This window comes from Pseudomonas khavaziana, from assembly GCF_036704165.1.
GTDB lineage: Bacteria > Pseudomonadota > Gammaproteobacteria > Pseudomonadales > Pseudomonadaceae > Aquipseudomonas > Aquipseudomonas khavaziana.
The window spans coordinates 5027022-5138034 of sequence record NZ_CP129946.1 but is presented as its reverse complement, the minus strand read 5'-3'; the positions used below and the strand labels follow the sequence as shown (position 1 = coordinate 5138034).

At 59.4% G+C, this 111013-nt stretch carries 116 protein-coding genes (2 of these 116 only partly in view); 57 read left to right on the top strand and 59 right to left on the bottom strand.

Annotated features, from left to right (window positions below):
• Together arcA and arcD (QYQ93_RS23055) are read right to left on the bottom strand one after the other, a co-directional pair.
• A protein-coding gene (gene arcA, locus QYQ93_RS23060; protein ID WP_043049082.1) for an arginine deiminase crosses the window boundary here: on the bottom strand, positions 1–984 show its 5' portion. It extends 273 nt beyond the left edge of the window; the window shows 984 of its 1257 coding nt (coding positions 1–984); its start codon is at positions 982–984; its stop codon lies off the left edge, out of view.
• A gap of 25 nt (positions 985–1009) precedes the next feature.
• Complete coding sequence (gene arcD, locus QYQ93_RS23055; RefSeq protein WP_032879725.1) at positions 1010–2437, bottom strand: arginine-ornithine antiporter; 1428 nt, start codon at positions 2435–2437, stop codon at positions 1010–1012.
• Between the two features lie 404 nt (positions 2438–2841).
• Here arcD (QYQ93_RS23055) and arcD (QYQ93_RS23050) point away from each other — a divergent pair, with 404 nt between their 5' ends.
• Both arcD (QYQ93_RS23050) and QYQ93_RS23045 read left to right on the top strand, forming a co-directional pair.
• The gene (gene arcD / locus QYQ93_RS23050; RefSeq protein WP_043049081.1) at positions 2842–4269 is read left to right on the top strand and encodes an arginine-ornithine antiporter; all 1428 of its coding nucleotides are present in this window, start codon (positions 2842–2844) and stop codon (positions 4267–4269) included.
• Complete coding sequence (locus tag QYQ93_RS23045) at positions 4266–5117, top strand: DNA-3-methyladenine glycosylase (protein ID WP_338475544.1); 852 nt, start codon at positions 4266–4268, stop codon at positions 5115–5117. The genes arcD (QYQ93_RS23050) and QYQ93_RS23045 overlap by 4 nt, the downstream gene beginning before the upstream one ends.
• 104 nt (positions 5118–5221) lie before the next feature.
• On the opposite strand, the gene QYQ93_RS23035 is transcribed toward QYQ93_RS23045, so the two are convergent.
• From QYQ93_RS23035 to QYQ93_RS23005, 7 genes are all read right to left on the bottom strand, one after another.
• Positions 5222–6571, bottom strand: a complete 1350-nt coding sequence (locus tag QYQ93_RS23035; RefSeq protein WP_338475543.1) for a CoA transferase — start codon at positions 6569–6571, stop codon at positions 5222–5224.
• Positions 6572–6611: 40 nt separating this feature from the next.
• Complete coding sequence (locus tag QYQ93_RS23030; RefSeq protein WP_338475542.1) at positions 6612–7955, bottom strand: HAMP domain-containing sensor histidine kinase; 1344 nt, start codon at positions 7953–7955, stop codon at positions 6612–6614.
• A gap of 67 nt (positions 7956–8022) precedes the next feature.
• Positions 8023–8484 (bottom strand): LTXXQ domain protein, encoded by a 462-nt coding sequence (locus tag QYQ93_RS23025; protein WP_338475541.1) that lies wholly within the window; start codon positions 8482–8484, stop codon positions 8023–8025.
• A gap of 103 nt (positions 8485–8587) precedes the next feature.
• Positions 8588–9265 carry a response regulator transcription factor gene (locus tag QYQ93_RS23020; RefSeq protein WP_043049073.1) on the bottom strand — a complete coding sequence of 226 codons (678 nt, stop codon included), beginning with the start codon at positions 9263–9265 and terminating at the stop codon, positions 8588–8590.
• Positions 9266–9272: 7 nt separating this feature from the next.
• On the bottom strand, positions 9273–9680 hold the full coding sequence (locus QYQ93_RS23015) for a translation initiation factor 2 (RefSeq protein WP_043049071.1): 408 nt from the start codon (positions 9678–9680) through the stop codon (positions 9273–9275).
• A 106-nt stretch (positions 9681–9786) separates the two neighbouring features.
• A complete protein-coding gene (locus QYQ93_RS23010; protein WP_043049070.1) occupies positions 9787–10086 on the bottom strand; it encodes a YciI family protein in 300 nt (99 codons plus the stop codon).
• A 1-nt stretch (position 10087) separates the two neighbouring features.
• Positions 10088–10684, bottom strand: coding sequence for a septation protein A (locus QYQ93_RS23005; protein ID WP_005790819.1), 597 nt, complete (start codon positions 10682–10684; stop codon positions 10088–10090).
• 87 nt (positions 10685–10771) lie between these two features.
• On the opposite strand from QYQ93_RS23005, the gene QYQ93_RS23000 reads away from it, so the two are divergent.
• The 6 genes from QYQ93_RS23000 (at position 10772) to rluB (ending at position 15717) form a co-directional block, all read left to right on the top strand.
• A complete protein-coding gene (locus QYQ93_RS23000; protein ID WP_043049067.1) occupies positions 10772–11635 on the top strand; it encodes a PHP domain-containing protein in 864 nt (287 codons plus the stop codon).
• A 13-nt stretch (positions 11636–11648) separates the two neighbouring features.
• Positions 11649–12278, top strand: coding sequence for an L-threonylcarbamoyladenylate synthase (locus QYQ93_RS22995; RefSeq protein ID WP_034115727.1), 630 nt, complete (start codon positions 11649–11651; stop codon positions 12276–12278).
• A gap of 120 nt (positions 12279–12398) precedes the next feature.
• On the top strand, positions 12399–13097 hold the full coding sequence (locus QYQ93_RS22990; protein WP_338477287.1) for a ScpA family protein: 699 nt from the start codon (positions 12399–12401) through the stop codon (positions 13095–13097).
• Positions 13098–13109: 12 nt separating this feature from the next.
• Positions 13110–14024: an SMC-Scp complex subunit ScpB gene (gene scpB / locus QYQ93_RS22985; protein WP_338475540.1), complete on the top strand. Its 915-nt coding sequence runs from the start codon at positions 13110–13112 to the stop codon at positions 14022–14024.
• Between the two features lie 136 nt (positions 14025–14160).
• The gene (locus tag QYQ93_RS22980) at positions 14161–14352 is read left to right on the top strand and encodes a DUF1289 domain-containing protein (protein ID WP_043049065.1); all 192 of its coding nucleotides are present in this window, start codon (positions 14161–14163) and stop codon (positions 14350–14352) included.
• 144 nt (positions 14353–14496) lie between these two features.
• Positions 14497–15717 (top strand): 23S rRNA pseudouridine(2605) synthase RluB, encoded by a 1221-nt coding sequence (gene rluB / locus QYQ93_RS22975; protein ID WP_338475539.1) that lies wholly within the window; start codon positions 14497–14499, stop codon positions 15715–15717.
• Between the two features lie 195 nt (positions 15718–15912).
• On the opposite strand, the gene QYQ93_RS22970 is transcribed toward rluB, so the two are convergent.
• Both QYQ93_RS22970 and QYQ93_RS22965 read right to left on the bottom strand, forming a co-directional pair.
• Complete coding sequence (locus QYQ93_RS22970) at positions 15913–16872, bottom strand: hypothetical protein (protein WP_043049063.1); 960 nt, start codon at positions 16870–16872, stop codon at positions 15913–15915.
• Positions 16873–16944: 72 nt separating this feature from the next.
• A complete protein-coding gene (locus QYQ93_RS22965) occupies positions 16945–17082 on the bottom strand; it encodes a hypothetical protein (protein ID WP_003237751.1) in 138 nt (45 codons plus the stop codon).
• Between the two features lie 649 nt (positions 17083–17731).
• Between QYQ93_RS22965 and QYQ93_RS22960 the strand changes: the two genes are divergently transcribed.
• On the top strand, positions 17732–19150 hold the full coding sequence (locus QYQ93_RS22960) for an amino acid permease (protein ID WP_338475538.1): 1419 nt from the start codon (positions 17732–17734) through the stop codon (positions 19148–19150).
• 173 nt (positions 19151–19323) lie between these two features.
• On the top strand, positions 19324–19737 hold the full coding sequence (arfB, locus tag QYQ93_RS22955; protein ID WP_043049058.1) for an alternative ribosome rescue aminoacyl-tRNA hydrolase ArfB: 414 nt from the start codon (positions 19324–19326) through the stop codon (positions 19735–19737).
• On the opposite strand, the gene QYQ93_RS22950 is transcribed toward arfB, so the two are convergent.
• Positions 19734–20930 carry an MFS transporter gene (locus QYQ93_RS22950; protein ID WP_043049056.1) on the bottom strand — a complete coding sequence of 399 codons (1197 nt, stop codon included), beginning with the start codon at positions 20928–20930 and terminating at the stop codon, positions 19734–19736. The genes arfB and QYQ93_RS22950 overlap by 4 nt on opposite strands.
• A gap of 104 nt (positions 20931–21034) precedes the next feature.
• Entirely contained in the window at positions 21035–21217 is a 183-nt protein-coding gene (locus tag QYQ93_RS22945; protein WP_043049055.1) for a hypothetical protein, read from the bottom strand.
• A 14-nt stretch (positions 21218–21231) separates the two neighbouring features.
• Between QYQ93_RS22945 and QYQ93_RS22940 the strand changes: the two genes are divergently transcribed.
• Positions 21232–21570, top strand: coding sequence for a hypothetical protein (locus QYQ93_RS22940; protein ID WP_338477302.1), 339 nt, complete (start codon positions 21232–21234; stop codon positions 21568–21570).
• A 10-nt stretch (positions 21571–21580) separates the two neighbouring features.
• On the opposite strand, the gene QYQ93_RS22935 is transcribed toward QYQ93_RS22940, so the two are convergent.
• A complete protein-coding gene (locus tag QYQ93_RS22935; protein ID WP_043049053.1) occupies positions 21581–21892 on the bottom strand; it encodes a DUF962 domain-containing protein in 312 nt (103 codons plus the stop codon).
• A gap of 161 nt (positions 21893–22053) precedes the next feature.
• Here QYQ93_RS22935 and QYQ93_RS22930 point away from each other — a divergent pair, with 161 nt between their 5' ends.
• Positions 22054–23112 carry an AraC family transcriptional regulator gene (locus QYQ93_RS22930; protein WP_043049051.1) on the top strand — a complete coding sequence of 353 codons (1059 nt, stop codon included), beginning with the start codon at positions 22054–22056 and terminating at the stop codon, positions 23110–23112.
• Here the strand turns inward: QYQ93_RS22930 and QYQ93_RS22925 are convergent.
• From QYQ93_RS22925 to QYQ93_RS22895, 7 genes are all read right to left on the bottom strand, one after another.
• Positions 23069–24523, bottom strand: coding sequence for a TrkH family potassium uptake protein (locus tag QYQ93_RS22925; protein WP_043049050.1), 1455 nt, complete (start codon positions 24521–24523; stop codon positions 23069–23071). The genes QYQ93_RS22930 and QYQ93_RS22925 overlap by 44 nt on opposite strands.
• Before the next feature lie 249 nt (positions 24524–24772).
• The gene (locus QYQ93_RS22920) at positions 24773–26110 is read right to left on the bottom strand and encodes an imelysin family protein (protein ID WP_338475537.1); all 1338 of its coding nucleotides are present in this window, start codon (positions 26108–26110) and stop codon (positions 24773–24775) included.
• A gap of 126 nt (positions 26111–26236) precedes the next feature.
• Positions 26237–28288, bottom strand: a complete 2052-nt coding sequence (locus QYQ93_RS22915; protein ID WP_043049048.1) for a putative bifunctional diguanylate cyclase/phosphodiesterase — start codon at positions 28286–28288, stop codon at positions 26237–26239.
• Positions 28289–28814: 526 nt separating this feature from the next.
• On the bottom strand, positions 28815–29045 hold the full coding sequence (locus QYQ93_RS22910) for a hypothetical protein (protein ID WP_043049046.1): 231 nt from the start codon (positions 29043–29045) through the stop codon (positions 28815–28817).
• A 287-nt stretch (positions 29046–29332) separates the two neighbouring features.
• Positions 29333–29929: a superoxide dismutase gene (locus tag QYQ93_RS22905; RefSeq protein WP_043049045.1), complete on the bottom strand. Its 597-nt coding sequence runs from the start codon at positions 29927–29929 to the stop codon at positions 29333–29335.
• Between the two features lie 178 nt (positions 29930–30107).
• On the bottom strand, positions 30108–30707 hold the full coding sequence (locus tag QYQ93_RS22900) for a LysE/ArgO family amino acid transporter (RefSeq protein ID WP_043049044.1): 600 nt from the start codon (positions 30705–30707) through the stop codon (positions 30108–30110).
• Between the two features lie 5 nt (positions 30708–30712).
• Positions 30713–31114, bottom strand: a complete 402-nt coding sequence (locus QYQ93_RS22895) for an ACT domain-containing protein (protein ID WP_338475536.1) — start codon at positions 31112–31114, stop codon at positions 30713–30715.
• 100 nt (positions 31115–31214) lie between these two features.
• Between QYQ93_RS22895 and QYQ93_RS22890 the strand changes: the two genes are divergently transcribed.
• The 10 genes from QYQ93_RS22890 (at position 31215) to QYQ93_RS22845 (ending at position 42545) form a co-directional block, all read left to right on the top strand.
• Positions 31215–32108, top strand: coding sequence for a LysR family transcriptional regulator ArgP (locus tag QYQ93_RS22890; RefSeq protein WP_338475535.1), 894 nt, complete (start codon positions 31215–31217; stop codon positions 32106–32108).
• 52 nt (positions 32109–32160) lie between these two features.
• A complete protein-coding gene (locus QYQ93_RS22885) occupies positions 32161–33159 on the top strand; it encodes an NAD-dependent epimerase/dehydratase family protein (RefSeq protein ID WP_043049040.1) in 999 nt (332 codons plus the stop codon).
• A gap of 127 nt (positions 33160–33286) precedes the next feature.
• Positions 33287–34111, top strand: coding sequence for an ATPase (locus tag QYQ93_RS22880; RefSeq protein ID WP_338475534.1), 825 nt, complete (start codon positions 33287–33289; stop codon positions 34109–34111).
• 221 nt (positions 34112–34332) lie between these two features.
• A complete protein-coding gene (locus QYQ93_RS22875) occupies positions 34333–35592 on the top strand; it encodes an AGE family epimerase/isomerase (RefSeq protein ID WP_338475533.1) in 1260 nt (419 codons plus the stop codon).
• 104 nt (positions 35593–35696) lie between these two features.
• Entirely contained in the window at positions 35697–36983 is a 1287-nt protein-coding gene (locus QYQ93_RS22870; RefSeq protein WP_043049036.1) for an ABC transporter substrate-binding protein, read from the top strand.
• Between the two features lie 157 nt (positions 36984–37140).
• Positions 37141–38049, top strand: coding sequence for a carbohydrate ABC transporter permease (locus tag QYQ93_RS22865; RefSeq protein ID WP_034115703.1), 909 nt, complete (start codon positions 37141–37143; stop codon positions 38047–38049).
• A complete protein-coding gene (locus QYQ93_RS22860) occupies positions 38042–38887 on the top strand; it encodes a carbohydrate ABC transporter permease (RefSeq protein ID WP_056847651.1) in 846 nt (281 codons plus the stop codon). Before QYQ93_RS22865 ends, QYQ93_RS22860 begins: the two co-directional genes overlap by 8 nt.
• Positions 38888–38889: 2 nt before the next feature.
• The gene (locus QYQ93_RS22855) at positions 38890–40050 is read left to right on the top strand and encodes an ABC transporter ATP-binding protein (RefSeq protein ID WP_043049032.1); all 1161 of its coding nucleotides are present in this window, start codon (positions 38890–38892) and stop codon (positions 40048–40050) included.
• A gap of 204 nt (positions 40051–40254) precedes the next feature.
• Positions 40255–41601 carry a carbohydrate porin gene (locus QYQ93_RS22850; protein ID WP_043049030.1) on the top strand — a complete coding sequence of 449 codons (1347 nt, stop codon included), beginning with the start codon at positions 40255–40257 and terminating at the stop codon, positions 41599–41601.
• A gap of 98 nt (positions 41602–41699) precedes the next feature.
• On the top strand, positions 41700–42545 hold the full coding sequence (locus QYQ93_RS22845) for a D-hexose-6-phosphate mutarotase (protein WP_338475532.1): 846 nt from the start codon (positions 41700–41702) through the stop codon (positions 42543–42545).
• A 121-nt stretch (positions 42546–42666) separates the two neighbouring features.
• On the opposite strand, the gene QYQ93_RS22840 is transcribed toward QYQ93_RS22845, so the two are convergent.
• Positions 42667–43527 (bottom strand): MurR/RpiR family transcriptional regulator, encoded by an 861-nt coding sequence (locus QYQ93_RS22840; RefSeq protein ID WP_169856377.1) that lies wholly within the window; start codon positions 43525–43527, stop codon positions 42667–42669.
• A gap of 219 nt (positions 43528–43746) precedes the next feature.
• Between QYQ93_RS22840 and zwf the strand changes: the two genes are divergently transcribed.
• The 3 genes from zwf to QYQ93_RS22825 are packed head-to-tail and all read left to right on the top strand — an operon-like array spanning position 43747 to position 46596.
• Positions 43747–45213 (top strand): glucose-6-phosphate dehydrogenase, encoded by a 1467-nt coding sequence (zwf, locus tag QYQ93_RS22835; protein ID WP_043049028.1) that lies wholly within the window; start codon positions 43747–43749, stop codon positions 45211–45213.
• Positions 45200–45913 carry a 6-phosphogluconolactonase gene (gene pgl, locus QYQ93_RS22830; RefSeq protein ID WP_043049025.1) on the top strand — a complete coding sequence of 238 codons (714 nt, stop codon included), beginning with the start codon at positions 45200–45202 and terminating at the stop codon, positions 45911–45913. The genes zwf and pgl overlap by 14 nt, the downstream gene beginning before the upstream one ends.
• Before the next feature lie 17 nt (positions 45914–45930).
• Positions 45931–46596, top strand: a complete 666-nt coding sequence (locus QYQ93_RS22825; RefSeq protein ID WP_043049024.1) for a bifunctional 4-hydroxy-2-oxoglutarate aldolase/2-dehydro-3-deoxy-phosphogluconate aldolase — start codon at positions 45931–45933, stop codon at positions 46594–46596.
• A gap of 198 nt (positions 46597–46794) precedes the next feature.
• Here QYQ93_RS22825 and QYQ93_RS22820 read toward each other — a convergent pair whose 3' ends face one another.
• Both QYQ93_RS22820 and QYQ93_RS22815 read right to left on the bottom strand, forming a co-directional pair.
• On the bottom strand, positions 46795–47970 hold the full coding sequence (locus QYQ93_RS22820; protein ID WP_338475531.1) for an aminotransferase class V-fold PLP-dependent enzyme: 1176 nt from the start codon (positions 47968–47970) through the stop codon (positions 46795–46797).
• Positions 47971–47980: 10 nt separating this feature from the next.
• Positions 47981–48217, bottom strand: coding sequence for a DUF3820 family protein (locus QYQ93_RS22815; RefSeq protein ID WP_017139191.1), 237 nt, complete (start codon positions 48215–48217; stop codon positions 47981–47983).
• 204 nt (positions 48218–48421) lie between these two features.
• Here QYQ93_RS22815 and QYQ93_RS22810 point away from each other — a divergent pair, with 204 nt between their 5' ends.
• Positions 48422–48889 (top strand): ferritin-like domain-containing protein, encoded by a 468-nt coding sequence (locus QYQ93_RS22810; protein WP_034139096.1) that lies wholly within the window; start codon positions 48422–48424, stop codon positions 48887–48889.
• A 1146-nt stretch (positions 48890–50035) separates the two neighbouring features.
• On the opposite strand, the gene QYQ93_RS22800 is transcribed toward QYQ93_RS22810, so the two are convergent.
• Complete coding sequence (locus QYQ93_RS22800; protein WP_043051217.1) at positions 50036–50506, bottom strand: MaoC family dehydratase; 471 nt, start codon at positions 50504–50506, stop codon at positions 50036–50038.
• Between the two features lie 56 nt (positions 50507–50562).
• A complete protein-coding gene (locus tag QYQ93_RS22795; RefSeq protein WP_338475530.1) occupies positions 50563–51507 on the bottom strand; it encodes an alpha/beta hydrolase in 945 nt (314 codons plus the stop codon).
• Positions 51508–51717: 210 nt separating this feature from the next.
• Here QYQ93_RS22795 and fadD2 point away from each other — a divergent pair, with 210 nt between their 5' ends.
• From fadD2 to QYQ93_RS22780, 3 genes are all read left to right on the top strand, one after another.
• Complete coding sequence (gene fadD2 / locus QYQ93_RS22790; RefSeq protein ID WP_338475529.1) at positions 51718–53406, top strand: long-chain-fatty-acid--CoA ligase FadD2; 1689 nt, start codon at positions 51718–51720, stop codon at positions 53404–53406.
• 381 nt (positions 53407–53787) lie between these two features.
• Positions 53788–55479: a long-chain-fatty-acid--CoA ligase FadD1 gene (gene fadD1 / locus QYQ93_RS22785; RefSeq protein WP_043051220.1), complete on the top strand. Its 1692-nt coding sequence runs from the start codon at positions 53788–53790 to the stop codon at positions 55477–55479.
• Between the two features lie 174 nt (positions 55480–55653).
• Entirely contained in the window at positions 55654–56442 is a 789-nt protein-coding gene (locus QYQ93_RS22780) for an SDR family oxidoreductase (protein WP_043051221.1), read from the top strand.
• On the opposite strand, the gene QYQ93_RS22775 is transcribed toward QYQ93_RS22780, so the two are convergent.
• A complete protein-coding gene (locus QYQ93_RS22775) occupies positions 56439–56588 on the bottom strand; it encodes a hypothetical protein (protein ID WP_338475528.1) in 150 nt (49 codons plus the stop codon). The genes QYQ93_RS22780 and QYQ93_RS22775 overlap by 4 nt on opposite strands.
• 154 nt (positions 56589–56742) lie before the next feature.
• On the opposite strand from QYQ93_RS22775, the gene aroA reads away from it, so the two are divergent.
• The 4 genes from aroA (at position 56743) to QYQ93_RS22755 (ending at position 61880) form a co-directional block, all read left to right on the top strand.
• Positions 56743–58095: a 3-phosphoshikimate 1-carboxyvinyltransferase gene (gene aroA, locus QYQ93_RS22770; protein WP_043051222.1), complete on the top strand. Its 1353-nt coding sequence runs from the start codon at positions 56743–56745 to the stop codon at positions 58093–58095.
• Between the two features lie 63 nt (positions 58096–58158).
• Positions 58159–58938 (top strand): phytanoyl-CoA dioxygenase family protein, encoded by a 780-nt coding sequence (locus QYQ93_RS22765; RefSeq protein WP_338475527.1) that lies wholly within the window; start codon positions 58159–58161, stop codon positions 58936–58938.
• 13 nt (positions 58939–58951) lie between these two features.
• On the top strand, positions 58952–60682 hold the full coding sequence (locus QYQ93_RS22760; protein ID WP_338475526.1) for a thiamine pyrophosphate-binding protein: 1731 nt from the start codon (positions 58952–58954) through the stop codon (positions 60680–60682).
• 10 nt (positions 60683–60692) lie between these two features.
• Complete coding sequence (locus QYQ93_RS22755) at positions 60693–61880, top strand: multidrug effflux MFS transporter (RefSeq protein ID WP_338475525.1); 1188 nt, start codon at positions 60693–60695, stop codon at positions 61878–61880.
• 88 nt (positions 61881–61968) lie between these two features.
• Here the strand turns inward: QYQ93_RS22755 and QYQ93_RS22750 are convergent, their stop codons facing one another.
• The gene (locus QYQ93_RS22750) at positions 61969–62346 is read right to left on the bottom strand and encodes a hypothetical protein (RefSeq protein ID WP_043051226.1); all 378 of its coding nucleotides are present in this window, start codon (positions 62344–62346) and stop codon (positions 61969–61971) included.
• A gap of 199 nt (positions 62347–62545) precedes the next feature.
• On the opposite strand from QYQ93_RS22750, the gene QYQ93_RS22745 reads away from it, so the two are divergent.
• The 3 genes from QYQ93_RS22745 to def all read left to right on the top strand — a co-directional run bounded on the left by QYQ93_RS22745 (position 62546) and on the right by def (position 64406).
• On the top strand, positions 62546–62731 hold the full coding sequence (locus tag QYQ93_RS22745) for a CsbD family protein (RefSeq protein ID WP_043051227.1): 186 nt from the start codon (positions 62546–62548) through the stop codon (positions 62729–62731).
• Between the two features lie 179 nt (positions 62732–62910).
• On the top strand, positions 62911–63870 hold the full coding sequence (locus tag QYQ93_RS22740; protein WP_043051228.1) for a YihY/virulence factor BrkB family protein: 960 nt from the start codon (positions 62911–62913) through the stop codon (positions 63868–63870).
• Positions 63867–64406, top strand: a complete 540-nt coding sequence (def, locus tag QYQ93_RS22735) for a peptide deformylase (RefSeq protein WP_043051229.1) — start codon at positions 63867–63869, stop codon at positions 64404–64406. Before QYQ93_RS22740 ends, def begins: the two co-directional genes overlap by 4 nt.
• Positions 64407–64475: 69 nt before the next feature.
• Here the strand turns inward: def and QYQ93_RS22730 are convergent, their stop codons facing one another.
• Complete coding sequence (locus QYQ93_RS22730) at positions 64476–64889, bottom strand: GNAT family N-acetyltransferase (protein ID WP_338475524.1); 414 nt, start codon at positions 64887–64889, stop codon at positions 64476–64478.
• A gap of 510 nt (positions 64890–65399) precedes the next feature.
• On the opposite strand from QYQ93_RS22730, the gene QYQ93_RS22725 reads away from it, so the two are divergent.
• Both QYQ93_RS22725 and QYQ93_RS22720 read left to right on the top strand, forming a co-directional pair.
• Positions 65400–65909 (top strand): sigma-70 family RNA polymerase sigma factor, encoded by a 510-nt coding sequence (locus QYQ93_RS22725; protein ID WP_043051231.1) that lies wholly within the window; start codon positions 65400–65402, stop codon positions 65907–65909.
• Positions 65910–65970: 61 nt separating this feature from the next.
• A complete protein-coding gene (locus QYQ93_RS22720; RefSeq protein ID WP_338475523.1) occupies positions 65971–66912 on the top strand; it encodes an aliphatic sulfonate ABC transporter substrate-binding protein in 942 nt (313 codons plus the stop codon).
• Positions 66913–66952: 40 nt separating this feature from the next.
• On the opposite strand, the gene QYQ93_RS22715 is transcribed toward QYQ93_RS22720, so the two are convergent.
• The 8 genes from QYQ93_RS22715 to QYQ93_RS22680 form a co-directional block, all read right to left on the bottom strand.
• Entirely contained in the window at positions 66953–67450 is a 498-nt protein-coding gene (locus QYQ93_RS22715; protein WP_043051233.1) for a hypothetical protein, read from the bottom strand.
• A gap of 137 nt (positions 67451–67587) precedes the next feature.
• Positions 67588–68010: a hypothetical protein gene (locus QYQ93_RS22710; protein WP_043051234.1), complete on the bottom strand. Its 423-nt coding sequence runs from the start codon at positions 68008–68010 to the stop codon at positions 67588–67590.
• A gap of 143 nt (positions 68011–68153) precedes the next feature.
• A complete protein-coding gene (locus QYQ93_RS22705; RefSeq protein WP_338475522.1) occupies positions 68154–69569 on the bottom strand; it encodes an MFS transporter in 1416 nt (471 codons plus the stop codon).
• Between the two features lie 129 nt (positions 69570–69698).
• A complete protein-coding gene (locus QYQ93_RS22700) occupies positions 69699–70121 on the bottom strand; it encodes a hypothetical protein (protein WP_043051236.1) in 423 nt (140 codons plus the stop codon).
• A 203-nt stretch (positions 70122–70324) separates the two neighbouring features.
• A complete protein-coding gene (locus tag QYQ93_RS22695; RefSeq protein WP_043051237.1) occupies positions 70325–71062 on the bottom strand; it encodes an NAD-dependent epimerase/dehydratase family protein in 738 nt (245 codons plus the stop codon).
• Between the two features lie 16 nt (positions 71063–71078).
• The gene (locus tag QYQ93_RS22690) at positions 71079–71711 is read right to left on the bottom strand and encodes a glutathione S-transferase family protein (RefSeq protein WP_043051238.1); all 633 of its coding nucleotides are present in this window, start codon (positions 71709–71711) and stop codon (positions 71079–71081) included.
• 169 nt (positions 71712–71880) lie between these two features.
• Complete coding sequence (locus QYQ93_RS22685; protein ID WP_043051280.1) at positions 71881–72120, bottom strand: DUF6124 family protein; 240 nt, start codon at positions 72118–72120, stop codon at positions 71881–71883.
• Between the two features lie 448 nt (positions 72121–72568).
• Positions 72569–73600 (bottom strand): LacI family DNA-binding transcriptional regulator, encoded by a 1032-nt coding sequence (locus QYQ93_RS22680; protein ID WP_161796526.1) that lies wholly within the window; start codon positions 73598–73600, stop codon positions 72569–72571.
• 213 nt (positions 73601–73813) lie between these two features.
• On the opposite strand from QYQ93_RS22680, the gene QYQ93_RS22675 reads away from it, so the two are divergent.
• Positions 73814–74347 (top strand): gluconokinase, encoded by a 534-nt coding sequence (locus QYQ93_RS22675; RefSeq protein WP_043051282.1) that lies wholly within the window; start codon positions 73814–73816, stop codon positions 74345–74347.
• Positions 74348–74431: 84 nt separating this feature from the next.
• Positions 74432–75784, top strand: a complete 1353-nt coding sequence (locus QYQ93_RS22670) for a GntP family permease (RefSeq protein WP_032902782.1) — start codon at positions 74432–74434, stop codon at positions 75782–75784.
• A 125-nt stretch (positions 75785–75909) separates the two neighbouring features.
• Here the strand turns inward: QYQ93_RS22670 and alaC are convergent, their stop codons facing one another.
• Entirely contained in the window at positions 75910–77121 is a 1212-nt protein-coding gene (gene alaC / locus QYQ93_RS22665; protein WP_338475521.1) for an alanine transaminase, read from the bottom strand.
• Between the two features lie 197 nt (positions 77122–77318).
• Here alaC and QYQ93_RS22660 point away from each other — a divergent pair, with 197 nt between their 5' ends.
• Positions 77319–77801, top strand: coding sequence for a GyrI-like domain-containing protein (locus tag QYQ93_RS22660; RefSeq protein ID WP_217881982.1), 483 nt, complete (start codon positions 77319–77321; stop codon positions 77799–77801).
• 66 nt (positions 77802–77867) lie between these two features.
• Here the strand turns inward: QYQ93_RS22660 and QYQ93_RS22655 are convergent, their stop codons facing one another.
• Positions 77868–78359: a GNAT family N-acetyltransferase gene (locus QYQ93_RS22655; RefSeq protein ID WP_338475520.1), complete on the bottom strand. Its 492-nt coding sequence runs from the start codon at positions 78357–78359 to the stop codon at positions 77868–77870.
• Between the two features lie 146 nt (positions 78360–78505).
• On the opposite strand from QYQ93_RS22655, the gene QYQ93_RS22650 reads away from it, so the two are divergent.
• From QYQ93_RS22650 to QYQ93_RS22640, 3 genes are read left to right on the top strand one after another with little or no spacing between them, the layout of a single operon-like run.
• Positions 78506–78925 carry a YybH family protein gene (locus QYQ93_RS22650; RefSeq protein WP_043051286.1) on the top strand — a complete coding sequence of 140 codons (420 nt, stop codon included), beginning with the start codon at positions 78506–78508 and terminating at the stop codon, positions 78923–78925.
• A 42-nt stretch (positions 78926–78967) separates the two neighbouring features.
• Positions 78968–79315 carry a YciI family protein gene (locus tag QYQ93_RS22645; protein WP_338475519.1) on the top strand — a complete coding sequence of 116 codons (348 nt, stop codon included), beginning with the start codon at positions 78968–78970 and terminating at the stop codon, positions 79313–79315.
• Positions 79315–80541, top strand: coding sequence for an RNA polymerase sigma factor (locus QYQ93_RS22640; RefSeq protein WP_338475518.1), 1227 nt, complete (start codon positions 79315–79317; stop codon positions 80539–80541). Before QYQ93_RS22645 ends, QYQ93_RS22640 begins: the two co-directional genes overlap by 1 nt.
• Before the next feature lie 123 nt (positions 80542–80664).
• Here the strand turns inward: QYQ93_RS22640 and QYQ93_RS22635 are convergent, their stop codons facing one another.
• Positions 80665–81519, bottom strand: coding sequence for a LysR family transcriptional regulator (locus QYQ93_RS22635; RefSeq protein WP_338475517.1), 855 nt, complete (start codon positions 81517–81519; stop codon positions 80665–80667).
• A gap of 88 nt (positions 81520–81607) precedes the next feature.
• On the opposite strand from QYQ93_RS22635, the gene QYQ93_RS22630 reads away from it, so the two are divergent.
• Positions 81608–82045, top strand: a complete 438-nt coding sequence (locus QYQ93_RS22630; RefSeq protein WP_338475516.1) for a multidrug/biocide efflux PACE transporter — start codon at positions 81608–81610, stop codon at positions 82043–82045.
• A gap of 56 nt (positions 82046–82101) precedes the next feature.
• On the opposite strand, the gene QYQ93_RS22625 is transcribed toward QYQ93_RS22630, so the two are convergent.
• Positions 82102–83007, bottom strand: coding sequence for a LysR family transcriptional regulator (locus tag QYQ93_RS22625; RefSeq protein WP_043051291.1), 906 nt, complete (start codon positions 83005–83007; stop codon positions 82102–82104).
• A 109-nt stretch (positions 83008–83116) separates the two neighbouring features.
• Between QYQ93_RS22625 and QYQ93_RS22620 the strand changes: the two genes are divergently transcribed.
• On the top strand, positions 83117–83968 hold the full coding sequence (locus QYQ93_RS22620; protein WP_338475515.1) for an NmrA family NAD(P)-binding protein: 852 nt from the start codon (positions 83117–83119) through the stop codon (positions 83966–83968).
• 3 nt (positions 83969–83971) lie between these two features.
• On the opposite strand, the gene QYQ93_RS22615 is transcribed toward QYQ93_RS22620, so the two are convergent.
• Positions 83972–84730: an SDR family NAD(P)-dependent oxidoreductase gene (locus QYQ93_RS22615; RefSeq protein ID WP_043051293.1), complete on the bottom strand. Its 759-nt coding sequence runs from the start codon at positions 84728–84730 to the stop codon at positions 83972–83974.
• A 106-nt stretch (positions 84731–84836) separates the two neighbouring features.
• Between QYQ93_RS22615 and QYQ93_RS22610 the strand changes: the two genes are divergently transcribed.
• A complete protein-coding gene (locus QYQ93_RS22610) occupies positions 84837–85733 on the top strand; it encodes a LysR family transcriptional regulator (RefSeq protein WP_043051294.1) in 897 nt (298 codons plus the stop codon).
• Here the strand turns inward: QYQ93_RS22610 and QYQ93_RS22605 are convergent.
• Positions 85730–86647, bottom strand: coding sequence for a LysR family transcriptional regulator (locus tag QYQ93_RS22605; RefSeq protein ID WP_043051295.1), 918 nt, complete (start codon positions 86645–86647; stop codon positions 85730–85732). The two genes, QYQ93_RS22610 and QYQ93_RS22605, sit on opposite strands and share 4 nt — an antisense overlap.
• A gap of 247 nt (positions 86648–86894) precedes the next feature.
• Between QYQ93_RS22605 and QYQ93_RS22600 the strand changes: the two genes are divergently transcribed.
• Genes QYQ93_RS22600 through QYQ93_RS22590 form a run of 3 tightly spaced genes read left to right on the top strand, consistent with a single transcriptional unit; the run spans position 86895 to position 89559 of the window.
• On the top strand, positions 86895–87653 hold the full coding sequence (locus QYQ93_RS22600) for a 5-oxoprolinase subunit PxpA (RefSeq protein WP_043051296.1): 759 nt from the start codon (positions 86895–86897) through the stop codon (positions 87651–87653).
• 56 nt (positions 87654–87709) lie between these two features.
• Positions 87710–88588, top strand: coding sequence for a 5-oxoprolinase subunit B family protein (locus QYQ93_RS22595; RefSeq protein WP_043051297.1), 879 nt, complete (start codon positions 87710–87712; stop codon positions 88586–88588).
• Positions 88585–89559, top strand: a complete 975-nt coding sequence (locus tag QYQ93_RS22590) for a biotin-dependent carboxyltransferase family protein (RefSeq protein ID WP_338475514.1) — start codon at positions 88585–88587, stop codon at positions 89557–89559. The genes QYQ93_RS22595 and QYQ93_RS22590 overlap by 4 nt, the downstream gene beginning before the upstream one ends.
• A gap of 170 nt (positions 89560–89729) precedes the next feature.
• Here the strand turns inward: QYQ93_RS22590 and QYQ93_RS22585 are convergent, their stop codons facing one another.
• The 3 genes from QYQ93_RS22585 to QYQ93_RS22575 all read right to left on the bottom strand — a co-directional run bounded on the left by QYQ93_RS22585 (position 89730) and on the right by QYQ93_RS22575 (position 93058).
• Positions 89730–91343 (bottom strand): inorganic phosphate transporter, encoded by a 1614-nt coding sequence (locus QYQ93_RS22585; RefSeq protein ID WP_043051299.1) that lies wholly within the window; start codon positions 91341–91343, stop codon positions 89730–89732.
• A 232-nt stretch (positions 91344–91575) separates the two neighbouring features.
• Entirely contained in the window at positions 91576–92598 is a 1023-nt protein-coding gene (locus QYQ93_RS22580; RefSeq protein ID WP_032879801.1) for a transporter, read from the bottom strand.
• Positions 92599–92749: 151 nt separating this feature from the next.
• Positions 92750–93058 (bottom strand): PepSY domain-containing protein, encoded by a 309-nt coding sequence (locus tag QYQ93_RS22575; protein ID WP_043051136.1) that lies wholly within the window; start codon positions 93056–93058, stop codon positions 92750–92752.
• 154 nt (positions 93059–93212) lie between these two features.
• Between QYQ93_RS22575 and QYQ93_RS22570 the strand changes: the two genes are divergently transcribed.
• On the top strand, positions 93213–94076 hold the full coding sequence (locus tag QYQ93_RS22570) for a sterol desaturase family protein (protein ID WP_338475513.1): 864 nt from the start codon (positions 93213–93215) through the stop codon (positions 94074–94076).
• Here the strand turns inward: QYQ93_RS22570 and QYQ93_RS22565 are convergent.
• Positions 94068–94733 carry a helix-turn-helix domain-containing protein gene (locus tag QYQ93_RS22565; RefSeq protein WP_043051138.1) on the bottom strand — a complete coding sequence of 222 codons (666 nt, stop codon included), beginning with the start codon at positions 94731–94733 and terminating at the stop codon, positions 94068–94070. The genes QYQ93_RS22570 and QYQ93_RS22565 overlap by 9 nt on opposite strands.
• Positions 94734–95861 carry a glycerophosphodiester phosphodiesterase family protein gene (locus QYQ93_RS22560; RefSeq protein ID WP_043051139.1) on the bottom strand — a complete coding sequence of 376 codons (1128 nt, stop codon included), beginning with the start codon at positions 95859–95861 and terminating at the stop codon, positions 94734–94736.
• Positions 95862–96093: 232 nt separating this feature from the next.
• On the opposite strand from QYQ93_RS22560, the gene QYQ93_RS22555 reads away from it, so the two are divergent.
• Positions 96094–96417, top strand: a complete 324-nt coding sequence (locus QYQ93_RS22555) for a DUF2025 family protein (RefSeq protein ID WP_043051140.1) — start codon at positions 96094–96096, stop codon at positions 96415–96417.
• A gap of 41 nt (positions 96418–96458) precedes the next feature.
• Here the strand turns inward: QYQ93_RS22555 and QYQ93_RS22550 are convergent, their stop codons facing one another.
• Positions 96459–96779 (bottom strand): antibiotic biosynthesis monooxygenase family protein, encoded by a 321-nt coding sequence (locus QYQ93_RS22550; RefSeq protein ID WP_043051141.1) that lies wholly within the window; start codon positions 96777–96779, stop codon positions 96459–96461.
• Positions 96776–97483, bottom strand: coding sequence for a CTP synthase C-terminal region-related (seleno)protein (locus QYQ93_RS22545; protein ID WP_043051142.1), 708 nt, complete (start codon positions 97481–97483; stop codon positions 96776–96778). Before QYQ93_RS22545 ends, QYQ93_RS22550 begins: the two co-directional genes overlap by 4 nt.
• A gap of 80 nt (positions 97484–97563) precedes the next feature.
• Here QYQ93_RS22545 and QYQ93_RS22540 point away from each other — a divergent pair, with 80 nt between their 5' ends.
• On the top strand, positions 97564–98448 hold the full coding sequence (locus QYQ93_RS22540; RefSeq protein ID WP_043051143.1) for a LysR family transcriptional regulator: 885 nt from the start codon (positions 97564–97566) through the stop codon (positions 98446–98448).
• Here the strand turns inward: QYQ93_RS22540 and QYQ93_RS22535 are convergent.
• From QYQ93_RS22535 to QYQ93_RS22520, 4 genes are all read right to left on the bottom strand, one after another.
• On the bottom strand, positions 98445–98963 hold the full coding sequence (locus tag QYQ93_RS22535) for a DUF1003 domain-containing protein (RefSeq protein ID WP_043051144.1): 519 nt from the start codon (positions 98961–98963) through the stop codon (positions 98445–98447). The two genes, QYQ93_RS22540 and QYQ93_RS22535, sit on opposite strands and share 4 nt — an antisense overlap.
• Before the next feature lie 75 nt (positions 98964–99038).
• The gene (locus tag QYQ93_RS22530) at positions 99039–100358 is read right to left on the bottom strand and encodes a PAS domain-containing methyl-accepting chemotaxis protein (RefSeq protein ID WP_338477286.1); all 1320 of its coding nucleotides are present in this window, start codon (positions 100356–100358) and stop codon (positions 99039–99041) included.
• Positions 100359–100621: 263 nt separating this feature from the next.
• Positions 100622–101680 (bottom strand): diguanylate cyclase, encoded by a 1059-nt coding sequence (locus QYQ93_RS22525; protein WP_338475512.1) that lies wholly within the window; start codon positions 101678–101680, stop codon positions 100622–100624.
• A 187-nt stretch (positions 101681–101867) separates the two neighbouring features.
• The gene (locus tag QYQ93_RS22520; RefSeq protein WP_043051147.1) at positions 101868–102494 is read right to left on the bottom strand and encodes a TetR/AcrR family transcriptional regulator; all 627 of its coding nucleotides are present in this window, start codon (positions 102492–102494) and stop codon (positions 101868–101870) included.
• Between the two features lie 122 nt (positions 102495–102616).
• Here QYQ93_RS22520 and QYQ93_RS22515 point away from each other — a divergent pair, with 122 nt between their 5' ends.
• The 4 genes from QYQ93_RS22515 (at position 102617) to QYQ93_RS22500 (ending at position 106848) form a co-directional block, all read left to right on the top strand.
• Positions 102617–103675, top strand: coding sequence for an MBL fold metallo-hydrolase (locus tag QYQ93_RS22515; RefSeq protein ID WP_338475511.1), 1059 nt, complete (start codon positions 102617–102619; stop codon positions 103673–103675).
• Positions 103676–103783: 108 nt separating this feature from the next.
• Positions 103784–104512, top strand: coding sequence for a hypothetical protein (locus QYQ93_RS22510; RefSeq protein ID WP_338475510.1), 729 nt, complete (start codon positions 103784–103786; stop codon positions 104510–104512).
• A gap of 198 nt (positions 104513–104710) precedes the next feature.
• Positions 104711–106162 (top strand): amidase family protein, encoded by a 1452-nt coding sequence (locus QYQ93_RS22505; protein ID WP_422394057.1) that lies wholly within the window; start codon positions 104711–104713, stop codon positions 106160–106162.
• Positions 106163–106287: 125 nt separating this feature from the next.
• Positions 106288–106848, top strand: coding sequence for an AAA family ATPase (locus QYQ93_RS22500; RefSeq protein WP_043051150.1), 561 nt, complete (start codon positions 106288–106290; stop codon positions 106846–106848).
• Here QYQ93_RS22500 and QYQ93_RS22495 read toward each other — a convergent pair.
• The 5 genes from QYQ93_RS22495 to QYQ93_RS22475 form a co-directional block, all read right to left on the bottom strand.
• Positions 106778–107158 carry a helix-turn-helix domain-containing protein gene (locus tag QYQ93_RS22495; protein WP_043051151.1) on the bottom strand — a complete coding sequence of 127 codons (381 nt, stop codon included), beginning with the start codon at positions 107156–107158 and terminating at the stop codon, positions 106778–106780. The genes QYQ93_RS22500 and QYQ93_RS22495 overlap by 71 nt on opposite strands.
• A gap of 105 nt (positions 107159–107263) precedes the next feature.
• Positions 107264–108211 (bottom strand): hypothetical protein, encoded by a 948-nt coding sequence (locus QYQ93_RS22490; protein ID WP_338475508.1) that lies wholly within the window; start codon positions 108209–108211, stop codon positions 107264–107266.
• A gap of 53 nt (positions 108212–108264) precedes the next feature.
• Complete coding sequence (locus QYQ93_RS22485) at positions 108265–109434, bottom strand: MFS transporter (RefSeq protein ID WP_043051153.1); 1170 nt, start codon at positions 109432–109434, stop codon at positions 108265–108267.
• Positions 109435–109584: 150 nt separating this feature from the next.
• The gene (locus tag QYQ93_RS22480; RefSeq protein ID WP_043051154.1) at positions 109585–110406 is read right to left on the bottom strand and encodes an ABC transporter substrate-binding protein; all 822 of its coding nucleotides are present in this window, start codon (positions 110404–110406) and stop codon (positions 109585–109587) included.
• Between the two features lie 25 nt (positions 110407–110431).
• On the bottom strand, positions 110432–111013 hold the 3' portion of the coding sequence (locus QYQ93_RS22475; RefSeq protein WP_034108897.1) for an amino acid ABC transporter ATP-binding protein. It continues 183 nt past the right edge of the window; 582 of the gene's 765 nt are visible here — the last part of the coding sequence; its start codon lies beyond the right edge, outside the window; it ends in the stop codon at positions 110432–110434.

Below are 111013 nucleotides of genomic sequence, written 5' to 3'. Positions count from 1 at the left end.
GGTATCGAGGAAGTTGGTGGTCTCGCGTTGGATATCGATGCCGTGGGGCTTGCTGTCGTCAGGGCGCAGGGTGAAAGGCACGATCTGGTTGACCACTTCCGGGAAGACGGTCACCAGGTCGCGGTCGCAGAAGCTGAACACGGTGTCCAGGTGCATGGCTGCACGGGATTTCGGCAGGCCGGCAACAATCACTCGCTCAACCGCGTTGTTCTTGAACAGGTTGCGCGCCAGTTGGCCGATGGCCTGGTGGGACGAGCGCTCGCCCATGCCGATCAACACCACGCCATTGCCAATCGGCATGACGTCACCGCCTTCCAATGTAGCGGCGCCGTGTTCCTGATCCGGGTCGCCGTACCAGATCTGGAAGTCGGCGTTGGTGAACTCCGGATGGAACTTGTAGATGGCGGAGGCCAGCAGGGTTTCCTGGCGTCGCGCCGGCCAGTACATCGGGTTGAGTGTTACACCGCCGTAGATCCAGCAGGTGGTGTCGCGGGTGAACTGGGTGTTGGGCAGCGGCGGCAGGATGAAGCTGGCGTGGCCGAGGAAGTCGCGGAACATCTCGATGGTCCTGCCACCGAAGCTGCTCGGCAGGTCATCGGCCGACACACCACCAATCAGGAACTCGGTGATCTTGCGCGGCTCCAGGCTGCGCAGCCACGAGCCGACCTCATCGACCAGGCCCAGGCCCACGGTGTTGGCGGTGATCTTGCGCTCCAGTATCCAGTCCAGGGCTTCGGGGATGGCGACGATGTCGGTGAGCAGGTTGTGCATTTCCAGCACATCAATATCCCGCTCGCGCATCTTGGTCACGAAGTCGAAATGGTCGCGCTTGGCCTGTGCCACCCACAGCACGTCATCGAACAGCAGTTCGTCGCAGTTATTGGGGGTCAGCCGTTGGTGGGCCAAGCCTGGGGAGCACACCATGACTTTGCGCAGTTTGCCGGCTTCGGAATGTACGCCGTACTTAACTTTTTCCGTGGTCATTACAAATCCTCCAGTGAACATACAATTACAGAGTCAGGAAGCCGTCGTAGAGGCCATAGGCCGCCACCAGGGCGCCAATGACCACTGCGGCGAAAATCAGCTTCTCGACGTTGGTGAAAATCGGTTTGCCCAGTTCACGCTTGGCCTTGGCGAAGAGGATCGCGCCGGGGGCATAGAGCAGGGCAGAGAGCAGCAGGTACTTGGTGCCGCCGGCGTAGAGCAGCCAGATCGCGTAGATCAGCGCGACGGCGCCGATGAACAGGTCTTTCTTGCGCTCCTTGAGGGCGTTTTCGTAGGTTTCGCCACGCACCGCCAGCAGCAGGGCATAGGCCGCCGACCACAGGTAAGGCACCAGGATCATCGAGGTGGCGAGGTAGATCAGCGACAGGTAGGTGCTGGCGGAAAACAGCGTGATCACCAGGAAGATCTGTACCATCGCGTTGGTCAGCCACAGGGCATTGACCGGCACGTGGTTGGCGTTTTCCTTACGCAGGAACTCCGGCATGGTGTGGTCCTTGGCGGCGGCAAACATGATCTCCGCACACAGCAGCACCCAGGACAGCAACGCGCCCAGCAGCGAAATGATCAAGCCGACGCTGATCAGTACCGCGCCCCAGTGACCGACTACGTGTTCGAGCACGGCGGCCATCGATGGGTTCTGCAGCTTGGCCAGTTCCGGTTGGGTCATGATCCCCAGGGACAGCACGTTCACCAGCATCAGGAACAGCAGCACGGTGATAAAACCGATCACGGTGGCCTTGCCCACGTCGCTGCGTTTCTCCGCACGGGAGGAGAAGATGCTCGCGCCTTCGATTCCGATAAACACCCACACGGTGACCAGCATCATGTTGCGCACCTGGTTCATCACACTGCCCAGGTCGGGGTTTTTCACACCCCAGATGTCAGCGGTGAAGATATCCAGCTTGAACGCGAACAGCGCGATGAGCACGAACAGCAGCAGCGGTACGACCTTGGCCACGGTGGTGACCAGGTTGATGAACGCCGCTTCCTTGATCCCGCGCAGCACCAGGAAATGCACAGCCCACAGCAGCACCGATGCACCAATCACCGCCGCTGGCGTGTTGCCTTCGCCAAAGATCGGGAAGAAGTAGCCGAGGGTGCTGAACAAGAGTACGAAGTACCCCACGTTGCCCAGCCAGGCACTGATCCAGTAACCCCAGGCGGATGAGAAACCCATGTAGTCGCCGAAACCGGCCTTGGCGTAGGCGTACACACCGCCGTCCAGGTCAGGCTTGCGGTTGGCGAGGGTCTGGAAGACGAATGCGAGGGTCAGCATGCCGATGGCGGTAATTACCCAGCCAATCAAAACTGCGCCTACGTCGGCACTGGCGGCCATGTTTTGCGGCAGCGAGAAGATCCCGCCGCCAATCATTGAGCCCACTACAAGTGCAACCAGCGCACCAAGCCTAAGTTTTCCGGGAGAATCAGACATTGCGTGACTCCAATGCAGGAGAAGAGAGATCACAGAATAATTCCGTGCGCTAATCAAACAGCTGACTCAGATCACTTCATTGGCACATTCCATTGTGAATTAACGACTTAGGGGCATAAGTTGCTGGGCGACGCAGTCCGCGGGAGGGCGCTTGCTAGAGCGGGCTCTTCCGATGTGGTTAATCATTTCGTCTGGGACATGGTGGTTGACGCTAGTTCGTATTTGCGGATGTGCAAACTTTTTGTACGGCGTCTGACGAACGCTTCATAATTGACTTATTTAAATTCTAAATAAGCCTAAACTTCTCGCGTTTACATGCACTTATGTTATGAGCGTTAGTGTCACTAAATTGAATTAGTTGAGTGCGCAGTGGTCGGCTCAAACTTTTATTGTGAGGAACCTGCATGTCCCAACCAGCCCAGAAACTTCGGCTCAGTGCCCTGATCGCCCTGGTCGTGGGTTCGATGATTGGCGGCGGGATCTTCTCGCTCCCGCAAAACATGGCGGCCCGTGCGGAAGTGGGCGCCGTGCTGATTGGCTGGGCAATCACGGCGGTCGGCATGTTGACCCTGGCCTTTGTGTTCCAGACCCTGGCCAACCGCAAACCGGAACTGGACTCCGGCGTGTACGCCTACGCCAAGGCCGGTTTTGGCGACTACATGGGGTTCTCGTCCGCCTGGGGTTACTGGATCAGCGCGTGGATGGGCAACGTCGGTTATTTCGTGTTGCTGTTCAGCACCCTGGGTTACTTTTTCCCGGCGTTCGGCCAGGGCAATACACCGCTGGCCATTGGTTGTGCGTCGCTGTTGCTGTGGGCGGTGCATTTCCTGGTGATGCGCGGGATCAAGGAGGCGGCGTTTATCAACCAGGTCACCACGGTGGCGAAGATTGTGCCGCTGTTGATGTTTATCGTGATCGCCGCGGTGGCGTTCAAGGCGGATATCTTCACCCGCGATATCTGGGGCCTGGGTAACCCGCAGATGGGCAGTGTGGTCGAGCAGGTACGCCACATGATGCTGGTCACGGTGTTTGTGTTTATCGGCATCGAAGGCGCCAGCGTGTACTCGGCGCGGGCCGAGAAACGCTCGGATGTAGGCCGCGCCACGGTGATTGGTTTCCTGGGCGTGCTGGCGCTGTTGGTGCTGGTGAATGTGCTGTCCCTGGGCATCATGAGCCAGCCGCAATTGGCGCAGTTGCAGAACCCTTCCCTGGCGGGCGTGCTGGAACATATCGTCGGGCCCTGGGGCGCGGTATTGATCAGCATCGGCCTGGCGGTTTCGCTGCTTGGGGCGTTGCTTTCATGGGCGCTGCTCTGCGCGGAAATCCTCTATGCCACTGCCCAGGACCAGACCATGCCGGCATTCCTGAAAAAGGAAAATGCCAATCAGGTGCCGGTTAACGCGTTGTGGCTGACCAATGTGATGATCCAGGCGTTCCTGGTGATCACGCTGTTTTCGGCCAGCACCTACACCACCCTGATCTACCTGGCGTCGTCGATGATCCTGGTGCCCTACCTGTGGTCGGCGGCCTATGCGGTGTTATTGAGCGGGCGCGGCGAGACCTATGCCGGCGCCCAGCGCCAGCGCATGAAAGATTTGGCAGTGGGGCTGATTGCTCTCGGCTATGCGGTATGGCTGTTGTATGCCGGGGGCTTGAAGTATTTGCTGCTGTCGGCGCTGCTGTATGCCCCAGGTGTGATCCTGTTCGCCCAGGCCAAGCGCGAGCAAGGTCAACCCTTGTTTACCCACGTGGAAAAAGGCATTTTCAGCTGCGTGATCGCGGGCGCCGGGTTGGCGGCATACGGGTTGTATAGCGGGGTATTGTCGTTGTGAGATTGGCGTATCAGCCGCCCTACGATTGGGCGGCAATGTTGGCGTTTCTGTCAGCTCGAGCCATCAATGGATTAGAAACCGTTGAGGCCGGCGTGTACCGGCGCAGCATCAGCGTGAACGGGCAACAGGGTTGGCTCAGCGTGGCGCCCGGCGCGGGTGATTGGCTGGAGGCGGATATCGCGTTTCCTGACGCGGCGGCGCTGCCCGAGATCGAGCGACGTCTGCAGGCGATGTTCGACCTGGATGCGCAGCCCGAGGTGATCAATGCCCAGTTGGCTGGCGACCCGTTGATGGCGCAACTGGTCGCGGCCCGTCCTGGCCTTCGCGTGCCCGGGACCTGGGATGGGCTGGAGCTGGCGATTCGTGCGGTGCTGGGCCAGCAGATCACTGTGGTGGCGGCCATTCGCCTGGCGGGCAAGCTGGTGGCGCAGTATGGCCAGCCGCTGCACACCCCATACGCCGGTATCACCCATGTGTTCCCGACACCCGAAGTGCTGGCGGCGGCGGACCTGGCGACCCTGGGCATGCCCAAGGCGCGAGGCCGTACCTTGTCTGCCGTGGCCCAGGCAGTGTTGGATGACCCGCAGGTGTTCCAACCCAAGGCCAGCCTCAAGGACGGCGTTGCACGGTTGGTGGCGTTGCCGGGGATTGGCGACTGGACCGCGCAGTACATCGCCATGCGCCAGTTGCGCGAGGCGGACGCGTTTGCATCTGGGGATATCGGTTTGATCAATGCGCTGGCGGCGCTGGAGGGTGGGCCGGTGTCGGCGCGGCAGTTGCTGGCCCGGGCCGAGGCGTGGCGACCATTGAGGGCATATGCGGCACAGCATCTGTGGACAACCCTGTAGGAGCGAGCTTGCTCGCGAAAAACCTTAGATCGCCGCTGGGTGTCAGGTTTCCCGCGTTATCGTTGGCGACCTTCGCGAGCAAGCTCGCTCCTACAGTGTATTAATCACCACTGAGGCCGGTGCGCGCCCAACTCCCCCGCCGGCAAATCCCACTGCAACGGCGTGCCACTGATGCTCAGCGGCGCCAGCAACCGATGGGCCTGCCCCCACGCCGTCTGCTCCACCACCAGCCCTTGATCGCTTGGATCTTCAGCACGCAACGCCGCTTGTCCCGGCACGTGTCCTGCATCCACCAGCAACTTCGCCGTACGCGCCAATGACAAGCGCGCCGAGCCACCGCGGCCGGATGCCAGGCGTTCGCCCAAGGCCCGGATCGCACTGGCAGCCATCAGGTAGCCGGTGGCGTGATCCAGCGCCTGCACTGGCAGCGGCACGGGTTTATCCGCCTGCTTCCAGGCCATGCCCGCCTCGGCAATGCCGCTGCTCATCTGTACCAGGCTGTCGAAGCCGCGACGGTTACGCCATGGGCCGCTCCAGCCGTAGGCGTTGAGGCTGACGTCGATCAGCCCGGGGGCGAGGTCTTGTCGTTCGCCGATGGTGTAGCCCAGTTGCTCCAGTGCATCGGCGCGGTAACCATGGAACAGCACGTCAGCATCCTTAAGCAGGGCTTCGAATACCTGTCGGCCTTCGGGGCTTTTCAAGTCAAGGCGGGCACAGCGTTTGCCCAGGGTCATTTCCGGCACCACGCCGGGTTCGTTCCAGGTCGGCGAATCGATGCGCAGTACATCGGCACCCAACCCGGCGAGGAAACGACTGGCCACCGGGCCGGCCAATACGCGGGTCAAGTCCAGCACCTTGATACCGGCCAGCGGGCGCGCAGGCGAACCGAGCCAGGGTTTGTCGGTGCGGCTTTCGAAAACCTGGCGCTGTACCAGCTCTTCGGCATTCACTGCCAAGCCTTGTGGATGCTGCTGCCAGGCTTGCCACCCACGCATCTGCGCGGCACAACCGCCGGCGTCGACAATGGCCTGCTCCAGTTCGGCGGCGTTCCATGCCGCGACTTTGGTTGCCATTTCGGCGCGGTCGGCCACGGGCCCCAGCACCCGCTCTGCCGCGGCACGGTGATGGGGCGCGTTGGTATGCAAGCGAATCCAGCCGTCGGTGCTGGCGTAGTCACCGGCCACCGAGTCCCACAGCGGCGGCACTTGCCAACCCACCGGGCGAATTGAAGAGGAGAACCACAAGGAGGCCAGGCGCCGGTCCACGCTGACATTGGGCAAGCGCCCGGTCTGCTGCTGGAGCAACTGGGCGATGGCCTGGCCGGCGGCGCCGATGCTGGCAGCGGCCAGGTCGGTGACGGCGAAGGCCGAGGGCAGGGCCCCGGTTTCGGTCATGGCTATCGCTGCGTATGGTAAATCGAGTGCGGCTTGGATGGGAGTCAGCAGGTCAGTCATCAAAGGCCCTCCGTAAGAGAGGGGCCACTATAGAAGATCTTCACACGGCTGTGACAACGCCGGGTTCCAGCGGCAGATCGATACTGGCGACAAAACCGCCGTCAGGATGATTGGCCAGGATCAGGTTGCCGCCATGGCGCTCGGCGGCGCGACGGGCGATGGCCAGCCCCAGCCCATGTCCCTGGGCAACCTGGCCGGGGGCGCGATAGAACGGCTCGCCCAGTTGGCTCAAGTGCTCGGCTTCAACGCCGGGGCCGTGGTCACGCACGCTGATCAGAATGCGCCCGCCTTGGTGCTGGGCCTGCAATTCAATCGGTTGGCCGACGGGGTTGAAGCGTTGGGCATTGCGCAGCAGGTTATCCACGGCGCGTTCGATCATGGTCGGCCAGCCTTTGAGGTGCAGGTCGGCTTCGGTGTTGAGGTGCACCATCTGGTCTGGCGCGCTGAGCTGGGCGTCCTTTTGCAGGGTCTTGAGAAGCGGGTTGAGGTCGATATCTTCGGCGCTGGCGTTGTCGGCATCGACCCGCGCCAGTACCAGGATCTCGCTGATCAAGGCTTCCAGGCGGTCGCATTCGCGGGTCAGGCGTGGCCAGAGTTTCTCCCGTTCTTCGGGGCTGGCCCGTTCGGCCAGGGCCAGGGCGATACGCAAGCGCGCCAGCGGCGAGCGCAGTTCGTGGGACACGTCACGCAGCAACTGGCGCTGGCTGCCGATCAGGCTTTGCAGGCGCGCACCCATGCGGTTGAAGTCGGTGGCCAACACACCGAACTCATCACGTCGATTGGCCAATTGCGCCAGGCTGTTTTGCTGATAGGTGGCTTGCCCCAGGTCATGCACAGCGCCGCGCAGGCGGCTGAGTGGGCGGGTGATGGACAGCGTCACCAGCAGGCTGAACAGGGTCAGCACCACCAGGGCAATCGCCAGGGCACTGAACGGCCATAACAGGCTGCTACGGTGCCAGGCATCCAGCTCCGGATGGGGGATGCGGTAGATCAACAGGTAGGTGTCGCCGGTTTTGTCGCTGGTGTACTCGGCCGTCAGACGCCGCCAGGGCAGGTGGCCGTCCTTGCTGTCATTCTGCCGGGCCTCGAAGGCCGCGGCGCGGCGCGGGAAGGTGCCACGCACCACCGGCTCGCCGCTTTCGTTGAGCACTTGCACGTCGATGTGGTATTGGCGTTTGCGTTGTTGCAGCAAGTCCTGGGCAGCGTCCTCGCCCTGGGCTTCGTAGAGTTGGGTCCATTCCTGCGCCAGGTTGTTGAGGCCGGGATGGCGGCTGAGAATCCAGGCGTCCTGATTGAGCATATGCCCGAGCAGGATCGACAAGCCGGCAACCAGGGCGATGGCCAGCCAGAAACTTGCCAGGATACGCCAGAACAATGAACGCACAGGAAACCCTCAAACAGGCAAAGCCCAGCGGCGTGAACCACTGGGCTGTAGGCATTACGTTCGCGCATTATTGCGCTTTTTGCGCCTTCTGGGCTTTCCAGGCCTGGAATTCCTTCCACTCGGCGCGGCGCTCGGTTTGCTTCTTGACGATCTCGTCGTACTTCTTCTGTTGGTCGGGCTTGAGCACGGCACGGATATCGGCCTGGGTTTTCTGCTTGCCGGCGGCGATTTCGTCCTGCATGGCTTTCTGGTCAGCGGCCGGCAGTTTGTCCAGGTACTTCTTGACCAGGTCTTTGCGAGCGTGCCATTGGTCACCCATGAGCTTGCGGATCTGTTCGCGTTGTTCCTTGCTTAGGTCCAGTTGGCTGAACGGGCCACCTTTGCCACGCGGACCATGTTCACCACCGTGGCCCGGGCCACCCATCATGTGGCCGGAGGGTTCGCCCATCGGGCCTGAGCCCTCTGGCATGGCCATGGCTACGGTAGGCAGGGCAGCGGCGAGCATCAAAGCGATAAGGGTCTTGCGCATGGTGATTCTCCTGTCTCTATTCCGGTGAGTCCGGATGTGAGTAGATTAGGGAGATCAAGGTCAGCCGCCGTCAGGAGAGGGTAAAGATTTGGTAAGGCTGCCTCTAGAGGCTGTAGTAGTACCCGCGACTGCGCAACGCGACGATCCGTGGCCGACCATCCGGGTGCGGGCCGATTTTCTTGCGCAGGTTGCTGACGTGCATGTCCAGGCTGCGATCATAAAGAGTCAGCTTGCGGCCCAGGGCGATCTGCGCCAGTTCCTGTTTGTCCAAAGGCTCGCCGGGTTGGCGCAACAGGGCTTCGAGCAGGCGACTTTCGGAAACAGTGAGGGTGAATTCCTGCTCATCGATGCTGACCACGCCGCGCACCGGGCTGAAGCACAGGTCGCCCAGTTCCAGCTGGGTCGACACCGCGGCCGGGTGGCTGCGGCGCAATACGGCACGCAGGCGCGCCGTCAATTCGCGGGGATCGCAGGGCTTGGCCAGGTAGTCGTCGGCTCCCAGTTCCAGGCCGAGGATGCGGTCCAGGGGCTCGCCCCGGGCCGAGAGCATCAACACCGGCAACTCCGGGTGGTCGCTGCGCAATTGCTTGAGCAGCTCCAGGCCGCTGCCGTCGGGCAGCATCACATCGAGCACCACCGCCGCGGGGGCGGCTTCGGCCAGGGCTTTGCGGGCGCTCAAGCCGTCGTGGCAAGCGCGCACCTGGAAACCTTCCTGGCTCAACCAACTGGTCAGCAGCTCACAGAGCTCCTGGTCATCATCTATCAGTAACAGCTCGCTCATGACTCACTCAATTTAGCCATTGTCGACGGCGACGGTGCCCACCGCTGGCGAAGATCCCACACAATAGGGCGATCAGCGCGACGGTCGCACCGATGACGAACCACTGTTGCTGTTCGGTCAGCCAGCGGGTCAAGGCGCCGCCCTGTGTCTCTTTGAGTTGCTGGGCCAGGCGTTGGTTCTCCTGGCGCAGGCGACTCAGTTGGGCGCTTTCGCGGGCAGCGTCTGCGCTTTGCAGTTGCTTGCCCAGTGCTTCACGCTGGCGTTCGCTTTCTTTCAAACGTTGCTGCAACTCGGTGACCTGGGCGTCGGCACTCAAGGACAAGGGCGCGGAACCGCCGCTGTACGAGGGCTCTTCAGCGTGGGCCGTAGCCCCGATCGTTAACACTGCCAACAGACACAACTGACGTAAGCGCATCGGAACTCCTGATTCCACACGAATATTCAGAACGTTGTCGGCAGGTCACCGGGAATAATGAGCCATTGGCAGTACGCCGAACCGTTTTGCTTCGGCGCCGCCGGGCTCAAGGCAGGACTTGCTTGAACGGCTTGATCACGACATCGGCGTACACGCCGGCCGCGACATAAGGATCTGCCTTGGCCCAGGCCTGGGCGTCGGCCAGGGAGGCGAACTCGGCGACGATCAAGCTACCGGTGAAACCGGCCTCGCCCGGCTCATTGCTGTCTACCGCAGGATGCGGCCCAGCCAGTACGATTCGGCCTTCGGCCTGCAGTTGTTTGAGGCGCTCGACATGGGCCGGGCGCACGCTCAGGCGTTTTTCCAGCGAGTTGGCAACGTCAGTGGCAATGATGGCGTAGAGCATGTCAGTCCTCGGTTTTCGGCGTGGTAGGGGCGGTGTCATGCAGGTGCCGCGACAGGTAGATACCCTGGCCGATCAGGAACAATACGGTCATGCCCAGGCTGCCGAACACTTTGAAGTCGACCCAGTAGTCCTGGAAGGTAAACGCCACGAACAGGTTGGCGGCACCGCAGAACAGGAAAAACACGATCCAGGCCACGTTCAGGCGCACCCATACCGGTTCCGGCAAGGTCAGCGCATGGCCCATGATCCGCTTGATCAGCAGGCGGTCACCGATAAAGTGACTGCCGATAAACACCAGCGCGAACAGCCAGTTGACCACCGGGGCTTTCCATTTAAGGAAGGTTTCGCTGTGGAACGCCAGGGTCAGGCCGCCGAAGACCAGGCAGGCGATGAGCGTGAGCCATTGGCTTTTTTCCAGCTTGCGCTGGGAGATGAAGATGGCGCCGTAGACCACTATGGAGCTGATGATCAGTACCGCGGTGGCGCTGTAGATGCCGCCGAACGAAAGCTCGTGACCGGCGATTTCGATGACCCTGGGGTCGAGTTTGGTAACGATGAAAAACAGCAACAGCGGGATGAAGTCGATGAATTGTTTCACAGTAAGAGCCAGAAGCTGGATGTGGCGGCATAATAACAAACATCCTTGGTTGCGATAGCGCCAGCTGACTTGAGGTTACATACCCACGTGAATGTTGATTTGCACTGCCACAGCACGGCCTCCGACGGCGCCCTGGCGCCCGCGGTACTGGTTGCGCGGGCGTTTGAAAAAGGCGTGCGAGTCCTGTCGTTGACCGACCATGACACCCTCGAGGGCCTTGATGAAGCCCGCGAAGCCGCGCATTCCCTGGGCATGCAACTGGTCAACGGCGTGGAGTTGTCGTGCACCTGGGGCGGTGCCACCATCCATGTGCTCGGCTACGGCTTCGACCAGCATGCCCCGCCACTGGTGGCCGCCATCGCCCAATTGCACGATGGCCGCTGGCTGCGATCCGAAGAAATAAGCCGCAAGCTCAGCCTTAAAGGCATGCCCGGTGCTCTGGACGGTGCTCGCGCCATCCAGCAGGAGTTGGGCGACAGCGGCAACGCGCCGGCCCGTCCGCACTTTGCCGACTGGATGGTACGTGAAGGCTATGTCAAGGATCGCGCCGAGGCCTTTCGCAAATGGCTGGGCGCCGGCAAGTTGGGCGATGTGAAGCTGCATTGGCCGACCCTGGAAGACACCGTCGAGACCCTGCGGGCCTCCGGGGCCTGGGTCAGCCTGGCGCATCCCTGGCATTACGATTTCACCCGCAGCAAGCGCCGCAAGCTGATCAGCGACTATATTGGAGCGGGCGGCCACGCGATTGAAGTGGTCAATGGGCATCAACCTGCCGAACAAGTCGGCAGCCTGGCGATTCTTGCCCGCGAATTTGGTCTGCTGGTCAGTGCCGGCAGTGATTTCCATGGTCCAGGCGGCTGGTCCGAGATTGGCGAGTATCGCCAGGTCCCGGAAGATCTGCCGCTGTTGTGGGGGCGATTCAAGCATGACCCCATTATTGCCACCGTCTGAACAGGTAGAACACGTGAGTCAATTCTTCCAGATTCATCCGGAAAACCCGCAAGCGCGCCTGATCAAGCAGGCCGTCGAGATCATCCGCGCTGGCGGCGTGGTGATCTACCCGACTGATTCGTCCTATGCCATTGGGTGCCAGATCGGCGACAAGGGCGCGGTCGAGCGGGTAAGACGCCTGCGCCAACTGGATGACAAGCACAACTTTGCGCTGATCTGCAGCGACTTGTCCCAACTGGGGCTGTTTGCCAAGGTCGATACCGGCACCTTTCGCCTGCTCAAGGCCCACACGCCGGGGCCCTACACCTTTATTCTCAACGCCACCCGCGAAGTGCCGCGGTTGTTGCTGCACCCGAAGAAACGCACCATCGGCCTGCGTGTGCCGGAGCATCCGATAGCCCTGGCTTTGTTGGCCGAGCTGGGTGAACCGCTGATGAGCGTGTCGTTGATTCTGCCGGGTGAAACCGAGCCGCTGTATGACCCTTACGAAATGCGCCGCCTGCTGGAAAAACATGTCGACCTGATCATCGACGGCGGTTATGGCGGCAACAAGGCTTCCACGGTGATCAACCTTGCCGATGGCGAACCGGAGGTGGTGCGCGTTGGTTGTGGCGACCCCACACCGTTCATGGTCGAGGCCTGAATGTCGGCCTTGGAAACCGCTGACCCCCAGGCCGGCGCCCAGCAGGAACTGCCGTTTGCCATGGTGTATGGCCAGGCGGTGATGGAAATGCCCCTGGACCTGTACATTCCGCCGGATGCCCTGGAGGTGTTTCTTGAAGCCTTCGAAGGCCCGCTGGACTTGCTGCTGTATCTGATCCGCAAGCAGAACATCAATATCCTCGACATCCCCGTGGCGGAAATCACCCGCCAGTACATGGGGTATGTCGAGCTGATGCAGTCGGTGCGCCTGGAACTGGCTGCCGAGTACCTGGTGATGGCCGCCATGCTCGCCGAGATCAAGTCGCGCATGCTGCTGCCGCGCTCGGAAACGGTGGAAGCCGAAGAGGATGACCCGCGCGCCGAACTGATCCGCCGCTTGCAGGAGTACGAACGCTTCAAGGCCGCTGCCGAAGGCATCGACAACCTGAGCCGTGTGGGCCGCGATGTGGTGGTGCCCAAGCTCGATGCGCCCGAAGCGCGTGCGCGTAAATTGCTGCCGGATGTGAGCCTGGAAGAATTGCTGATGTCCATGGCCGAGGTGTTGCGCCGTGGCGATATGTTCGAAAGCCATCAGGTCAGCCGTGAGGCGCTGTCCACCCGCGAGCGTATGAGCGATGTACTGGAGCGTCTCAAGGGCGGTGGGTTTGTGCCGTTTGTCGGGCTGTTCACCGCCGAAGAAGGGCGACTTGGGGTGGTGGTGACCTTTATGGCTATCCTCGAGCTGGTCAAGGAGTCCCTGGTGGAGCTGGTCCAGAATGAGCCTTTTGCGGCTATCCACGTGCGGGCGCGAGCCGAATAACGAGCTGAATCGATGAATCTGACTGAACCCCGCGAACTGGCACCCTTGCTGGAGGCCTTTCTCCTGGCCTCGGGCAAACCGCAATCCCTGGAGCGCCTGTTCGAACTGTTTGAAGAAGCCGAACGCCCGGAGCCGCCGGTCTTCAAGAAAGCCCTGGAGATCCTGCGCAAGTCCTGCGACGGCCGTGCCTTTGAACTGCGCGAAGTGGCCTCGGGTTATCGCCTGCAGATCCGCGAGAAGTTTTCGCCGTGGGTTGGTCGTTTGTGGGAAGAGCGCCCGCAACGTTATTCCCGGGCGATGCTGGAGACCATGGCACTGATCGCCTATCGCCAGCCGATCACACGGGGTGAAATCGAGGACGTGCGTGGCGTGGCGGTCAACAGTCATATCGTCAAGACCCTGCTGGAGCGCGAGTGGATCCGCATCGTCGGTTACCGTGATGTGCCGGGTAAACCCGCGATGTTCGCCACCACCAAGGTGTTCCTCGACCACTTCAACCTGAAAAACCTCGACGACCTGCCGCCCTTGGCCGAACTGCGCGAAATGGAAGCCGAGCCGGTGCTCGACTTCGACGACGCGCCGGTGCCGCAAAGCCTGCAGGAACTGGCTGATGCCAGTGCCGAGCCGGAGGAGCCGAAGGACGAGACCAGTTTCCACACGTTATTGTTGGAGCTGGACGATATGGAGCAGGGGATCAAGACCGACTTTGACGATTTATTGCGCGATGCTGCCGACGAGCCGCAGACCGAGGTGAACGTTGAACCCGAGCCCGAAGTCGAAGAAGACATCCTCGGCGTCGCCGACGCCCGGGAAAAGCTCCTGGCCGCTGTCGCCGCCCTCGAACAACCGCCGCTGAGCGACGAAGAGGACGAAGCCCGCGCCCTGGCCGAGGCCATCGAAAACGAACGCCGCCTACTCGAAGACTGATGCTGATTTAGCGTGGGAACGGGATTGCTCCCGATGGCGGTGTATCAGCAACATATGCAACAACTGACCCACCGCTATCGGGAGCAAGCCCCCTCCCACATTGGATCTCCATTGTCTGGATGGTCTGGGAGAAAAAATGAGTTCAACCAAAGACCCGTGCATCAGCATCTGCAAATTCAGCGACGACATCTGCGTCGGCTGCGGGCGCAGCAAGCGCGAAATCCGTGCCTGGAAAAAACTCGATAAAACCGACAAGCGCACGGTATTGGCCGAAGCCGAGCTGCGGTTGTTGGCACTCGGCGCCACCGGTCGGCGGAAAAGCAAATGACTTGGGCGTTATCGACTAGTCTGTGATGCGCAACACGCGCCATGCGCGTATGATTCGCGACCCCTTGCCGACCTATTCGGCCAAGGCCCCGCTTTCAATACCCTTCAGGCCACGCCTGAATCGACCCACCGGGAGGTGCTTACGATGAATGACCAAGACCAGAAAGACCAGGAAATCGGCCCAGCAGGCGAAAAGCTGCAAAAGGTGCTGGCGCGTATCGGTGTGGGCTCGCGCCGCGACGTTGAAGCCTGGATCACCCAGAAGCGCATCAAGGTCAACGGCGTCGAGGCCACCCTCGGCCAGCGCGTCGACCTGCACGATGCAATCACCATCGATGGCAAGGTGATCAAGCGTGAAGAGGTCGCCGAATCGGTGCGCCGCGTGATCATGTACAACAAGCCCGATGGCGAGATCTGCACCCGTGACGACCCGGAAGGCCGTCCGACCGTGTTCGACAAGATGCCAAAGCCTAAAGAAGGCCGCTGGATCAACATCGGTCGCCTGGACATCAACACCACCGGCTTGCTGATGTTCACCACCGACGGTGAACTGGCTAACCGCCTGATGCATCCGTCCTACGAGATGGACCGTGAATACGCTGTGCGTGTACGCGGTGAAGTCGATGACGAGATGATCGAACGCCTCAAGGCCGGCGTGGTGCTGGAAGACGGCCCGGCCAAGTTCACCGATATCAAGCAGGCCCCAGGCGGTGAAGGCTTCAACCACTGGTACCACTGCGTGGTGATGGAAGGCCGCAACCGCGAAGTGCGTCGCCTGTGGGAATCCCAGGGCCTGGTGGTCAGCCGCTTGAAGCGCGTGCGTTTCGGCCCGGTGTTCCTCAACTCCGACCTGCCGATGGGCCGCTGGCGCGAAATGAGCCAGTACGAAGTCGACATCCTCAGCGCCGAAGTCGGCCTGACGCCGGTCGCGATGCCGCAGATGAATGCCAAGAGCAAGGACAAGCTCGAGCGTATGCAGCGCAAATCCTCGCGCCCAGTAGCGCGTACCGAGCGCGTGGCCCGTACCCTGCGCCCGGCGCTGAATGCACCGGCCACTGGCGGTCGTATCTCCCGTGAGCCGCAGATCGAAGGTGAGCGTCGCCCAACCGCACCGTCCCGTCAGGAAGGTGAACGTGCTCCCCGCACACCACGTCCTGCCCGTGGCGAAGCGCCAAGCGGTGGTCGCAGCAACCGTGGCGAAGCGGATCGCCCGGCCGACAACGCCAGTACCAAGCGTCCAGCCAAGCCAGCGGCGAACAAGCGCCCTGGCCCGAAACTGGTAGCCGATGAGCCGTCGGGCAAGCGCCGCGGCGCACCGGCCGGCTCCGGCCAGCGTCCGGGCTTTGGTCGCAAGAAGCCGCAGTGATGCGCTAAGCGCTGCACAAAAACGCCAACCCTAGGGTTGGCGTTTTTTTTGATCTAAATTTGAAATGCAATCAACTGTGGGAGGGGGCTTGCTCCCGATAGCAATATGTCAGCCTAAGTATCTGTCACTGACACACCGCTATCGGGAGCAAGCCCCCTCCCACATTTGGACCTCCGATGTTTTTGAGCCTTGTGTTCAGAAGGCAAACGTTCCATCGAACACCGGTTTATCGTCCAAGGCCAACACCCCACTGGCAAAGATCAAATCCAGGTGGTGACTGCCTTTCTGTCCGCCGCCCAGGCCCAGGTGTAACCCGCAATGGCGCTCTTCAAAGCCCGCATTGCGCGCATACAAATCCTTGACCCCTTCATTGGTGCCAATGCCCAGTTCCTCCACGCGGCGGTTCGATGGGTTGGCATTCAGGTATTTGTTGAAATCATCCGCCAGCCCCGGCACCTCGCTGGCTACGCTGCAGATGGTCGAGTTCTCGATCCATAACTCCAACGGTGATTGCAGCACGCCGTATTTGCGCGCAAACGGGATGGTGCTGAGGAAGGTGCCGACAAACCGCACCTGGCCGTTGATGGCTTCGCTGTGGGTGGCGATTTCGCCGGGGGCCAGGTCGTGGTTGCCGACGCCGTTGATATTGGTCCACTTTTTGATGCTGCTCATCGGCGCTTCCAGGCGCGAGCCGTGCTTGTCGGTGAAGCTCAGCACACTGGCCTGGGACATGCGTCGGATCAGCGTGGCGTTAAGGTCGGCGATGCGCTGCGGCTCGACGCTGAAGGTGTCGTAGAAGTAATCACCATAATCCTTGAATAGCAGGGATTTCTTCCAGTGCTCGGCCATCACGCCGTGCAGGGCGCGGACAAAGTCTGGGCCTTCAGCGCGTGGGTTGGGCAGGGTCGAGGAGTCGTAGAGAAACAGGTACAGGTCGCAGGCTTCAATGGCCTGGACCAGGGTGTCGCTGGGCGCCAGGTCCAGGCGCTGCAGCTGGAAGTTGAAGCGCGCGGCGCTACCATGGGTGATTGCCTGGGCGATGGCGTCGTAGCGCTCGGTATGGCCCAGCAGCACGGTGGGGCGATGCAGGCCGCTGAGGGCCGGGTGATGTGCGAGGTAGTAGAGAAAGTGTTCGACGGCGCGGGCCTTGTCCATGACGTGTGTCCTTCTGTGCCTGGGTAAGGGGGCAGGTGCCGTGCACAGCACCTGCCGGATGCCTGCCGGGTATTAGAAAGGCCACATCGCGGTGCCGAAAGGCACAACGGCATCGGCTTGCATCATTTCAACGGCGGCCTCATGGGTCGGCGCTTCAAACCAATCGTCGAGTTGCAGTTCGGTTTCCAGGTCTTTTTCCAGTGCTTGCATGGTGTATCTCCTAGAGGACGTTGTTTGAGAACGGCTTGCCCGCGGGCTTCGCGGGCAAGTGCAAAGAACCTAGAAGAGAGTGTTTCAAAATGCAAAAAATTTATTGACACGGTTTCATTTGGATTTTTTCTTCTGTTTTTTGGCAGATTTTTTTATTCAAGCAAAACAGACAATTGGCTGAACCGATTCTTCGGAAAATTCTCACCGACAATTTTCTGGTAGATGACGGTAAAAGCCGGCTGTAACGTAGTTTTTCCATGATGTAACGATAAGTTTACGGGTTTACCCTGGTATTTCAGCGTGTGCCCGACGCGTAAGGAATATCTGCCATTTTCTCGCGGGCGCTTAGCAGGCTCGGCCCGAAGCCGTCGAGCGGTGTACAATGCGCCGCGTTTTACTGTGACCCCCCTTGCGTACCCACGCAAAAGGCCAAGACCCAGGGTGTGTGTTCGCCCTGATCACTCCGCCTGGCCACGAGCCGGACGGGTTCGATTTCGTCACAGATAAAAACAAACAGGTGACGCATGACCGTTAGAAAGACGCTGTATTCCTGGTGCCTGCGCTGGGGTTTGAGCGGCGCTGCCTGAGTCGGTAATTCAAGGCAGCAACCTGCATTCAACATCCTCAAACCTTGCGTGAGACCCTTTTCATGAGTGGACCCCATTCTTCTTCCGGCGAGCTGAAACGCGGCCTGAAAAATCGGCATATCCAGTTGATCGCCCTCGGGGGCGCCATCGGCACCGGCCTGTTCCTGGGCTCGGCCGGGGTGCTCAAGTCCGCCGGCCCGTCGATGATCCTGGGCTATGCCATCTGCGGCTTTATCGCCTTCATGATCATGCGCCAACTCGGCGAAATGATCGTCGAAGAGCCGGTCGCCGGTTCCTTCAGCCATTTTGCCCATACGTATTGGGGCGGCTTCGCCGGTTTTTTGTCGGGCTGGAACTGCTGGATCCTGTACATCCTGGTGGGCATGTCGGAGCTGACGGCCGTCGGCAAGTACGTGCACTACTGGTGGCCGGAAATCCCGACCTGGGTGTCTGCGGCGGCCTTCTTCGTGCTGATCAATGCGATCAACCTGGCCAACGTCAAGGTCTTCGGTGAAGCCGAGTTCTGGTTCGCCATCATCAAGGTGGTGGCCATCGTCGGCATGATCGCCCTGGGCAGCTACCTGCTGGTCAGCGGCAGCGGCGGCCCGCAAGCCTCGGTCAGCAACCTGTGGGAACACGGCGGCTTCTTCCCCCATGGTGTCGGTGGGTTGGTGATGGCCATGGCGATCATCATGTTCTCCTTCGGCGGCCTGGAAATGCTCGGCTTTACCGCGGCCGAAGCCGACCAGCCTCGTACCGTGATCCCCAAGGCGATCAATCAGGTGATCTATCGCATCCTGATTTTCTACATCGGCGCCCTGGTGGTGCTGCTGTCACTCACCCCATGGGACAGCCTGCTGGCGACCCTCAATGCGTCCGGCGATGCCTATAGCGGTAGCCCGTTCGTGCAGGTGTTCTCGATGCTGGGCAGCAACACCGCCGCGCATATCCTCAACTTCGTGGTGCTGACTGCAGCGTTGTCGGTGTACAACAGCGGCACCTACTGCAACAGCCGCATGCTGCTGGGCATGGCCGAGCAGGGCGATGCACCCAAGGCCCTGGCGAAAATCGACAGGCGCGGTGTGCCGGTGCGTTCGATCCTGGCCTCGGCGGCGATCACCCTGGTGGCGGTGCTGATGAACTACCTGATGCCCCATGACGCGCTGGAACTGCTGATGTCCCTGGTGGTGGCCACGTTGGTGATCAACTGGGCGATGATCAGCTTCTCGCACTTCAAGTTCCGCCAGCACATGAACCGCACCGGCCAGGTGCCGCTGTTCAAGGCGTTGTGGTACCCCTACGGCAACATCGTCTGCGTGGCGTTCGTGGTGTTTATTTTGGGCACCATGCTGATGATTCCGGGCATTGACCGCTCGGTGTATGCGATCCCGGTGTGGGTGGCGTTCATGGGGGTGTGTTACTGGATCAAGAACAAGCGGGCGCAGCAGTCGGAGGCGGCGGTGGCCTTGACGGCAGAGTAAGGTCGTATACTGCGCTGAATGTGGGAGCGGGCTTGCTCGCGAATGCGGCGGATCAGTCAGCTTCCAGGCCACTGATGCACCGCATTCGCGAGCAAGCCCGCTCCCACATTTTTGACCGCGCTCGGCTTGAAGGGGCGTATCTCTAAGCTCTCCTACCAAGGCTCGCGCTTTCCATGCTGGTGATTTCCAACAACCTACACTTGCCCGATGCCGAGATCGAGCTGACCGCCATTCGCGCCCAGGGCGCCGGCGGGCAGAACGTCAATAAGGTCTCGAGTGCGGTGCACCTGCGCTTCGATATTCCCGCCTCGTCGCTGCCGGCGTTCTACAAGGAGCGCCTGCTGGCGTTGCGCGACAGCCGTATCACCAGTGAAGGCGTGCTGGTGCTCAAGGCCCAGCAATACCGTACCCAGGAACAGAACCGCGCCGATGCGCTGGAACGTTTGGTGGAGTTGATCCAGAGCGCCACCAAGGTCGAGAAAAAGCGTCGTCCGACCAAGCCCACCCTGGGCTCGAAGAAACGCCGGCTGGAGTCCAAGACCAAGCGCGGCAGCATCAAGGCCGGGCGCGGCAAGGTCGACTTCTAGGCGTCGCGTGTTTCGCGGGCTTTGGGCGCCTGGCGGTACAGGTAGAGGCTCAGCAGCAAGCCCGCTGCAGCGGCGAGGGCGGCGAACAGGAAGATCGACGCAAAGCCAAAACCTGCCGCCACGGCGCCAGCCAGCGGCCCGGTGATGCCCAGCGACAAGTCGATAAACAGCGAATAGGCGCCCACCGCCGAGCCACGGCTGGAGGCCGGCACCAGGTTGACCGCCTCCACCCCCAGCGCCGGGAACACCAAGGAAAAGCCGAAGCCACTCAACGCCGCACCTGCCAACGCCAACTGGGCATCTGGCGCCAGCCACAGCAGCAGCAGGCCGAGCACTTCCACCGACAGGCAGGCAATTGCGACCCGAAAGCCGCCAATGCGGTTGATCAAGTTGCCGAACAACAAGCGTGCGCCGATAAAGCTGGCGCCGAACAGGCTCAAGGCCCACACCGCGTTGTCCCAGTGCTGGGTGCTGTAGTACAGGGTGATAAAGGTGGCGATGGTGCCAAAGCCGATAGAGCCCAGCGCCAGCGCGCAACCATGGGGCAGTACCCGGCCCAGCACATTCATGAACGGCAAGCGGACGCCAGGCACAATTGGCGCCGCTTGCTTTTTCCAGGCCAGCAGCACGCCCACTACCGCCAGCAGAATGATGCTAACGCCCATGCTCCACAGTCCGAAGTGGCTGACCATCAACACCCCCAGCGGTGCGCCGACCGCCAGCGCGCCGTAGCTGGCGATGCCGTTCCAGGAGATGACCTTGGCCGTATTCGCCGCACCGACGCGGCCGATGCCCCAGCCAATCGAGCCCGAGCCCACCAGGCTTTCAGCGCTGCCCAGCACCAGTCGACCGATCAGCAGGCTGCCCAGGCTGACCGCCGGCAGGCTGGAAAACCACGCTGCCAGCAACATGAATACTCCGCTCAATCCGCAGCCCACCAGGCCAATCAGCACAGCACGCTTGCTGCCCAGGTTGTCGATAATCTTGCCGGCATAGGGGCGGCTCAATAGGGTGGCCAGGTATTGCACGCTGATCACCAGCCCGGCGATCACCGCGCCATAGCCCAACTGGCTGTGGACATAGCCCGGCAAGACGGCCAGGGGAATGCCGATATTCAGGTAGCCGATAAAGGTAAACAGCACGATGGAGACGACTTGCAGCGTGACCGCCATGGGTCGCTGGGAATCTGGCATGGGAAGGGTCCACTGTCGCAGCAGGCAAAGATAGGCTGCTAATGATACCGGCGCGCAGGCCGGGCATGGCGGGAAAAAATGTAAAACGTCAGATCAACAACACATCAACCCTGGGCAGGGGCCAGCAGTTGCGTGGTTACCAGGGCCGCCAGGGCGTTTTCCTGGGTGCCGAAGCGCTTGAGCAATGCGGCCTGCTTGTCCGCACTGAGGCGGTTCCAGACTTCGACCATCTGCAAGGCAGCGTCGAGCACGGCGGCGTCAGGAGTATCGGGACGGGGAGTGGTCATAATGAGGGTCTCGGGTGATTCAGGCAGTGTGGAAAGCGCTCAATGGTGCGCTTTCCACACGGTCTGGTACGGCGTCAGTCCTGGGTTTCGCGGTCGACTGGTTTTGCTTCTTTGGCCTCAGGCTGTTTCTCGCTGGCCTGCTGCGGTGTTGGCTGCTCAGTTGGGTGCAGGCTTGGGAAGGGGAGATTAGGTATCTCGTGCATCGTCGTCGCTCCTCGCAAGGTCTGTTTTTTCAATCGCAGGTGATTCCGCGCTCTCAAAAAGCCTTGGCAGGATACAGCACCGTAAATGACAAAAAGACTTTTATCTCGGTGAATTCACATTTTTTCATGGTCCAAACGCAAGTGACATGAGGTCACACCCTTAGAACGGTACCTTGCCCAGGATCATGTCGCGGTACATCACAAAATCCCCCAACAAGCTGTAGAGCGGGTGCTGGAAGGTCGCTGGACGGTTCTTTTCGAAGAAAAAGTGGCCGATCCAGGCAAAGGTGTAGCCGGCGACGGGCAAGGCCAGCAAAAGGACCAGTGACCCCCTGCCGATGGCATACGCGAGGATGCCGATCACCAAGGTGGTGCCGATAAAGTGCAGGCGCCGGCAGGTGCTGTTGCCATGCTCGCTCAGGTAGTAGGGGTAGAACTCGGCAAAACTGTTGAATTTCTTGACGTTTTCCACGACTGCCGGCCCTCGGGTGGTTATACCGCCCAACAGATGTTCGGCGGGGAGCTTATTTGAGTCTAGAGTCATCGCAGGTAACGGCCAGTGACAATAGATGCCATTTTAGTATCCTTGGCTTCCTGGCTGCCGTTTGAGCCTGCTTTCAATAAGAAGACGCCATGAGCGAACGAACAACTTCTGCAAGCTGGGCGATGGGGATAGTCAAGGCTCTGGAAATGGACGGCCTGGATTGCCGTGTCTTGTTCAGGCAGCTGGGCCTGGATTATGCGGCGCTGAATGACCCCGACGCGCGTTTCCCTCAGGATGCCATGACTCGCCTGTGGCAGCGGGCAGTGGAGTTGTCGGGCAACCCGGCGATTGGCCTGAACATGGGCAAAGTGGTGCGCCCTGCTTCGTTTCATGTCGCCGGTTATGCCTTGATGTCCAGCAACACCCTGGCCGAGGGCTTTATGCGACTGGTGCGCTACCAGCGCATCATCGCCGAAAGCGCTGACTTGAGCTTCCGACTTATACCTGAAGGCTATGCGTTGATTCTGACGGTTCATGGCGATCACCTGCCGCCGACCCGACAAAGCGCCGAAGCCTCGTTGGCCAGCGCCCTGGCCTTGTGCGGCTGGCTAACCGGACGCACCCTGCAACCGCGCAAAGTGCTGCTGCAGGGCGATCAACCGGCGGACCTGGCGCCGTACAAACAGGCCTTTCATGCGCCTTTGCAATTCAATGCACCCTATGACGCGCTGATCTTCGAGCAAGCCGACATGGAGGCGCCGCTGCCCACCGCCAACGAAGCCATGGCGCTGCTGCACGACCGATTTGCCGGTGAATACCTGGCGCGTTTTTCCGAAAGTCGCGTGACCCACAAGGCACGACAGGTGCTGTGCCGCCTGCTGCCCCAGGGCGAACCCAAGCGCGAAGCGGTGGCCCAGACGTTGCACCTGTCCCAGCGCACCTTGCAGCGGCGTCTGCAGGAAGAGGGCACCAGCTTCCAGGCCTTGCTCGACGACACCCGTCGTGAACTGGCCGAGCAATACCTGGCGCAGCCGAACATGACCTTGCTGGAAATAGCCTACCTGCTGGGTTTTGCCGACCCGAGCAACTTTTTTCGTGCGTTTCGTCGCTGGTTTGATGCCACGCCCGGCGAATACCGGGCGCGGTTGCTGGAAATGTCGGCGGTCAGTGGCGCCAGAACGCCGGAATGCACAGCACAAACACGGTAATAATCTCCAGCCGGCCCAGCAGCATGCCCAGGGACAGGATCCACTTGGCCGCATCCGGCAGGGTGGAGAAGTTGCCGGCCGGGCCAATGGTTTCGCCCAGGCCCGGGCCGACACCGGACACGGTACTGGCGGCGCCTGTCAGGGCGGTCATCCAGTCCACGCCCAACAGTGACAAAGCCAGGGCGATGGTGCAGATGGTAATGGCGAAGAAAAACGAAAAGGTCAGGATCGAGCGCACAATTTCTTCGTCGAGGCGATGGCCGTTGTACTTTTGCTTGATTACCGCACGTGGGTGGATCAGTTGGTTCAAGTTGGCCTTGAGCAGGATGTAGGCGACCTGGAAACGAAAGATCTTGATGCCGCCGGCCGTGGAGCCCGAGCAGCCGCCGATAAAACCCAGGTAGAAGAACAACATCAGTGAGAAGTTGCCCCACAGGCTGTAGTCCCCCAGTGCAAAACCGGTGGTCGTCATCACAGAAGTCACATTCAGCGCCACATGGCGCAAGGCGTCGAGCCAATGCAGGTTGGTAGTCCACCAGTACCAGGTGCCGAGTACCAGCCAGGTCACGAACAACAGGCCGAGCAAGCCTTGTACCTGTTGGTCCTTGATCAGCGCCCGACGGTTGCCGCGCAATGTGGCCACATACAAGGCGAACGGCAAGCTGCCGAGGATCATCACCACCACGGCGACCCAATGCACCGCCGGTTGTTTCCAGTGCGCCAGAGACTCATCCGACGTGGAAAACCCACCGGTGGAAATTGCCGACATCGCGTGGTTGATCGCATCGAACAAGCCCATGCCGGCCCACCAGAATGCCAGGCTGCCGAAGATGGTGATGCCCACATACGCCGCCACGATCAGCCGCGCCACCATGTGCGAGCGGGGCATGACCTTTTCCGAGCGGTCCGAAGATTCGGTCTGGAACAGGCGCATGCCACCGATGCGCAGCAGCGGCAGGATCGCCACCGCCATGCCGATAAAACCGATGCCGCCAAGCCAGTGCAACAGCGAACGCCACATCAGGATGCCCGGTGACATGCTGTCCAGGCCGCTCAATACGGTGGAGCCGGTGGCGGTGATACCCGACATGCTTTCGAAGAACGAGTCGGTGTAGCTGATGTGCTGGGTCAGCAAAAACGGCAGGGCGGCGAAGATGCATACCACCACCCAGCTGCTGACCGTCAGCAGGTACATGTCTCGGGGGCGCAGGTGCACATGTTCGGGGCGACCGGGGATGACCAGGGCCAGCCCTGCGATAAAGGTGATCAGGCTGGCCCACAGGAACGAGGGCAGATCGCTGGTGCGTTCGAAGATCACCAGGGTGGCCATCGGAATGACCATGGCGACCGCAAGGGTGATCAGGAAGATGCCGATGATGAAACCGATGATGCGTAAGGTCGGCAACGCCATGTAATTCGCTCGGGTGATTGGGCAGAGGCGCCATTCTACCTGCGGTGCAAGGCATGTAAACCAGAGTGCTTGAGGTTACATGGAGCAAAATGTGGGAGGGAGCTTGCCCCCGATAGCGGTGGGGCAGTCAAGCATGTGGTTGCTGGTCTACTGCTACCGGGAGCAAGCCCCCTCCCACAGGGGATTTGCAGTGTTTGAACAGGTATAAAAAAGGCGACCCGAAGGTCGCCTTTTTCAACAGCGTACGAATCAGAACTCGTGATCAGCGCTGTCCGGGTTCAAGTCGCTGATGCCCAACTTGCCCGCAGCGGCTTCGATCGAACCGGTCTGCTTGACCAGTGCGGCGATGGCGTCACGTACGATCTGGTTGCCCGCATCGTTGCCGGCGGCGATCAGTTGGTCGTAGTGCTCACCTTTCTCAGCGTGGTCGACCATGACCTGGATCTTCGCTTCGGTTGCCGCCAGGTCGGCCTTGAGGGCCGAATCGGCTGCCGGGTCGGCCTTGGCCACCAGGGATGACAGGCTGGCACCACTCATCTTGGTGCCGTCAACGCGGGTGTATTCGCCCAGGTAGACGTTACGGATGCCCTTGGCATCGTAGAAGTGCGAGTAGTGGGTGTTGTCGCTGAAGCAGTCCTGCTCGTCTTCCGGCGAGTTGGCCTCCAGGGACACCTTCATGCGCTCACCGGCCAGCTCGCCCAGGGACAGGCTGCCCATGCCGAACAGCATTTTGCGCAGGCCATCGGTGCCAGGTTCCGACTCCAGGGTGGCGCGGTAGTTGTCTTCGACGTTGGGCTTCCAGTTGCCGACCATTTCTTCCAGGTCGCTGACCAGCAGTTGGGTCACGGCGCGCAGGTAAGTGCGGCGGCGCTCATTGTGACCGCCGGTTGCACCGTCACCGGTCAGGTAGTCCGAGGCCGGACGATTGCCTGCGCCAGGGCCGGTGCCGTTGAGGTCCTGGCCCCAGAGCAGGAATTCGATGGCGTGGTAGCCGGTGGCAACGTTGGCTTCGGAACCGCCCAGCTCATTGAGGCTGGCGAGTTTTTCCGGGGTGATGTCTTTGACGTCGACCTTGTCTTCGCCGACCTGGATCTCGTTATTGGCGATGATGTTGGCGTTGGCGCCCGGGTTACCCAGCGCGTGCTCATAGGATTTGTCGACATAGTCGATCAAGCCCTCGTCCAGGGGCCAGGCGTTCACCTGGCCTTCCCAGTCGTCGATGATGGTGTTGCCAAAGCGGAACACTTCGCTCTGCAGGTAAGGCACGCGGGCGGCGATCCAGGCGGTACGGGCCGCTTTGAGGGTTTCGTCGTTCGGGTTGGCGAGGAAGGTGTCGACTGCGGTCTGCAGGATCTTTGCGGTGGATTCGGCATCGCTGTACACCGCAAAAACCATATCTGCGTAGTGCGCGACTACGGCTTTGGCAGCTGCTTCGTCGACCTGGCCTGCCGCGCCAGCTGCAGGTGCGGTAGTGCTGGCGGCTGCGGGAGCTTGAGGCGTGGCGGCCTTGTCTTTACCTTCGCCGCAACCGGCGAGAGAAATGGCAATGGCCAGCAGACTGGCGGTGGCCAGGGGCATACGAATCATGGCGAACATCCTGCTTCGGTTGTTGATAGGACGCGCGGGGCGCGCAAAAGCTGCGACATAATGCGAAAGATTTGCATTTTGTGTAAAGGCTTATGCACGGTAAATATTTAGTATCGGTTTGTTAATTCAAAGACTCACAGCATTATTGCGCTCGGACTGCTTCAAATAAGCCGCCAACTCTCGCGCCTGCAAGGGTTTGCTGTAGTGATAACCCTGTCCCTCATGGCAACCCTCGGAGATGATGTAGGCCTCCTGCTCGGCGGTCTCCACACCCTCTGCAATCACCTGCATGCCCAGGCTTTTGCCCAGTTGGATAATGGCGCGCACGATCGTGGCGTCGTCGTCGTCATCCTGCAGGTCCTGGACGAAGCTCTTGTCGATCTTGATCTTGTCCAGCGGCAGGCTTTTCAGATAGCTCAGGGATGAATACCCGGTGCCGAAGTCGTCGATGGCAATCAGCGCACCGGAGCGACGCAGGCTCAGCAGGTGCTGGGCAGCGGTGCTGATATCTTCCATCAGGCCGGTCTCGGTGACTTCCAGTTCCAGGCTGCGCAGGGGCAGGCGATAGATCTGCATCAGGTTGTTGACCACCCGGGGCAGCTCGGTGTGGTGTAACTGTACGGTGGAGAGGTTGACGGCCATGCGCAGGCCGGTGAAGCCCAGGTCGTGCCATTCGCGCAGTTGCCGGCATGCCTGGTCGAGCACCCATTCGCCAATCGGGATGATGGTGCCATTCTGTTCCGCCAGGGGGATAAACAGGTCGGGCGGCACCAGGCCGTGTTCCGGGTGTTGCCAGCGCAGCAGGGCTTCTACGCCAACCACACGGTGATCGCGGTAGCTGATCTGTGGTTGGTACACCAAGTGGAACTGGTCGCGGCCCAGGGCGTCGCGCAGGTCCTTTTCCAGCTCGCGGCGTCGGCGCATTTCGCTGTCGACGCTGGCGATATAAAACTGATAGCGGTTGCGCGAACGGCTCTTGGCCAGGGTCATGGTCTGTTCGGCTTTTTGCAGCAGCTTCTCGGTGCTGTCGCCATCCTCCGGGAACAGCGTGATGCCGATGGTGGCGCGCAGGCGAATCAGGTCATGGTCGAGTGCAAATTCAGCTTCCAGGTCATCGAGGATGCTTTGTGCCAGTTCAGCGGCTTCGTAGGGCTGGTCGATATCGGCTTGCACCAAGGCGAACTGGTCGCCGCCCAAACGGGCAAGCGTGCCGAGGCGGCCGCTGTGGGCGCGCAAGCGGTCGGCCAGGGCCAGCAAGAGTTTGTCGCCGGCCTGGTAGGTGAACTGTTCGTTGACGCTCTTGAAATCGTCCAACCCTACGCACAACACCGCTACCCGTCGTTGCCGCCGGCCAGCGTCAGTGAGGATCTTGTCCAGTTGTTCCTGCAGCTTCTGGCGGTTCGGCAGGCCAGTGAGAAAGTCGTACTGGGCCATGCGCAACAGGCTCGATTCCGCCTCATGGCGCAGGTGGGTATTGCGCTCGATGGATTCGAGCAACTGGTTGGCGGTGTTTATCCACAGCCCCAGTTCGTTGCGTTCGTGTCCCTTGAGCTGAGGAATCTTGTGCTCGCTGGGGCGGTCGGGGTTGATCGAGGTCAGGTGCCCGATAAGCCGTGACAGCGGCTTGGTCAGCAGCCAGTGGTACACCAGGTACAGCACCAGGCCCATGGCCAGGGCGCGCAGGACGCCGGAAATAAAAATGATCACCGAACTGACAATAAAGCCGTTGCCGTAGGTGGCGGTGTCGAGGGTGATGCTCAGGTCGCCGTAGTATTCGCTGTAAGGGCCCTTGCCGACCAAGGCCGTGGTGAATGTACGCTCCTGGCCAAGAATCAGATCGGTCAGCCAGCGGCTGGGGGATTGCTGCAAGGCGCGGCTCTTTTCCGCGAGCATGGTCTCGTTGGGATGGCCGATGGAGGCCACGCGCACCGCATCATCCTGGAACAGTCCCTCGATCACCTGCATGCCCATCTCGCGATCCAGGCTGTAGACGGCCTGGGTCGAGGGGTCGCGAAACATGTCGAGAATGCGTTGGGCATCACCGGCCACTGCCTGGCGCGTCTTGTAGGCATCGAAAACAATTTGCCCCAGGCTCAGCGCCACGCCCACGATCAAGGCCGACAGCAGCACAACCCGTAGCAACTTCACCGACAAGCTGTTCTTGAGTTCCAGCTTCAAAGGGGCATTCCTTGTCTCATGCGGGTGGCCTTCAATAGGCCATGAGTATTGGCAATCTGGGGGTAGCAGTCAAAGGAACATTGGGGCGAGCGAAAAAAGTTAAAAAAAGTGGAACCCAACCTTTGCAACGGTTCACTCAGATCAGGAGAGGAATAGACCTTTCATTCAATTTCGGAGTATTACGTTATGATCGCAGGAGTAGCTGGACTAGGTGCGGCCGCCGTAGCGCTGGCACCCTTCGCCGAAACGCTGGCGCCCGTCGTCCTCCCTGTGGCAGGCCAGGTGGCAAGCAGGGTGGCAGACGAAGCAAAACAGGCGGTGGGCGGTGTAATCAACTTTGCTGGGAACGCTACGAATTAACAGCAGCAAGTCGGGGTCTGAGAGGGGCTATCTATCTCTGCTGATCCTGTATGAGTAAGAGGTGGCGCAGAGAGACCTTTGCGCCACCTCTCGCTTGCTGTTTCTGCGGGTTTTTCCAGGCAACCTTCAACGCTGGCCGTGCGCAGCGAGGAAGTGGGCGTTGCGTTTATTGTTTGAAGGAAACCATCAGCTTCTCCGTTTCCGGGTCTTTGGAAAATTCAATGGATTTGCTTGGGGAGTCCTCCTTTTCCTCCTCCCCTATCTTCTTGGCGAGGGCATCCGCGAAGGGTTGCATCAGCGGCGCGACCGCTTTGACAATATCGCCAACCACGGGGAGTGCTGTTTTTAAAAGATCGCCCACTACAGAGTGTGCAGCTGTCATTGCGCCAGTTGTCATTGTTATGTCTCCGACAGATTAGAGAGATCAATTCGTCTCGTTGATTCAGTGGCAAACTACGATTACCGGGTTCCGGCGCAGTGATGACTACTTGTGACGCACAAAAAAGCCGGGCAATCGCAAGCCGTGTGAAAACCTGGCACAGACCGGCCTTCCTACCATCCCGGCGACCTGGTGAACTTTACCTCTACGATGGCGGTACGGCAGGTATAAAAAAACCGGAACCCCTCGGGGGCTCCGGTTTTTTCAACTGTTCAGCAATTGAACAACTACACGGCAAGCGTTGCTTAAGCAGTAAAGGCCTTGCCTTCAAACTGCTCAGCCACGAACTTCCAGTTGACCAGATTCCAGAACGCTTCCACATACTTTGGACGCACGTTGCGGTAGTCGATGTAGTAAGCGTGTTCCCACACGTCGCAGGTCAGCAGCGGGGTGTCGCCGCTGGTCAGCGGGTTGCCGGCGCCGATGGTGCTGGCCAGGGCCAGGGAACCGTCAGCCTTTTTCACCAGCCAGCCCCAGCCGGAACCGAAGGTGCCAACGGACGTCTTGGTGAACTCTTCCTTGAACTTGTCGAACGAACCGAACGCAGCGTTGATGGCCTCAGCCAGCGCGCCGGTTGGTTGACCGCCGGCGTTTGGTGCCAGGCAGTTCCAGTAGAAGGTATGGTTCCAGACCTGAGCGGCGTTGTTGAAGATGCCGCCCGAGGAAGACTTGACGATTTCTTCCAGGGTCTTGCCTTCGAACTCGGTGCCTGGCACCAGGTTGTTCAGGTTCACGACATAGGTGTTGTGGTGCTTGTCGTGGTGGTATTCCAAGGTTTCCTTGGAGATGTGCGGCTGCAGGGCATCGTGTGCGTAGGGCAGCGGCGGCAATTCGAAAGCCATGATGATTCTCCTAATCAGGTCAGTTGCGGTGAGCGCAAGGCCGATCACGGGCGGCCAGACATGCGCCGGGGAGTTTGTACTCTTTGCGGCGCAGGAGTCCGATCATAGCACCGGGGGTGCGGCATAACCACGCAACAACTGTGTGGGATAGAGGTTCCAGAGGGTTTTGGAATATTTGTCAGGCGCTGATCAATTGATAGGCCACAGTGAACATCATCACCGCCACCAGCAAGTCCAGCAGGCGCCAGGTGGCCGGGCGTGCCAGCCAGGGCGCCAGCCACGCGGCGCCGAGCGCCAGGGTGGCGAACCACAGGAACGATGCACTGGCGGCCCCGGCGACATACGCGCCGGGTTCGGTTTGTTGCGCGCCAAGTGAGCCGATCAGCAGCACGGTATCCAGGTATACGTGGGGGTTGAGCAGCGTTACGGCCAGCGCGCTGAGCAGCACGGCGCGCAATGAACGTACCTTGAGGTTGGCCCCTTGCTCCAGGCTCTGTTTGGAAAATGCCCGACGCAATGCCAGGGTGCCGTACCACAACAGGAACGCTGCACCCCCCCAGCGCGCTATCGCCAGCAGCAGCGGGTTTTGCGCCAGCACCGTGGCCAGGCCGAATACCCCGGCCGCCACCAGGATGGCATCGCAGACGATGCACAGTGCGGCCACTGGCAGGTGATGTTCACGTCGCAGGCTCTGCGCCAATACAAAAGCATTCTGGGTGCCGATCGCCATGATCAGGCCGAGGGCTACCAGCAATCCGTTCACATAACTTTGCCACATAGGGTTTACTCCGCTTGTGCTGCCAATTGCTGCAATACATCCATGGCTCGGTCGGCATCGGTACGACCGACAAACAGGTGGTCGTGGTAGTAGCCGGCAATCACGTTGCAGCTAATGCCGGCTTTGCCCAGCGCGCAGGCGAATGCAGCGGTCAGGCCCACGGCCTCGAGGGCGGAATGCACGTTCAGGGTGATCCATGCGGCGACATAGTCGAAGCTCAACCCGGCTCGTTCAGCCTGGTGCCGCTCGACAATCAACGTCAGCCCTTCCTGCTCACGAAAGCTGCCGATGACCTCGCAGCCGTGGGGGATGCGGTGATCGGGCAAGGTGCAGAACACGTAGTCGCCGTCGTTCAAGTACGGGCTCATGCTGCGCAGCAAGGTCGCCAGGGCGGTTTCGCCAGCCATGTGAGATTCCTTTAAAAGAGAAAGAAGCAATGCTGGTCATTGTCACGGTCGAGGCTGTATAAGAAAAAGCAATATTGCTGATCGCTCATTAGAGAAACTGATGTTCGACTATAAATTGCTGTCTGCCCTGGCGGCGGTAGTGGAACAGGCCGGCTTCGAACGCGGTGCCCAGGTGCTGGGGCTGTCGCAGTCGGCCATTTCCCAGCGCATCAAGCTGTTGGAGGCACGTATCGGCCAGCCGGTGCTGGTGCGCGCTTCACCGCCGACGCCCACCGATATTGGCCGGCGCCTGCTCAACCATGTGCAGCAGGTGCGATTGCTTGAGCGTGATCTGCAAAGCCAGGTGCCGGCCCTGGACGAGGAGGGGATGCCCGAACGCCTGCGCATCGCCCTGAATGCCGACAGCCTTGCCACCTGGTGGGCCGAAGCCGTCAGTGATTTCTGCGCCGAACAGCACTTGCTGCTGGACCTGGTGGTGGAAGACCAGACGGTTGGCCTCAAGCGCATGCGTGCCGGTGAAGTGGCTGCCTGTATCTGCGCCAGTGAGCGCCCGGTGGCCGGGGCTCGCAGCCTGTTGCTGGGTGCCATGCGTTATCGCGCGCTGGCGAGTCCGGCTTTTATTGCCCGGCATTTTCCCGAGGGCGTGCGGGCCGATCAATTGGCGCGTACACCTGCGCTGGTGTTTGGCCCGGATGATTTCCTGCAACACCGCTACCTGGCTTCTCTTGGGGTGAATGGTGGTTTCGAACACCATTTATGCCCGTCATCCGAAGGCTTTATCCGCCTGACGGAAGCCGGTCTGGGCTGGGGCCTGGTGCCCGAATTGCAGGTGCGTGACCAGCTTGAATCCGGCGCATTGGTCGAGTTATTGCCAGATAAGCCCATCGACGTGCCGCTGTACTGGCATCATTGGCGCAGTGGCGGGCAGCTGTTGGGCCTGTTGACCGACCATCTGGCCCAGGCGTGCGGCCAATGGTTGGTGCCGTTGGAGTAGCGGCAGACGTCAAGGCAACAGCGATGAAAAACGAAAGAACACGGAGTACTACATGAAAATTCTGGTCACCGGCGCAAGCGGCTTCATCGGCGGGCGCTTTGCGCGCTTCGCCCTTGAGCAGGGCCTGGATGTGCGGGTCAACGGGCGGCGCGCCGAAGGTGTGGAACACCTGGTACGGCGTGGTGCCGAGTTTATCCAAGGTGATTTGAATGATGCCGACCTGGTACGCGACCTGTGCCGCGATGTCGAAGCCGTGGTGCATTGTGCCGGTGCCGTCGGGCTATGGGGCAAGTACCAGGACTTCCATCAGGGTAATGTGCTGGTCACCGAAAACGTTGTTGAAGCCTGTCTCAAGCAGCGTGTCGGGCGCCTGGTGCATCTGTCGTCGCCATCCATTTACTTCGATGGCCGCGACCACCTCGGGCTCACTGAAGAGCAAGTGCCCAAGCGTTTCAAGCATCCCTATGCTGCCACCAAGTACCTGGCCGAGCAGAAGGTCTTCGGGGCCCAGGAGTTCGGCCTTGAAGTGCTGGCACTGCGTCCGCGTTTCGTTACCGGCGCCGGCGACATGAGCATCTTCCCGCGCCTGTTGAAGCTGCAGCGCAAAAATCGCCTGGCTATTGTGGGCGACGGTCTGAACAAGGTCGACTTCACCAGCGTGCATAACCTCAATGAAGCGTTGCTCAGCAGCCTGCTCGCCCCCGGCTCGGCGTTGGGCAAGGCCTACAACATCAGCAACGGCGCGCCGGTGCCGGTGTGGGATGTGGTCAACTATGTGATGCGACAAATGGAGCTGCCCCAGGTGACCCGTTATCGTTCCTACGGTTTGTCCTACAGCGTGGCAGCCTTGAATGAGGCATTTTGCGCCATGTGGCCGGGGCGGCCGGAACCGGCGTTATCGCGCCTGGGCATGCAGGTGATGAACAAGGATTTCACCCTCGATATCAGCCGCGCCAGGCATTATCTCGACTATGAGCCCAAGGTCAGCCTGTGGGCTGCGCTCGACGAGTTCTGCAGCTGGTGGAAGGCCCAGGACCCGGGCCTCAAATAAGCTCATAACCAGCAACACATCGGGAACCGAATTCCAGGTTCCGGGTCGATCCATGCGCTGGGAGTGCGGTTTATACTCCTGCCGCTCGGCTTCGCAGCCAGCCACCTCATTGATTCAGGGTAGATTCATGCGTAACGATGCAAATGACGATCTCGACAACGTTCCTACGCTGCGGGCCGACCATGGGGACGACGATGATTTCGTGCCGACCCCCGCCACGTCAGTGCGCTCGCGAACCACGCCAGTAGTCAAGGTCAAGAGCGCCAGCACCGGCCCGTTGTGGGCATTGGTCGGCGCACTGTTGATCGCCTTCGCCGGCCTGGCCTGGTGGAGCTTCCAACAAATCTCGCTGATGGGTCAGCAGTTGGTCGCCACCCAGGAAAGCTTTGCACGGATCAGCGAGGAAGCGGCGGGGCGCCTGCAGGATATTTCCGGCAAGGTGGTGGCCAGCGAAGCCAACGTGAACAACGGCAGCGAAGCATTGAAACTGCAGATCAAGCAGTTGCAGGACCAGTTGCAGGAGCAGGGCAAGCAACAGCTGGGCGTGGCTGGCCAAGCTACCGAACTGGATAGCCGTTTGGCCCAGATGACCGCCAGCACCACCGAACTGACAGCGGCCAATACCAAGCTGCAAGGCCAGGTGCAGGCCCTTACTGATGCGGTCGCCAGCCTCACGGCAGCACAGGCCGAGACCAAGGGCCTGGCCGCCGATGTGGCGGCCTTGAAGAAACAAGGCAACCCAAGCGCGGCCATCGCCCGTCTCGAGCAGGACTTGCTGGTGCTCAAGAGCGCTCAGGAAAACCAGCCGGCCAATATCGACGCGCCGACCAACAAGGAATTCGACGTGTTCCGCATCCAGACCACGCGCAATATCACCACCTTGCAGAGCCAGGTGCAGAACTTGAATCAGCGTCTCAATGCGCCTGCGGCGGCCACACCACTGGGTCAATGAACGCGAAATCGTTCTCTGTAGGAGCGAGCTTGCTCGCGAAAAACGTTAACGATGACGGGTACTTGCTGAATGAACGCGGCGCCTGTGAGTTTTTCGCGAGCAAGCTCGCTCCTACATGGATTGTCACCGCTCGGTGACATTTCTTTTCCCCTTCGTTACTTGCCCCTCCTGCGCCCTTGTTTAGACTCCGGTCATCCCACATAGAACAATAAGGGCCACCCATGACCACCCGACCACTGCCTTCCAGCAGTTGGCTGAACGCACCTGCCCATCACGCCTGGCTCGCCGCCGAAGGCCAGCGCCTGCTGGCGTTCGCCAAGGCATCGCGGCTGCCGGATGGTTTCGGCAACCTGGACGATAAAGGCCAACTGCTGGCCAATGCCCACGCCGAAACCATGAACACCGCCCGTATGACCCACAGCTTCGCCATGGCCCATGTCATGGGGCTACCTGGTTATGCCGAATTGGTGGCCCATGGTGTCGAGGCCCTCAGCGGCCCGCTGCGCGACCGTAAGCACGGCGGCTGGTTCGCCACTCCCAACGCCCTTGATGGCAACACCGGCAAGGCTGCTTACCTGCATGCCTTCGTCGCCCTGGCCGCCAGCTCTGCCGCAGTGGCCGGCGCGCCCGGCGCACAGGCCTTATTGAACGACGCCATCCATATCATCGACCAGTTCTTCTGGAGCGAGGAGGAGGGCGTCATGCTTGAATCCTTCGCCCAGGACTGGAGCGGCGTCGAAGCCTATCGCGGTGCCAACAGCAATATGCACGCGACCGAAGCCTTCCTGGCCCTGGCCGATGTTACTGCAGATACCCGTTGGCTGGACCGCGCGCTGCGCATCGTCGAACGGGTGATCCACACCCATGCCGCCGCCAACCAGTTCATGGTGATCGAGCATTTCGATCCGCAGTGGAAGCCGCTGCCGGACTACAACCAAGACAACCCCGCCGATGGCTTTCGCCCTTATGGCATCACCCCCGGCCACGGTTTTGAGTGGGCGCGGCTCGTGTTGCACCTGGAGGCCGCGCGCTTGCAAGCCGGGCTCAGCACACCAGATTGGCTGGTGAGCGACGCCAAAAATCTGTTTGCCAGTGCTTGTGAATATGCCTGGGCTGTCGAGGGTGCTGCCGGCATCGTCTACACCCTGGACTGGAACCATCGCCCGGTGGTGCGCGAGCGTCTGCACTGGACCCACGCCGAAGCCAGCGCCGCCGCGCAAGCCTTGCTCAAGCGTACCGGCGAACTGCATTACGAGACCTGGTACCGTCGAATCTGGGAGTTCTGCGAAACCCACTTTATCGATCGCATCAACGGCAGTTGGCACCACGAACTCAGCCCTCACAACCAGCCCAGCAGCAAGATCTGGGGCGGCAAACCGGACCTCTACCACGCCTGGCAAGCGGTGGTGCTGCCTGCGCTACCCTTGTCGCCCAGCATGACCAGCGCTTTAGCCCAGGGCGCTTATGTCACCAAGTGGTGACATTTGTACGTCCCTTTGTTACCTGCACCCTGGAAATCCATGTTTAAACTCCGTGCAGCGCAAGCTCTAGACTTGCATGCATAACAACAAGAAAAGGTACTCAGATGAACGCGATTAATCGCCTCGCCGTCGCTATTTCCATTGCCTCGTTGTTTCCCCTCACTGCATTTGCCGCCGACTCCAAAGGCACGGTCGAAGTGGTGCATTGGTGGACCTCAGGCGGTGAGAAAGCGGCTGTGGATGTGCTGAAGGCCCAAGTTGAGAAAGACGGTTTCACCTGGAAAGACGGTGCCGTCGCAGGCGGCGGTGGCGCCACCGCGATGACCGTGCTGAAAAGCCGCGCGGTTGCCGGCAACCCACCAGGCGTTGCCCAGATCAAGGGCCCCGACATCCAGGAATGGGCGTCCACCGGCCTGCTCGATACCGACGTGCTCAAGGACGTCGCCAAAGCAGAAAAGTGGGACTCCCTGCTCGACAAGAAAGTCTCCGACACCGTCAAGTACGACGGTGACTACGTTGCGGTACCGGTCAACATCCACCGCGTGAACTGGTTGTGGATCAACCCGGAAGTCTTCAAGAAAGCCGGCATCACCAAGAACCCCACCACCCTCGAAGAATTCTACGCAGCCGGCGACAAGCTTAAAGCTGCGGGCTTCATTGCGCTCGCCCACGGTGGCCAGCCTTGGCAGGACAGCACCGTGTTCGAAGCGGTAGTCCTCTCAGTCATGGGAGCGGACGGCTACAAGAAAGCCCTGGTCGACCTGGATAACGGCGCGCTGACCGGTCCGGAAATGGTCAAGGCCCTTACCGAGCTGAAGAAAGTCGCGACCTACATGGACGTCGACGGCAAAGGCCAGGACTGGAACCTCGAAGCCGGTAAGGTCATCAACGGCAAGGCCGGCATGCAGATCATGGGTGACTGGGCCAAGTCCGAGTGGACTGCGGCCAAGAAAGTCGCCGGCAAGGATTACGAGTGCGTAGCCTTCCCAGGCACCGACAAAGCCTTCACCTACAACATCGACTCCCTGGCGGTGTTCAAGCAGAAAGACAAAGGCACTGCCGCAGGTCAGCAGGACATCGCCAAAGTCGTGCTGGGTGAAAACTTCCAGAAAGTGTTCAGCATCAACAAGGGCTCGATCCCTGTGCGTAACGATATGCTGACCAAGATGGATTCCTACGGCTTCGACTCCTGCGCCCAGACCGCCGCCAAGGACTTCCTGACCGACGCCAAGACCGGCGGCCTTCAGCCAAGCATGGCGCACAACATGGCCACTACCCTGGCGGTGCAAGGTGCATTCTTTGACGTGGTGACCAACTACATCAACGACCCGAAAGCCGACCCGGCCGACACCGCCAAGAAGCTTGGCGCGGCGATCAAGTCGGCCAAGTAACACAGCTATCTGTAGGAGCGAGCTTGCTCGCGAAAAACTCAAGGTCACCGCGTTCATCCTGTATGCACGCGCTATCGTTGAAGTCCTTCGCGAGCAAGCTAGCTCCTACAGGGTTCGGTCTACCTGTTAGTTCTTTTTCCCTGTACTGGATTTCCCCATGAGTTCTGTTGCTGTGTTCAGCAAGGCCTCGCCGTTCGATGCACTGCAACGCTGGCTGCCCAAACTGGTGCTGGCGCCGAGCATGTTCATCGTGTTGGTGGGCTTTTATGGCTACATCCTGTGGACGTTCGTGCTGTCGTTCACCACCTCCACCTTCCTGCCCAGCTACAAATGGGCGGGCCTGGCTCAGTATGAGCGGTTGTTCGACAACGACCGTTGGTGGGTCGCGAGCAAGAACCTGGCCGTATTCGGCGGCATGTTCATTGGCATCACCCTGGTGATCGGGGTGACGCTGGCGATTTTCCTCGACCAGAAAATCCGCCGTGAAGGTTTTATCCGCACCATTTACCTGTACCCGATGGCGCTCTCGATGATCGTCACCGGTACCGCCTGGAAATGGCTGCTCAACCCGGGCATGGGCCTGGACAAACTCCTGCGTGATTGGGGCTGGGAAGGCTTCCGTCTCGATTGGCTGATCGACCCGGATCGCGTGGTGTATTGCCTGGTGATTGCCGCCGTGTGGCAAGCCTCCGGTTTCATCATGGCGATGTTCCTCGCGGGCCTGCGGGGTGTTGACCAGTCGATCATCCGCGCCGCCCAGATCGACGGTGCCAGCCTGCCGCGCATCTATTGGAGCGTGGTGCTGCCCAGCCTGCGTCCGGTGTTTTTCAGTGCGGTAATGATCCTGGCGCACATTGCGATCAAGAGCTTTGACTTGGTGGCCGCCATGACTGCCGGCGGCCCGGGCTATTCGTCCGACCTGCCGGCGATGTTCATGTACTCGTTCACCTTCAGTCGCGGCCAGATGGGCATGGGCTCGGCCAGTGCAATCCTGATGCTCGGTGCGATCCTCGCGATCATCGTGCCGTACCTGTATTCCGAGCTGAGGACCAAGCGTAATGACTAGTCTCGTTGCCAAACCTGCCATCAGCCTGAGCCGCATCGCGATCTACGCGGTGCTGATCCTGGCGGTGCTGCTGTACCTGGTACCGCTGGTGGTGATGCTGCTCACTAGCTTCAAGACCCCGGAAGACATCAGCACCGGCAACCTGCTGAGCTGGCCGACCGTGGTCAGTGGCATCGGCTGGGTCAAGGCCTGGGCCACGGTGGATGGCTACTTCTGGAACTCGATCAAGATCACTGTGCCAGCGGTACTGATTTCCACCGCCATCGGTGCCTTGAACGGCTATGTGCTGTCGTTCTGGCGCTTCCGGGGTTCGCAGCTGTTCTTCGGGCTGTTGCTGTTCGGCTGCTTCCTGCCGTTCCAGACCGTGCTGCTGCCGGCGTCGTTCACCCTCGGCAAGATGGGCCTGGCCAGCACCACCACCGGCCTGGTGTTTGTGCACGTGGTCTACGGCCTGGCGTTCACCACGCTGTTTTTCCGTAACTACTACGTGAGCATTCCGGATGCATTGATCAAGGCGGCACGCCTGGATGGCGCGGGATTCTTCACTATCTTCCGCCAGATCATCCTGCCGATGTCGACGCCGATCATCATGGTCTGCCTGATCTGGCAGTTCACCCAGATCTGGAACGACTTCCTGTTCGGCGTGGTGTTCTCCAGCGGCGACTCCCAGCCCATTACGGTGGCGCTGAACAACCTGGTCAACACCAGCACCGGGGCCAAGGAATATAACGTGGATATGGCGGCGGCGATGATCGCCGGGTTGCCGACCCTGCTGGTCTATGTGATCGCAGGCAAGTATTTCGTGCGCGGCCTTACGGCCGGCGCGGTCAAGGGGTAATCATGGCTACGCTTGAACTTCGCAATGTAAACAAGACCTATGGCGCCGGCCTGCCCGACACCTTGAAGAACATCGAACTGTCGATCAAGGAAGGCGAGTTCCTGATCCTGGTCGGCCCGTCGGGCTGTGGCAAATCCACGCTGATGAACTGCATCGCCGGCCTTGAGACCATCAGCGGCGGCGCGATCATGATCGGCGACCAGGACGTCAGCGGCATGAGCCCCAAGGACCGTGACATCGCCATGGTGTTCCAGTCCTACGCGCTGTACCCGACCATGAGCGTGCGCGAGAACATCGAGTTCGGCCTGAAGATCCGCAAGATGCCCCAGGCCGATATCGATACTGAAGTGGCTCGTGTGGCCAAGCTGCTGCAGATCGAGCATCTGCTCAACCGCAAGCCTGGCCAGTTGTCCGGCGGCCAGCAACAGCGTGTGGCCATGGGCCGTGCCCTGGCGCGTCGGCCGAAGATCTACCTGTTCGACGAACCATTGTCCAACCTCGACGCCAAGCTGCGCGTCGAGATGCGCACCGAAATGAAACTGATGCACCAGCGCCTGAAAACCACCACCGTCTATGTCACCCACGATCAGATCGAAGCGATGACCCTGGGCGACAAGGTGGCGGTGATGAAGGATGGCATCATCCAGCAGTTCGGTACGCCGAAAGAGATCTACAACAACCCTGCCAACCAGTTCGTGGCGAGTTTTATCGGTTCGCCGCCGATGAACTTCGTGCCTCTGCGCCTGCAACGCAAGGACGGTCGCCTGGTGGCGCTGCTCGACAGCGGTCAGGCCCGTTGCGAACTGGCGCTTAACATGACGGACGCCGGCCTTGAGGACCGCGATGTGATCCTGGGCCTGCGCCCGGAGCAAATCATGTTGGCGGCGGGCGAGGGCAACAGCGCATCGAGCATTCGTGCCGAAGTCCAGGTCACCGAGCCGACCGGCCCGGACACCCTGGTATTCGTTCAGCTCAACGACACCAAGGTCTGCTGCCGCCTGGCGCCGGACGTAGCGCCGCAGGTCGGCGAGACCCTGACCCTGCAATTCGACCCGGCCAAGGTGTTGCTGTTTGACGCCAAGACCGGTGAGCGACTGGGTACCGCTGCTTCGCTGCCGGCACAGGGGCATGCCGACAACGTGACCCAGTTCAAGGGTCGCTGAAGCATCGTGTAGGAGCGGGCTTGCTCGCGAAGGTCGTTAACGATAACGCGGGCATCCTGGATGAACGCAATGACCTTGGGTTTTTCGCGGGCAAGCTCGCTCCTACAGTAATGTGGCTAATGGTTAACTTGTTGTTTAGGCTAAAAAAATGTAACCCGCGTTAGATAAAAACAGTTTAATAACAATAAAGACGAGGATGTAGGGATGAAAAAGCAACACAACAACACTCGGCTGATCTGCCAACTGTCAGCAGCAGCAGCCCTTGTATTGTCCGCCAATGCGATGGCGGCCGATGCGTTCAGCGCCGATTCCAAGTGGATGACCGGCGATTGGGGCGGTGAGCGTACCAAGCTGATCGAGCAAGGTATCGACATCAAGGCCGACTACGTTGGGGAAATGGGCTACAACGCCCACGGCGGCTACAACGACGACAAGACCGGTCGCTACTCTGACCAGTTCGGTCTGGGCGTGGCACTGGACCTGCAAAAACTGTGGGGCTGGGATAACACCCAGGCCAAGATCCAGTTGACCAACCGTAATGGCCAGAACATCTCCAATGACCGCATTGGTGACCCGCGTGCCGGCACCTTGAGCTCGTCCCAGGAAGTCTACGGTCGCGGCCACATGGTACGCCTGACCCAGTTCTGGATTCAGCACCAGATGTTCGACAACAAGTTGGACGTGAAACTCGGCTACTTCGGTGAAGGCGAAGACTTCAACACCTTCCCGTGCGACTTCCAGAACCTGTCGTTCTGTGGCTCCCAAGTGGGTAACTACGTAAACACCTGGTACAACTGGCCGGTCGCCCAGGCCGCGATCCGTGTGAAGTACAACATCACGCCTGAGCTGTATGCGCAAATCGGCGCCTACAACCAGAACCCTTCGCAATTGGAGCACGGCAACGGCTTCAAGCTCAGCGGTAGCGGCACCAAGGGTACTGTGATTCCGGTGGAATTGGTCTGGTCGCCGAAGGTCAATAACCTGCCGGGCGAATATCGTGTGGGCTTCTACAAGAGCGCCGCTGATGCCCCGGATGTACGTGAAGACGTCAACGGCGGCGATGCTGTCCTTTCTGGCGCAGACTTCCGCACCCGTAGCAGCAAGAAAGGTTACTGGTTCGTTGCCCAACAGCAACTGACTACGCATAACGGCGATGCTTCCCGTGGCTTGAATATCGCTGCCAACGCGACCTTCCACGACAAGGAAACCAACCTGGTCGACAACTACCAGTCGTTGATGCTGGTGTACAAGGGCCCATTCGACGCACGTCCAAAAGATGATGTCGGCATTGGCGTCGCTCGCCTGCATGTCAACGATGACGTGAAGAAGAACTCCCAACTGCTCAACGCCGCCAATGGTGTGAGCGACTATGACAACCCGCTGTACACGCCGATTCGTGAGACCGAGTACAACGTCGAACTCAACTATGGTTTCCACGTCACCAATTGGCTGACCGTGCGTCCTAACCTGCAATACGTTGTCCAGCCTGGCGGCGTGGATAAAGTCGACAACGCTCTGGTCGCTGGCTTGAAAATTCAGTCTACGTTCTAACGCTGTTGCGATAAGCTCCTCTCTCTGTGCGCATTTGCGGGTAGCCATGGCTATCCGCTTTTTTTTGGCTTGCACTGTGATATTCGGGACCTGGGCACATGCATGAGCAACCGCTGCAACGCTTTTTCAAATCCCTGCGCGAACGTCCGGTGTTCGCCTGGGAGCGCTTTCAGATGCGTGACGTGTTGGTGATCGACCATCCCCTGTGCCAGGCAGTGTTCAGTCGCCAGGGTGCGCAATTGCTGCACTTTCAACCGACGGGCCAGAAGCCGTGGCTGTGGTGTGCCGCCAAATGGCCGCAAGTCGGGGCTATCCGTGGTGGCGTACCGGTGTGCTGGCCGTGGTATGGCCGTCACCCCAGTGAAAACGCATGGCCGTCCCATGGCTGGGCGCGCTTGATCGACTGGAAACTGCTCGACAGCAGCACCGATGACGATGGCGTGCGCCTGCGCTGGCAATTGCAATTGTGCGACTGGCAGGTGGACTTGCACGCGCACTTGGGCGAAACCCTGGAACTGCGCCTGAGCACTGAGCACCAGGACGAGTTGCCGTGCCAGTTGAGCCATGCTTTGCACGCTTACTGGCGTATTGGTCACGTTGACGAGGTAGCGCTGTCTGGGCTCGACGGCGCGCAAGGTTATGATCAGCTCAACCGTCAGGTTTGCCAGCAGGAAGGTGAACTGCGGGTCGATGGCGGTTGCCAGCGGGTGTTCCAGCACGAGGGTGAATTGCAACTCAAGGATCACGCCTGGCAGCGCGAACTGTGCATCGACACCGGCGACAGCGCCGACACGGTGGTGTGGCATCCAGGTAGCCGACCGCTGTTGGGCGTGAGCTTTAACGAGGCGTCGGGGTTTGTGTGCGTAGAGTCGGCCATGGCCGGGGCCAGCCTGGCGCCGGGGGAGAGGGCGCATTTGAGTTTGCAGGCCAGGGCTGGGGTTTAGGTGTATGGCTGAGGGCCCTATCGGGAGCAAGCCCCCTCCCACAGTTTGATTTGTGAATACCTTCAAATGTGGGAGGGGGCTTGCTCCCGATGAGGCCAGTGCAGCCAACACAAGTCCAGGCCTAGTTGAACTCATCCCCCACCGGATACCGGCTGTCATTCAAGCTCTCTTTGATCTTGCGCAAATGCGGCTGGAAATCCACCCCGCGACGCAGGGTCATGCCGGTTGCCAGCACATCCAGCACCGTCAGCTGGATGATGCGAGACGTCATCGGCATATAGATGTCGGTGTCTTCCGGCAGCGGAATGTTCAGGCTTACCGTACTCGCCTTGGCCAGCGGTGAGTTCTCGGCGGTGACACCCAATACTGAAGCACCATTTTCCCGGGCAATACGCGCTACTTCCACCAGCTCGCGGGTACGTCCGGTGTAGGAAATGATCACGAACAACTCACCGGTGTGGGCCACCGAAGCGATCATGCGCTGCATCAGCACATCCGCATGAGCGGTCACCGCCAGGTTGAAACGGAAAAACTTGTGCAGCGCATCCATCGCCACCGGTGCCGAAGCCCCGAGGCCGAAGAAATGGATCTGCCGTGCCTGGATCAACAAGTCCACGGCCTTGCTGATCAGCGCCGGGTCCAGGGCCTGGCAGGCGCTGTCCAGGGAGGCAATGGCACTGCCAAAGATCTTCTGGGTGTAGGCTTCGGGGTTATCATCAGCTTCCACGGCGCGGCTGACATAGGCGGCGCCACTGGCCAGGCTTTGCGCCAGTTGCAATTTAAGTTCAGGGTAGCCGCTGACACCGAACGAACGGCAGAAACGGTTGACCGTCGGTTCACTGACCGAGGCGGCCTGGGCGAGGGCGGCGATCGAGAAGCGTGTGGCCTGCTGCGGGTTGAGCAGGATGACTTCAGCGACTTTGCGCTCGGCCTTGTTCAATTCTTCGAGGCGGTTCCGGATCTGTTCCAGAAGATTTCGCACGCGGTCCATTCAGTCTTTCCTTCGGGCGACGATGCAAATAAGGGGCAGTGACCAATCGATGAGTGGCCCTTTGCGGTGGCCTATCCTACTGAGGGTAGCTGAACACCACCACTCGGAATGCGTATTTCGGGAAAATGTTGTGGTTATTACTACATTTTTCCTTGAGTGATGCCTTGAAAAAAGGTATTTGTAGCTTAACTTGATAAAAGAACAAACATCATGCCTTCGATAACCGTAGAACCCTGCACCTTTGCCCTGTTTGGCGCCTTGGGTGATCTGGCGCTGCGCAAGTTATTTCCTGCTCTCTATCAACTCGATGGCGCCGGGTTGCTGCACGACGACACGCGCATCCTGGCCCTGGCCCGTGAAGCCGGTAGCGAGCAGCAACACTTGGCCCATATCGAAACACAATTGCGTAAGTACGTCGGCAAGGAACTCGACGAAGCTGTGGCCACACGCTTCCTTGCACGCCTGGCCTATGTGCATGTCGACTTCATGAAGGCTGACGACTACGTCACCCTGGCCGAGAACGTCGGCAGCGAACAACGCCTGATTGCCTATTTCGCCACCCCGGCGGCGGTGTACGGCGCGATCTGCGAGAACCTGGCCAAGGTCGGCCTGGCAGACAACACCCGTGTGGTGCTGGAAAAGCCCATCGGTTCGGACCTGGAGTCCTCGCGCAAGGTCAACGACGCCGTGGCGCAGTTTTTCCCGGAAAACCGCACCTACCGCATCGACCACTACCTGGGCAAAGAGACCGTCCAGAACCTGATCGCCCTGCGTTTCGCCAATAGCCTGTTCGAAACCCAGTGGAACCAGAACTACATTTCCCATGTGGAAATTACCGTGGCCGAGCAGGTCGGCATCGAAGGCCGTTGGGGCTACTTCGACAAGGCCGGCCAGCTGCGTGACATGATCCAGAATCACTTGTTGCAACTGCTCTGTCTGATTGCCATGGACCCGCCGGCCGACCTGTCCGCTGACAGCATCCGTGACGAGAAGGTCAAGGTGCTCAAGGCCCTGGCGCCGATCAGTCCCGAGGGCCTGACCACCCAGGTAGTGCGCGGCCAATACATCGCCGGCTACAGTGCCGGCAAAGCCGTGCCGGGCTACCTGGAAGAAGACAATTCCAACACCCAGAGCGACACCGAGACTTTCGTCGCCCTGCGTGCCGATATACGTAACTGGCGTTGGGCCGGGGTGCCGTTCTACCTGCGCACCGGCAAGCGCATGCCGCAAAAGCTGTCGCAGATCGTCATTCACTTCAAGGAACCGTCCCACTACATCTTCGCTCCCGAGCAGCGCCTGCAGATCAGCAACAAGCTGATCATCCGCCTGCAGCCGGACGAAGGCATTTCCTTACGGGTGATGACCAAGGAGCAGGGCCTGGACAAGGGCATGCAACTGCGCAGCGGGCCACTGCAATTGAATTTTTCCGACACCTATCGCAGCGCACGGATCCCCGATGCCTACGAGCGTTTGCTGTTGGAAGTAATGCGCGGCAATCAGAACCTGTTTGTTCGCAAAGATGAAATCGAAGCCGCGTGGAAGTGGTGCGACCAGTTGATCGCCGGCTGGAAGAAGTCCGGCGATGCGCCCAAGCCTTATGCGGCGGGGTCCTGGGGGCCGATGAGCTCGATTGCACTGATTACGCGGGATGGGAGGTCGTGGTATGGCGATATCTGAATTGAAACTGCCTCAGGGCGTGACTGCCCATGAGTACCGTACGCCCGCGCTGTTGGCCGATGGCCTGGCCAATGACGTGGCCGAACAACTGCGCGCGGCCATCAGTGCCCGTGGCGAGGCGACCTTGGTGGTGTCCGGTGGCCGCAGCCCCGTGGCGTTTTTCCAGAACCTGGCCAAGCAGGGCCTGGACTGGTCCAAGGTCACCATCAGCCTGGCTGATGAACGCTGGGTGCCGGTAGAGCACGCCGACAGCAACGCCGGCCTGTTAAAGCAGCACCTGCTGCAAGGCCCGGCGGCCAAGGCCAGGTTCCTCAGCCTGTACAGCGCTGCCGCTAATCTTGAAGATGCTGCCGAGCAGGCTGATCGCCTGCTGGCCGAACTGCCAGCCATTGATGTGCTGGTGTTGGGCATGGGCGATGACGGCCACACCGCATCGTTGTTCCCCAACAGCCCGAACCTGGGTGAGGCGCTTAAGGCCGACGGAACCCGCCGTTGCTGGCCGATGCTGGCGCCGACCGTGCCGCACCAGCGCCTGACCATGAGTCGTGCGTTGCTGGCTACGGCCAACTACACCGTGCTGTCGATTTCCGGCAGTTCGAAATTGACCACCTTGAGCGCCGCCCTGGCCAGTGACGATGTTGCTGCCATGCCGATTCGCGCGTTTTTGCAACCTACTCTAGAGATTTACTGGTGCCCATGAGCCAAGGATCAGCCGCTATGAAAAGCCCTCAATCGACCGTGTCCATGGCGGATAAAGTTGCCTTGATCGACAGCCTCTGCGCCAAGGCGCGGATCCTGCCGGTGATCACCATCGCCCGCGAACAGGACATCCTGCCCCTGGCAGACGCCCTGGCAGCCGGCGGTTTGACCGCGTTGGAAGTGACCTTGCGTTCGGAGTTCGGCCTCAAGGCCATTCAGGTCTTGCGTGAGCAGCGGCCTGAGTTGTGCACCGGCGCCGGTACTGTGCTTGACCGCCATATGCTCGAAGCGGCCGAAGTGGCCGGCTCGCAATTTATCGTTACCCCCGGCATCACCCGCGACCTGCTGGAAGCCTCGGTACACAGTCCGATCCCACTGCTGCCCGGAATCAGCAACGCCTCCGGCATCATGGAAGGCTATGGTCTGGGGTATCGGCGCTTCAAGCTGTTCCCGGCCGAAGTCAGCGGCGGTGTCGCGGCCATCAAGGCCCTCGGTGGCCCGTTTGGCGAAGTGAAGTTCTGCCCGACCGGCGGCGTCGGCCCGGCCAATATCAAGAGCTACATGGCGTTGAAAAACGTCATGTGCGTGGGCGGTAGCTGGATGCTTGACCCTGCGTGGATCAAGAACGGCGACTGGGCGCGCATCCAGGAAGTCACCGCCGAGGCCCTGGCGCTGCTGGACTGAGTTGATTTACCGAATCGTTGTTGCTGTGCTTTAACGGCATTTTTGCGGTGCACTTGGTCGGTGCGCCGCTTTTTTTTTCTAGAAAATCCCCAGGCTCACCGAAAACCGTGGGAGGGGGCTTGCTCCCGATAGCGGTAGATCAGCCACTGCGTCTGGTAACTGACACACCGTAATCGGGAGCAAGCCCCCTCCCACAGTTTAATCTTTGCTTAGCTCGGTTATGGCGTTGACCAGCACGCCGATATCCACTGCCGAGGTCAGCAACCCCGGCGTCACCCGGATACAGGTGCCAAACGCAGCCCCCGTGCGCGTGGTGACAAACAGGTCGTATTCCTTGAGCAACCTGTCCACCATCACCTGCTGATCCCGCCCGATGAACTTGAACGCTGTGATCCCGCAATACAGTCGCGGATCATCCGACGTCAGCACTTCAATCCCCGGCAATGGCCTTACCTGGCTTACCCACAGATCGCGCAGGTAATTTACCCGTGCGCCCTTGGCTGCAGCGCCGCCCAATTGACGATGTTCTTCAAACACCAAGGGCAAGGTCATCAGCGCGGGAAAATTCGGCGTGCTGTAGGACGTACGCGCGCGCACATCAGTGGCGGGATAGTGAAACTCGCCCATGTCCGGGTCGATATCTGCCAGGCGCTCCGGGGCGATATACATAAAGCCCAGGGTCAGCGGTGCGCCGATCCATTTATGCAGGTTGAAACCGGCAAATTGAATGCCCAGTTCGGCCAGGTTGAACTCGATCTGGCCAAGCGCGTGCGCGCCGTCGAGGATCACATCGATAGCCTGTTCACGTGCAGCCCCGGCAATGGCTGCAACAGGCATTACCAGGCCGGTGCGATGGGTGACATGGGTCAGGGCCATCAGCTTGATGCGCGGGTACTGCACGAACGCGTCGCGATAAGTCTGTACCAGGCTGTTGAAGCTGGCCGGATGGGTGTGTGATACCTCGATCACCTCCACGCCACGGACGCTTGCAAGCCAGCGCATGGCACCCTTGACCGTGTCGTACTCCAAATCACTGATCAACACCTGATCGCCCGGCCGCAGGCGGTTGTAGTTGCGAATCAGCGACTGCAAGGCTTCGGTGGCGTTGCGGGTGAAGGCGAGCGCCTGCGGATCGACATTGATCAGTGCGGCCAATTGGCGGCGGATCTGGATATTTTCACCCTGCTCAAAGCGCTGGCGCACATACACCGAGTTGCTGCGGTTGATATAGCTGATGTGTTCAAGGTACTGCGCCTCTACTGCACGGCTCATGCGCCCGAAATAACCATTTTCCAGGTTGATCGGCCCAGGCTCGAGGTCAAAGCGTTCGGCGATGGCGCGCCAGTGGGATTCGTTATCAGCATTCCTTGGCATGGCGAGTCTCTTAATGACGGGGGGCGGGTTTACCGTGTTTAACGCGCAGCGGTTCGAGTAATTCAGACAAGCCGTTGTGGTCGATTTCCTGCATCAGGGCCAGCAAACCGCCTAATTCACCGTGGGGAAAACCTTCACGGGCGAACCAGTTCAGGTAGGGCCCAGGCAAGTCGGCGATGATCCGGCCCTTGTATTTGCCGAAGGGCATTTCGCGAGTGATCAGCAATTCGAGTTTTTCGGGGTTCATGGGCTTCGTGCGATTGGGGCGATATCTTCGAAAATACAGGCATTCTGCATGAAGGCCAAATGACAGATCATGCAAATAACGTCAATACAGATGGTTCAATAAATCTTAAGCTATTGAAATTTAACATTATTTTTGTTTTTTAAAACCTGGCACGGGCGCTGCAATAACTAAGGCAACCTTCTAACCCGTATAAGGAATTGAAAAATGACTGACATCAATAAAGAATCGATCTCCGTACTGAACGACCTGATCGAGACCAGCATCGACGGCCAAAAGGGTTTCAAGGAATGCGCTGAAGATATCAAGCATCCGGAACTCAAGGCCCTGTTCGCCAAGCGCTCTGCTGACTGCGCCACTGCCGCCGCCGAACTGAAAACAGCCGTGCGCGCCCTGGGCGGCGATCCGGAAGATTCCGGCAGCATGGCCGGCGCCCTGCACCGTGGCTGGGTCGACGTGAAGTCGATGGTCACCGGCAAGGACGAAGAAGCTGTGCTGAACGAAGCTGAGCGCGGTGAAGACCACGCACTCAAGGCTTACCGTGAAGCGATCGAGAAGATCAACAAGCACAACCTGCTGGGCATTCGTGACCTGGTTGAGCGCCAGTACCACGGCGTACAGCGTAACCATGACCAGGTAAAAGCCCTGCGTAACCAGGCTCGCGCTCAGTCGTAAGACCTGCACTGTAACAACTGTGGGAGGGGGCTTGCTCCCGATTGCGGTGAGTCATTCACTCAATAGGTGATTGATTTACCGCCATCGGGGGCAAGCCCCCTCTTATCAAACTTCAAATAAGCTACTGATTTTAAAGAGTTAAAATTTAGTCTTAACGCCGGATATTTTGGCGGCGGCCCGGGATGCTGCGCGACGGCGCCACGTCGACGATGTGACCGGGTTGTTGGGTTGTTGGAGCGAGTACATATCCGTTGCTTAGGTAACGGCCACTATAGGTTCCGCCCTTACGGCGGCTCACTTTGCAAAAGCGGCAAAGTAAGCAAAACGCTCTTGCCCCACCACTCGGCACCTCGCCCGGGCTCGGTGTGCCCTCACTCCGGCTTGAATCCGTGGGCCGCCGTCATGGGCCATCCTTGGCCCAGGACGGCTAACCCGGCGTCCTGCCGGGTTACCCACGGATTCAAGCCTGCGTTCGGCCAGCGTGGTTTAACGGGGCGCCTGAGATCAAAAGCGACTCGCTGCGCATCGCAGATACGCTGGCGGCGCTTCTGCTTCTCTCGTAGGAGCGAGCTTGCTCGCGAAAAACCTGAGAACGCCGCGTTCTGTCTGGTTTCCCGCGTCATCGTTAACGACCTTCGCGGGCAAGCCCGCTCCCACAGGGGTACGCGCACGCTTCAACGATCAGGTCGGCTATAAGGCCGCCTCGCTGTGTTTTTGATCTAAGGCGCCCCGTTAAACCACGCTGGCCGGAATTCGACAGGGATTTGGGGGGTAAACCGGCAGGGATGCCGGTTTAGCCGCCCCGCGCCATGGATGGCGCGTGGCGGCGGCCCCCCAAATCAATGTCGGATTACGGGCACACCGAGCCTAGGCGAGGTGCCGAGTGGTGGGGCAAGAGCGTTTTGCTTACTTTTGCCTGGGCCGGCATTCCGGCTTTTCAAAAGTGAGCCGCTGTAAAAGCGGAACCATAAGTGGCCGTTGCCCAAATAACGGATATGTACCCAGGACGAAAACCAACATCCTGCTCGGCTGTCAGGCCGCCACGGGAGCAAGCTCCCTAGTTTGCTGCGCGACAGCGTCACATCGAAGATGTGGTGGGGACTCCCACATTTTTGCATTGTGTAGATTCTAAAATTGCAGTCAGCCTCAGCCGATGCTGATCGGCGGCAACTCGGTCAAGGTCACCACCTGCTGCTTGCGTGGCGCCAGGATTTCCGCTTCGCCATCCACGACCAACTCATCGCGCTGGTTGAACACCCGCGTGGCAATACGCACACGGAATTTCGGCATTTTTTCGAGGATTTCCAGGCGCACGGTGAGGGTGTCGCCAATCTTGACCGGCTTCTGAAAGGTCATCTGCTGGCCGATGTAGATAGTGCCCGGCCCAGGCAGCTCGCAGGCTACGGCTGCACTGATCAGCGCGCCGCTGAACATGCCGTGGGCAATACGCTCCTTGAACATGGTCGCCTTGGCGTATTCGGCATCCAGGTGTACGGGGTTGTGGTCGCCGGACATGGCGGCGAACAGCTGGATATCGCGCTCTTCTACCAACTTGCTGTAGCTGGCCGTCTGGCCGACTTCGAGGGCTTCATACGGGGTGTTGGTTACCTGGGTCATCTAAAGCTGCATCCTGTGGCTAAGCGGTAATTAATTAACTGATTTTAAACGAAAAATTATTCACATCGGGCCGGCCTGCGCAGTGCCAGGGCCTGGTCGAGCCAGGTCAATACATCCGCTGTGACTTCAGCGCGGTTGGTTTCGTTGAACACTTCGTGCCGCGCCTGCGGGTAGAGATTCAATTGCACGTTCTGGCAGCCGGCTTCACGCAGGGCATGGGCCAGATCCTTGAGACGCTTGCCTTCGCTCACCGGATCACATTCGCCGCCTATCACCAGGATCGGCAGGCCCGGGTCGATCTGGGCGAGATTGGACGCTTTGCTGATCTGCTGCAAGCCGCCGAGCAGGTCGATCCACAGCTGGTTGGTGCAACGGAAACCGCACAGTGGGTCGTTGATGTACTTGTCGACTTCGTCCGGATCGCGGCTGAGCCAGTCGAATGCCGTGCGGGTGGGCTTGAACGCTTTGTTGAACGAGCCGAACGACAGGAACTCGATCAGCGCACTGCGGCCGCGCACACCCTGGCGCAGGCGTTCGATACGCGCGATCAACCGCGCCGCGGTGTACAACGCCACCGGCTGGAAATTCGAACCGCTGAGAATCGCTCCATGCAGGCTGGCACTGTGGTGCAGCAGATAGCCCTGGGCGATGTAGCTGCCCATGCTGTGGCCAAGCAAAATAATCGGCAGGCCCGGTAGCTGCTGGCCAATATGCTGGTTGAGGCTGGCAAGGTCGCCCACCACCTTGTTCCAGCCATCCTTTTCGGCGTAGAGCCCCAAGGTACCCTCGTCAGCAGTACGGCCATGGCCGCGCTGATCCAGCGCATACACGCCATAGCCTGCGCCGCACAGGGCTTCGGCCAGGCGAGCATAACGGCCACTGTGCTCGGCCATGCCATGGGCGAGCATCACCATGGCCTTGGGCAGCCCGTCGGGCATCCATTGATTGACGTACAGGCGGCTGCGGTCGTTCGCGGTCAGCCAGAAGGTGCTGTGGTTCATGGCGACTCCATTTGCTCAGAATCAATGCAGTGTATCGCTCATTGGCAGAGGGACGCAGTATCTGCCTACACGTTAGCCGCAAGATTCATACAATCAATGACACGATCAAGCATATTTGCCTGTTTGGCCATAGCTGCTAACGTCCCCAAGGCTCCGCTTCTTATAAATGGATAGAGCGGCCGGACACATTCAGGTAAGAGGACAAGAATAATGCAACCTGATTTCTGGAATGACAAACGCGCGGCGGGCGTCCCCAATGCCATCGACCTCAGCGCCTACAAGTCGGTGATCGAGGTCTTCGAGCGTTCCTGCAAGACTTTTGCCGACCGTCCGGCATTCAGCAACATGGGCATCACCCTGACCTACGCCGAGCTCGAGCGCCAGAGTGCGGCGTTCGCCGGTTACCTGCAGCAGCACACCGACCTCAAGCCTGGCGAGCGTATCGCGGTGCAGATGCCCAACGTGCTGCATTATCCGGTGGCGGTATTCGGCGCTCTGCGCGCCGGGCTGATCGTGGTCAATACCAACCCGCTGTACACTCCGCGCGAAATGCGTCACCAGTTCAAGGACGCGGGCGTGCGGGCGCTGGTCTACCTCAACCTGTTCGGCTCGCGGGTGCAGGAGGTTTGCACCGATACCGAGATCGACTACCTGATCGAAGCCAGGATGGGCGACTTCATGCCCGCCGCCAAGGGCTGGCTGGTCAATACCGTGGTCGACAAGGTAAAGAAGATGGTCCCGGCCTACCACCTGCCACGGGCGGTGTCGTTCAAGCGCGCCTTGCGCATGGGCGCGGGCCTTGGCGTAACGCGGCATCCGGTGAGCCTGGACGATATCGCCGTGCTGCAATACACCGGTGGCACCACTGGCCTTGCCAAGGGCGCGATGCTCACCCACGGCAACCTGGTGGCGAACATGCAGCAAGTGCGCGCATGCATGTCGCAACTGGGCGAGGACGGCCAGCCGTTGGTCAAGGAAGGGCAGGAGGTGATGATCGCGCCGCTGCCGCTGTATCACATCTACGCATTCACGGCGAACTGCATGTGCATGATGGTCTCCGGTAACCACAATGTGCTGATTACCAACCCGCGGGACATTGGCGGCTTTATCAAGGAACTCAAGCAGTGGCGGTTCTCCTGCCTGTTGGGGCTCAACACCCTGTTTGTGGCGCTGATGGATCACCCGGACTTCAAGAACCTGGATTTCTCCCACCTCAAGATCACCAACTCCGGCGGCACCGCCCTGGTCAAGGCCACGGCGGAACGCTGGAAGGCGCTGACCGGCTGCTCCATCGGCGAAGGCTACGGCCTTACCGAAACCTCACCAGTGGCCAGTACCAACCCCTACGGCGGGCTGTCGCGCCTGGGTACCGTGGGTATTCCAGTGCCGGGTACGGCGATGAAAGTGATTGATGACGAGGGCCATGAACTGCCCTTGGGCGAGCGCGGCGAGCTGTGCATCCAGGGCCCGCAAGTGATGAAGGGTTATTGGGAGCAACCGGTCGCCACCGCCGAGACCCTGGACGCTGAAGGCTGGCTCAAGACCGGCGACATTGCGGTGATCGATACCGATGGCTACGTCAGTATTGTGGATCGCAAGAAGGATTTGATCATCGTCTCGGGGTTCAATGTGTACCCCAACGAAATCGAAGACGTAGTGATGGCCCACCCGGCCGTAGCCAACTGCGCGGTGATCGGTGTGCCGGATGAGCGCACGGGGGAGGCGGTGAAGCTGTTCGTGGTGGCACGGGCCCAGGGGGTGAGCCTTGAGGAATTGAAGGCGTACTGCAAGACCAACTTCACCGGCTACAAGGTGCCCAAGCATATTGTGCTGAGGGAATCGTTGCCGATGACGCCGGTGGGCAAGATTCTGCGGCGGGAGCTGCGCGACATAGCCTGAATTGAAATAGGGTCAAAATGTGGGAGGGGGCTTGCCCCCGATAGCAGTGTGTCAGTCAATAGAGTATTTGGATGATCCACCGTTATCGGGAGCAAGCCCCCTCCCACATTTGGTATCTGTCGCCCAGGAAAGCCCATTCCAGAGCGGATTTCAGTGATATAGAATCTTTGCTCTAAAAATGACCATTAGATATTCTTGAGTCATGTTTATGACTGTAGGGCCCTCTTTTGGCTCTAGGCGGCCCTTGGCAAAGCTGCTACTCTCGGCGCGCTTTGTGACGTCTCGGCCTGCTGGAAAGCGCCAGATTCACCTAAAAACATACACCAATAATAATCGCATCAAATGCGATGATGAATTCGCGTCGCTGAGGAGTGGGCTTCCATGAATGAAGACTTTTGGAAGGATAAGTACCCCGCCGGGATTGCTGCACAGATCAATCCAGACGAGTATCCGAATATTCAGGCGGTATTGAAGCAGTCCTGCCAACGCTTCGCCAACAAACCGGCTTTCAGCAACCTGGGCAAGACCATCACCTACGGTGAACTGTACGAATTGTCCGGCGCGTTCGCCGCCTACCTGCAACAGCATACCGACTTGAAGCCCGGCGATCGAATCGCCGTGCAACTGCCCAACGTCCTGCAATACCCGGTCGCCGTGTTCGGTGCCATCCGTGCCGGCCTGATCGTGGTCAACACCAACCCGCTGTACACAGCGCGGGAAATGGAACACCAATTCAATGACTCCGGGGCCAAGGCCCTGGTCTGTCTGGCCAACATGGCGCACCTGGCTGAAAAAGTCGTGCCCAAGACCGCCGTCAAGCATGTGATCGTCACTGAAGTCGCTGACCTGCTGTCGCCGTTCAAGCGGCTGCTGATCAACAGTGTGATCAAGTACGTGAAGAAGATGGTTCCGGCCTACCACTTGCCCCAGGCGATCAAGTTCAACGACGTGCTGGCCAAGGGGCACGGTCAGGCGGTCAACGACGCCAGTCCGGCCAGCAGCGATGTGGCGGTGTTGCAATACACCGGCGGTACCACCGGCGTGGCCAAGGGCGCTATGCTGACCCACCGCAACCTCGTCGCCAACATGCTGCAGTGCAAGGCGCTGATGGGCTCGAACCTCAATGAAGGTTGCGAGATCCTGATCACGCCGCTGCCGCTGTATCACATCTATGCGTTTACCTTTCATTGCATGGCGATGATGTTGATCGGCAACCACAATATCCTGATCAGCAACCCGCGCGACCTGCCGGCGATGGTCAAGGAACTGTCGAAGTGGAAGTTCAGTGGGTTTGTCGGCCTCAACACGCTGTTTGTCGCGCTGTGCAACAACGAAGCCTTCCGCAAGCTGGATTTCTCCGCGCTGAAAATCACCCTGTCGGGCGGCATGGCGTTGCAACTGGCAGCGGCCGAGCGCTGGAAGGCGGTGACCGGCTGCAGCATCTGCGAAGGCTACGGCATGACCGAAACCAGTCCTGTGGCCACGGTCAACCCGATCCAGCACATCCAGATCGGCACTATCGGCATTCCGGTGCCGTCCACTGTGTGCAAGGTCATCGCCGACGACGGCACCGAGCTGCCGCTGGGCGAAACCGGCGAGCTCTGCGTCAAGGGCCCGCAAGTGATGAAGGGCTATTGGCAGCGCGAAGACGCCACCGCCGAGATGCTCGACAGTGATGGCTGGTTGAAGACTGGTGACATCGCGATCATCCAGCCCGATGGCTATATGCGTATTGTCGACCGCAAGAAAGACATGATTCTGGTCTCCGGCTTCAACGTCTATCCCAACGAGTTGGAAGACGTGCTGGCCGGCTTGCCGGGGGTTCTACAATGCGCAGCCATTGGCGTACCGGATGAAAAATCCGGAGAGCACATCAAGCTCTTCATCGTGGTCAAGCCAGGGGCCACCCTGACCAAGGATCAGGTGATGGAGCACATGCGCGCCAACGTCACCGGCTATAAGGTGCCCAAGGCTGTGGAGTTCCGCGATGCGCTGCCGACCACCAATGTGGGCAAGATCCTGCGTCGAGAACTGCGTGATGAAGAGTTGAAAAAGCTGGGCGTTAAAAAATAGCTCAGTCAAGCGTCCAGCCGCACTTGAACGATACCCCTCACTGAGGGGTATTTTTTTGCCTCTCTATAGGCGTAATACCCTGCTTGTTTCTCTGCGGACATCTGTGATATCGAATGGACAAGTGCGGGTTTGATACCCGGGTTTGCAAGATGAACGGCTGATCGAGGAGTGATGATGGACTTAGGGATTCGAGGCAAATGGGCTGTCGTCTGTGCCGCCAGTAAAGGCTTGGGTTATAGCTGTGCACAGGCGCTGGCGGACGAAGGTGTAAACATTGTGATCAACGCGCGAGGGTCGGTTGACTTGCAGGCCGCCACGCAACGCTTGAAGCAAAGAAATCCGGAGGTCGAAGTCATCTCGGTTGTCGGAGATATTACCGATCCATCGATTCGCCAATCATTGGTCGATGCCGCGCCGCAAGTTGATATTTTGATTAATAATGCCGGGGGACCTAAGCCGGGAAACTTTCGCGAGTGGACAAGTGACGAGTGGCGTTCGGCAATTGACACAAATATGTTGGCGCCTATCGAGCTGATAAAGTTGGTGGTCGACTCAATGGCAAATCGAGGCTTCGGTCGAATAATTAATATAACGTCTGGCGCGGTCAAGTCGCCTCTGGATGCCCTGGGGCTTTCAACCTCGGTACGGTGTGGGCTTACAGGCTTCGTTGCCGGCCTGGCACGCCAACGGGACTTCGCTGCAAAAAACACCACGATCAATAATATTTTACCGGGAGCGTTCAAGACGCAACGCCTGGAGCACACGCTTCAAGCGACAGCAGAGGGCTCAGGAAAAACCTTCGACGCGGTGACTGAAAGTCGTCTGGCGAGCATTCCCATGGGGCGCTTTGGAGACCCCTCTGAGTTTGCTGCATTGTGCGCATTTTTATGCAGTAACCAGGCTGCCTATATGACGGGTCAGAACCTCCTTATTGATGGTGGAGCATACCCTGGTATCTTCTAATGAATAGCAATATGTAGCGTTGTGCCATCTGATTTATTCAAAATCTCCAATATCAAACCGCCAGCAATGGCGGTTTTTTTATGGGTTTTGTGTTTCTTTTGAGTTCGTAATGCACTGAAATCAAACAATAAAATAAAACGAGTCATAGATTGGATCCAATCTTATTCCTTTTTGTTATTTGAAACGTCTCAATCCCTAGGTTAGGTTTTTAAGCGGTTGTAACAAGATGTTTCAGCCTAGCCGGTGAGTGTTACGCCCACTCGCCGATCAAGTTGGATCTACTGTCTTAGGGAGCAACGCATGTCGACCCAAAAACGCTTGAAAGTCTTTCCTACTGCATCGATCGGCAATATCGCTACCATCCCCTCCTCAAAACCTGAAACACAGCGGGCGATTATTGCCGCGAGCCTGGCATCAGGAACTTCCTATATTTACAACGACCTTCGTTGTCTCGAAACCGAAACAATGAAAAAGGCCTGTCGTAGTATCGGCGCAGTGATTGAGGAGCAACCAGGACGGTTGGTGGTGACGGGCACCGGCGGCTTGATCAAGCCTGAAAAGAAGGTGATCGACGCGCTAGGTTCTGGGTTGGTATTTCGAGTGTTTGCCGCGCTGACCTGCTTTACAACGACCCCAGCCGTGATTACCGGGGATGATGTACTGCGCGGACGTGTCATGGAACCCTTGTTTGTAGCGCTGGAAGGGCTGGGCGCACACATTTCATGCATCAACCACAGTGGCAAGGCGCCTATCGTCAATTGGGGTGGTTATCAGGGCGGGGAGTGCACGATTGAGGGCAACATCAGCTCGCAATTCATCACCGCTATTCTTTTCTGCGCGCCTTTGGCCAAACAACCTACGGTGGTCAATATCCGCGGTGAAATTCTGTCGCTGTCGTATATCAAGCAAACCCTGGAAACGCTCGGTACAGCGGGGATTGCTTTTGAGGTGAACTCGGACTATTCGCGGATCACGGTATACCCAGGCCAGTACCAAAGTGCCAACTATACGATTGTCGGTGATTACACGTCCTCGTCCTACTTGATCGCAGCTGGAATAATTTTTCCCGGTACATTGACCCTGAAAAACATGAACAGCAAGAGTTTGCAGGGGGAGCGTGCAATTCTTAAAGTGGCCGAGGCACTGGGGGTAAACGTCGAATTCAATGACGCTGCCAATGAAGTGCGCATTATTAATAACTTGACCGAATTGAAAGGCGAATATCATTTTGACGCCAGTGATTATCCTAATATCGTGCCAACGCTGGCGGCGATCGGTGCTTATGTGCAAGGCGAGTTCAAGGTCACTGGTGGCTCCATTACCCGCTTGCACAAGTCGCCACGCATCGAAGCGATGGTGACTGAGCTGGTAAAAATGGGCGTGGCCATAGAGCCGTTATTTAAAAATGGCGTCTACGACGGCTTCGTCATTCGTGGAGAACCAAGTTACGCCGGTGATGCGGTGTTATCGGCCTGGGGTGACCATCGGATCTTCATGTCACTGTTTGTCGCCTCGCTGCGGTGCCAACAGATCAACGAGTTGGATGGTTACCAGGATGTCCACTGCTCCTTTCCGGATTTCTTCCAGGAGTTTGAACGCTTGGGCGTGTCATTCGAAGAGTCTTCGACAGCCGCCAAACATATTGAAGTCTGATTGATCATCCATGAATTGAGTTGAGGGTGGCCGGGTCACCCTCTTTATAACGGACTATAAAACATGAATTATCGAGAAAAGCTTCAGCAAGAAGGGTATGTCGTTATTTCGCAAGTCCTTTCCAGCGATCAAGTGGCTAGATTGCGTGAGACTTATACCCGAAGTTTGGCGCAGACTCAGCAAAGCACGCTGCTGCCAACGTCCTTTCTACAATTCAGTGACATGATCAGCGCGTTGTTCGAGCCGCGAGCCGTCAACGCTATCAAGGAGATATTCCAGTCGGATTTCTCTTTGTTGCCCAATTTTACGGTGCGTGAAAGTGTTTATATACCTTGGCATAACGATGCTTATTTTCTGCCTGAAGAAGTGATTGATCCCAGTGCGTCTCCTGAGTTTTTGCAATGTGCCTATTATCTTCAAGATAATGATCCTGTCGCGGGCGGCGGTATCACGTTATTGCCCGGTTCGCATAAACTCAGCAAGGATGAAGTCAAACTCAGGCTTGCCGACCCGACGGCCTTTGAGCGCACCGTCATGAGTAAGGCCGGCGACTTGGTCATTTGGGATAATCGAGTCACTCACCGCAGCAGCGCACCCGATGAAACACCGGTGGCAACGAAGTTGGCCATTCAGTGGACTGTCTCCGCTTCGACCAAACATAACGCTTCCTATATTACCTACTTGCGCGCGCGGGCAGAACGTAGTCTGCACGTGTCCGACTATTTGCCGAATAGTCCCAAGCCGTATTTTGCCGATATGCCCAATGTGCGATACCCATCCTCTTTCTCTCAGGATGCCGTATTAAAGATGAAGCGCGAAAGCATCGCTTTTATTGAGATCTGAACAGGGGATTGCAATGGACTTGCAAAGTGCTGGCGAAACCGGTGCACATTACATTCTTCGCCAACTTCAGTCTTTTGGCGTCACGCACTTCTTCATGGTGCCCGGCAAACTGATCAATGCTTTTATGCGTTGTTACCCTAGTGATGGTTCCGGAACGCTGGAGATTGAACCGGTCGTCACTGCCTGCGAAACAGGTGCGTCCTATATGGCGGAAGGTTACGCCCGGGCCAGTGAAAAAATCGGGGTGTGCCTGGTCATCGGCGGCCCGGGCGTCACCAATGCGTTGACCGGGATAGCGTCCGCCTATACCGATCACCAACCGGTCTTGCTGTTGTCAGGCCAGATTGCGTCCTCCCTGGAAATGCAGAACGTGCTCCAGGACGGTAGCCAAACGGGCGTCAATCTGTGCGATGTGTTCAAACCCATCACCCGCAGTGCCCTCGAGGTCAAGGCCGGGCAACCCTTGCCGGCCTTTCTGCGTGAATCGGTCCGGCTATTGAGGGGCGTGGAAAAAGGTCCGACTTACTTGGCTGTCAGCAAAGAAGCGCTGTATGAAAAATCCATAACTCGCGTTGATATCGCTCCAAGCGTACTGGAGTCGTGGAGCAATCAAGCGCTTGCCGTCGAAAAGATCAAAAGTGCTGCGATCAAGGCAGTTTTCAAGCGCTCGACCAATCTTGTCATTCTCGCGGGGCTGCGTTGTAAAAACGCCAAGGTAGCAGCTGCGCTTGTGGCGTTTTCCGAACGTTTTTCGATCCCGGTTGCCACCACTTTGAGCGCCAAGGGCCTGTTTCCGGAAGACCACCCCAACGCGCTCGGGGTTTACGGTTACTCGGGAAATAAACGCGCCATTGAAGCCTTCAAGAACGGCGTGGATGGCGTGATTCTACTCGGGCTCGACACCACTCAATGGAGCACCATGCTGTGGTCCCATGAGTTAAGGCCGGCATGTGGCGCTATCCAGGTGGACGAGAGCCCGGATTACCTGGGGCGTTTTCTCGATATTGATCACGGCGTGGTGGCGACGGGGGACGGCTTCTTGCGCCTGGTTTGCGAGGTTCACGCAGAGGAACTGTCCGCCACCCAGGAAAGTCGTTCCAAGTGGTCGAGTGATCTTCAGCGGGTGCCTTTGCATTATCCGATCGATGCCAAGGCCACAGGCAATATCGCAGACCACCCTGCGGCCTATATTCCCGTGCTGCAGTCGTATTTTCCCAGTGATGGCGTGGTGTGTGTCGACTCGGGATCGCACCGCTCGTTCTTCGGTCACTATTGGACCGCACGCGGCCCCGCGGCTTATTTATCGGCAACCACCCTGGGCCCGATGGGCTGGAGTATCCCCGCGGGCATAGGTGCAAGCTTCGCCCGTGCCCATGGCAAGACCATGGTGGTTACCGGTGACGGCTGCATGTTGATGCAAGGGCTTGAGCTGTCCACCGCCGCCAAACATGGGTTGAATATCATCTTTGTCGTTTTCAACAACAGGTCGTATTCGGCAAGTTACTTCAATAACAAAGATAACTTGCCCGCGCTGACGCAAATCCCTGACTACAACTGGTGCCTGTTTGCCCAGAGCCTGGGCGTGAGCGCGACATGCGTCAGTACCCCGGAGGCATTGCACGATTGTATTGAAAGCATCATGAGCTTGGCTCGGCCTCATCTCATTGAAATCAAGTGCGACGGGCGACATGTCACGCCCAATAGCGAATACAGCTCGCGCCTGAAAGATCATCCCTTACTGTGAGGAGCCTGTTGTGAATTCAAAAATGGTCATCACCAACTCCTGCCTGATCCTGGTATTGGGATTGTTTTCAATCGACCTGTACAACCCAGCCTTGCCCGAAATCGCACGGGTATTTTCGGTGACGGACGCACAGTCCCAAAGCCTGGTGGTTTTCTATCTTGCAGGCTTTGCACTGTCGCAACTGGTGTATGGGCCGATCTCCGATAGAAAGGGGCGGGTGCCGGTAATTATGGTGTCCCTGGCCCTTGGCGCCTTGGGCAATTACTTGACGTCGACGGCAGACAGTATCCAGGCGCTCTATCTATTTCGTTTGTTGACCGGCATCGGTGCTGGCGGTTGCCCCGTGATAAGTCGGGCAATCTTGAGTGATACGTTCAAGGACAAAACCGAACTGTCCAAGTCATTGACGGTTTTTTCCATGGCGTCCCAGGTTTCGCCAGCGATTGCGCCCGTGCTGGGTGGCTTTATTACTGCCGCGCTACCTTGGCAATACAACTTCTACGCGCTGGCCTTGATCACGCTCCTGGGGGCGGTGTTTATCAAAGCCACATTGGTTGAAACGGCTCCACTGCAAGGTGTGCCTGCCAAGCGGCTCGAGGGCTTCAAGGTACTGTTGCGGGACTTCAACTTCATGGTCTACAGCCTGGTTTCTGCGGTGCTGTTTGCGATCACCATCGGCTACTTCACCGCCAGTCCGTTTATTTATCAGTTGCAGTTTCATCTGGAGAGCCAGGAAAACGGTCTGCTATTCGTTGGCTACTCTGCAGGGATTGTGCTGGGCTCCTACCTGACCAAGCGCTTTTTGAATAGCTACTCGCCCGAGCGGATCCTGATGACTTCGCTGGTTGCGCTGACGGTGTTGGCAGCGCTTGCGCCGCTGGTTCTGCAGGCATTCAACCTGGTTACGGCTCCGGCGATAGTGGCGTACGGCTTTTTGGTCGCCCTTGGCTGTGGGCTGTCTTCACCGCTGCTGTTGGGGATCAGTTTGCATGGTCAGGCCAAACACGCCGGTACCGGCAGTGCACTGCAAGGCGCTATCAAGATGGCCGGCGCTGCACTGGCGCTGTACTTTTTCTCTGAGGGGCATACCAGCACGGCGATGGGGCTGATGCTGGGGATTTTGGTCATGGCGTTGTTCTGCCTGTTCGCCATCGCCCTGGCGCAGCGCATTGCCAGCAGGTCTGTGGCAACCGCCTGAAAAGGCGCGAGGCAGGCCCGCTTAATCAGGTCGGCCAAGGTGCGAGAGCGCAATGCTCTCGCCCACGGCCCTTTGCCTGCTTGGTGGATTACAGCGCGAACTGCGCGAAGCTCAGACCCGCACCCGACGGGCGCACATCCTTAAGGAACGAGTCCTTGTCCGCGCTCAGTTCCAGGGTGATTTCCGGCTTGCGCTTGCCCGCATTACGCACTACCAGCCCTTCGAGTTTCTCGCGCAGGAACGCAGTCGGCACCTTCAAGTGCAGTAACTGGTCGGTCTCGGCGTTGTGCATCAACAGGTGGATCCACTCGTACTGGCCCACGGCAATCCGCGCCACTGGCAGGTCGAACCACCAGATGTTGCGTTTGCGGTCCAGGTCGGTGAAGTGGCAGTTGTTGACGCCGAGTACGGCACCGCCCAGTTCCTGGTTTCTGCGGGCAATGGCCTGTGCTTTATTGAGTTTCATAACCTTCCTACGGGATCTGTTATTCAGCCGTGTAGCCTGAATGTGCCGGGCATTCTCGTGGGTTGGGGACAAAACATAAAGCCAAACCTGCAAAGGGCGATGAAATGGCTGCGCAAAATAATTGAAACTCTGCCGAACGGCCCTGGGTCAATCTTCTGGTAGTGACCAAAAACCATTGATTGTTATCAGGAGTAATACCATGGGCAGCACTTCCGATAAGGTAAAAGGCATGGCTAACGAGGCGGTCGGTAACGTCAAGCAAGGCGTCGGCAAGGCCACCGATAACGACAAGCTGCGTGCTGAAGGCGTGGTCCAAGAGAAAAAAGGCGAAGCGCAGCAAGCAGTGGGCAAGACCAAGGACGCGGTGAAAAAAGCCACTGAATAAGGCGTAGTGCTGGTTCTACCCGGCATTATGGCGGCCATCCACGGATGGCCGTTTTTATGTGAGCGGTTGCAACTAAACTTTGGAAATTGTTTCAAAGTCGCCAAATGGGCTACTTTGATGTAGAAAACGGACCCTGAGTCGCCCACGAACTCAACCTCTTTGCGGCGAAAGGAGACGCTATGATTTTTCCGGTACTCGAAGGTCTCAAGCTGCACAAGGTGCTGGTACGCACCGTCAAGGAATTCGTCGATGACGAGATGCCTACCTATGCCTCGGCACTGGCCTACCAGATGCTGTTCTCACTGTTTCCCTTTCTGCTGTTCCTCATTGCCCTGATCGGTTTCCTCCACCTGCCGGACTTCTTCACCTGGCTGCGCCTGCAATCGGAGCTGGTGTTGCCACCCCAGGCGCTGGAACAGGTCAACCCGGTGATCGACCAGTTGCAGCAGTCCAAGGGCGGCCTGCTTTCGGTGGGTATCGTCATCGCGCTGTGGACCGCTTCGGCCGGTGTACGCCTGATGATGAGCGCAATGAACGCCGCCTACGACGTGGTCGAAGGCCGACCGATCTGGAAGCGCTTTCCGCTGTCGATTTTCTACACCGTAGGCATCGCCGGCATGTTGTTGGCCGCTGCGGCGCTGATGGTGCTTGGCCCACAGGTCATGGAATGGCTCGCGGGGCAGATTGGCATGCAGGAATTCGTCGTCACCCTGTGGACTATCCTGCGCTGGCCGCTGATCGTCATCCTGCTGATGTTTGCCGTAGCCCTCATGTACTACGTTATGCCTGACGTGGAGCAGAAGTTTCGCTTTATCACCCCAGGTTCGGTATTGGCCGTGGTGGTGTGGATCGTGGCTTCCCTTGGCTTTGGCTATTACGTCAAGACCTTCGCCGACTACAACGCCATGTATGGCAGTATCGGCGCCATCATTGTCCTGCTCCTGTATTTCTATATTTCCGCCGCCGTGTTGCTACTGGGCGCGGAGATGAACGCCGTGATCGAACACATGTCGGCCGAAGGCAAGGAACCCGGTGAAAAGGAATTCGACGAACCCGGTCACGCCAGTGAAAAACAACACGTCTCGGGCCTCGGCCGGGACCACTCCAAACCCACCCCCGATGAAGTGCCAGAGCAATGATCCGTGAAATCCTGAAAATGGGCGACGAACGCCTGCTGCGTATCGCCTCGCCGGTGCCGCCGGAAATGTTCGACAGCCCGGAGCTGTGGCAACTGATCGACGACATGTTCCAGACCATGGAACATGTGGGTGGCGTTGGCCTGGCCGCGCCGCAGATTGGCGTCGACCTGCAGTTGGTGATCTTTGGTTTCGAAGCCAGCGAACGCTACCCGGACGCTCCCCCGGTGGCGCAGACCATCCTGATAAACCCGCTGATTACCCCATTGAGCCCGGTGCTGGAGGAAGGCTACGAGGGCTGTTTGTCGGTGCCCGGTTTACGTGGGGCGGTGAACCGTTACCAGCAGATCCGCTACGAAGGTTTCGATCCCAAAGGCGAACCGATTGTACGATTTGCCGATGGCTTCCACGCGCGAGTGGTACAGCATGAGTGCGATCATTTGATCGGCCGGTTGTACCCATCACGGATCACCGATTTCAGCAAGTTCGGGTTTATCGAAGTGATGTTCCCGGAAATGGCCCCAACAGCTGACGAATAAACACCAGGCCTAATGAGATTCCATTGTGGGAGGGGGCTTGCCCCCTCCCACATTTTTGCCCGGCATCATTCAGATGATTGAGAACCCCATGGCAATCATCGGCTTGTTGCGCTTGTAGCGCACCAACCGCTCACTGAGAGACTGTGGCAGCACGGTGTCCTGTGAAAAACCCATACGCTGATAAAACCCCTCCAAGTCCGGATGGCACAGCAGCCACACCGCACCCTCCACCTCGGCCACAGCCTGTTGAATCAAGCGCGCCGCCAACCCCTGGCCGCGATAGGCCGGGTCGACAAATACGCCCGTCAGCCATTGCCCACCCACCACCGGGCTCAAGCACAAACCGGCGACGATCTCGCTGTCGCGTGCCACCCACAAGCGTCCACCCTTGAGGGCCTTCATCGAGGAATTGTGGCTGCGGTAAAACTTGTTCAACAGTGGCCACAGGGGCTCTGCCAGCGGTTCGATGTGCATTTCAGGCATGGTCTTTGGGCCAGCAATGTCAGGGGGCGGGGATTATAAGCGCCTTCTGCCGGGCAATAGGTGGTATACCCAGTGCTACATCCCCTTTCAGTTGAGCATGCATCATGGCCAAAGGTATGGATTCAAAGAAAGCCGCGAAGAAAAAACCGGCAAAGACCGCCGATGAAAAACGCGCGGACAAGAAAGCCAAGAAATCCGAGACGGGCCTTTTCGGTCACTGAGTTACAAGCTTAGAGCCAAAGAATCTGCAAGATTTGCGCTCCTCGCTGCACAGAGCAGGAAACACCTGCTCTGAGCTGCCGATGGCCAACTACCTAGACCTGACCCACCGCCGGGAAATCCAGGCCCTGACTGCAAGTTTCACCGTGAAGAGCGAATGGCCGACCTGGCTGTTGTCAATAAAGCTATATAAAAATGAATTTTAAATATTATTAAAGAATAAGCGGCCTTGTTAGGATCGCTCCACCGGAACACCGGACATAACGCGCAACCTACTCGACAGGAGCCACTATGTCCGGCGCCGACACCTCTCACCGCGACTACGTGGGCGCACTGTTCGGCAGCCATTACGCCTGGCTGTGCAGCCGCTTGTATCGTCAACTCGATTCCCGTGCACACGCCGAAGACATCGCCGCCGACACCTTTGCCCAGCTTCTGAGCGCACTCGACGTCGCCCCGATCCGTCAGCCTCGCGCCTTGCTCACCACCATTGCTCAACGCCTGTTGTATCAGCTGTGGCGGCGACGTGACCTGGAGCCCGCCTATCTCGATGTCCTGGATAACGATGAAGCCTTTAGCGTTCCGTCCCCCGAAAACCTGGCCCAGACGTGCGAGGCGCTGCAAGCCGTCGACCAGTGGCTCGACGGGCTGCCGGCCAAGGTCAGGGCGACGTTCCTGTTGTCCCGACTCAATGGCCTGACGTACCCCGCGATCGCCGCCGAACTGGGAGTTTCCCGGCGCTCGGTCAGTGATTACATGGCCCGCGCCCTTAATGGCCGCCTGCGGTTGCGCCTGGAATGACGCCACGCCTGACTCACTGCACACGGCCAACCCACTCACGATCACGACAATGAGGCAACCCATGAAAAAACTCAAAAACCTGCTAGGTGGTTTACTGCTGGCGCTCACCGTCCTGGCCCAGCCTGCGCTCGCCGCCGAACCTTCCACCCTGCGAATCGGTTACCAGAAAAGTTCGGTGAGCATGGTGCTCGCCCGCGAGCACAAGCTCTTCGAAGCCGCGCTGCCCGGCACCCAGGTGCAATGGACCGAATTCCTCGGCGGCCCGCCGTTGATCGAGGCACTCAATGCGGGCAGCCTGGATATCGGCAATATCGGCGATATTCCGCCGATCTTTGCCCAGGCGGCTGGCATCGACTTGCAGTACTTTGCCGTCGAGCCCAACGAGGGCAAGACCGAAGCGGTGCTGGTCCCCAAGGCCAGCGCTGTGCAGAACGTCGCCGAGCTCAAGGGCAAGCGCGTGGCGTTGCTCAAGGGGTCCAGCGCACACAACCTGTTCCTCAAGAGCCTGCTGCGTGCCGGCTTGCAATGGAAGGACGTGAACGTGGTGTACCTGTCGCCTTCCGACGGCCGTGCTGCCTTCGAACAGGGCAAGGTAGATGCCTGGGTGGTTTGGGACCCGTACTACTCGGCCGCAGTGGTCGATGGTTCTGCCCGCGTCCTGGGTGATGGCCAGGGTCTTAACCCGGCTGGCAGTTTCTTTGTGGTCAATGGCCCGTTCGCCCAGCAACATCCCCAGGCCATTGCCACCATTATCCAGACCCTCGGCAAGGCGCAGCGACTATCACTCGACCAACCCGATGAAAGCATCGTACTGATGGCCGGCACCCTTGGCCTGCCACCGGCGGTGGTCAAAAGCTACTTCGAGCACCGCTCGCCTGCGCCGATCCGCCCGTTGCAGGCGATCGACATCGCCAACCAGCAGCGCACGGCCGACCTGTTTTTTGCCAACGGCCTGATCCCGAAAAAAGTCGATGTGCAGCAAGTTGTCTTAAAGCCTCAATAGCGCCTACAGGTCGACATCAGTTCATGGATTCCCTGCGCGACTAGATCGCAGCCAGGGTCTCTTTCACCGTCTGCGCCTGTGGGTCAGCGGTCTTTGCTGCTACCTGCTGTTGTTGCTGCTGCTGGAGCCGCTCGGACACTTCCTTGGCAAAGGCATTTTGCTCTTCCACCGGCAGGGCGTTCAGTTCTTCCAGTGTCAGGCCCCGTTCTTTGAGCAGTTGGTCGCGGATGCGCTCGGCTGGGGTCTTGGTCATGTAGTCGGTGAACTCACTGCGTGCTGAACCGGCGACGCTGGTGGCCGGCACATCACTGTTCGGCGCAGAGGCTTGCAGCTGCACACGGGTCTTGGCAAACGCTTCGTCAATGCGATCGCTGGCCTTGTCCAGTTCCTTCTGCGCAACTGGCACTGTGATGTTCTGCTGCGCAGTCTGAAGGGCGCCGCTGTACAACGCGCTGGCGGCGGCATTGGCGGGGTCCATGTCGGGTCGCTTGATCTGTTGGACAGTCGACACGGCTTGGGTGTTGTTGTTAATCAGCATGATCGGTCACCTGTGCAAATGGTCGGTGCCACAGCTAGAGCAAAAACTGTGCCCGACGATGAAACACAGTAGCCGCGGGCAGGCAGGTGCTTCAGGCGGCAAGCAATGACCGCGTAGAGACCAATCGTTGCCGCTGACTAGCTGTTTTGTACGGTGCGAATATCAAACGAGCCATTGAACGAATGGTCCGTGCCTTCGACATCAGCAGTGATGTCGAAAGTGCCGGCTGCAGAGCCTGTACTCGCGTCATAGCTGCGCAAGTCGAGCATGCCGCTCTTTGCACGGTAGGAGGTGCGATGGCCGAAGACTGTTTCTCGGAAATAGCTGACGTTAACGTCCCTTGGCCAAGGTTGAGGCACGGTGATCGGACCTGGGGGCTGATCCTTGGGAAAGTCGATTTGAATGCCAATAAAGTCGCCACCCTGGCTGGGCTGGCGTCCATCCAGGGTTATCCAGCGTCCGGTACTGGATTCGCGATATACGACGTTGCTGGTATCTATTTCACCTTCGAACCCTTTGGATTTAAGCCATCCTGCCGATGCGTGTTCGCTCTGTTCCATGTTTACTCCGGGTTACCTTCCAACGGCGACCCACCACGGGAGCGCCTGGTCATCAGTAGAGCGGCAATGAGGCGGTGCGATCTACTGTCAACGTTGACAGTAAAGTCACGCCGCTGACGGGCGGTATCGAGGGTTGACGGTGGTCAGTGGGCGATATTTTCCAGCGCCAGGTTACGCGTACGCGGCCCGAACCAACTGATGGTGATCATCACGATCAACATGCTGCTGGCGATAAACGCCAACACCCCCGGCGTGCCCAGGTGCTCGAGGATAAAACCGATCAACAAACTGCTGAACACCGTGGACAGGCGGCTGAACGAATAGCAGAACCCTACTGCCCGGGCGCGGATATTGGTGGGGAACAATTCGCTTTGGTACGAGTGATAGCTGAAGCTCAGCCAGGCATTGCAAAAGGTGATCATCACTCCGCAGAACACCAGTCCCAATGCGCTGGTTTGCAGGGCGAACAGGCTGCCGAAAATCACCGCGCCCATGGCGGAACCGACGATCTGCCATTTGTTTTCAAAGCGGTTGGCCACCTTCACAAACAGCAACGGCCCCAGTGGGTAGGCGAGGGTGATGATAAAGGCGTACATCAAGCTGTGGGTCACGCTCACGCCCTGGCCCGACAACAGCGCCGGCAACCAATTGCCAAAGCCGAAAAAACCGATGGCCTGGAACACATGGAACACGATCAGCATCAAGGCGCGGCGTCGGTACGGCGGTTGCCAGATATCGGCAAAACGGCCGCTGCCCTGAACGCTGACGGCTTCGGGTTGCGGCTCGTCCAAGGGTTTGCCGTGATCTTTCAGGCAGCGTGCTTCGAGTTTGTCCATGATCGCCCCGGCTTCTTCGAAACGGCCCTTCTGTGCCAGCCAGCGTGGCGATTCCGGCAAGCGCTTGCGCAATTGCCAGATAAACAGCGCAAATACCGCACTGCTCAACACCACCCAGCGCCAGCCGGCGACGCCGAACGGCGCCTGGGGCACCAGCCACCACGACATCAAGGCTACGGCTGGCACCGACAGAAACTGAATGAAAAACGCAAAGGCAAACGCCGAACTGCGCATGCGCTTGGGCACCAGTTCCGAGAGGTAGGCATCGATGGTCACCAGTTCGATGCCCAGGCCGATACCCACCACAAAGCGCATGCAGATGATGCCCAGGGCGGAGGTTTGTATGCCCATCAGCACCGTGGCGACGGTGTACCAGACCAACGCAAAGGTGAAGATCGCCCGGCGCCCGAAACGGTCGGCGATGGGGCTGAGCAGGCTGGCACCCAGGAACAGGCCGAGAAAGGTCGCCGAGGCAAATGCGGCCTGGTCTGAGAAGCCGAACACGCCCTGGCTGCCGGTATGGAAAATTCCGTCGCTGATCAGCCCGGGGCTGATATAGGCGGTCTGGAACAGGTCATAGAGCTCGAAAAAACCACCGATGGACAGCAGCGCCACCAGGCGCCAGATGGTGGCCACCGCGGGCAGGCGGTCGATGCGTGCGCTGATGTGCGCGGCGCGGAGCGGGTCGAGGCCGTCTGTGGGTGAGGCAGTGAGTGTGGGCATAGGATGGATTCCAGGGGCAGTGACCTGGAATCTTAGCTGGCTAACGGAAGTCGTGGCTTGTGAAATGACTTGTCGACGGCCGCAGGTTCGCGCAGGCCGCGTAAACCTGTCAGCCCACGACAAGGTCAATCAGCTGTGCTTGAAATCCTCAACTTTAAAAGCGCCGTTTGAGAAGCTCATTTCCTGCCGACGGTGACCCGTCTTTGTCGCTTTGAAGTGCAAGGATGCATTCAGAACCTGGCCTTGCAGTTGCAGTACGGTGAATTCTCCGCTGGTTGCAAAGTAGGTTCCCTGCTCGCCGGGCCGCGTATCGTCGAATTCAAGCCTGACCTTGTGAGTGTCGCTTCCCGGTGCACCAATCTCATAAGTCTGGCCTGGCTGGATATCTTGGTCGATGCTTACTTTCAACAGTGCGAAGCCGGACATGATCCCGACCGTCGAATTAAAGCCCGACTCTCCATTCAAATGGGCAACAAAGCTTGTTTCGAAGGGTACTGCCCAGCTGGCTATCAGCCCCGAGATTTTATCGTTTTCACCAAGTACCTTACCCATGGTCATCTCTCCATCTTCAGGGAATGAGCAATGCGTCGGCATTGCGTGTGCTTATGGTGTGGGGAAGGTAGGGGTAGGTCTACTGTCAGGTTTCACAGTTCGCGGCTCTTTTCTGACAGGCGGGTGTGGTGGACGCTTGCGCCACTTAGCTATGCGGCGTTGACCCGTGGCGGTTCGGTGATGGCGATGTGGTACTCGCCCTATCAGTAGATATCAGGCATGTCGAACGTGGTGAATGCGTCATCCAACGGTTGGTAGCCCAGCACACGTGTGGTCTCGCTCAGGTCCAGACGCTTGAAGCGATTATTGGATATGCCATGGGCGATCAAATGCTTCACGCCCTCAACCTCGACCGAACGCTGCAGCAACTGCACGGCATCCCGCGGGCTGAGCCACGCGCTGAGGTCGCGGGCGTTGTTCAGGTCGTGGGTTTCGGGGAATTCAAAAGCGCCGATGCGCAGGGCGATGGTCGACAGTGGTGTCTTGGCCGCGTAGTAGCCACACAACGCCTCGCCATAGCATTTGCTCACGCCATACATATTGGCGGGCATCACCTGCATGCCGGGGGTGATCTGCCGGTCCACCGGATAGCCTTCGATGGTTTGTGCGCTGCTGGCGAACACCAGGCGCTGCACGCCGGCAGCCACGGCGGCTTCGAAGAGGTAGGTGGTGGCGAGGATGTTGTTGGGCAGCAATTCGTCGAACGAGGCACTGGCGTGGGGGATGCCCGACAAGTGCACGATCACGTCGATGCCTTCGAGCAGGGTCGCCAGGCTGGATTTATCGCTGAGGTCGGCGTGTACGAAGCGGTGTCCACCCAGGTCGAAATCCGGCGCGATGCGGTCGGTGAGGGTGAAGCGGTAGCGGTCTTGCGAGGCTTGGAAAAATGTCTTGCCGATTCTGCCGCAGGCGCCGGTGAGTAGTACGTTGAGTCCGTTCACGTGGTGATCCCTGTGCTTAGTTGTGGCCGTCGAGGGCGAAGGTCTTGAAACCGGCGTGCTGGCTGAGTCGCTGATAGTAGGCGGCAATGGCGGGGTAGGGTGGGCGCTGCATGGGCGTTGCCTGCCAGCGATGTACCGAGAGGCCGATCAGGATATCGGCGAGGGTGAATTCCTCGCCGGCGACATAGGCACCCGTCTTGGTCAGCTGCTGTTCGAGAATGCCCATCTTGTCGTTCCAGAGCTGCACCGCGGTGGCGATTTGTGCAGCGTCGAGGCCGTCCGGGTTGTTGCGTACCAGGGCGGTGAAGGCGTCGCCCCAGGCACGGTTGAGTTCGACCGCTTGCCAGTCGATCCATTGCTCGACGCGGGCCCGTGGCGCCGGTTCGACAGGCAGCAGGTCGTGGCGTTGGTAAAGGCCGACGAGGTAGCGGCAGATGGTATTGGATTCCCATAGCACGCCGTGGTCGTCGATCAAGACGGGGATTTGAGCGTTGGGGTTCAGGGCGAGGAACTCGGTGGACTGCGTGGGCTTGAAGCCGATGCCCCAGTCCTCGCGCACATAGTCGATGCCCAGTTCCTGGCAGGTCCACAGCACTTTGCGCACGTTGATGGAGGAGGTGCGGCCCAAGATTTTCAGTGAATGTCCCATGGTGCTTCCCTGGCGATGGAGAGTGGTCAATCTAGCAGGGGTAAAGTGGGCACGGTTAAAAAAATGTGGGAGGGGGCTTGCTCCCGATAGCGGTGGGTCAGTCAACTTACAGGTAGCTGACCCACCGCAATCGGGAGCAAGCCCCCCCACATTGGGGCCGAGTAAGGTCTCAGCAGCACGGGGTGTGCTGGTCCATGGCTTTGCCGACCAGCAATACGCTCAGCTCGCTCAATTGATGAATGGCCAGGGCTACATCGCGGTGCTTGCCGGTGAGGTCATCGGACAGGTCAAGCAGCAAGGTGCTGACGGAGCACACGGTTTCGTAGCTGTTGATCAGCAGATTTTCGGTGGAGACATCGGGGATGAGGGTGAAGAGAGTGGTTGGCGGGGTTTCAATTTCTTTGATCATTTTGAGCATCCTGAAGTGGGCCGCCGCCGTATCGCTACTAAACGAGGGTGGCTGCTGTACGCAGGTTAGTAGACCGGTGGACACTCAAAGCCGGCGCACCCGAAAGTGCCCTACGCACAGCCGCCATTAACACAGGCAGACTTATGCACTTGAGAGTGACCAATCTCAGGCTACTAAACCCGGTCACCGAGAAATTCAGCGACCGGCAAACCTTAGAGACCGCCACCCAGGCACACAAGCCGGCGGATTCTGACGCACGCGTAGGCAATGGAGCAAGGCGCTTACCGCAATGTCAGCCACTTCCTACAGGCGTCCTACACTTGTCTGATCGTTCCCACGCTCCCGCGTGGGAATGCCGCCTGGGACGCTCCGCGTCCCGCCATGCAGTGAAGTTGTGACGCGGAGCGTCACTGGATGCATTCCCACGCAGAGCGTGGGAACGAGCGGGTCAGGTGCTCTCCCGCACCTGCAACTCAAACCCCATATCCACCACCGGTTTGGCGATCTTGTTGCCCGCCATGATGGTCAACAAATGCTCCGCCGCCCTGCGGCCAATGGCTTCCCGTGGCGTGCTGATACTGCTCAGGCGCGGCACCATGAATGACGATGCAGGCAAGTCGTTGAAGCCCAGCACCGCCACCCGCTCCGGCACCTTGATGCCATGGCGCAGGGCTTCGAGCAGGGCGCCCTGGGCCAGGTCGTCGTTGCCAAAGAAGATTGCATCCACATCCGGATGGGCGGCCAGCAGCTGCAAAAACAGCTCGCCACCCAGGCCAACGGAAGACGGGCGCGGCGTCAGCAATTCCAGCGCCGGGTCGTACATGCCCGCCTGTTGCAGCGCCCGGCGAAAACCTTCACCGCGCAGCAAGGTGCGTTGGTCCAGTTGCGCGCCGATATAAGCCAGGCGCTTACGCCCCCGTGACAGCAAATGCGCCGCCGCCGTCTCGCCTGCGGCCAACTGTGAGAAACCCACGCAATTCACCCCGGCATTGGGGTCCAGATCCATCATGTACACACACGGCACATTGCTGGCCTCGACCATTCGTCGCGCGCTTTCGGTGCGGTCGAACCCGGTCAGCAGCAACCCCCGTGGCTGGTAGGCCATGTAGTTGCGCAGCAGGTTTTCTTCTTCATCACGGGAGTAATGGGAATTGCCAATCAACACTTCAAAGCCCTTGGGCCGCAGTACCTGATGGATCGCTTCCAGGGTTTCGATAAACAGCAGGTTGGACAAGGACGGCACCAGCACCACCACCGAATGGCTCTGTGCAGATGCCAAGGCGCGGGCAGCGGGGTTGACCACGTAGCTGAGTTCGGCGGCGGCCTGCTGGACTTTTTCCACCAGTTCGGTGGCGACGGTGCTGATACCGCGCAGGGCGCGGGAGGCGGTGATCGGGCTGACCCCGGCCAGGCGTGCAACTTCGTTGAGGGTAGGGCGGCCCGTCGTGCGGGTATTTTTATCGTTCTTGGAGGTCATCAGGCTGCTTGCCAAACAAAAATCGAGGCACTAAGGTAGCGCTGTCTCCAAAGGGCTGCAAATTATTGAACCTAGGGTTGCCTGATCCGGTTCGAATGATTGGAGCAGATGCACGCGTCACTCCATAAAAATGACAAGTCGGCGCGGGAAAAGCCTGTCTTTTGCACTAGCCTTATAGCGTGCAAAGGTAGCGCTATCTGCGTCCTGAGGTGTTTCATGAGTCAACCTGTTACTGCCCTGGTCATCATGGGTGTTTCCGGCTGTGGCAAGTCCAGCGTCAGCGAAGCCCTGTGCCGCCTGAACGGCGCCACCGCCATTGAAGGCGACAGCTTTCACCCCGCCGCGAACATCGAAAAGATGAGCGCCGGCCACCCCCTCAACGACGACGACCGCGCCGGCTGGCTCGACATCCTGTGCGATGAATTGCGCCGCTCGTTGAAAGCCGGCGAGCATCCGGTACTCACCTGTTCAGCGCTGAAAAAGAAATACCGCGACCACCTGCGTGAAGCCGCGCCGGGCCTGGGCTTTGTATTTCTGGAGCTGACCCGTGAAGTCGCCGCTGACCGTGTGTCCCACCGCCCCGGCCATTTCATGCCGGCCAGCCTGATCGACAGCCAGTTCGCCACCCTCGAATCGCCCAAGGGCGAACCACTGACCCTGGCCCTCAACGCCAGCGAAGACAGCGTTGAGGAGCTGGCCGAGCAGACCAATGCCTGGTGGCTCAAGCACGGTTTTGAACCAACTCATTAATTTTTTGCCGGAAAAGATAGCGCTATCCCCGGCAGGAAATTCAACACCCGCTTTAATAACAACAACAAACAGGAGAGACCCCCCATGTTTGGCATGTCCCACGAGTCTTACCTGCTGCTAGATGCAGTGGTCACTATCATCGGGTTGATCGTTCTGATCACCAAATTCAAGGTGCACCCGTTCATTGCACTGATCATCGCGGCCGGCTTCCTGGGCCTGACCTCGGGCATGCCCGTGGACAAGATCATCAAGGCATTCCAGGACGGTTTCGGCGGAGTGCTCGGCTTTGTCGGCATTATCCTCGCGCTGGGCACGATGCTCGGCAAAATGATGGCCGAGTCCGGCGGCGCCGACCAGATCGCCCAGACCCTGATCCGCGCCTTCGGCAAAGAGAAAGTCCAGTGGGCCATGATGTTCGCCGCGTTCCTGGTGGGCATCCCGCTGTTCTTCGAGATCGGCTTTGTGTTGCTGATCCCGCTGGTGTTTATCGTGGCGCGGCGTACCGGTGTGTCGCTGATCAAGATCGGTATCCCGCTGCTCGCCGGCCTTTCGGCGGTGCACGGCCTGGTGCCACCGCACCCGGGGCCGCTGCTGGCCATTGGCGTGTTTGGCGCGGACATCGGCAAGACCATCCTGTACGGCCTGATCGTTGCGCTGCCGACGGCCATTATCGCCGGCCCGATCTTCGGCACTTTTATCGCCAAGTACATCCCGGGCAACCCGTCCCAGGAGCTGGTCGATCAATTGGCTCGCGAGCCTGAAAACAAAGATCTGCCGAGCTTCAGCATCACCCTGGTCACCGTGCTGCTGCCGGTATTCCTGATGCTGCTGAAAACCTTCGCCGACATCGCTTTTGCCGAAGGCAACGTGGTGCGTAACTGGATGGACATGATCGGCCACCCGATCACCGCGCTGTTGCTGGCCTTGTTGCTGTCGTTGTACACCTTCGGCCATCGCCAGGGCATCCATTCCAAGCAGATCCTCAAGCTGCTCGACGCCAGCCTTGCGCCGACCGCCGCGATCATCCTTATCATCGGTGCCGGTGGTGGCTTCAAGCAGATGCTGGTGACCAGCGGCGTGGGTGACGTGATCGGCCATATGGCGGTGAACGCGCAGATCAACCCGATCCTGCTGGCATGGCTGGTGGCGGCGGTAATTCGGATTGCCACAGGTTCAGCGACTGTCGCGACCATTACCGGCGCGGGCATTGTGGTGCCGGTGGTGGGGATGATTCCGGGGGTTAACCGCGAGTTGCTGGTGCTGGCGACGGGGGCGGGGTCGTTGATCCTGTCGCACGTCAACGATGCCGGGTTCTGGCTGGTCAAGCAGTACTTCAACATGACCGTTGCCGAGACGTTCAAGACCTGGACGGCGATGGAGACCATTCTGTCGATCGTGGCGCTGATCTTCATCATGTTGCTGTCGTTGGTGGTGTAAGCCACACCGCAAGACAAATGTGGGAGGGGGCTTGCTCCCGATGGCGGTGGATCAGTCACTCAATTCAGTGACTGACACTCTGCTATCGGGAGCAAGCCCCCTCTCACATTTTGACCAGGTCAGGCTCAGGCTTTTGTGACCAGCCCATCGGCCCTGAACATCCCGCGAATCCCTCGCACCGCCTGACGAATCCGGTCCTGGTTTTCGATCAGCGCAAAGCGCACGTGATCATCGCCATACTCGCCAAAGCCAATCCCAGGCGATACACACACCTTCGCTTCCAGCAGCAGTTTCTTGGCAAATTCCAGCGAGCCCATGGCGGCGTACTGCTCGGGGATTTTCGCCCAGACGTACATCGACGCCTTCGGGTTCTCCACCATCCAGCCCAGCTCATGCAGGCCCTTGACCAGCACATTGCGGCGTTGGCGGTACTGCTCGGCGATGTCCTTGACGCACTGCTGGTCGCCTTCCAGCGCGGCAATGGCGGCCACTTGCAGCGGGGTAAAGGTGCCGTAGTCGTGGTAGCTCTTGATCCGTGCCAGGGCGTTGACCAGTTCCGGGTTGCCCACCATGAAACCGATGCGCCAGCCGGCCATGTTGTAGCTCTTGGACAGGGTGAAAAACTCCACCGCGATATCCTTGGCACCCGGCACTTGCATGATCGAGGGGGCTTTCCAGCCGTCGTAGACGATGTCGGCGTAGGCCAGGTCGTGAACCACCAGCACGTCGTATTGCTTGGCCAGGGCGATGACCCGTTCGAAGAAATCCAGCTCCACGCACTGTGCGGTGGGGTTGGAGGGGAAGCCGAGGATCATCATTTTTGGCTTGGGGATCGAGCCGCGAATCGCCCGTTCCAGTTCAGCGAAGAAGTCCACGCCGGGCACCAGCGGTACCGAACGTACCTGGGCGCCGGCAATTACCGCACCGTAGATATGAATCGGGTAGCTGGGGTTGGGCACCAGCACGGTGTCGCCCTGGTCCAGGGTGGCCAGCATCAGGTGCGCCAGGCCCTCTTTGGAACCGATGGTGACGATGGCTTCCGACTCGGGGTCGATATCCACTTCATAGCGGTCCTTGTACCAGCGCGAAATCGCCCGGCGCAGGCGTGGGATGCCTTTGGAAGTGGAGTAGCCGTGGGTGTCGTCACGCTGGGCGACGGTGACCATTTTCTCCACGATGTGCGGTGGCGTGGCGCCGTCTGGGTTACCCATGCTCAAGTCGATGATGTCTTCGCCGCGCCGGCGCGCAGCCATCTTCAGCTCGGCAGTGATATTGAAAACGTAAGGGGGGAGTCGATCTATGCGCGCAAAGCGGCGCGGCGAACCTTGTTCGGCCATTGTTGCCTCGAGAGTACGTAAGCGCCCGGAACCGTCCGAGCGACGTCGGCCACTGCGGTGGCCTGCGGGGCAGACAATACGGGCGATGATGGCGCGTTGTCCAGATGGTGTGGGAAAAATTTGTACATGGAGCGCGGCACGGATATGCCCCTATACTCGATGCGGGTTTGTTCCCTCATAAGAAGGAGACTGTTCGTATGGATCAGCAGACAAAACAATCGTTGGAGCCACGCATGGAAGCCGGCAAAGCCCTGGTGATCGCCGGTGTACAGGGGCGTTATTCGAAGGCCACCGTGGGCGATATCCCCAAGTTATGGGAGTTGTTTGACACGTGCGTCAAAGACATCAAGAAACGCATCGGCGGCGTGACCTACGGGGTTTGCCACAACCCTCACCACGGCGAGTTTGATTACATGGCCGGGGTAGAAGTCCCAGGCAAAGGGGATGTGCCGAGCAACTTCGAGTTCATCGAAATCCCGCCGCTCAACTATGCCGTATTCCCACATTACGGGCCGGTGCAGGCGCTTGAACAAACCTACGAGCGCATCATGTTCGAGTGGCTGCCGCACTCGGGCTATAAGGTGATGGGTGCGGATTTCGAGCGCTATAGCGCAGATTTTGACGGCAGGAAGGGCACGGGGACGGTGGAGATCTGGTTGCCGGTTGGAGAGAGAGGCTGAGGTTGCACCCGATGTCACGTAAATACGACATGCACCCGTGAAAGTCATGTTTACGTGACATTGCCGTTATGGATTGAACCGCCAGCACAGCCGGCGCTCATAGCCAACCCGCCCTTTGTACGCCTCACCGCTGTCCACCCATCCAGCCCCCAGATACAACCCCATCGCCGCCAGGTTATGCGTGTCCACTGACAGCTCCAGCCCTTTGATCTGCGGCCATGCCTCAAGCGCCATGGCTGGCAACGCCCGCAAACACTCCTTGCCGAAGCCACGTCCCTGCTGATACCGATCCACCTGCAACGCATGCAGCGTGGCACTGTGTTCATTGGCCCAATGGGGCAGGGCGGGTGGGCGCTTGAGCAGGAGGAAGGCCACGGGAATGTCGTCGGCCAACAGCGCAAAACCTTTGACGCCAGGGCTCGGATTGACCAGCAGCGTATTGAGGGCGCAATACATATCGCCGGAAAACGGCAGTTGTTCAGGATGAACTTCGATGGCGCCGACTTGCTGTTGTTGCATAGCATTCAGCGCCTCATAGGCAACAAGGCGGGTTTGCATCGGATTATCCGAACGGCTGCAAAAAGAGGGCTGCAGTCTATCGGGTTTGTGGTGGAGGAAATTATTTTTCCATGGCCTGTCGATTTGCTCAAAGGCCATTCGACTAAGGGTGTCTTCCGTGATTTTACAACCCAGGAGTCATCGCCATGAGCACTGCAATCAACACCCTGATCGAGCAATGGAAACAAGCCGTGGTATCCCAGGATATCGATAAGATTGTCAGCTTTTACGCCGACGATATCGTCGCGTTCGATGCGGTTGGCGCGCTGCAATTCAAGGGCAGGGAGGCCTATCGTGCACACTGGAAGGCGTGCATGGAACATTGCCCGGGCCCAGGCGTTTTCGAGTTTCATGAGTTGCGCATCAACCAGGCCCAGGACAGCGCCTTCGCCCACTGGCTCGCGCACTGCGGTGGCACCGGTCCGGATGGTGTACTTAAGACCTGCTGGATGCGCGTTACCGCCGCTTACCAGCGCATCGATGGCCAATGGAAGGTGGTGCATGAACACTGGTCGGCGCCGTTCGATATGCAAAGCGGCACGGCGCTGTTCGACCTGAAACCTTGAGCACTGCGAACTATAGTCAGGAGACCGAAAACGGAGAACATCATGAAATACCTGTGCCTGATCTACAGCGACGAACAGCTGTTGCACACCTCGCCCGACAGCCCCAAGGACCCGGAGTGTCTTGCCTACGCCGAGGCCATCCAGGCCAGCGGACGCATGCTGGCCGCCGAGCCGCTGCAGCCGGTCAATACTGCCACCACCGTGCGCATGCGCAATGGCAAGGTGTCGATCACCGACGGGCCATTTGCCGAAACCAAGGAGCAGCTCGCCGGCTTCTACCTGATCGAAGCCAGTGACCTCAATGAAGCGTTACAGGTGGCCGGCGGCATTCCAGCGGCCCGGGTCGGCAGTGTGGAAGTACGCCCCGTACGTGAATTGAACCTAGCTTAATGACGCTCAATGGCCAGGTCGAAGCGGTTTACCGCAGCGAGTCACGGCGTGTGCTTGCGACGCTGATTCGTGTGCTGGGTGATTTCGACCTGGCCGAGGAGGCGCTGCACGAGGCATTTTTCGTCGCCGTGCAACGCTGGCCCGAGGACGGTGTGCCGGATAATCCACGGGCCTGGCTGGTATCAACCGGTCGCTTCAAAGCCATCGACCGTCTACGTCGCCAGGCGCGGTTTACCCCGTTTCTGCAAGAGCAGGCCGACACACTGGAAGCGGCGCAGTGGAGTGATGAAGACGTGGAAGACGACCGCCTGCGCCTGATCTTCACCTGCTGCCACCCGGCGCTGGCGCCCGACGCCCAGGCGGCGCTGACCTTGCGCGAGATCTGCGACCTGAGTACCGAGGCCATTGCCCACGCTTTTCTCGTCACACCCACCACCATCGCCCAGCGCATCGTGCGTGCCAAGGGCAAGATCCGTGAAGCGAAAATCCCCTATCAAGTGCCGTCTCGTGCCGAGTTACCCGAGCGCCTGGACAGCGTGCTGCGGGTGATTTATTTGGTGTTCAACGAAGGCTACTCGGCTTCCACAGGCACCGATCTCACCCGTGAAGACCTGACCGCGGAGGCCATTCGCCTTGGCCGCTTGCTGATGGAGTTGCTACCGGAGCCGGAAGTCATGGGCTTGCTGGCGTTGATGCTGCTGCACGAGTCGCGCCGCCCGGCACGCACCTCGGCCAGCGGTGAATTGGTGCTGCTGGATGCTCAGGACCGTGGGCTGTGGGACAGGTCCTTGATGGCCGAAGGCTGTGCACTGGTGGAGCAGGCGCTGACCACGCGACGCTTCGGGCCATATTGCCTGCAAGCAGCGATTGCGGCGGTGCACGCCGAGGCGCCGAGTGCCGAGGAGACTGATTGGCGGCAGATTGTCGGGCTTTACGATGTATTGCTCAGGGCCATGCCATCGCCGGTGGTTGAGTTGAACCGTGCGGTAGCGGTGGCGATGGAACAGGGACCGACGGCTGGACTGACGTTGGTGGACAGCATTTTGCAACGTGGTGAACTGCAGGATTACCACTTGGCACATTCGGCGCGTGGGGAGTTCTGCCGGCAGTTGGGTCGGGTTGAAGAGGCGCGTGCAGCTTACGAAAAAGCCCTGTCCCTGACCCAGCAAGTCCCGGAAAAACGCTTCCTGGAGCGACGCCTGACCGAACTCCCCCCCAGACAATGAAGCTCCAGATGTGGGAGGGGGCTTGCTCCCGATTGCGGTGTGTCAGGTAAAGATTAGCTGACTGACACTCAGCTATCGGGAGCAAGCCCCCTCCCACATTTTGACCTCATTGTTCTCACTGGCTCATTCGAGCATCTGCCCCAGCAACCAACTCCCCGCTGGCCCCGGCGGATGCTGGCGCGACCACAACGCATCCACCGTCACCGAGCGTGGCCAGCCACGCACCCTCAGCTCCTGCAGGCTGCCATTGCCGAAACGTTCCACCAGCCAGCGTGGCAGGGGCGCCCAGCCGAAACCCAACTGCGCCATTTCCATCAGCATCAGGTAACTGGCTGCCGACCAGACCCGCCCTGCAGCACGATTATCATAGGGTTTGACGATGCTCGCCAGGCGCAACTCCCGATGCTGTTTCAATGCCTGCTGGTCCACTTTTTCCAGCTTGGCCAAGGCATGTTGCGGCGATACGAACAGGGCTGTTTCGGTGCGTTCCTCGACCGGTGAATGGGTCAAGTCCGGCGGGTACTCATCCTGCTGCTCGATAAATGCGATTTGCGCCCGGCCACTTTGTACAAGGTCGACCAGGTCATCGCACTCGGCAATCAGCCATTCCAGTTCCAGTTCCGGATAACGTTCGGCAAAAGCGATGATGGTGGTTTCGAAGCGCTGCGACTGATAGGTGTCCGACATGGCGACGGTCAGCCGCGGTTCCAGCCCGCTGGACAACTGGCTCGCCGTCAATTCAAGGCGGCTGCTGGCCTCCAGCACCTGCTCGGCGCGTTGCAGCAGTACATGGCCTGCCGGGGTCAAGGTCGGTTTGCGGCTGCTGCGGTCAAACAGCACTACATCCAAGTCAATCTCAAGGCTGGCCACCGCCGCGCTGACGGTGGACTGGCTCTTGCCCAGCTTGCGCGCCGCGGCGGAAAACGAACCTTGGGTAGCGGCCTGAACGAACGCCTGGAGCACTTCATGGGAGGCCATGACTATCGCCCTGATCGATGGTTATTGGTTATGAAGTATCGAGACAAAGCTTGAACATGGCAATCCTCGACACTCACGGAGCCGGGTCATGACCCCTACCAAATCCATTACTGAACGTGTTTTACAAGCCCTTGGGTTCGAAGGGCTGGCCTTGTTGATCTGTACGCCGTTGCTGATGTGGGTCACCGGCAGGCCGGCGCTGGAGATGGGCGCCGTAACCTTGGGCATCAGCCTGCTGGCCTTGGGCTGGAACGTTATCTTCAACAGCCTGTTCGACCGCTTCAAAACACGCCTGCAACTGGTCAATGGCGGTTGGACCCGGGTGCTGCACGCGCTGCTGTTCGAAGGCGGCCTGATTCTGATGGCGGTGCCGTTGATTGCCGCCTTGATGAAGATCAGCCTGCTGGAGGCGTTCATCCTCGACATCGGCGTGCTGTTGTTCTTCCTGCCGTATACCTATGTGTATCACTGGGGTTATGACGTACTGCGCGACAGAATCCTGCGACGCCGTGTCTTGGTTTTGTAGTAGCCCGCTGGCTGGCGATGGCGATTCTCAGGTGGCTATCGCTGGCAAGCCAGCGGCTATAGAGGCAGTCGTGAGGCCACGAAGTCGAGAAAGGCGCGGACCTTCGCGGCGGGTAGATGCCGCGAGGGGTAATAGGCGTACAAGGGAAAACGCTCATCCGGCCAATCCGCAAACAATTCCACCAGGCTGCCGGCCTTGAGCGCAGGTCCCAGGCCCAGGTCGAGCATCTGCGCGACCGCATGCCCATGCTCGCACACGCTATACAGGGTGCCGGCATCGTTGACCACTAGGCGATTATCGGTACGCACGACCAATTGCTCGCCGGGCCGGTGGAATTCCCAGGCAAACGGGCGACCGGTTTGTGAGTCGCGAAAGTCCAGGCATATATGGCCGTTCTCCAAGTCCTGGGGGGTGCGCGGCCGACCATAGCGCGCAAGGTAAGCAGGCGAGGCCAGGGTGAGCACGCGTACTTCCATCAACTTACGCGCGATCAGCGAAGAGGACTGCGCAATGCCGAAGCGGATCGCCAGGTCGAAGCCGTCGGCCACCAAGTCGCCCAGTTGGTCGCGAGTGTGCAGATCCAGTTGCAATTGTGGATGTTGTGCCATGAATTCACCCAGCACCGGGCCCAACACCAACCGTGAGAAGTAGGGGTCGATATTGACCCGCAGGCGCCCGCGCACCGTGACTGCACTGTCGGCCGCCGAGTTGGCAGCTTCTTCGAGCCCGGCCAATAGCGGGGCGATTTGTTGGTAGAAGCGTCGACCTTCGTCGGTTAATTGCACCGAACGCGTAGTCCGGTCAAACAGGCGGATGCCCAAGCGTCTTTCCAGGCGTGAAATCCCACGGCTGACACCCGAGGGCGTCATGTCAAGGCTGTCGGCGGCACGAGCGAAGCTGCCGCTGTCGACCACCGCTGCCAATATCCCCATACCGCCAGCCAGGCTCGGATCAAAGCTCATTGATGATTTTCCGTCATGTATGCGATGACACTGATGCTATCGAAGAAACCCAAGCCGGTGCAGGATACTTCGGTCGCGACATGCGTCGCCTACCGACGAGAGAACACTTATGTATGCAATTACAGGTATTACCGGGCAAGTGGGCGGCGCCGTCGCGCGGGCATTGCTCGCCGCCGGCCAGCCAGTGCGCGCCGTGGTGCGCAGTGTCGATAAGGGCGTTGCTTGGGCTGCCCGGGGTTGTGCCGTGGCGCTGGCGCAAGTGGATGACGTCCAGGCCATGGCCGAAGCGTTTGCCGGTGCAGAGGGGGTGTTTATTATGCTGCCCTCCAATTTCGATCCTTCACCTGGCTTTCCGGAAACCCGCCAGGCAGTGGAAAACATTCGCCAGGCCCTGGCGAGCGCACGCCCTGGCAAGGTGGTGTGCCTATCCACTATCGGTGCCCAGGCTGTGCAGCCGAACCTGCTCAACCAGCTACGGCTACTGGAGGAAGCTGTCGGCAGCCTGGATTTGCCGGTGACGTTCCTGCGTCCCGGCTGGTTCATGGAGAATGCCTTATGGGATGTACCCTCGGCTGTTGAAGGGTGTATCTCAAGCTTCCTGCAGCCGTTGGACAAGCCGGTTCCGATGATCGCCACGGCGGACGTGGGACGCGTGGCTGCCGAGTTGCTGCTGGGCTCCGGCCCGCGCGTCGTGGAACTGGAAGCTGCGCAGCGGATTACTCCGAATGAACTGGCCGCAGGCTTTGCCCGCGTGCTCGGCAAACCGGTCACCGTCGAGCGGGTCGCCCAGGATACCTGGCACGCGTTATTCACTAGCCAGGGCATGCGCAATCCGCTGCCGCGGATCCAGATGATCAACGGCTTCAACGAAGGCTGGATCGAATTTGAAGGCATCCCGCGCAAAGGTCAGATCGACCTGGACACGGTATTGCGCGAGCTGGTACGACGCAGCGGCGTTTGAGCTTTACAAGAACATCCCCCCCGACGCTTCGATCCGCTGGCCGGTGATCCAGTTGCTGCCATCGGCCAGCAAGCTCGAAATCGCTCCACCAATATCGTCCGGCAAGCCGACACGGCCCAGGGCGGTATTGTTGGCGACCATCGCATTCACATCGGTGTTATCGCGCACGGCGCCGCCGCCGAAGTCGGTGGCAATCGCGCCCGGTGCCAGGGTGTTCACGGTGATACCGCGTGGGCCCAGCTCCTTGGCCTGGTAGCGCGACAGCACTTCAATGGCACCCTTCATCGACGCGTACGCGGCATAGCCTGGCAGGCTGAACCGCGCCAGGCCGCTGGAAATATTGATGATGCGCCCACCGTCGCTGATCAACGGCAGCAGTTTCTGCGTGAGGAAAAACGGTGCCTTCAAGTGGATCGCCACCAACTGGTCGAACTGTGCTTCGGTGGTCTCGGCAAAGCTGGCGTGGGCGCCGATCCCGGCGTTGTTGATCAGGAAGTTGAAGTGATCCTGGGCGAAAACCTCCTTGAGCAGTGCGCCAACCTGGCCTACGAACCCATCGAAGCTCGCGCTTTGGCTGACGTCCAGTTGCAGCATGGCGGCGCGACCACCCAATGCCTGTACTTGGGCAATTACCCCTTGGGCTTCGTCCGCTGCACTGTGGTAAGTGCCGATGATGTCTACGCCTTGCGCAGCCAGGTGCAGCGCGGCGCTTTTGCCCAGGCCGCGGCTGGCGCCGGTTATGAGTGCGATTTTACGGGTCATGGTGCAGTCCTCAGGTGGGGTCAGTGGGACTGAGTGTATTTGTCCGGTCATAACGTGATAAACAGGCTGAAATCGGAATCACTGGCCGGATAAGGCGAACAATCCCATGAACAAGCTTGAGTTACTGCGCACCTTCGTGCGCGTCACTGAATTGTCGAGTTTTACCCAGGCCGGCCAAAGCCTGGGCTTGCCGCGCTCTACAGTGTCTGAGCATGTGCAGGCGTTGGAGGAACTGCTCGGTGCGCGGCTGTTGCAACGCACCACGCGCAAGGTGCAGGCGACCCAGGATGGTCGTGTGTTGTACGAGCGCAGCAAGGATCTGCTGGCGCATATGGACGAACTGGAAGGTTTGTTCCGCCAGGACGAAGCCCAATTGGCCGGGCGCATACGGGTGGACATGCCCAATGTCATGGCGCGGGGTTTGATCCTGCCGAACTTGCCCACGTTCATGGCCCGCCATCCTCTTATCGACATGGAGATCAGCGGCTCGGATCGCCAGGTGGACCTGATCGCCGAAGGTTTCGACTGTGTCGTACGCGTCGGTGCCCAACCCGACCAAACCGTGGTGGCGCGACGGGTGTGCAGCATGCCGATGGTCAACTGCGTGAGCCCGGCGTATCTGCAACGTTATGGCGTGCCGCAGACCCTGGCTGACCTGGCGAATCACCAGTTGGTGCATTACGTACGTCCCCTGGGCGCACGCTCGGCAGGGTTTGAGTACCTGGTGGGCAACAAGGTGCAACGGTTGCCGATGGCAGGAAGGGTGACCGTCAACAGCACCGATGCGTATCAGTCAGCGTGCCTGGGTGGGTTTGGCATTACCCAGGTGCCCCAACTGGGGATCCGCGATCTATTGGCCAGTGGCGAGTTGGTGGCGGTGCTGCCGGATTACCAGGCACCGCCCTTGGATGTGTATTTACTGTATGCCGGCCAACGGCATTTGCCGCTGCGGGTACGGGTGTTCATGGACTGGTTGACCGAGACCCTGCTGACCCATCTTTAACGGCGCGCCGACAATTGCTGCGGCGCCAGGAACGCATCGTGGAAGTAATCGCGGAACGCCTGCATTGCCGGGGTGAATGCGCGCTCGCGGTGCCAGGCCAGGCCGACGCTCATGGGCGTTACCGGGTCAGTCACGGTCAGGGTCTCGATACGTTTGCCTTCCAGAGACCAGGGCCGGTGCACGAGGTCCGACAGGATGGCCACGCCGCTGCCATTGGCAACCATGCTGCGTACCGCCTCTACCGAGCTGGTGCGCAGGCGCACCTTGGGTGTTTGCCCAGCCTGTTCCCAATAGCGCATGGCGCTGTGTTCGGCCTCGTCGACGGTGAGCAGGATGTACGGCTCTTGCGCCACATCCGCCAGGCTCACGGCACCGCGTTCGCACAATGGGTGATGGCTGGGCAGCCACAGGCGGCGTTCGGAGTTGAACAGGATTTCAGAGACAATATCCGCGTGGGTGAGGTTGGCGGTGAGCACCACCGCCATGTCGAACTGGCCGTCGAGCAGGCCCTGTTCGATGGCCTGGCGTTCCTGCTCGAACACTTCGATGGTCACGTCCGGATGCCAATGTTCCATGCGCTGTAAATGGTGCGGCAGGAAATAACCCAACACTGTGTAGCTGGCTGCCACCTTCAATACGCCACTGGCGCGGTAGTCCGGCAATGGGCTGTTGAGGGCGTCATCCACGCTGCGCACAATCACATAGGCGCGGTTGAGAAAATGCCGTCCGGCGTCGGTGAGGCTCATGCCCTGGGCCGAGCGCACGAACAACTGCACGCCGAGCATGGCTTCCAACTCCTTGATCGCCGTGGTCACCGCCGACTGGGAAATGTTCAGGTGGATCGCCGCCTGGGAAATCTGGCCTATTTCCGCTGTGGCGACGAAATAGCGAACCTGGCGCAAGGTTAAAGACATATCGCACTCTGCTAATTGATCGCTCCTACGCTCTGCGTGGGAATGCCTGTTGTGACGCGCCGCGTTTCGGTCTTAAGCGGACGCAGAGCGTCCATGGCTGCATTCCCACGCAGAGCGTGGGAACGATCTGGGGTCGAGGATACAAAGCTATCTGATTTTCAGAAGATGGGGCATCTGATAATAGATCTTCCCAAGGGGTCAAGCCCCAGCCTACTTTCCTGGCATCACCTTTGGCGGAGCAACCTCGATGCGGGCAGTGGATTTCAATTCAGACATGGGCGAAGGCTTTGGCCCCTGGACCATCGGCGACGGCGTCGATGCAGAACTGATGGCCTATATCAGCTCGGCCAACATCGCCACCGGCTTTCACGCCGGCGACCCCGGCACCATGCGCCGCACCGTCGAGCGCGCCAAGCAACAGGGGGTGGCCATCGGCGCGCACCCGGGCTTTCGTGACCTGGTGGGTTTCGGCCGCCGGCATATCAATGCACCGGCCCAGGAACTGGTGGATGACATGCTCTACCAGCTCGGCGCCCTGCGCGAAATTGCTCGTGCCCAAGGCGTCCACTTGCAACATATCAAGCCCCATGGCGCGCTCTACATGCACCTGGCTCGCGATGAGGAAGCCGCACGGTTGCTGGTGCAGAACCTGCAGATCCTCGAGCCGACGCTGTTGCTGTACTGCATGCCCAACTCGGCGATCTGGCGCATTGCCAAGGAACTGGGGCAGCCGGTGGTACGCGAGTTCTATGCCGACCGTGAGTACGACCTGAGTGGCTCCATTGTCTTTACCCGCCAGGTTCGGACGCTGGATCCTGCCACTGTTGCAGCGCGTGTCCTGCGTGCCTGTCAAACCGGCCTTGTGCGTACCGTCGAAGGCGAAGACCTGGCGATCGAATTCGATTCCATCTGCCTGCACAGCGACACCCCCGGCGCCCTGGAACTGGTAGAGGCGACCCGTGAAGTCTTGGACCGTGCGGGCATCGACGTCAGGCCACCTCAATAAGAACGCCTCATCACTTTTTTGCCTGCCTTTCTACAATGATTCCAAGAGGAACAGACATGGCTGAAACGTCCCCCATCCGCTACAGCTTTGGCGCTGATGAACACCTGTTTGCCGAGGTCAGTGACAGCATGTCCCTGCAGGCCTTTTTCAAGGGCATGGCGGTAACCCGCGCCGTGGAGCGTATGGCACTGGAAGGCGTGCTGGATGTGTGCCTGGCCAATGCATCGTTCCAGATTCGTTTCGACCCTGACCGCATCGCGCCCCATGTGTTGCTCGACGCCGTGCAGAGCGCCGAAGCCCAGGCTGTAGCCGAGCGCACTTTGCATACGCGCATCATCGAAATTCCAGTGCTCTATAACGACCCCTGGACCCACGAAACCCTGATGCGCTTTCGTGACCGCCACCAAGACCCCAGCGGCACCGACCTGGAGTACGCCGCACGCATCAATGGCCTGGCCGACGTGGACGCGTTTATCGCTGCCCACAGTGGCGCACCGTGGTTTGTGTCGATGGTCGGCTTTGTCGCAGGCTTGCCGTTCATGTTCCAGATGGTTGAGCGCGAGCGGCAATTGCAAGTGCCCAAGTACCTGCGGCCACGCACCGACACGCCCAAGTTGACCCTGGGCCATGGCGGTTGCTTTGGCTGTATCTATTCGGTGCGCGGTGCGGGCGGCTACCAGATGTTTGGCGTCACCCCTGCACCGATCTACGACCCGGCCCAGCAACTGGCGTACCTCAAGGAACACATGGTGTTTTTCCGGCCCGGTGACATCGTGCAGTTCAAGCCGATGGACCGTGAGGCTTACGACCTGGCTGTCGCCGAGGTGGAAGCAGGGCGTTTCGATTTGCGCATCCGCCCGGTGGAGTTTTCCCTCGATGCGTTTCTTGCCGACCCCATCGGCTATCCGAAAACCCTGCAGGAGGCGCTGGCATGATCAAGGTCCTCAAACCCGGTCTCGCCACCTCAGTGCAGGACCTCGGCCGCGAAGGCTATTACCACCTGGGCATTCCGCCCTCGGGTGCGCTGGACCAGTACGCGCTGAGCGCGGCCAACCACCTGGTGGGTAACCCCGTGGGCGCGGCTGGCCTGGAATGCACGCTGATCGGGCCTGAGCTGGAGTTCGAGCAGGACGCATTGGTGGCCTTGAGCGGCGCCTTGATGTCGCCGCGCCTGGACGGTGAAGTGGTGCACCAGGACACCGCCTTCGCCGTGCGTGCCGGGCAGGTGCTGCGGTTCGAGTTTCCCAAGGCCGGCGCGCGTACTTACCTCGCCGTTGCCGGAGGCATCGATGTGCCGTTGGTGCTCGGCAGTCGCTCCACCTATACCCTTGGCGCACTCGGTGGGTTTCACGGGCGGCGCTTGCAGGAGGGTGATCAGTTGCCCATCGGCACGGCCAGCGGTAATGGACGTGCGGGTAACAGCTTGCCGATGGCGTTGCGTCGTTCGGTGGGCGGCGATGTGACCTTGCGCGTGGTGCCGGGCCTGTATTACGAGCGTTTGACCGACGGGGCGAAAAGCAGTTTTTTTGCCGAACCGTGGACGGTCGGCTCTGAGGCGGATCGCATTGGCTATCGCTTCAAGGGTGGCAGCGCGTTGAGTTTTCAACCGCGGGAGCAGCCCTTTGGCGCCGGCTCCGACCCATCGAACATCGTCGACAGTTGTTACCCGATTGGCTCGATTCAAGTGCCTGCCGGGCTTGAACCCATTGTGCTGCACCGCGATGCGGTGTCGGGCGGCGGCTACGCGATGATTGGCACGGTGATCAGCGCCGACCTGGACTCGATCGGGCAGATGCAGCCGAACCAGCGGGCAGGGTTTGTGGCGGTGACACTGGAGCAAGCGCTGGAGGCGCGGCGGGTCTACAAGAAGCGCTTGAAGGCCATGGCTGGACTCTTCACCCCCTGAAAAAACACAGAACCAAGGGGGGCACGCCCTACTACCTGTAGGAGCGAGCTTGCTCGCGAAAAACTCACAGTTGCCGTGTTCATTCAGAAAACACGCGTTATCGTTGGCGTTTTTCGCGAGCGAGCTCGCTCCTACAGAGAGCAAGCCCCCACATCTTGACCTTCTGTGTGTCAGAACAGTTGGGTGAACAGCCAGTAAAGGCTACCCGACAGCAAAATCGCCGCCGGCAAGGTCAGCACCCACGCCATCAGCAAATTGCGGATGGTCTTCATCTGCAAACCCCCGCCGTTGGCCACCATGGTCCCGGCCACACCGGAGGACAGTACATGGGTGGTCGATACCGGCAGCCCGAACATATCCGCCGCGCCGATGGTGAGCATCGCCACCGTCTCGGCTGATGCGCCCTGGGCGTAAGTCAGGTGGGTCTTGCCGATCTTCTCGCCCACCGTCACCACGATGCGCCGCCAGCCGACCATGGTGCCCAGGCCCAGGGCAATGGCCACGGCGATCTTCACCCACAGCGGGATAAAGCGCGTGGCGTTGTCGATCTGTTGCTTGAACAGTTGCAGCTTGCCTTGGGTATCAGCGTCGAAGTTGCCGACCTTGCCCTTGTCCATCAGGCGAATGGTTTCGCTGGTCAGGTACATGTCGTTACGCACGTTGCCGACGGCTTCGGCTGGTACGGCAGCGAGGGAGCCGTAGCTTTTCACTTCTTCGCCGATATGGCCGGTGATGGCGGCGAGGGCGGGTACCAGCTCCGGCGTGGCCTCCTTGGTGCGTACGTAGGTCGACAAGGTGGCGCGAGAGTCACCTGGTGCCGGCTGCGGTGCCGCTTTGACCAATGCAACCTGGGTAACTTCCGCGACTGCTGCGAATTGCAGCGACTGGTCGGCCGGCATGGTGCGGTTCAGCGCGTAGGCCATTGGCAAAGTGCCCACCAGAATCAGCATGATCAGGCCCATGCCTTTTTGCCCATCGTTGGAGCCGTGGGCGAACGACACACCGGTGCAGGTGGCGATCAACATGCCGCGAATCCACCAGGGCGGCGGCGTGTCGCCTTTGGGGGCCTTGTACAGCGCGCGGTTTTTCACGAAGGCGCGCAGGGCCAGCAACAGCAAGGCGGCAAATGCAAAGCCGATCAGCGGCGACAGCAGCAAGGCATAGCCGATCTTGATCGCCTGGCTCCAATCCACACCGCTGGTGCCGTCACGCCCGTGCATCAAGGCATTGGCCACGCCGACGCCGATGATCGAACCGATCAGGGTGTGGGACGACGAGGCCGGCAGCCCCAGCCACCAGGTGCCGAGGTTCCACAGGATCGCGGCGATCAGCAAGGCGAAGATCATCGCGAAACCGGCCGATGAACCCACCTGCAAAATCAGCTCCACCGGCAGCAGGGCAATGATGCCGAACGCCACCGCGCCACTGGACAGCAACACCCCGAGGAAATTGAAAAAGCCCGACCACACCACCGCAAACTGCGGCGGCAACGAGTTGGTGTAGATCACCGTCGCCACCGCATTGGCAGTGTCGTGGAAACCGTTGACGAACTCGAAACCCAGGGCGATCAACAGCGCTACGCCCAGCATCAGGAACGGCGTCCAAGTGGTGAGCTGGGCGCCCATTTCGTGCATGTCGTGCATCAGGCTGTAGGCGGTGAACAACAGGCCCATGGCAAGTACGGCGAAGAACATGATCACCGTCAACAAGCCTGGTTTTGTGTCCAGCCGGGGTTGGGAGGGGGGGGAAGCGTGGGGGGAGGCAGTCAGGGAAGGGGTGGCCATGCCGGAGCATCCAGTGTGAGGAGGATGGCCTTAATGATCATTGCAAAATGTTACAGCGATGCTGCGGCAGGTCAGTGTTTTAGGAAATCGACTGCACCGCCGGTCTACCAAACGCAGAAGAACCAATGTGGGAGGGGGCTTGCTCCCGATGGCGGAGTGTCAGTTAAAAATTATTGACTGACACTCCGCCATCGGGAGCAAGCCCCCTCCCACGTTTTGACCGCATTTCAGGTCAATAGTCTTTGCGTTTTCGGAAGGCCCATCGCCCGGCAATCAAAGTAAAGGTCGCGACCAGCGCTACCAATATCCAGAAGCCTTCCGGGTCCTGGGACAGCGGCACTCCACCCACGTTCATGCCAAAAAAACCGGCAATGATATTGATCGGCAACGCCAGCACCGTCACCACTGTGAGGGTGAACAGCGTGCGGTTGCTTTGCTCATTGAGGTTGGCGGCGATTTCTTCCTGCAACAGCTTGATGCGTTCGCCCAGGGCCGTCAGGTCGTTGATGATCAGCGCAAATTCCTCGGTGGATTTGCGCAACTCCTTCACGTCTTCCTTTTGCAGCCATTGCGGCGGGCGGTTGAGCAGGCGCAACAGCGAGCCCGGTTCGAGCGCCAGCAGGCGTTGCAGGCGTACCAGCACTCGGCGCGCGGCTCCGAGTTCGGCGCGGTTGGTGGACAGGCGCGAAGACAGCAACTGATCTTCGATATGGTCGACGCTGATACTGGTCTTGCGCACGATCTGGGTCAGCACTTCGCCTTGGTCCCGCAGCAGGTGCACCAGCAGTTCCAGGGGCGAGCGAAAGTGTTCACCGGCTTTCACCGACGAGCGCAATTTATCCACCGAATGCAACGGTTGCAGGCGCGCACTGATCAGCAAGCGGCTGCGGGCACACACCCACAGCGTGGAAATATCCGACGAGACCATGCTGCTGAAGTTGAACACCACGTCGTTGACCACGGCCAGCAAAGCTGAATCCACATGTTCAATCCGCGTGGAGCGCGAGCCTTCATGCAGGGCTTCGAAAAACTCCTCTGGCAGCGACAGGTGCGCCTGCATCCAGCGCTCGCAGGCGGCGTGGGCCAGGTTCAGGTGCAGCCACAGGAATTCTTCCGGGTCTTGCGGCTGCTGCAAGGCGGCGAGGGCGGTGGCTGAGTCAATCTGCTGACCTTTTTCGCCTGGGCGAAAACGGAAACCGTAAAGCAGGCCAAACAGGTCAGGATCCTGATGGGCGTGGTCGATGCTGTGGTTCATGGCGGCTCGCAGAGAAAGGGCCTGTAGGACGTTTCACAGGCACTCAGGCAAGAATCATTGCAAGGCGGGATGACGGTTATGTGACGGTTTCGTACTGCGCAAAAAAAACGCGCCACCCGAAGGTGGCGCGTGTGTTTTGTAGAGCGTGGTCTCAAGTATCGAGCTTGTCTTCCAGTACAGCGCCGGTCTTGGCGTCGAGCTTCACTTCAAATTGCTTGCCGGCGGTATCGGTCAGTTCAACTTCGTAGACCAGCACGCCGCTGTTGTTGTGGTCCAGCTCGGTGTCGTTGATGGTGGCACCGGCGTGTTTAGCCACGGCGGCAGCGTTGAGTTTGTCGAAAGGCATCACTGCACCGGACTTGAGCAGGCCTTCGATATGATCCGGACGAACATCAGCCTGGGCCAGGCCGGCGGTCAAGGTCAGGGCAGTGGCGGCGAACAAGGCAGTCAGAGTTTTCATGGTGTGTCCTTCTGGGTTGAGCTGTTTAAGTGGCCTCAGGTTATCCCGTGCAACTTAACTCACCCTTAATTATTTCAAACAGTTGCGCAGTTTATTCAATCCAGGACGGATGCAGGATTTCATGCTGAGGCCTCACCAAAAAAGGGAAACTCGGATGAAACGGTTAGTCAGTTGGCTCTATGCGCCTGCATGCTTATTGGGGTTTGTCGGATGGGGGCTCTACCAACCCCAATGGTTACTGGTGATATTCGCGGTGGCGGTGGCGGTGTCGTTTGTGGTGGAACTATGGCTGCCCTACGAGCCGCAGTGGAATCGCAGCCTGGGCGATCGCTGGCGCGATACCTTGCATGCGTTGATCAATGAAAGCTTGAATGTTCTGGGGTTGTTGGTCCTGCCGGGGCTTACGGCGCTGCTGGCATTCGAGGGGCTATGGCCGCGAGGCTGGCCGCTGTGGGAGCAGCTGTTGATGGCGATCTTCCTGGCCGATGCCGGGATCACCTTGATGCATTACGCCAGCCACCGCATTGCGCCCCTGTGGCGGTTGCACGCGGTGCATCACAGCGTGCAGCGGCTTTATGGTTTCAATGGTTTGATGAAGCATCCTTTGCACCAGTTGCTGGAAGCCACGGCGGGCCTGATGCCACTGATCCTGCTGGGGGTCCCGCTGGAGGTCGCGCAATTGTTGGCCCTGGCAATCGCCATTCAGTTACTGCTGCAACATTCCAATGTGGATATGCGCCTGGGGCCGCTGCGCTGGGTATTTGCCTGGGCGCCGGTACATCGGTTCCACCACATGAAATACGGCCGCGCAGGGGATGTGAATTTCGGCCTGTTCTTCAATTTGTGGGATTGGCTGTTGGGTACGGCGTTTTATCGTAAGGGTTATCGCATAGGGCCGGGGGATTTGGGTATTGGCAGTCGACCGCAATTCCCCGTTGCCTATGCGGCACAGTTGCGTGACCCGTTCCTGGCGGTTCGCCTGGCCAAGGAGCCGCCGCTGCCTGAGGATCTACACTAGAAACTGCACCTGCAGTTGGCGCAAGGACGCGCCCGCCGTCACCCCGAACAAGTGCTTCATGGTCCGCGAAAAATGCGCCGAATCAGCAAACCCCGCGCCGTGGGCTGCCTCAGTCAGGGTGCTGCCGGCAAGGGCCAGTTGCAGGGCAATGCGCAACCGTCGCCACACTACGAGGCGGCGTATGGGAACGCCCAGTCGATCAGTGAACAGACGCTCCAGTTGGCTCAGTGACAAATGCGCCGCTGCGGCCAACGCCTGGGCCGATACCTTGCCGACCAGTTGCTGATCAAGGGCGGCCAGTGCGCGGTCGATACGTGGATCGTCAAGGCGTCGTCGGGGCAGCCTGAGCACAGCCTGCGGGGATAAATCGCCGTCTGCCAAAAGTTGCTGCAACGCCAGGGTGTCAAACATCATTGGCTCGGCATACAACGCCCACACCTCGCCTTCTGTCTCAAGGATGGCGTGGTTGTGACGCGAAGGAATAAACAGGCGATGGGCCGTGGTGACATGACCATCAAGGCTGACCGTGATCGGCGCGCCGGGGCAGAACATCAATTGGTGTGCGTAGTGTGCATGGGGCGCGGTGCGCCCCAGCTCGCCGAGCACCAGCCCGTGGTCACGCCCCAACCACAGGCGGCCTGACCATTCGGGCTTCACTCAGTACTTATGGTCGTTGAGCAGGTCCTGCACGCTGGACGACGGCCAGCGCTTGTAGAACTTCAGCAGTTCGGCGGCGCGGTTGGTGAAGATGCCGTCGACGCCGGCCTTCATCACTTTGTCGAAGTCCACCGGCTCATCTACGGTGTACACATGCACCAGCAGGCCCTTGTCATGGGTCAGCTTGTTCATTTCAGGTTTGACCAGGTCGGTATAGCTCTGGTCGCCGTGGTCGGTCAGCTCAGCCGATGGGCCGGTGCCGATAGCGCCCAGGCTCTTGGCTTGGTCGACCCATTTTTCGAACTCGGCGGCGTCCTTCGGCTCTTGCTTGGCGTAGTAGGCGGCTTTGGTCGGCTCGCCGGATTCGGCGAAGGTCACTTTGGACTTGGGTTCGATGCTGCCTTCGCCGACCCACAACAGCAGGATCTTCGGCGTGTTCGGCATTTCCTTCTGCAGCTCCTTGAGGCTGGCAACTTCGAAGGTCTGCAGTACCACGCGGCCCTTGCCCTGGCCGACGCCGGTGTTGCTCTTGCCCAACTTGGACCCGGCGGAGCTCAGCCAGCCCTTGTCCAGCAGCTTGTTTTTCAGGTCGGCTTCGATGCCCGGGAATTGCTTGGGCTCCTTGGTCTCGATGTACAGGCCGGGTTTGTGCGACGGGTTGCCTTCGGCGATCTTGATGATGTCGTCCAGGCTGAGGATTTTCAGGCCGACGAAACCGGGGCGTGCGCGGTCCGGGTAGGCCGCGTTGAACCAGCTGCCGGCGTCGAGGCTTTGCAGTTCTTTCCAGGTGAATTCGTTGGCTGGCGCATCTTTGCGCTCGGGGAACTTGGTGGCCACGTCGGTGGTGCGCTGCAGGTTGTTGTCGTGCAGGGCAAACAGCACGCCGTCCTTGCTGCGTTGCAGGTCCAGTTCCAGGTAGTCGGCGCCCAGGTCGCGTGCAACCTTGTAGGCAGCGGCGGTGGACTCCGGTGCGTCGTAGGAAGCGCCACGGTGAGCGATCACGGCAGGGTAGGGAATGCCTTCGTTTGTCGCCAATTCAGCCGGGCTGACTGGGTCGGCAGCCTGAGCCTGGCCGAGGCCGAGCATCAACGCCAGCAGCAAGGCGCTCTTGGTAAACGTGACAGGCATATGCGAAGTCCTTTCGTGGAGGTAACTTTGAGAAGATGTCCTTTTTAACAATTGATTGCGAAAGGCGCTATCACCAAACCGACATTAACGTGCGCACGGGCCAATTTTGTCGGTTTTTTTGCGGTGCATTGCAGTATTCTTGGCCATAGCTGCCCCACTAGAGGGCGGTATTTTTTGCCACGCGTGTAAACCATCTTTCCAGTCCCTGTGGGACTTTTCAGTGAGGTTTACCATGCGCATCACTTCCGAGCTTATCTGCCAGGCCGCCGACCAACTCCATGGCTTTGTCGGTCTCAATCGCAAGACTGGCCAGTACATCGTGCGTTTCAGCGAAGATGCCTTCGGCATGGACGTGGCCGATGACGGCATTATCCCCACCGCCGAATTCGTCTGGCTGCCCGCCGCCGACCACACCATGACCCTGTGCCGTGAACGCATACAGTTGCTGCTGGACCAGAATATCGACGAGCGTATCAACGTCACCGAACCGTTGCGGGTGTACATGCGTCGGGTGGAGATTCCGCAGATCAGTGCGTTGCGCAGTTTGGTGAGCTGAGCGATCAACCTGCCCGGGCGATCCTACCGGATGGAAACCTCTCAATTTGAAAAGGTGTAGGCCCGCTCCACCTTGCATACCCGTGTATGAAACGCCCTGTACCAGGTGGCGCGTCCTTGCTCACGCACCTGCCGATGTTCGGCCTGTTGCTTCCACGCCAGGATCGCCGCCTCGCTGGCCCAGTAGGACACGGTGATACCCAACCCCTCTTCCCGCGCCGACTCCACGCCGAGAAACCCCGGTTGCTGCTGTGCCAGTTCCAGCATGCGTGCGGCGGCCTCGCCATAGCCCTGGTCGACGTCGGTACGCAGCGAGCTGAAAATTACCGCGTAATAAGGCGGGGCCGGTGTCTTGGCGATCATGCCGATGCCCCTCGGCAAGCCTTGAGCAAAGCCAGTGCCAAGGGCGGGGTGAAGCCCTTAAGCGCGGCGCGTTCGGGCTGGAACAGGGTGGCGACGAAGAACGGATGGCCGAGCAACTCCACCGCACGCAGATCGCCCGCCGAATCATGACCGCTGGGAATCAGATTGCCTGCCAGCAGCGCGTCGGCAAACCTGGGGTTGATGCCGTAGCGGCATCGGTAGCCTTCGTGGATGTCCACGCTGGCGTAGGCTTGGGCAATGCGCGTGTACGGGCACAGGCGCACGGTGTCGTTCACTTCTACAAGAGAGCAGTTCAGTGGCGCGATGACGGCGCGTTCTGCATCCGGGGCCAGCTCGCCATGCTCGGCATCTGCCCAGCCGAGTACGTTGCGGGCATATTCCAGCACGGCATGTTGAAAACCACCGCACGTGCCGAGGAAAGGGCGTTTTTGCTCGCGGGCAAAACGGATCGCCCGCAGTGCGCCCTCGGTGTCGCGATAGGGGCTGGCGGGTACGCACCAGAAACCGTCAAAACCCTGCAGGGCAGAGGTGCAGGTGAGTGTGTCGGTGTCGAGCCATTGCACATGGATGTTCAGGTCCAGTTCGGCGGCGGCCTGCTGCAGAGCCAGCGGGATAGCCTGGTGCGCGATCACGTCAGGGTTGTAGTCGCCGATCAGGGCGAGGTGCAGAGCGGGGGGTGTCATCGTGTACGTCCCTTGGCTTGTGGTGGGCTGATACGCACTATAGATTGGCGTTCACGCAATCAATATTGGCGTTTGCCCATATGCTCAATGCAGCCGCGCACTATCAAATCGACTACCCCGACCTGTCATTGATCCTTGCCCTGGTGCGTGGCGGCACCCTGGCGCGGGCGGCTGCGTTGTTGAGGGTAGACGTGTCCACGGTATTCCGTGCAGTGCGGCGGCTGGAGGCGGCCCTGGGCCAGACCCTGTTTGAAAAAAGCCGCGCCGGTTACTTGCCCACCAGCCTGGCGAGTACCCTGGCGCAACAGGCCGAACGGGCAGAACTCGCACTGCAAGCTGCGCGCATTGGGGTGGAGCAGGGCGGTGAGGTAATCAGCGGCACCGTGCGCCTGACCTGCACCGACGCGGTATTGCAAGGCCTGCTGCTGCCGGCCCTGGCGCAGTTCATGCCGGCCTATCCAGCGTTGATCCTGGAACTGACCACATCCAATGACTTCGCCAACCTCAGCCGGCGTGATGCGGATATCGCCCTGCGCCTGACCAGCAAGCCGCCAGAGCATCTGGTCGGACGTTGCCTGGGGACCGTGGCGTACCGAGTGTGCGCCAGTGCCGACTATGCACGTCGGCATGCGGGCCAGGACCTGACCGACCTGGCCTGGATCGCACCGGATGACTTTTTGCCCGACCACCCCACCGTGGCCTGGCGCCGTGAGCATTTGCCGGGCGTGCGCCCCAGTTACCGCTGCAACAGCATGCAGTCGGTGACTGAACTGGTGCGCGCCGGGCTGGGCGTGGCGGCGTTGCCGGATTTTCTAATGGGCGATGGCTTGCAACCACTGGGCCCTGCGCTTGCGGGGCACGACACTTCGCTGTGGCTGTTGACGCGCCCTGATTGCCGGGCGTTGCGTTCGGTGGTGACGCTGTTTGATGAGTTGGGACGGCATGTGCGCGGGTTGCGACCTTAGGCTTTACGCACAAACTGTTCATGCATTTCACACGTCAGGGTTTCGATGCGCTCGGTCAGTTGCTTGGTCATTTCCGTCAACCGGGTGTTCTGCTCCAGCAGTTCCATCAGCTGTTTGGTGGTCTGTGCTGCCTGGGCCAGGCGTTCGGTATTGGCGGTGGCGAGCGCTTCACGGTGTTGCGCGTCGGCGTCGGACTGGGCTTTGTCCCGCGCTGCCTGGCGTGTCTGGGCCAGCAGGATCAGCGGCGCGGCGTAGGCAGATTGCAGGCTGAAGGCGAGGTTGAGCAGGATGAAAGGGTAGACGTCAAAGTGGGTGACGCCGGTCATGTTCAGCACCACCCACAACACCACGATCGCAGTTTGTGCGCCGAGGAAGGTCGGGGTGCCAAAAAAGCGCGCAAAGGCCTCGGCCTTGAGAGCAAAGGTGTCGTTGCCGAAGGTCGGTGCCAGGTGCGCGTGATCTCGGTGGAAACGCAGGTGGTCAGTGGGGGCGGCGTCTGGCTTGTCTGGGGTCATGGCGGGCTCGGATCCTTGGCGTAAAAACAGCCAACACTATAGACCGAGCCCCCAGGCACACACATGAATAACCGGTCAGCGATTGCCCCGCTCATTGGCAAACGCGCTCACCGCCTGCACCGCTTCGCCTGTGCCTTCGCGAATCTGCAGGATTACCGTGCCTGCCTGGTTGGCCAGGTCTACGCCCTGAGCCGCGCGGTCGCGAGTGGCGTCCATGCTGTCGATGGCTTGGCGGGTTTCTTCCTGGATCATGGCGATCATCCCGGAAATCTCCGCAGTGGAGCCACTGGTGCGCGCCGCCAATTGCCGTACTTCATCGGCGACCACGGCGAAGCCACGACCTTGCTCGCCAGCGCGGGCGGCTTCAATGGCGGCGTTGAGCGCCAGCAGGTTGGTCTGGTCGGCAATGCCACGAATGGTATTGACGATGGCGGTGATCTGTTGCGAGCGCTCGCCGAGTTTGGCGATCAATTGCGAAGAGGTGTCGATATCCTGAGCTATTTCGCGCATGCCGCTGGCCGTTTTCTGAATCACTTCGGCGCCCTTTTCGGCCATATCCTGGGTGTTCAAAGACAAGTGATAAGCCTGTGCCGCGCTCTGTGCGTCGGCGGCATGTTGTTGCACGCGGGCGGTGACGTCCGAGGCGAACTTCACCACTTTGCACAGGCGACCGCTGGCGTCGTACACCGGGTTGTAGTTGGCTTCGAGCCACACCACCTGGCCGTTTTTATCCACCCGCTCGAATTGGCCGTTGAACAGCTCACCCTGGTTCAGGCGTTTCCAGAATTCGCTGTAGGCGGTACTGTTGGCCAACTCCGGTTTGCAGAACAGACGGTGATGCTTGCCCTGGATCTGCGCCAGGCTGTAGCCCATGCGCTGCAGGAAATTCGCGTTGGCGCTGATGATGGTGCCGTCGAGGTTGAACTCGATCATCGCCATGGCGCGGTCGATGGCTGCAAGCTTGGCGTTGGCCTCACTTTCGGCCTGCAGGCGCGGGGTGACGTCCATGGCGTACTTCACCACTTTAATCACGCGACCGGCTTCATCCCGCACCGGGTTGTAGCTGGCTTCCAACCACACCGATGCGCCATTGGCGCCCACCCGCTCGAAGGTGCCCGACTGGAATTGGCCGTTGCGCAAGTGCGTCCACAGCTGGTTGTACTCGGCGCTGCGGGCGAATGCGGGCGTGCAGAACATCCGATGGGGCTGGTCCAGGATTTGTTCGGCGCGATAACCCATGGTCTTGAGGAAGTTGTCATTGGCCCGCAGCACGTTGCCTTGCAGGTCGAATTCGATGACGGCCATGGAGCGTTCGATCGCGTCCAGCAGGCTGGCTTGTTGGGCAATACGGTGTTGCAGGGCGTTGAAGGTTTTCTTGTGGGCGTTGAATAGCATGTTAGAGAGCTCGGGCATGCAAGCATATGCGGTATCCATGTATTTGCGCCTGACCCCGTAGGGCTCCTGGCCGTACGGTTGACTTGCTCATTGCCAGCTTCCTGGTGCTGACAGAGGGGGTGGAACAACGGTTTCAGAGTAATCAGCCTGCCAAGAAGTTCGCTCGTTGGGCAGGACCATTATTGGGCAGGCGACCAATGGCGGCATTATGCTATTGCGGCAGGTAGCCGGGGCTGGATTCGGACGAGGTGTTATCGGACAACTCAGGTTGGATAGGCGGCTATCCAGTCGCAGGTCTTGACGCGGTCGCGGCCGCTGTCCTTGGCGGCGTACAGCGCGAGGTCCGCGGCGTTGAGCCACGCGACCGCATCGTCGAAAGAGGGATGGAAGTCCGCCAGGCCAATGCTCAGGCTGACGCGCAGCTCAGGAATTTGCGGATGGCGATAGTTACCGAAGGTTTCGCGGAGCCGCTCCATGACTTGCGCCGCTTCTTCCAGCGGCATCCTCGGAAGGATCACACAAAACTCATCGCCTCCGTAGCGGCCGGCCAGGTCGTCTTCCCGCAAGTGTTGGCGCAACTCGTGGCTCAACTGGCGCAGTACCGTATCTCCGACGGTGTGGCCGTGGATGTCATTGATGTTTTTGAAGTGATCGATATCGATCAAGGCGATAGTCGCCTGGCCTTGTTGCTGCTGGCACTTATGGAACTTGAGATTGAGCAGGTCTTTCCACGAACCATGGTTGAGCAGCCCGGTAAGGCTATCGATGCGGCTCAGGGCGCTGAGGGCGCGTTTATGATCCGACAGTTTAATCGCCAGCTGATAGCAGACCATTCCGATGGCCATTGGATAGAGCGTCAGCATCGGCAAACAGGTGTAGACCTCGATAAGGCTGACACCAGAGTCGAACCTGACCCCGAACAGGCCCCAGGCCACCGCGATACCGGCCGCCTGCGCCAGCAGCCCGAGCAGGAACAGGCGTTTGCCGCCGGCTGCGACGTTGTTCATGGCCATCATCGACAGAATGGTGACGGTGGTCAGTGGTGAGAACTGGATGGTGGCCGCCCAGAAACCGCCGGCCAACGAGTCATACAACAGGTTGCGTTGCTCGGCCTGGTAGGGGAACGGCGAGCGAGTTGAGAGCTGGTACGCCACATGCGCCCAGGCCAAGCCATTGAACAATAGCAATGCCCAGACCCAAGCGGGCATGGACAAGGGGTACAACGCGCCAACCACGCTGATGCTGCCGATGCCAAGGCCGATAATCCTTGGCTTGTAGATACGCCTGGCAAATGAAAGCCCTTTGCCTCGTCTGTTTTCCATAGTGTCCTGGGTCAGCTGTTTTGTGCGGGTACAGTCGCATGCATCAGCGGGCGGAACCGCTGATCGGTAAATGCGAGCGATTGTCGATTATTCCTGTGGGAATAATCAGTGTCCTTCCAGGCCATTTGCGCAAAACAGCGGGTGAATGCGCCAAATACGACCTGGAATGTCGCCCAGGCAACAGGACTTAGTGCGGGCGTGGTGCGCTGACTTCGTAGCCGGCGAGGAACAGGTCGATGGCCGACTCGATGACATCGGCCTGGGCGGCAGCGTTGAGGGTGGGCTGGCCGAGGGTTATCTGCGGCCAGAATGCGAAAGCCTTGAGCAGGCTTTGGATCTGGTGGGCAGCGAAAGCCGGGTCGGTGCAGTTGAGACGGCCGTCTTCGCGTGCGGCGCGTACCCATTGGGTAAAACCTTCTTCCCGTGCGCTCAGGCGGTTGACCATGTCTTGCGCGCGGTCCGGCGAATGGATGGTGGCAGCGATAGCCACACGCGCCAGGTCGAGGAAGTTGGCGTCCGACATCATCTTCATTTTGGCTTCCAGCAACCTGCGTAGTTGGTCGCGCAAAGGGCGGTCGCTGGCGTAGTTCACATCCAGTTGCGCGACGCTGCTGGCCCATAGCTGGTGGAGGATCTCGGCGAACAGTTCTTCCTTGCTGGGGAAGTGGTTGTACACCGTGCGCTTGGAAACGCCGGCAGTGGCGGCGATCTTGTCCATGCTGGTGACCTCGAAGCCATTCTCGCGAAACTCGGCAATAGCCGCCGCCACGATGGCTTCGCGTTTACGCTCGGTGAGGCGCTTGGGGGCAGTCATGGATAGCATTCGACTCAAAATGGAAATTACACTCGGCAGTTTACTTGCTTCGGCTTTTGTTGCAATCTAGAAACTACACTGTGCAGTGTAATTTTTGAGCGGACCGTAGGAGTCACTCTGTAATGGCCACGATTTCAAACCGTCCCGACCCTTCGCCTGTAGCGCTCAAGCCTGCCAGGCAGGGCCAGGGGCATTTCAGCAATGAAGCCCCGGTGGAGCACGGCGGCTTGGGCAAGACCCTGCGTATTTTCTGGAACATGCTGTTCAACAAACCGCGCACTACACGGCCTGTGGGGCAGATTCCGGTGCAGCCCCTGACCCGTGAACAGTTGTTGGCCGCCCCTGATCACAGCGTGTATCGCCTCGGGCATTCGACCGTATTGCTGAAAATGCGCGGTAAGTTCTGGATTACCGACCCGGTGTTCGCCGAGCGCGCCTCGCCGTTCAGTTGGGCCGGCCCCAAGCGTTTCCACCAGCCGCCCATCAGCCTTGAGGAGTTGCCTCCCCTGGAGGCAGTCATTCTTTCCCACAACCACTACGACCATCTTGATCGTGAGGCCGTGGTTCGATTGGCTGAGAAGACGCGTTACTTCCTGGCACCCTTGGGCGTAGGCGACGTACTGATCAAGTGGGGGGTAGACGCCAGCAAAGTCCATCAGCTGGATTGGTGGCAGGGCACCGAGGTGGAAGGCATTCGTTTTATCGCCACTCCGGCGCAGCATTTTTCCGGGCGTGGCCTGTTTGATAGCAACCAGACACTGTGGTGCTCCTGGGTAATGATCGACGATGCGCGCCGAATTTTTTTCAGCGGCGACACCGGCTATTTCGACGGTTTCAAACGCATCGGCGAGCAATACGGTCCGTTTGACCTGACCCTGATGGAAACCGGTGCTTACAACGTCGATTGGCCCCATGTACATATGCAGCCGGAGCAAACGCTGCAGGCGCATATCGACCTCAAGGGGCGCTGGCTGCTGCCGATCCACAATGGCACCTTCGACCTGGCATTCCACGCCTGGCACGAACCCTTCGACCGCATCATGGCCCTGGCATGGGAGCGCAACGTAACGATCACCACCCCGGCGATGGGGCAGGCGTTCCGCTTGAGCCTGCCGGAGCGTGGGCATGCCTGGTGGTTGGAGGTGGAGCCTCAACTTGTGCAGGAGCGGGCACCAGGCTGAGCCAGGGGGATTAAGAAAAAGAGCTTTTCAGAGGATTTCAGCCCTGCGACAAACGTCAGACGAGAGTGCGATGATCTCCGAGAATTTTATTTCGGGGAGGATATTTCAATGGATAGCCATTGTAAGAAACTTTGGAAGATGGGTTTGCCTTGCGCCTTCGGCCAGCCCTCACCCGTGCCCGTCAACGCTGCCGACGTTCCTGCTCCATTGTTCAACGCCGCTCCGGTTTCTATCGTTTATGGTGCCGGGCAACGCACGGGCGCTACACTCGTGCCAGGGTATAACGCCCTGGCCCCCCAGATAAATCCGGTGCGTGACCCCGCGCTATCCCTTGTCGCCATCAGTGGCATGGACCCTACCGAACCGGTGATGGTGGAGGTTCCCCTGGTATTGAATAACACCACATTCACCGCTTCACTGGAGCTGGCGGGGTATCGTCTCGGCTACGCCGAACGTTATGTGCAGGGCAAGCAGGCTGAACTCGTCGAACACAGTGCAGCCTTGCTCCGAGTCTTCGATACCTTGCGCCAGGCCGGTGCGCAATGGGTGGCGGTAGACGTGCAGCGCGGCAGCGACAGCGGCCAGGCGGGTCAAGAAATCGACGAGCTGGTGGCTGGCTTTCGCCTTGATGCCTTGGTGTCAGACGATCCGAATGCTGGGTTTCATGACGCGTGCAGAAGCGGGTATCCCAGTGTCTGTGAAACGTTGGAGGATGGATCGAAAATCTGGTTTTACGGTGCCCGTTGGGCGGGTAATCGCTTGACGGCCCTGTTGCGCGCTTACCGCCACCTACGACCGAAGATTGTATTGGAGCCTACGCCAGGCGGGGAACGATAGGACGGCGTGGCAGGATTTGCCTGAAACAGTGCGGCGGCGGCGCTTCTTAGACTGGTGTGAGGTTATCGACCGATAACCCTCACACTCAGTCACGTAGAGAGGCATCTCATGATCGGACCCGTGTCGACAGGCGGATGGGGGACAGGCTTGTTCCAAGAGCTTTCAAACCCACCGCAAGGCTTTAAGAGCGCCTGTCAAATGTCAGTGGAAATGGCCCAGGGAAGCGGTGTCACCGCGCAGTCGCTGTTGAAGGACTCGCTCAAGCAAATTGCCAACATTGATCGTGGGCTACAAGGCGGCAATGCGTTTTTGGAAACAAACCCGGACGCCCTCCGTGAGGCCAAGGCACGTGATCAGGAGCGTGCCAACGGCCACGTGCGTGGGCATTTGCACGGCGTACCGATAGCGCTCAAGGATGTATTTGAAACCAATGATCGCATGCAGACCAGCGCAGGCTCGACGGCCTTGGTTGGAGCGCCTGCCACTAGAAACGCCAAGGTTGTCGACAATTTGTTGAAGGCTGGGGTGGTGATTGTGGGTAAAACCAATATGAGTGAATTATCCAACTTTCGCTCTCAATCACCAGCAGATGGTTGGAGTTCCCGCGGCGGCCAGACCCTGAACCCGCATCGCCTGGGAGGGCAGGTGGCAGGGTCGAGTTCGGGCTCGGCAGTGGCGGTTGCCCAAGGGCATGTGCCTTTGGCCTTGGGGTTGGAAACCAACGGGTCGATTATCAGCCCAGCAGCCTACAACGGCGTTTTTGGCCTGAAAACTACGGTAGGACTGCTCAGCACCGATGGCGTCATGACCAGTACACGCATGGATGCGATCGGTACTTTCACCCGTAATGTCTGTGATGCGGCAGAAGCCCTCAACGCAATGACCGGCACCAATGCCTATACCGATGGCCTGCATGCCGACTCCCTGAAAGGTAAGCGAATTGGCTACACGCCTTTGCCTGAATTGTCCGAGGAGGAGGCCAAGAACCCGGCCAAACGCGCAGATCGCAAGCATTACGAAAAGGCGCTCGATGTGTTGAAGGACCAAGGTGCGATCCTGGTACCGGTGAGGCCGTTGGAGGAGGCAGTCGCTGATGAGACCTACGAGCGTTACACCGAAGTGTTGTTCGCAGAGGTCAAGCAACAACTGGAAGACTATCTGGCTGGGCGAGAAGGTTTGCCGGTCAAATCACTTTCGGAGCTGGTTGCTTTTATCAAGCGCAACCAGCAGCCGGGTGAGCCTGACCAGAAGCTGTTGGAGCTGATCAACAGCCTGGAAACGACTCAGGAACAGCGCGACAAGTTGTGGGAGGAGATCCTTCCCATCTTTCAGAAAACCGTCGACGATCCAATAAAGGAACACAAACTCGACGCCATGGTGTCGAACTTCCTATCCCATAATTATTTCTTCAGTGCGGCAGCCGGCTATCCAGGCCTGTCGGTTCCGTCTGGAATGGATGATGAAGGCATGCCGACCGCACTCTACTTTTATGGTTCGGGCAACAGCGAAGCCACCTTGCTTTCAGTCGCCTATGGTTATGAGCTAGCCTCGCAAGCGATCCAGAAACCGGCGTTTCTGCCAGGGGCTCCCTTCACGCCGGCCCCGACAGGCGCAGATGAAACGGTTGAGGTCTCCGCCACTGACGCGTGAGTTTGAATCAACCTCTGCTGGCTGATGCCCGCAGAGGTTGCCTAAGGGGTAACTTCAATTTCTCCATCTCGCCATCGCAGGCATGACGCGGCCACGGGCTACACTCCATGCCAGGGGGGAAAGCCATGGACAGTTACAGAATCCACATCCTCGGCGCTGCGGGAGCCGGCACTAGTACTTTAGGCAAGGCCCTGGCTGAACATTTGAATATTGCCTATTTCGACTCGGATTTCTATTACTGGCAGCAAACTCCGGAACCCTTCACCATCGCCCGACCCCGGGACGAACGCATTCAGCTACTGCAGGAACACATTGCCGGCCATGAAAGCTGGGTGCTGTCTGGCTCTTTGTGCGGCTGGGGCGACGCCATGATCCCGCAGTTCACTCACGTAGTGTTCCTGCGCCTGGACCCTGAAGTGCGCCTGCACCGCTTGCGCCTGCGTGAGGTGGAGCGCTACGGCGAGCAGATCCTGGAAGGTGGCAGCCGTCACCAAAACAGCGTCGCATTCCTCGCCTGGGCGGCACGTTACGATGCCGGCAATCACAGCCTACGTAGCCTGCGCCGGCACGAAACCTGGTTGAAACCATTGCGTTGTCCGGTGCTGCGGCTCGACTCTACGCACCATTCGGTTGAGGCGTTACTGAGTCAATTGTTGCCGTTGTTGTGCCCAGCAACCGAGACATGAGGCCTGGGGTTGTGGGTTCGACTGCTGGAGTGTCGAACCGGCGCGCAGTCATGCCCCACCCCGGCGCGAACCCCGGGAAAAATACCAGCCCTTCAGCCTCGAGGCGAAACGCCAGGATCAAACGGGTTTGATCGTCGACGTCGCCGTGGCTTTCCAATTGTTGAATCGCCGCCACCGCCACGCCCGCCTGGCGAGCCAGTTCTTCGCGGCTCCAGCCCAGCATGACGCGGGCCTGCGCGCAGTGTTTAGCGGTGAATTGGTGCAGCACGATCTGTTGTTCTACGAAAGAGCTCATTGCCAGAGAGGACATGGGGGTTCTCCAGGTTCGACGGTTGAGGCGCAACTATACTGTGTTTTTGTACAGTTGTTTGTACCGCTCATCATCTGGACGATTTCGCAGGCCTTCCAGCCGCCGTCACTCCAGCCCTGGCGCCTCCCGGATGATCAAGTGATCCAGGTTCTCGATATTCGCACTGAATACCCCGAACGTTTGCTCGGGGTTTTTCTTGCTGGGTATCTGCTTGAGTTGCGGCGTAACCCCGTAGAAGAAACAATACAGCGGCCGTTCGCTGCTGGCCGCCGCCTTGATCTGCTCCAGGAATGCGCTGCGCTTGCGATAGCCCTCGATGAGCTTTTTGCTCAGGTAGACGTTGACCGAATAAGGTTTCTTGTCGAGCCACACCTTCTTCTCGAAATCGATGCGAAAGCTGCTGGTGTAGTCTCTGATTTCCTTGATCTTGCCCCAATAGATCAGGCCCTTGTTATCTTGCAGATATTCGATCTTCTTGAAAAACGCCCAGTAGGTCGCCGTGTGCTCACCGATCTTCAAGGGCATGGCCTTGAGCTTGTCCTTGTCATCGATGTTCGATACATAGCACTCCACCGGGTGGGCGAATACGCTGGTTTTGTCCGGCGTTGTGTCGCTGTTGCCATGGCCAGTCATCATGCAGTTTGAAGGCGCTTTCGTTGGTTCTGGAGAGACGTTTGCATCGGTGTCGACAACAGCTGTCCTACGTTCGTACTGACGGCGTGTCAGCACAAATTCCGATGGGAAATTGTCCTCGCGCTCGTCGTCATTTTCGCCGGTGGCGGTCTTTTGGTTGCTGGCATAGCGGCAACCGTCGATATGCCGGGTGCCGGGTTTGTTCTTGAAGTGCGGCGTGCGCTGGTAGTTGACGTTCTTGGCGTTGAAGGTACTCAACACATTGTTCGCATCGAACGCGGCGCGGCAGGCGTCGTTGGGGCAGAGGAAGCTGTCCTTGTCGGAGTCGAAATCGGCGGTTTCGTCGAAGTTCAGGTCTCGAACGTCATAGATCGACAGCTTGTCATCGAGACTCAGGCTGTAGGCCGTGTCGAATTTCATGGGCTCGGGTCCGTGAGAAGTTTCGCTATTAATAGCGGGATCCTAGCTAAATATCAGCAAGAACCTGCCACGCGTCGGCCACTCAAGAAACACAGGGTGCCGCCCACGGCGGTGAGGGCGGCCAGGGCATAGAACATACTGGTCGGCGCAGCGTTGATCAGCAAATAGCCACAAATCACCGGGCTCATCGCTCCACCAAACGCTGCCAGGTTCTGCGCGCCGTAGTAACTGCCCCGTAGTGCATCCGGCGCGATGGTGTCGATAAATAGAAATTCAGAAGGGTAGATGATCATCTCACCCAAGGTGAACACGAACATCGCCAGGCACCAGGTGACCAGGCTGTCGGCCTGGCTGAACCCCATCAATCCGCCGATAAACAGCAAGGTGCCCAGCACGATCCAATGGCGCAACTGCTCACGCTTGAGGAACCGGCCGATCTGGTACTGCATCAAAATCACCGTGATCGCGTTGCAGGCCAGCACCGCAGACAGAATTTTCAACGCCTGCTCAGGTTTGTAGGCCACCAGCAAAAACTGCGACAGATACAGGGTGTAGCGCCCGTGGACAATGGTGCTCAACAGGCTGCCGCTGGTAAATAGGATCAGCGTGCGGTCGCTTCGCAAGGTGCGTAGGGTGCTGAGGAAACTCTGGGGTTTATGGCTGTCATCCCGCTGGGTCGGTGCAATGCCGATCATCAGGAACAGGCTGCCAAAGGCAATGGCGCTGGCGATCAGGAACGGCGCCCAGGGTAATTGGCCGGCGATCACCACACCCAGCATCGGGCCGGTTGCGTAGCCGACATTGGTCAGGGTATAGCGCAGGGAAAACACCTTGGCGCGTTCGCCCACCGGCAGGTTCTCGCTGATGATCGCCTTGGAGCCGATCAGGAACAGCGCCGATGCGGCTTCAGTGATCACCAGGGTCAGGGTGGTGAGGTAGAGGTTGCTGGCAAAGGTCAGCAATAGAAAACCGATGGAGCTGGAGAGCATGGCCAGGATCAGCAGCTTGCGCTTTTCCAGGCGGTCGATGATGTAGCCGCCGTACAAACCCAGCAACGTGGCGATGAACACGGCGGTGCCCATCAACAGGCCGATGTCCTGCTGGTCGAGGCCCAGGCGTGTGCTCAGCCAGAGGGCCAGCAACGGGCTGGTCATGGCGCGGCTGACCACGATAGTCACCGAGCAGATCATCAGGCGGCGGATTACCAGGGAATAGGTGGCCACGATGGGGGAGAGCGTCCTAGTTATTACTTAAAGACAACACAGGTCAAATGTGGGGGGCTTGCTCCCGATGGCGATACATCAGACAAACATCAGGTGACTGAACCATTGCTATCGGGAGCAAGCCCTTCCCACATTTTTTAGACCTTGGTTTTACTGACCAGAATTGATGGTGATTTTTTCCACCGCACCCTGCTCCAGATCCCACTTCTTCAAGATCTTGCCGTAGGTCCCATCGTCAATCATCCCCTGCAACGCCTCACTGATCGCCGTGACCAACTCGGTATTGCTCTTCTCAATCCCAAGCCCAGTGAATTGCTTGGAAATCGCCTGTCCCACCGGCTTGTACTTACCCTTATCCAGTGACATCAGATAAGGAATGGTCTCGCTGCCCTGCATCGCCGCATCCAAGCGGTTCTGCTGCAACTGCGCCCGCGCATCCGCCGAGCCTTCAGTGCCGATCACCACGATCGCCGGCTTACCTGCTGCTTCGCAGTTTGCCTTGCTCCACGCGGTAATTTCCGACGGCCAGGTCGTACGGCGGCTGGTGCCGACCTTTTTACCGCACAGGTCGGTCAGTTCCTTGAGGTCTTCACGTTTGGCCAATGTGTAGAGCTGCGGGCCGCTGGTGAAGTAGTCGATGAAGGTCACCGCCTTCTGGCGTTCGGCGGTGTCGGTCATGCCCGATAACACGATGTCCACACGCTTGGTGGTCAGACCGCTGAGCATCTGCTCGAAGCCGGTTTCCTGCCACTTGATCTTCACGCCCAAGCGCTCGGCGAGAGCGTTGCCCAGGTCAAAGTCGAGACCGGTGAGCTTGTTGGTGGCCGGGTCCTTGAAATCCATCGGCGGGTAGTTCGGCACGATGGCCGCGCTGATCTCACCCTTGCCCTTGATTGCCGCCGGCAATGCCGCGAATACACACGAGGAAGCCATCAGGCCTGCGAGCAAGGTTGGGATAAACAATTTTTTCATGGGGGCGTTCTCGTTAGTTTTTTAGTTAAGTGCGAACGGCAGAAATAAAGCTTTGGGTACGCGGGTTTTGTGGGCTTATTAGAATTTCTTCGGGGCTGCCGGCTTCCACAATCTGGCCGGCATCCATAAACACCATGCGGTTGGAGACTTCGCGGGCAAAGCCCAGCTCATGGGTGACCACGATCATGGTCATGCCAGTGGTAGCCAAGTCGCGCATCACCGACAGCACTTCGCCTACCAGTTCCGGGTCGAGGGCTGACGTGGGCTCGTCAAACAACATCAGCTTGGGGCGCATCGCCAGCGCACGGGCAATCGCCACGCGTTGCTGCTGCCCGCCGGACAACTCCACCGGGTAGGCGTTGCGCTTGTCCGCCAGGCCGACGCGAGCCAGCAGCTCCAGGGCATCCTCGATGGCTTCCTTGGGCGAGCGCTTGAGCACCTGGCACGGGCCTTCGATGATGTTCTGCAACACGGTCATGTGCGGGAACAAATTGAAGCGCTGGAACACCATGCCGGTCGCCAGGCGCTGGCGGGCAATCTGCACTTCATTCATCTCATGCAGCTTGTTGCCGACCACCCGGTAACCGACCAGCTCGCCATCGACCCA

Excerpts from the sequence above, each read along its gene's own strand:
- arcD (WP_032879725.1), bottom strand. The coding sequence starts at position 2,437 with ATGTCTGATTCTCCCGGAAAACTTAGGCTTGGTGCGCTGGTTGCACTT.
- arcD (WP_043049081.1), top strand. The coding sequence starts at position 2,842 with ATGTCCCAACCAGCCCAGAAACTTCGGCTCAGTGCCCTGATCGCCCTG.
- QYQ93_RS23035 (WP_338475543.1), bottom strand. The coding sequence starts at position 6,571 with ATGACTGACCTGCTGACTCCCATCCAAGCCGCACTCGATTTACCATAC.
- QYQ93_RS23025 (WP_338475541.1), bottom strand. The coding sequence starts at position 8,484 with ATGCGCAAGACCCTTATCGCTTTGATGCTCGCCGCTGCCCTGCCTACC.
- QYQ93_RS23020 (WP_043049073.1), bottom strand. The coding sequence starts at position 9,265 with ATGAGCGAGCTGTTACTGATAGATGATGACCAGGAGCTCTGTGAGCTG.
- QYQ93_RS23015 (WP_043049071.1), bottom strand. The coding sequence starts at position 9,680 with ATGCGCTTACGTCAGTTGTGTCTGTTGGCAGTGTTAACGATCGGGGCT.
- QYQ93_RS23010 (WP_043049070.1), bottom strand. The coding sequence starts at position 10,086 with ATGCTCTACGCCATCATTGCCACTGACGTTGCCAACTCGCTGGAAAAA.
- scpB (WP_338475540.1), top strand. The coding sequence starts at position 13,110 with ATGAATCTGACTGAACCCCGCGAACTGGCACCCTTGCTGGAGGCCTTT.
- QYQ93_RS22980 (WP_043049065.1), top strand. The coding sequence starts at position 14,161 with ATGAGTTCAACCAAAGACCCGTGCATCAGCATCTGCAAATTCAGCGAC.
- rluB (WP_338475539.1), top strand. The coding sequence starts at position 14,497 with ATGAATGACCAAGACCAGAAAGACCAGGAAATCGGCCCAGCAGGCGAA.
- QYQ93_RS22970 (WP_043049063.1), bottom strand. The coding sequence starts at position 16,872 with ATGGACAAGGCCCGCGCCGTCGAACACTTTCTCTACTACCTCGCACAT.
- QYQ93_RS22965 (WP_003237751.1), bottom strand. The coding sequence starts at position 17,082 with ATGCAAGCACTGGAAAAAGACCTGGAAACCGAACTGCAACTCGACGAT.
- QYQ93_RS22960 (WP_338475538.1), top strand. The coding sequence starts at position 17,732 with ATGAGTGGACCCCATTCTTCTTCCGGCGAGCTGAAACGCGGCCTGAAA.
- arfB (WP_043049058.1), top strand. The coding sequence starts at position 19,324 with ATGCTGGTGATTTCCAACAACCTACACTTGCCCGATGCCGAGATCGAG.
- QYQ93_RS22950 (WP_043049056.1), bottom strand. The coding sequence starts at position 20,930 with ATGCCAGATTCCCAGCGACCCATGGCGGTCACGCTGCAAGTCGTCTCC.
- QYQ93_RS22945 (WP_043049055.1), bottom strand. The coding sequence starts at position 21,217 with ATGACCACTCCCCGTCCCGATACTCCTGACGCCGCCGTGCTCGACGCT.
- QYQ93_RS22930 (WP_043049051.1), top strand. The coding sequence starts at position 22,054 with ATGAGCGAACGAACAACTTCTGCAAGCTGGGCGATGGGGATAGTCAAG.
- QYQ93_RS22925 (WP_043049050.1), bottom strand. The coding sequence starts at position 24,523 with ATGGCGTTGCCGACCTTACGCATCATCGGTTTCATCATCGGCATCTTC.
- QYQ93_RS22920 (WP_338475537.1), bottom strand. The coding sequence starts at position 26,110 with ATGATTCGTATGCCCCTGGCCACCGCCAGTCTGCTGGCCATTGCCATT.
- QYQ93_RS22910 (WP_043049046.1), bottom strand. The coding sequence starts at position 29,045 with ATGACAACTGGCGCAATGACAGCTGCACACTCTGTAGTGGGCGATCTT.
- QYQ93_RS22905 (WP_043049045.1), bottom strand. The coding sequence starts at position 29,929 with ATGGCTTTCGAATTGCCGCCGCTGCCCTACGCACACGATGCCCTGCAG.
- QYQ93_RS22900 (WP_043049044.1), bottom strand. The coding sequence starts at position 30,707 with ATGTGGCAAAGTTATGTGAACGGATTGCTGGTAGCCCTCGGCCTGATC.
- QYQ93_RS22895 (WP_338475536.1), bottom strand. The coding sequence starts at position 31,114 with ATGGCTGGCGAAACCGCCCTGGCGACCTTGCTGCGCAGCATGAGCCCG.
- QYQ93_RS22890 (WP_338475535.1), top strand. The coding sequence starts at position 31,215 with ATGTTCGACTATAAATTGCTGTCTGCCCTGGCGGCGGTAGTGGAACAG.
- QYQ93_RS22885 (WP_043049040.1), top strand. The coding sequence starts at position 32,161 with ATGAAAATTCTGGTCACCGGCGCAAGCGGCTTCATCGGCGGGCGCTTT.
- QYQ93_RS22880 (WP_338475534.1), top strand. The coding sequence starts at position 33,287 with ATGCGTAACGATGCAAATGACGATCTCGACAACGTTCCTACGCTGCGG.
- QYQ93_RS22875 (WP_338475533.1), top strand. The coding sequence starts at position 34,333 with ATGACCACCCGACCACTGCCTTCCAGCAGTTGGCTGAACGCACCTGCC.
- QYQ93_RS22870 (WP_043049036.1), top strand. The coding sequence starts at position 35,697 with ATGAACGCGATTAATCGCCTCGCCGTCGCTATTTCCATTGCCTCGTTG.
- QYQ93_RS22865 (WP_034115703.1), top strand. The coding sequence starts at position 37,141 with ATGAGTTCTGTTGCTGTGTTCAGCAAGGCCTCGCCGTTCGATGCACTG.
- QYQ93_RS22860 (WP_056847651.1), top strand. The coding sequence starts at position 38,042 with ATGACTAGTCTCGTTGCCAAACCTGCCATCAGCCTGAGCCGCATCGCG.
- QYQ93_RS22855 (WP_043049032.1), top strand. The coding sequence starts at position 38,890 with ATGGCTACGCTTGAACTTCGCAATGTAAACAAGACCTATGGCGCCGGC.
- QYQ93_RS22850 (WP_043049030.1), top strand. The coding sequence starts at position 40,255 with ATGAAAAAGCAACACAACAACACTCGGCTGATCTGCCAACTGTCAGCA.
- QYQ93_RS22845 (WP_338475532.1), top strand. The coding sequence starts at position 41,700 with ATGCATGAGCAACCGCTGCAACGCTTTTTCAAATCCCTGCGCGAACGT.
- zwf (WP_043049028.1), top strand. The coding sequence starts at position 43,747 with ATGCCTTCGATAACCGTAGAACCCTGCACCTTTGCCCTGTTTGGCGCC.
- pgl (WP_043049025.1), top strand. The coding sequence starts at position 45,200 with ATGGCGATATCTGAATTGAAACTGCCTCAGGGCGTGACTGCCCATGAG.
- QYQ93_RS22825 (WP_043049024.1), top strand. The coding sequence starts at position 45,931 with ATGAAAAGCCCTCAATCGACCGTGTCCATGGCGGATAAAGTTGCCTTG.
- QYQ93_RS22820 (WP_338475531.1), bottom strand. The coding sequence starts at position 47,970 with ATGCCAAGGAATGCTGATAACGAATCCCACTGGCGCGCCATCGCCGAA.
- QYQ93_RS22815 (WP_017139191.1), bottom strand. The coding sequence starts at position 48,217 with ATGAACCCCGAAAAACTCGAATTGCTGATCACTCGCGAAATGCCCTTC.
- QYQ93_RS22810 (WP_034139096.1), top strand. The coding sequence starts at position 48,422 with ATGACTGACATCAATAAAGAATCGATCTCCGTACTGAACGACCTGATC.
- QYQ93_RS22800 (WP_043051217.1), bottom strand. The coding sequence starts at position 50,506 with ATGACCCAGGTAACCAACACCCCGTATGAAGCCCTCGAAGTCGGCCAG.
- QYQ93_RS22795 (WP_338475530.1), bottom strand. The coding sequence starts at position 51,507 with ATGAACCACAGCACCTTCTGGCTGACCGCGAACGACCGCAGCCGCCTG.
- fadD2 (WP_338475529.1), top strand. The coding sequence starts at position 51,718 with ATGCAACCTGATTTCTGGAATGACAAACGCGCGGCGGGCGTCCCCAAT.
- fadD1 (WP_043051220.1), top strand. The coding sequence starts at position 53,788 with ATGAATGAAGACTTTTGGAAGGATAAGTACCCCGCCGGGATTGCTGCA.
- QYQ93_RS22780 (WP_043051221.1), top strand. The coding sequence starts at position 55,654 with ATGGACTTAGGGATTCGAGGCAAATGGGCTGTCGTCTGTGCCGCCAGT.
- QYQ93_RS22775 (WP_338475528.1), bottom strand. The coding sequence starts at position 56,588 with ATGACTCGTTTTATTTTATTGTTTGATTTCAGTGCATTACGAACTCAA.
- aroA (WP_043051222.1), top strand. The coding sequence starts at position 56,743 with ATGTCGACCCAAAAACGCTTGAAAGTCTTTCCTACTGCATCGATCGGC.
- QYQ93_RS22765 (WP_338475527.1), top strand. The coding sequence starts at position 58,159 with ATGAATTATCGAGAAAAGCTTCAGCAAGAAGGGTATGTCGTTATTTCG.
- QYQ93_RS22760 (WP_338475526.1), top strand. The coding sequence starts at position 58,952 with ATGGACTTGCAAAGTGCTGGCGAAACCGGTGCACATTACATTCTTCGC.
- QYQ93_RS22750 (WP_043051226.1), bottom strand. The coding sequence starts at position 62,346 with ATGAAACTCAATAAAGCACAGGCCATTGCCCGCAGAAACCAGGAACTG.
- QYQ93_RS22745 (WP_043051227.1), top strand. The coding sequence starts at position 62,546 with ATGGGCAGCACTTCCGATAAGGTAAAAGGCATGGCTAACGAGGCGGTC.
- QYQ93_RS22740 (WP_043051228.1), top strand. The coding sequence starts at position 62,911 with ATGATTTTTCCGGTACTCGAAGGTCTCAAGCTGCACAAGGTGCTGGTA.
- def (WP_043051229.1), top strand. The coding sequence starts at position 63,867 with ATGATCCGTGAAATCCTGAAAATGGGCGACGAACGCCTGCTGCGTATC.
- QYQ93_RS22730 (WP_338475524.1), bottom strand. The coding sequence starts at position 64,889 with ATGCCTGAAATGCACATCGAACCGCTGGCAGAGCCCCTGTGGCCACTG.
- QYQ93_RS22725 (WP_043051231.1), top strand. The coding sequence starts at position 65,400 with ATGTCCGGCGCCGACACCTCTCACCGCGACTACGTGGGCGCACTGTTC.
- QYQ93_RS22720 (WP_338475523.1), top strand. The coding sequence starts at position 65,971 with ATGAAAAAACTCAAAAACCTGCTAGGTGGTTTACTGCTGGCGCTCACC.
- QYQ93_RS22715 (WP_043051233.1), bottom strand. The coding sequence starts at position 67,450 with ATGCTGATTAACAACAACACCCAAGCCGTGTCGACTGTCCAACAGATC.
- QYQ93_RS22710 (WP_043051234.1), bottom strand. The coding sequence starts at position 68,010 with ATGGAACAGAGCGAACACGCATCGGCAGGATGGCTTAAATCCAAAGGG.
- QYQ93_RS22705 (WP_338475522.1), bottom strand. The coding sequence starts at position 69,569 with ATGCCCACACTCACTGCCTCACCCACAGACGGCCTCGACCCGCTCCGC.
- QYQ93_RS22700 (WP_043051236.1), bottom strand. The coding sequence starts at position 70,121 with ATGGGTAAGGTACTTGGTGAAAACGATAAAATCTCGGGGCTGATAGCC.
- QYQ93_RS22690 (WP_043051238.1), bottom strand. The coding sequence starts at position 71,711 with ATGGGACATTCACTGAAAATCTTGGGCCGCACCTCCTCCATCAACGTG.
- QYQ93_RS22685 (WP_043051280.1), bottom strand. The coding sequence starts at position 72,120 with ATGATCAAAGAAATTGAAACCCCGCCAACCACTCTCTTCACCCTCATC.
- QYQ93_RS22675 (WP_043051282.1), top strand. The coding sequence starts at position 73,814 with ATGAGTCAACCTGTTACTGCCCTGGTCATCATGGGTGTTTCCGGCTGT.
- QYQ93_RS22670 (WP_032902782.1), top strand. The coding sequence starts at position 74,432 with ATGTTTGGCATGTCCCACGAGTCTTACCTGCTGCTAGATGCAGTGGTC.
- alaC (WP_338475521.1), bottom strand. The coding sequence starts at position 77,121 with ATGGCCGAACAAGGTTCGCCGCGCCGCTTTGCGCGCATAGATCGACTC.
- QYQ93_RS22660 (WP_217881982.1), top strand. The coding sequence starts at position 77,319 with ATGGATCAGCAGACAAAACAATCGTTGGAGCCACGCATGGAAGCCGGC.
- QYQ93_RS22655 (WP_338475520.1), bottom strand. The coding sequence starts at position 78,359 with ATGCAAACCCGCCTTGTTGCCTATGAGGCGCTGAATGCTATGCAACAA.
- QYQ93_RS22650 (WP_043051286.1), top strand. The coding sequence starts at position 78,506 with ATGAGCACTGCAATCAACACCCTGATCGAGCAATGGAAACAAGCCGTG.
- QYQ93_RS22645 (WP_338475519.1), top strand. The coding sequence starts at position 78,968 with ATGAAATACCTGTGCCTGATCTACAGCGACGAACAGCTGTTGCACACC.
- QYQ93_RS22640 (WP_338475518.1), top strand. The coding sequence starts at position 79,315 with ATGACGCTCAATGGCCAGGTCGAAGCGGTTTACCGCAGCGAGTCACGG.
- QYQ93_RS22635 (WP_338475517.1), bottom strand. The coding sequence starts at position 81,519 with ATGGCCTCCCATGAAGTGCTCCAGGCGTTCGTTCAGGCCGCTACCCAA.
- QYQ93_RS22630 (WP_338475516.1), top strand. The coding sequence starts at position 81,608 with ATGACCCCTACCAAATCCATTACTGAACGTGTTTTACAAGCCCTTGGG.
- QYQ93_RS22625 (WP_043051291.1), bottom strand. The coding sequence starts at position 83,007 with ATGAGCTTTGATCCGAGCCTGGCTGGCGGTATGGGGATATTGGCAGCG.
- QYQ93_RS22620 (WP_338475515.1), top strand. The coding sequence starts at position 83,117 with ATGTATGCAATTACAGGTATTACCGGGCAAGTGGGCGGCGCCGTCGCG.
- QYQ93_RS22615 (WP_043051293.1), bottom strand. The coding sequence starts at position 84,730 with ATGACCCGTAAAATCGCACTCATAACCGGCGCCAGCCGCGGCCTGGGC.
- QYQ93_RS22610 (WP_043051294.1), top strand. The coding sequence starts at position 84,837 with ATGAACAAGCTTGAGTTACTGCGCACCTTCGTGCGCGTCACTGAATTG.
- QYQ93_RS22605 (WP_043051295.1), bottom strand. The coding sequence starts at position 86,647 with ATGTCTTTAACCTTGCGCCAGGTTCGCTATTTCGTCGCCACAGCGGAA.
- QYQ93_RS22600 (WP_043051296.1), top strand. The coding sequence starts at position 86,895 with ATGCGGGCAGTGGATTTCAATTCAGACATGGGCGAAGGCTTTGGCCCC.
- QYQ93_RS22595 (WP_043051297.1), top strand. The coding sequence starts at position 87,710 with ATGGCTGAAACGTCCCCCATCCGCTACAGCTTTGGCGCTGATGAACAC.
- QYQ93_RS22590 (WP_338475514.1), top strand. The coding sequence starts at position 88,585 with ATGATCAAGGTCCTCAAACCCGGTCTCGCCACCTCAGTGCAGGACCTC.
- QYQ93_RS22585 (WP_043051299.1), bottom strand. The coding sequence starts at position 91,343 with ATGGCCACCCCTTCCCTGACTGCCTCCCCCCACGCTTCCCCCCCCTCC.
- QYQ93_RS22580 (WP_032879801.1), bottom strand. The coding sequence starts at position 92,598 with ATGAACCACAGCATCGACCACGCCCATCAGGATCCTGACCTGTTTGGC.
- QYQ93_RS22575 (WP_043051136.1), bottom strand. The coding sequence starts at position 93,058 with ATGAAAACTCTGACTGCCTTGTTCGCCGCCACTGCCCTGACCTTGACC.
- QYQ93_RS22570 (WP_338475513.1), top strand. The coding sequence starts at position 93,213 with ATGAAACGGTTAGTCAGTTGGCTCTATGCGCCTGCATGCTTATTGGGG.
- QYQ93_RS22560 (WP_043051139.1), bottom strand. The coding sequence starts at position 95,861 with ATGCCTGTCACGTTTACCAAGAGCGCCTTGCTGCTGGCGTTGATGCTC.
- QYQ93_RS22555 (WP_043051140.1), top strand. The coding sequence starts at position 96,094 with ATGCGCATCACTTCCGAGCTTATCTGCCAGGCCGCCGACCAACTCCAT.
- QYQ93_RS22550 (WP_043051141.1), bottom strand. The coding sequence starts at position 96,779 with ATGATCGCCAAGACACCGGCCCCGCCTTATTACGCGGTAATTTTCAGC.
- QYQ93_RS22545 (WP_043051142.1), bottom strand. The coding sequence starts at position 97,483 with ATGACACCCCCCGCTCTGCACCTCGCCCTGATCGGCGACTACAACCCT.
- QYQ93_RS22540 (WP_043051143.1), top strand. The coding sequence starts at position 97,564 with ATGCTCAATGCAGCCGCGCACTATCAAATCGACTACCCCGACCTGTCA.
- QYQ93_RS22535 (WP_043051144.1), bottom strand. The coding sequence starts at position 98,963 with ATGACCCCAGACAAGCCAGACGCCGCCCCCACTGACCACCTGCGTTTC.
- QYQ93_RS22530 (WP_338477286.1), bottom strand. The coding sequence starts at position 100,358 with ATGCTATTCAACGCCCACAAGAAAACCTTCAACGCCCTGCAACACCGT.
- QYQ93_RS22525 (WP_338475512.1), bottom strand. The coding sequence starts at position 101,680 with ATGGAAAACAGACGAGGCAAAGGGCTTTCATTTGCCAGGCGTATCTAC.
- QYQ93_RS22520 (WP_043051147.1), bottom strand. The coding sequence starts at position 102,494 with ATGACTGCCCCCAAGCGCCTCACCGAGCGTAAACGCGAAGCCATCGTG.
- QYQ93_RS22515 (WP_338475511.1), top strand. The coding sequence starts at position 102,617 with ATGGCCACGATTTCAAACCGTCCCGACCCTTCGCCTGTAGCGCTCAAG.
- QYQ93_RS22510 (WP_338475510.1), top strand. The coding sequence starts at position 103,784 with ATGGATAGCCATTGTAAGAAACTTTGGAAGATGGGTTTGCCTTGCGCC.
- QYQ93_RS22505 (WP_422394057.1), top strand. The coding sequence starts at position 104,711 with ATGTCAGTGGAAATGGCCCAGGGAAGCGGTGTCACCGCGCAGTCGCTG.
- QYQ93_RS22500 (WP_043051150.1), top strand. The coding sequence starts at position 106,288 with ATGGACAGTTACAGAATCCACATCCTCGGCGCTGCGGGAGCCGGCACT.
- QYQ93_RS22495 (WP_043051151.1), bottom strand. The coding sequence starts at position 107,158 with ATGTCCTCTCTGGCAATGAGCTCTTTCGTAGAACAACAGATCGTGCTG.
- QYQ93_RS22490 (WP_338475508.1), bottom strand. The coding sequence starts at position 108,211 with ATGAAATTCGACACGGCCTACAGCCTGAGTCTCGATGACAAGCTGTCG.
- QYQ93_RS22480 (WP_043051154.1), bottom strand. The coding sequence starts at position 110,406 with ATGAAAAAATTGTTTATCCCAACCTTGCTCGCAGGCCTGATGGCTTCC.